Genomic DNA, 111,842 nt, shown 5'->3' with positions numbered 1-111,842 from the left:
CAGGCGGATGAACTCGTCCACGTCGATGCCGATGGGGAACGCCTTGACCTGCACCGTGGCGCCGAACGCGCGCAGCTGCTGCACGCCCACTTCTTCGGCGCTGGCCTCGTTGCGCACGTAGCGGGTGAAATGCGAGACATCGGCCTCGCTCTGCAGGCCCACCAGGTCGTAGGCGAACAGCGACCGCATCAGCCACTCGTGCTGCGGAATGGCCGCCATGATGAGCGGCGGCGGCATGGGGATGTGCAGGAAGAAGCCGATGCGCTGCTTGCAGCCCATGGCGCGCAGCTCGGCGGCCAGGGGGATCAGGTGGTAGTCGTGTATCCAGATGATGTCGTCGTCGCGCAGTAGCGGCAGCAGCTTGCGCGCGAACATCTGGTTGACCCGGCGGTAGCCCGCGATGTAGCGGGTGTTGAAGTCCGCCAGGTCCAGCCGGTAGTGGAAGACGGGCCACAGCACGCTGTTGCTGTAGCCGTGGTAGTAGCTGTCGTGGTCTTCGCGGCACAGGTCCACGGTGGCCAGGGTCACTGCGCCGGCCTGGCGCGTCTGCAGGTCGCTCTCGCCGGGTGTGCCGTCTTCCAGCACGTTGCCGCTCCAGCCGAACCAGAGGCCTCCGGTTTTGTTCAGGGCGTCGCCGAGGGCGACGGCCAGGCCGCCAGCGGCAGGTTTACGGGGGTCCGCAATGCGGTTCGATACAACAACGAGTCGGCTCATGCCGCATCATCGCCGCGGATGGGGCAGTCAAACTGTCGGACGCCGCCTCAAATCACGCTGTCCCACGGAGCCGACAGGCGCACCGCGGCGTTGATCACGCCCACCATCGAGTAGGTCTGCGGGAAGTTGCCCCACATCTCCTGCGTCTCGGCATGGGTGTCTTCGGACAGCAGGCCCAGCGGGTTGCGCGCTGCCAGCATGGTCTCGAAGATGGCCCGCGCCTCGGCCTTGCGGCCGATGCGCGCGAGCGCGTCGATGCGCCAGAAGGTGCAGATGTTGAACGCCGTCTCGGGCTTGCCGAAGTCGTCGGCGGCTTCATAACGGCGCATGTACGGGCCGTCGCACAGGCTCTTTTCCATGGCCTCCACCGTGCTCACGAAGCGCGGGTCCATGGGGTCGATCATGCCCACCTCGGCCATCAGCAGAACGCTGGCGTCGAGCTCGTTGCCGCCGAAGCTTTCGGCAAAGGCCTGGCGGCTTTCGCTCCACGACTTGTCGATGATCTCGTCGCGCATGCGGTCGGCATGGTCGCGCCAGTACGCGGCGCGGTCGGGCAGTTGCAGGGTCAGCGCAATCTTGGCCAGGCGGTCGCAGGCGGCCCAGCTCATCAGCGCGGATGATGTGTGGACCCGCGCGCGGGTGCGCAGCTCCCACATGCCCGCATCGGGCTGGCCGTACACGCGCACCGCGTTGGCGCCCACCTGCTCCAGGCGGGTGAACTCGGCCTGGCCTGCGCGGTGCAGCAGCCGGTGGTCGTGGAACGACTGCGCGGCGCCCAGCACGATGTTGCCGTACACGTCGTGCTGAAAATGCTCGGCCGCCTGGTTGCCCACGCGCACCGGGCCCATGCCGCGGTAGCCGGCCAGCTGCGGCATCACGGACTCGGGCAGGTCTTTTTCCAGGCCGATGCCATACAGCGGCTGGATGTGGCCGTCGCCGCCTTCGATGACCACGTTGCTGAGCCAGCGCAGGTAGTCCTCCATGGTGCCGACTTCGGAGATGCTGTTGAGCGCGCGCACCACGAAGAACGCGTCGCGCAGCCAGCAGTAGCGGTAGTCCCAGTTGCGGCCGCTGTGCGCGGACTCGGGGATGCTGGTGGTCATGGCCGCCACGATGGCGCCGGTATCTTCGTACAGCGACAGCTTGAGCGTGATGGCCGCGCGGATCACCGCGTCCTGCCACTCCAGCGGCAAGGCCAGTGCACGGCTCCAGTTGCGCCAGTAGCTGGTGGTTTCCTGCTCGAAGTAGCGCGCCGTGTCGGCAATGCCTTCGTGCAGAGGCTCGTCCGCGCCGAGCAAGAAGTTGTGCTCGCGCGTGAGCACGAACGACTGCCCCGACAGCACGTGCGATACCGGCGCATCGGTGGACAGGCGCAGCGTCATGTCCTCGCCGACGTAGCGGATGTGGTTGCTGCCGCGCGTGATGTGCGGCGTGCTGCGGCCCCAGTCGTAGCGCACCTTGAGCGCCACGCGGATGCGCGGCGCGCCTTCGATGGGCCGCACGCGACGCACCAGCGTCATGGGCCGGAAGAACCGCGAGCGGCTGTTGAAGCGCGGCGCGAAGTCGGTGATCTCCACACCATGCCCGGCCTTGTCGAACAGCTGCGTGCGCAGGATGGCGGTGTTGGGCTCGTACCACTGGTGGGCCGATGCCAGGTCCTCGATCTCGATCGCGAAATGGCTGCCCTCGTCGCCGGGCTGCAGCAGCGCGTTGAACACCGGGTCGCCATCGAAGCGCGGCAGGCAGCACCAGACCATGCGGGCGTGGTTGTCGATCAGTGCGCTGATGGCGCAGTTGCCGATCATGCCGAGGTTGAGCGAGCCCTGTTGGGGTTCGTTGGCTGCAGTGTTCATTGTTCCCGTTCCCAGTTGGTCCTTGCACTCGACAGCCAGCCGCGCAGTGCGGCAGGCGTCATGCAGCGGTGTTGTGCCATGGTCGGGCCTTCGCCCACCTTGATGCCCCATCCGCCCAGGGCCTGCACCGCGGCAAAGCCCGATTCGTCGGTGACGTCGTCGCCCACGAACACGGGGATGCGGCCCGCAAACGGCGGTTGGGTCATGAAATCGATGATGGCCTGGCCCTTGTGCGCCCCGCGGGGCTTGACCTCGAAGACGAACTTGCCGCGCATCAGCTCCACGCCTTCCACGCCTTGCAAGGCGCGTTCCAGGGTGTCCAGGCAGCGTGCCTCCATGTGGGGCGCCAGGCGGTAGTGCAGGGCGACGCTGGCGCGCTTGGGCTCCACCAGCAGGCCGGGGTGGCGCGATGCGAGGTCGTAGGCGGCCTGCAGCACGGGGGCCAGATCGGGCGGCTGCACGGCCGGCAGGGACGCGCCGTGCAGGCGGTATTGCGCGCCGTGTTCGCTGGCCAGCGGCAGGTGCAGGGGCGCCAGGAAGACGTCGATGTCGGCCTCGGGCCGCCCGGTCACGATGGCCAGCGCACCGCCCAGGTGGCCGTGCAGTGCAGAAAGGGTGGGCACCAGCCCGGACGCGATGCGCACCGCTTCGGGGCGCGACGCCAGCTCGGTGAGCGTGCCGTCGAAATCGAGAAAAAGGGCGTGGGCAGTTGTCAGTATCGGAAGCAGCTGCATGGGCCCAGACCTTAGCAGATGCCACCGGGCCGACCGGCCCGCCGGGGTGTTCTACACCCTGTAATCCCGCGTAAATTTTTGCAAGCAGGTATTTGGCCGACAGTGCTGCGGCGGGTGCGCCGACTTGAAAAATCCGGCGCGGTCGCCACCTGCGCACATTCAGACTGCCAACAACGCGCCCCCATGTCCGAAGCCCTGCACATCGTCTGCCCCCACTGCCACACCACCAACCGCGTGCAAACCGCGCAGCTGGCCAGCGCGCCCGACTGCGGCCAGTGCCACCAGCCGCTCTTCGCAGGGGCACCGCTCGAACTCGACGCCGCGTCGTTCGAGCGCCATGTGGCGCGCAGCCACATCCCCGTGGTGGTGGACTTCTGGGCGCCGTGGTGCGGCCCGTGCCGCCAGATGGCGCCCGCCTTTGCCCAGGCCGCGCGCGAGCTGGAGCCGCAGGTACGCCTGGCCAAGCTCAACACCGAAGAGCACCAGGCTCTGGGAGCGCGCCATGCGATCCGCAGCATTCCGACCATGGTGATGTTCCAGCAGGGGCGCGAGGTGGCCCGCATCTCCGGCGCGCTGGGCGCGGCGGACATCGCGCGCTGGGTGCGCACGGCGGCCCCGTCCAGCCCGTGAAGGCACTTTGAGGCGGTAGGCCTCAGCGCAGGCCCAGCGCGCGGTCCAGCGACACGCCGCCCGCGCCGCGCCCCACCAGGTACAGCAGCAGCCCCGCCCAGGACAGGTGCGTGGGCCACGCGTCCGGGTACACGAACACCTGGATCACCAGCGTCATGCCCAAGAGCGCCAATGCGGACAGCCGGGTGCACAGCCCCAGCACCAGCAGCACGGCGAACAGGTGCTCGGCCACCGTGGCCATCTGTGCGGCCAGGTGCGGCGGGATCAGCGGCAGCTTGTACTCGTCGCTGAAGAGCGCATAGGCGCTGTCGGAGATGGTGAACCAGCCCTCGACCTTGGTGCGCGCCGACAGCCAGAAGATGCCGGCCGGCGCGATGCGGTTGACGAGTGCGAGCAGGCTGTGGGGTGTGAGCCAGGCGGAGATGTGTGCCAGCCGGGCCAGCCACGCGCGGGGGCCGCCTGCGGTTGGGGAGAGCATGGGGATGGTGTTGGGTGTCATGGTGTTTCCTTTGAACATGGGGCCGGTGCAGCCGCATCGGCCGCGGCTTCGGTGAGCGCCCCGGCGTCCAGCAGCAACATCAGCAGCGCTGCGATGTCGGTATCTGGTTCGGCCACCAATGCTTCTGTGGCAGCGGCCTCCAATGGCAGGCCTTGCGCGCAGGCGTCCATGAAGGCGATGCCTGCATGCGGCAACGCGCACCACACCACGGCGGAATCGGGCCGGGTCAGCAAGCCGCCATCGCCTGTCCATGGCAGGTCTGCATCCATCGGCCACTGGTCGCGGTGGCGCTGCCACAGGGCATACGCGCGGTGGTCATCGCACCAGGCCCAGCGCGCCGCCGGGTGGGGCCGCAGGTGCCACAGTGCCAGCGTGCCGGGCGGCTGGCGGCCCAGCCAGGTCGCGTCGAGCGCCGGGGCGTCGGCCGCCAGGTGGCTCTCCGTCCAGCAACGGTCCAGGTGTGCCACGGCAGGCAGGTAGGGCAGTGCGGCGGCCGGCCCGAACTGCTGCAGAAAGCCGGCAAAGCCCGCGCCATAGTCCATCAGCCGCCCATCGGCCGGTGGCTGCGCATGGGCGAACACGCCGGCCGCCGCACGGAACCAGTCGGCACCCACCAGGCTGCACACGGTGGGGTAGTTGGCCTGCAGCGCGTCGATGCAGGCCGTGAGCACGGTGTTGCGGTACACCGCAAAGCCGGGCTGGGCGGCCAGGGCCGCGAGCCACGCGGGTGTTGGCGCAGCAGCGTCTGGCGAAGCCAGCAACGCAGCGGCGAGGCCATCCTGAAAATCGCTCAGGTGCATGGCGCCACCTCGCGTTGTTCGTGGTGTTGCGCGCAGGCGGCCAGCGCGCTGTGCGCCTCGTCGCGTTCAGTCAGCAGCTCCCCCAACGCGGGCACATTGCCGTCCCGCTCGATGAGCGTGGGGATGGGGCCTGTGCGCTCCAGCACGCGTCCGTACAGCGCCCACACGACAGGCGCAATGGGCGCATCGTGGCTGTCGATGAGCAGCGCGTCGCCCAGCGCCGGGTCGGCGTGGTGCCCCGCCAGGTGGATCTCTGCGACGGCGTGCAGCGGGAAGGCGTCGATGTAGGCCCGCGCATCCGTGCCCAGGTTGTGGGCGCTCACGTGCACGTTGTTCACATCCAGCAGCAGCGCGCAGCCGGTGCGCCGCACCAGCTCGGCCAGAAAGTCCGTCTCGCACCAGTCGTGCCCGTCGATGCGCAGGTAGTGCGTGGGGTTCTCGATGGCGATGGGGCGCTGCAGGGCATCCTGCGTGCGCGCGATGTTGTCCGCGATGCGGGCCAGCGCCGCGTGGGTGCGCGGAAACGGCAGCAGGTCGGGCAGGTAGTGGCCGCGCCAGGCGGACCACGCCAGGTGCTCGGACACGATGGCGGGTTCGATGCGCCGCACCAGCGCAGCCAGCCGGGCCAGGTGGTCGGCATCGGGCGGTGCATCGGCCGCAAGCGACAGAGACACGCCGTGCAGCGCCACCGGGTGGCGCGCTCGGATGGCTTCCAGCCATGCCAGCCGCGGGCCGCCGGCGGCCAAGTAGTTTTCGGGATGAACCTCCCACCACAGGCCGGGCGCACCGCAGTGCAGTGCCTCGGCATAGTGCTGGGGCTTGAGGCCCAGGCCGGCGGTCAACGGGGATGGCATGGCAGATCGCTGTAGTGGTGAGGGGAGGCTTTGCCGTATCGGTTATCCATGGCGCTGCGCGCCACCCGCGGCCCACGAAGCGGGCGCGGACCAGGCCAGTGCACCCGTGGAGCCGGCTTTGCCGGGCCACCGGGTGCGTCCCCCTTCGGGGGAAGGCGCGCAGCGCCTCAGGGGGCGCTTCATTTCAGGATTTGATGGGCATCAGCGAACCCATGCCCTTGGGCGTCTTGAGGGTGGCGCAGGTGCCGGCGGGCACGTACTTCCAGGCGTTGCCCTGGTAGTCCATCTTGGACGTGCCCGCGCACGTGGTGCCGGCGCCGGCAGCGCAGTCGTTCTTGCCGGCCATCGACACGCCGTAGCACTTCTCCATGGCGGGCTTGGCGGCGTCGGCCATGGGCTGGGCGGGTGCCTGGGCCAGGGCAGAGGTGCAGGCAATGGCCGAGAGTGCGAGGGCGCCGAGGCTGAGGGTGCGTGTGGTCATGGCAAATTTCTCCAACAGAGTTTGATAAATAAATAAGGAAGTGATCGAAGCGGACCGGTGGCGGCAACGTGCGGGGCAGGACCAACTAACTAGCCAACTGCCCGCACCCTGCAACACCCGATCTGCGCTGTAATTCGCGCTGGCGTCGCCGCGGGTTACACGGCGCTGCCAATCCACACGCTTATTTATTTTTTGCACCCGCTGTAACCGGAGGGCCCGCTGTGACGAATACCCAGCAGGGAGACGCCATGGACATTGAAGAGCGGCTGCGCGGATTGCTGCTGCAGGGGCTGGACGCCGACGCAGCGGCGTACCAGCGATTTCTGAAGGAGTTGAGCGCGCACCTGCGTGCCTTTTTGCGCCGCCGCCTCGCGCAGCGGCCCGACGAGGTGGAGGACCTGGTGCAAGAGACCTTGCTGGCCGTGCACAACCAGCGCCACACCTACCGGGCCGACTCGCCGGTGACGGCCTGGGTGCACGCCATTGCGCGCTACAAGCTCATCGACTGGCTGCGCTCGCGCGCCGCCAAGGAAGCGCTGCATGTGCCGCTGGACGACACCGACGACCTGTTCGCCAGCACCGACAGCGAAGCGGCCGAGGCGCGGCGTGACCTGGGCCGCCTGCTGGAGCAGTTGCCCGACCGCCAGCGCCTGCCCATCGTGCACATGAAGCTCGAGGGGCTGTCGGTGGTCGAGACCGCACAGCTCACCGGCCTGTCGGAGTCGGCCGTCAAAGTCGGCGTGCACCGGGGCCTGAAGGCCCTGGCCGCCAAGATCAGGGGAATGTGATGAAGACCGATGAATTGATCGAGCTGTTGGCCGCCGACGCGCACCCGGTGGCCCGCCACACGGTGGAGCAGCGCCTGGCCGTGGCCGCGTTCGCCGGCATTGCCGGGGCCTCCGTGCTCATGCTGGCGCTTTTCGGGCTGCGCAGCGATCTGGCCGCTACGATGGCCATGCCCATGTTCTGGGGCAAGCTGGCCTTTGCCGGCACGCTGGCCGCGGCCGGGCTGATGCTGCTGCAGCGCATGGCGCGCCCCGGCGTGCCTGCCGGTCGTGCCGCACTGTGGCTGGCGCTGCCGCCGCTGGTGCTGTGGGGCCTGGCGCTGGCCACGCTGGCGCAGGCGGCGCCGGCCGAGCGCCTGCCGCTCATCCTGGGCAGCACCTGGCGGACGTGCCCCTTCAACATCGCCGTGCTGTCGGTGCCGGCGTTCGCCGCGGGCTTCTGGGCATTGAAAGGCGCGGCACCCACGCGCCTGGCCTGGGCGGGCGCTGGGGCCGGCCTGCTGGCTGGGGCGCTGGGGGCGCTGGTGTATGCGCTGCACTGTCCCGAGATGGCCACGCCGTTTCTCGCGGTGTGGTATCTGGCGGGCATGGCGGTGCCGACGGCCGTGGGGGCTATTGCAGGGCCGCGGTGGTTGCGCTGGTGAGCGTGCCTTGATGCCGGTCCCCGCTCGAAAAAAGCGAAGCCGTTCACGCTGAGCTTGTCGAAGCGCGGCGAGGCTTCGACAAGCTCAGCCCGAACGGTTTTGATCGAGAGCGAATCCGCAAAAGAGAACGAACGCCTAAGCCACCCGCTGGCTGTACGCGCGAAACACCGTGTCGTGCACCCAGCCCAGCGACTCGTACAGCGACTGCGCCGTGGTGTTGGTGTGGGCCGTGGTCAGGTCCATGCGCACCTTGCCCTGCGCGCGTGCGTGGTCGCGCGCCGCGATCAGCAAGGCGCGGCCTGCTCCCGTCTTGCGGGCGGTGGGCGCCACGAACAGGTCGTACAGCGTGTAGATGGGCGCCGCCTCCACCGAGCAGAACGTGGGGTAGAGCTGGCAAAAGCCGATGGCTGCACCGGTTTCATCGAACGCCATGAGGATGCTGGACTCGCCGCGTGCGAGCCGGTCGGCGATAAAGCGCTGCGCCGCTGCAAGGTCGGGCGCCTGGTCGTAGAACTGGCGGTAGGCGTCGAACAGCGGGGCGATGGTGTCCGCGTCGGCGGGAGTGGCCAGGCGGATGTGCAGAGGGTTCATGGCGGAGCGGTGGTGGGTGGAGCAATGGCCCGCCCGCAGGCAATGCCGCTGCGCACGGGGTGGTCCAAAGGAGGCGGATTCTAGAGGTGCTGCGAGGCTTGTGCCACGCTTGCGGTGGGTGCGCGCGCGAGGGGTGGGGCACGCGGCGTGCCCCGGCTTCGACAAGCTCAGCCCGAACGGTTGTGAGGGGCGCAGGCCGTTGCCAAGCCTGCAGAAGCAGAAGCAGAAGCAGAAGCAGAAGCAGAAGCAGAAGCAGAAGCAGAAGCAGAAGCAGAAGCAGAAGCAGAAGCAGAAGCAGAAGCAGAAGCTTCTTACTTCTGCCCCGGCTCAGTCACTTGCTTCTCGTCTTGCAGCCACTGCGCCACGGCCCGCACGCGCTCCTGGTGGATCAACCCGCCCACCTGCGGTCCGGTCAAACCGCGGCTGGCGGCCTGTGCGGCGATGTCGCGCGTGACCACCGACTGCGCCGCCGCCAGCACCGCCAGCAGGCGCGGGCGCTGGGGGTAGGGCGTTTCTTCAAAGTGCAGCCGCCCGCGCGCATCGCACTCGCAGGCCAGCAACACGTCGGCAAAGCGCGCGGGCTTGCGGATGGCGTCGCAGCGCTCCAGCAGGCGCATCAGGGCGCTGGCCGACAGCTCGCCGCTGCGGTGGATGTGGCCGTGTTCACGGGCCACCACGTCGGCGGTCTCGCGGCAGTCCACCGGCACGCGCAGGCGCTCGGCCACGTCCACCAGCAGCTCGGCGCTGCGCTGCTCGTGCTCGATGTGGCGCGGCAGCACGTCGGCGGGCGTGGTGCCCTTGCCCAGGTCGTGCGCCAGGCAGGCAAAGCGCACGGCCAGCGGGGCGTCGAGCCGTGCGGACATGTCCAGCACCATCATCAGGTGCACGCCGGTGTCCACCTCGGGGTGGTATTCGGCGCGCTGCGGCACGCCCCACAGGCGCGCCACCTCGGGCAGCAGCACGGCCAGCGCGCCGCATTCGCGCAGCACCTCGAACATGCGCGAGGGCCTGGCTTCCATCAGGCCGCGCGCCAGCTCCTGCCACACACGCTCGGGCACCAGGTGGTCCACCTCGCCGTGGGCCACCATCTCGCGCATGAGCTGCATGGTCTCGGGCGCCACGGTGAAGTCGGTGAAGCGCGCCGCAAAACGCGCCACGCGCAGGATGCGCACCGGGTCTTCGCGGAAGGCGTCGGTCACATGGCGCAGCACGCGCGCTTCGATGTCGCGCACGCCGTGGTAGGGGTCAAACAGGCCGCTACCGCTCGATAGGTCAATGTCTTCTGCTATCGCATTGATAGTAAGGTCGCGGCGCGAGAGGTCTTCCTCCAGCGTCACGTCCGGCGCGGTGTGCACCGCAAAGCCCCGGTAGCCCTGGCCGCTTTTGCGCTCGGTGCGGGCCAGCGCATATTCCTCGCGCGTCGTGGGGTGCAAGAAGACGGGGAAGTCGCGGCCCACGGGCAGGTAGCCACTGGCCAGCATCTGCTCGGGCGTGGAGCCCACCACCACCCAGTCGCGGTCGTTCACCGGGCGGCCCAGCAGCTTGTCGCGGACGGCGCCGCCCACCATGTAGATTTTCATGGGGCGAGTTTAGAACCTGCGCTGCGCCGTATATTCGCCCCACTATGTCCCTATCGTCCGACTTGACCATTGCCCAGCTCAACCCCGACGGCAGCGTGCCCGTGCCCCCGGCGCCGGACGCCGCGGCCAACGCTGCGGCGGCCGCACTGCAGCGCGAGGCGCAGTTCGAAGCGCTGAAGTCCAAGGTGGAGGACCTGGAAGCAATCCTGGCCAAGCCCTTGAACGAAATCCTGGGCGACCGGGACAAGTTCAAGGAATCTGCCGCTGCCTGGGAGGCCTTCGGCGCGATGTGGATGCTGTCGCAGCGCGCCATGCGCCGCGTGGCCCTGGACATGGCCGAGCAGCAGGGCGTGACCGAGGCCGATGTGGTGGCGCGGGCGCTGGCCTATGCCAACGATGTGCTCAACGGCGACGGCGTGGATCTGGGCGGCTCGATCGCCGAGCCGCAGATGGCCCACATCGCGCGGCACAAGGCCAAGTTGCGCAAGCAGTTCAGATAGCGCGGTGCCGGGCGGGCCGCCGCGCTCGGAGCTCTGGCGCCGGACTTCAGGGCTCAGTCACCCGAAAACCGGCCTGAAAAAGCTCCGCTCATAGCTCACGATGCAGCCCGTCTCCTCGGCGTAGCGGAACGCCGCCAGGCACTCCGCGTCCTGCATCGATTGCTGGCGGTACACCTCGTAGGCTGCCAGGCTCTCGAAGGTGAACAGCGCCAGCGCGATGTTGTTCGCGCCCTCGCTGGGCATGAAGTAGCCGTGGTGCTGGCCGCCGAATTTCTCGACCAGCGGGATCCACAGCTTGCCGTAGTGCTCGAACTCCCGGAGCTTGCTGGTATTGAGCACATAGCGCAGGTAGATGGTGACTGCCATGTACAAGTGCTCCTCAGCGCTTGGCGGGGGCCAGGCGGTAGGGTTCCTCGAAGTCGAGGAAGTCCTTTTCGGCCAATGCGTCGTCGATCCAGGCCTTCACGCCGGGCAGGGCGCGCACGCGCTGCACGTAGTCGGCGATCTGCAGCGGCAGGGGCAGGGCGTAGGTCGCCAGGCGCATGCACACGGGGGCGAAGTAGGCGTCGGCGATGGTGAACTCGCCGAACAGCATCGGGCCGCCATGCTCGTCGAGCAGCGCGCTCCACATGCCCACCAGGCGCTGCACGTCGGCACGCACGCCGGCGTTGTCGCGCCACAGCAGCGCGCCGGTGTCGGGCAGGTCGGCCTCGATGTTCATGGGGCAGTTGTTGCGCAGGGCCGAAAAGCCGCTGTGCATTTCGGCGCAGATGCTGCGCGCGCGCGCCCGGGCCTTGGGGTCGGTGGGCCAGAGCTTCTTGTCGGGGTGCGTCTCGGCCGCGTATTCGGCGATGGCCAGGGTGTCCCACACCACCAGGTCGCCGTCGACCAGCACCGGCACCTTGCCGGTGGGGTTGACGGCGCCGATGGCGCGCTTGAATTCGGAATCCGCGTCGAAGCTGTCGAAGCGCACGCGGACTTCATCGAACGCGATGCCGGCCTGGCGCAGCAGCACCCAGGGGCGCATGGACCACGAGGAGTAATTCTTGTTGCCGATGTAGAGCTTGAGCATGGATGAAAAAACCTGGTGCCTGGGTAAGGGGCATTGATGCTACCGCCGCCATGGGCGGTTCATCCATGCTGAATGACCCGTCATTTGATGCCATCTGCGCATCAAAGCCCAAAAAGCCGCCCATTCCGCCCGGCTGGGGAATTCCGGGGTGCGGCACAATCTGCCGCTTTCGAGGTGGTTTCCCGCCCGATCTCTGCCGGGCCGGCTTTGATGACGCTGTCTTTTTTTGCTTTTTTGCTGAGGGTGGTTTACCAGCGGTGGCTGCGCAGCGCGGCCGCACTGGCCCGCGGCCTGGTGTGGGCCGCCATGGCCCTGGCCGCAACCGCCCAGGCCCAGCCCGCGGGGCGCGATGCCCCGGCCCCCGTCGCCCAGCACGCCGGCGGCATGCTGGTGGTGCCGTTCATGGGCATGTTCGAGGACAAGACCCGCCAGATGACCATCGAGGCGGTGCGCCAGCCCGAGAACGAGGCGCAGTTTGCCTACCCCGAGAACCCCCTCAGGGGCGCGGAATCCGACCGGGTGCTGTGGTTCCGGCTGCGCCTGCAGCTGGCCGACCCGGCCGATGCGCTGCGCGAGTGGCTGCTGCTGGTGCCCACCGTGTCCACGCACGAGCTGCGGTTCTACGGCCCCTACGACGCCCAGGGCAAGGCGCTGGCCGAGCCGGTGGTCACGGGCATGCGCCACCCCTGGTCCACGCGGCCGGCGGGGTCCGAGCAGATGGCCTGGCGCTTCAAGCTGCCCGACGCGGGTGTGTACACGGTGTACTTCCGGGTGGAGTCGACCTTTGCGCGGTTCTACGCGGCGTCGGTGTGGGACCTGGCGGACTACCTGCAGGCCACCCAGGACAAGCGCATGTTCGACGGCGTGTGCTACGGCCTGCTGCTCGGTCTGGTGGTGTTCAGCACGGTGATGCTGCTGGTGTTCCGCGAGAGCATCTACGCCTGGTATCTGGTGTCGTGCGCCGGGGCGCTGCTGGCGCTGGCGGGGTTCAACGGCCACACGCTGCGCTACCCGTTTGCGCACTGGCCCGAGGCGGCGGGCTTCTTCTACAGCGTGGCGCCGCCGCTGTGGGCCATCTCCAAACTGATGTTCGGGCGCAGCCTCCTGCGGCTGTCGCACTTTGCGCCGCGCCTGGACAAAGTGGTGCTGGCCATGGTGGCGGCGCTGGCGCTGGCCACGGTGTACGGGCTGCTCGGGTCGCACCCGCTGTGGCTGTTCCGCCTGGTGCAGGCCTCGGTCATGGCGTCCACCGTGGTGCTGACGGCCGGTGCGGTGATGGCCATGCGGCGGCGGTACTGGCCGGCCGTGCTGTATTCGGCGGGGGTGACCCTGCTGCTCATCGGCATCTGCGCCATCGTGGTGGCCAGCTGGGGCTGGGTGGCCTGGACGCCGCAGCAGATGGACATGACCCAGACCGTGCTGGTGGCCGAGTCCATCGTCTTCGCGGCCGCCATGGCCTCGCGCGTGCGGCTGCTGCGCAATTCGGAAGAAGCGCTCACCGTGCGCACGCAAGAATTGGTGGAGGCGCTGGGCACCGACGCCCTGACCGGCGCCGCCAACCGCGCCGGGCTCGCCAGCCGCGCTGGCGCCGCCATCCAGGAGAGCCGGCCGTTTGCGCTGCTGCTGCTGGACCTGGACGGTTTCAAGGGCGTGAACGACACCCACGGCCACGCCGCGGGCGACGTGGTGCTGGCCACCATGGTGCAGCGCCTGCGCGCCCAGTTGCGGGCCGAAGACATGGTGGCCCGCCTGGGCGGCGATGAATTCGCGGTGCTGATCGCCGGCGCCCCGCCGCGCGACGTGATCGCCGCCATGGCCCGCCGCATGGCCGCCAGCGCCGCCGAGCCCGTGATGTTCGAAGGCCGCGCACTCACCGTGGGCATGAGCCTGGGCATCGCCAGCCACCCGGTCGACGGCGTGACCCTGGCCGACCTGCTGCGCGCCGCCGACAGCGCCATGTACGCCTGCAAACGCCGCCCTGCCGGTGGCGAGTGCTATGCCTTCGCCTCGGAACTGCGGGTGGGCTGAGGCAGCGACCCGGCGGTGCCGGGCGCCGTCACAGCAGGCGCTGAAGATGTTTCAGGGGGAGCCCACCGGCCAGACCACGCCGTTGTCGTTCAGGATCGCGTCGAGCGGCAGGTCGAACTCTTCCGGCTCGAAATCGTCCAGGTACCCGTTGGTAAAGCCCAGCCCCACCGTGAACGGCTTGGGCTGCAGCGTGGCCAGCGTGCGGTCGTAGAAACCGCCGCCATACCCCAGCCGGTAGCCGCCCGGCGCATAGCCCACGCAGGGCACGAACAGCAGGGTGGGCACGATGACCTCGGTGTCCTTGGGCTTGGGGATGCCGTAGGCGTCCTCCTCCATGGGGCAGCCGGGGTACCAGGCGTGGAAGGTCAGGGTCTTGTGCACCTTGTTGACCACCGGCAGGCCGATGCGGCGCAACTGGGGCTCGTCCAGCAGTTCGCCGTCTTCCTTCCAGCGGTGCAGGGCGGGCAACGGATCGAACTCGCCCTTGATGGGCCAATAGGCCCCGATCACCGTGTCCGGCCGGTTCACCAGCCAGATGCGCATGACCTGCTGTAACAGGTCGGACCGCTGTAGGCGGTCGGGCAGGTTCAGGCGTTCTTCTACCAACGCGCGCCGCAGGGCTGCTTTGTCCATCAGATAATTCCCCCATGCAATTGTTTCGAATTCTGACACCGCTTCTCGCCGGCGCCCTGCTGGCCACCGCCGCGCCCCTTGTCCAGGCGCAAAACCGTGGTGACGATACCCTGCTCGAGATGCAACAGGCCTTCCGCAAGGGAGACCGCAAGAGACTGGAGCAACTGCTGCCCTCGGCGCGCGGCCACGCGCTGGAGCCCTGGGCCGCCTACTGGGAGCTCAAGCTGCGCCTGGGCGAGGCTTCGCCGGCCGAGATCCAGTCCTTTATGCAGCGCTACGCCGGCAGTTACCAGGAAGACCGCCTGCGCAACGACTGGCTGCTGCTCTTGGGCCAGCGCCGCGACTGGGCGCAGTTTGCCGAGCAGCACCCGAGCTACCGCATGTCCGACGACCGCGAGGTGCGCTGCTACGCCCTGCTGATCGACCAGATCAAGGGCACCGCCAGCCCCACCGTGGCCGAGGACGTGCGCAGCAACTGGTATGCCCAGCGCGACGGCGACGATGGCTGCACCCACGCCGCACGGGAGCTGTACGGCTACAAGAAGCTCTCGGCCCTGGACGTGTGGCGCAAGGCCCGCCTGGGCATCGAGGCCAACCGCCCCCGTGTGGTGCGCACTGCGGTCGAGATCGTCTCGCCCGACTCGCTGCCCCAGGTCAAGGACGTGCTGGATGCGCCCAGCAAATATTTGCTCTCGCGCGCCACGGCTTCCGGCAAGGCCAAGCAGGAACTGGTGCTCCTGGCCCTGCTCAAGCTGGCCATCGGCGACCCGGACGGCGCGGCCTACCAGCTCGACAGCAAATGGGGCGTGCACCTGTCGGCCGAAGAGCGCAATTGGGCCTGGGCCGTGATTGGCAAGACCGCCGCACAGCGGCTGGCGGGCAACGCCCACGGCTACTTTGCCAACGTCACCAAAGATACCGACCTGAACGACGACCTGCTGGGCTGGAAAGTGCGCGCCGCCCTGCGCGCCGGCCAGTGGAATGCGGTGGCCAAGGCGGTCAACGCCATGAGCCCTGAAGGCCGCCAGGACAGCACCTGGGTGTACTGGAAGGCGCGCTCCCTGCTCACAGGCCGCGTGACCGACGCCGAACGCGCCGAGGCCCGCCAACTGCTCGAAGGCATCGCCAGCACGCGCGGCTTCTACGAGCAACTTGCGCTCGAAGAAATCGGCCAGCGCATCACGGTACCGCCCGCACCCGCCCCCCTCACGGCCGAAGAAAAAGCCGCCGCCCGCGCGAACCCGGGCCTGAACCGAGCGCTGTACGCCATCCTGCTCGGCCTGCGCAGCGAAGGCGTGCGCGAGTGGAACTACACCACCAACCTGCACCAGAGCGGCGGCATGCCCGACCGCGAACTGCTGGCCGCTGCCGACTTCGCCTGCCAGCGCGAGGTGTGGGACCGCTGCATCAACACCAGCGAACGCACCAAGAGCGTGGTGGACACCACCCAGCGCTTTCCCACGCCGTTTCGCAGCGCCGTGGTCGAGCGTGCCAACGGCATCGGCCTGGACCCGGCGTATGTCTACGGCCTCATCCGCCAGGAAAGCCGCTTCATCATGGACGCGCGCTCCCACGTCGGCGCCTCGGGCCTGATGCAGGTCATGCCCGCCACCGCGCGCTGGACGGCCAAGAAGATCGGCATGAACAACTTCACCGCCGACCAGATCAACGACCGCGACACCAACATCACCATCGGCACCGCGTACCTCAAGCTCGCGCTCGATGACTTCGCGGGCTCGATGCCCATGGCCGCCGCCGCCTACAACGCCGGCCCCGGCCGCCCACGCAGCTGGCGCAACGGCCCGGTGCTGGACGCCGCCATCTGGGCCGAAAACGTGCCCTTTGCGGAAACGCGCGACTACGTGAAGAAGGTGCTGGCCAACACCACCAACTACGCCGCCATGCTCACCGGCCAGCCCCAGTCGCTCAAGAGCCGCCTGGGCACCATCGGCCCGCGTGATGCGGCCGCGCCCGAGGTGAACAAGGACCTGCCGTAATTTGTGCGGTGGGCAGGTCTGCAGGTCTGCGGTTTTGCGGGTTTGCAAAGGAATGCTATAAAAATAAGAGCTGCTGCCGCTGGATGAGCAAGCGGTAGCGCCATTTTTCAATCAAAGATGGAGGGAGTGGAGATGATGAAGAATCTGCAGTGGCTGGCCATGGCCGCCGTGGTGTCGGGGCTGTTCGGGGGCGCGCACGCGCAACCCGTCTACAAATGGGTGGACGCCGAAGGCAAAACCCACTATGGCGCCCAGCCGCCACCGTCCAAGGCCGACGCCGAGCCGCTCAAGCTGCAAAGCAACAATGGCGCCACCAAGAGCGTGTCGTCGTCATCCGCGTCCGGCAAGCCGGGCCAGCAGTACAACGCCGACGGCACCAAGAAAGTCCCGAAGGACGTGGAAGAGTTCGGCGAAGACATGAAGAAAGCCCTGCAGAAGGTGGACGGCAAGCAGGTGCCCCTCAACTGCTCCGCCGCCGTGGGCAACATCCACGACCAGGCCGACACCATGCTGGAAGTGGGCCAGAAGAACGTGCGCGACGGCTACATGAGCAAAGCAGAGTTCGATAAGACTGCCCCCAAGATCCGCGAGGCCCGGGGCAAGTACAGCGTGTCGGACTGCCAGTCATCGTCGGGCAACAAGAAGCTGTTCTACCAATGCATGTCGAGCAGTTACAACCATGTGATGGGGTGCGACAAGCAGTACAAGCACGGGGAATAGGCTATCTTTGCCGCGCTGCCCCGCTTGATGTCCCTCCATGCACTGACTGACATGCATCCACTCGGCAATCCCTTCCACCAGAGGCCGAAATCGGCCGACGAGTTCATCCGCTGCATCATCTGGGCGGATTGGGACCCGTCGGCTGCATTTGATTCCGGCTCGAAGAATCTCGTGGGCATCAAGCCTCAGCTGATACGGGATTCGCTCCGCTTGCTGCGGGAGCGGCCGGACCTCTCCCGCTATACCCATGCGCTCACCCGGATCGTCGAGCTTGCAGACGACGATGATGCCCTGCGCGAGTCATGGAAGCGCAATCTGTCTCACCTTCGCGCATTGCTGTACACCTCTCCCATCGGAACGGAACGCCAGCGCTCCAAGTTGTCGGAGGTTGCGCAGAACCAGCAGGTGGTCAGCGCCATGCGGTATGCGCTAGGGCAAGAAGCCGAGCCGGTACCGCGACGCATCGAGCCGACCTGGATTGCAGTTCTGTATGCAGAGGGATCTGACGCCTGCGTACGGGAAGCAGACCGATTCAATGCGCTCCTGGAGCCGGGCCTCGGGGCGCGATTGCGTGAATACCAGGCGAAAGCTGTGTAGCTCCGGCGGCCATGGGAATGGCTGCCTTGCAAGGGCTCACACGTTGTGCAGCACGTCCCCCTGCCGCACCGCCGCCCCCGACCGCACCAGGTCCTGCGCCAGGCTCTGCAGCCACGCATCCTCCTCCTGGTCCCCAAAATGCGTCTCGCGCAGCATGCCGAAATACGGTGTGCCCTGGGCCCAGGCAGTCAGGTCCGCCATGCGGATCTGCTGCCACTCCAGCAGCTTGTATTTCAGCAGCACCTTGGCCGCATAGAGTGCGTGTTTGGTGGGGTTGCGCACAAAGCCGTCCAGCCGGCGGCGTGCGCCGTCGATGGCGCGGGGGGCGTCGGTGAAGACGGGGCCGTGGCCCGGGATCACGACCTGGGGGTCCAAGGCCTCGATCACGTCCAGCGTGGCGGCCACCTCGGCGAATGCGCTGTCGCCTTCCAGCTCCGGAAAGACGACGCCGAAGCCGTTTTCCCACAGCGCGTCGGCCGAGATCAGCACCCGGTCCTGCGGGCTGAACAGCACCACCGAATGCGGGTCGTGGCCGGGTGCGGCGTGCACCTGCCAGGGCTTGTCGCCCAGCAGCACGCAGGAGCCGGGGTCGAGCAGGGTGTCGGCGCGAAACGGCGGGCATTCCTGGCCGGTGGGGGTGTAGCTCAGCGCGTAGGCGTTCCACTGCCGCACGTGGCGCGCCTGCCCGGGCGGGATGGCGGTCAGCACGCGGGGCCAGGTTTTCTGCAGGGCTGCGTTGCCGCCGCAGTGGTCGCTGTGCAGGTGGGTGTTGAGCACGCGGTCGAGCGCTCGGCCCGCCAGGGCGTCCTGCACCAGGGCCACGGTCTGCTCGGCGTGGCTGCAGTAGCCGGTGTCCACGATGGCGGTGTCGTGCTGGCCGATGAAGAGGATGTTGTTGGCCGACAGCCAGCCGCGCTCCAGGACGGTGATCTCGGGGGGGAGCAAATCGTGGGGCGCGGGGCTGTGGGGCATGGGTGGCGGGGCGTGGGGCTGGCGGCGGGCCGGTGGCCTCGTGAGGCCCGGGCCGCCGGGGCTGGCGTGTCAGAACGAGGTCTCAATCCAGCGTAACCCAGCCTGCGCCCCTGGCGGGCTATGCAAAACCCCTACGCGGCGTCTGCGGCGGGCGCTGTCGATGGGGACCGCAAGCCAAGGGCCGCCCCGCAGCGAGGGCGTCGTCCCCCTCAGGGGGAAGGCGCCGCAGGCGACTCAGGGGGAGTCTGTCCCTTCAGAACGTGACGCCGGCCACCAGGATCACGTTCGCGTACGGCGTGCACTCGCCGGTGCGCACCATCACGCGGGCCTGCCGGGTCAGGCGTTTGAAGTCTTCGTGCGGCATCTGCGCGGGGGCCACGGGCAGCGCGGCCGACCAGCCGGGCTGGATGCCGGCGTGGCGCTCCACGGCCTCGGTGGCGATGATGGCTTTTTCGACCTGCATTTCCGCCAGTACCACGCGCAGCACGTCCACCACGGCCGGGATGCCGGGGGTCAGCGCCAGGTCGATGCGGCGCGGGCCGTCGGGGATGGGCAGGCCCACGTCGCCGATGACCAGCATGTCGCCGTGGCCGAGGCTGGCGATGGCGTGGGAGAGTTCGGCGTGCAGCAGGGTGGTGCGTTTCACAGGGCGGTCCAGTCGGGGGGTTGGGGGCTCTGCGCCACGGCGGCGCGGGTGGGGATGGAGGGCTGCGCGCCATGCTGCGTCACGCACAGCGCGGCGGCGCGGATGCCTTCGCGCACGCCGGCATCCAGCGGCTCGCCGCGCGCCAGCGCCACGGCCAGCGCGCCCAGAAAGGTGTCGCCGGCCGCCGTGGTGTCCACCGCGCGCACGCGCATGCCGGGGTGGTGGCGGCAGCCATCGGCATCGGCCGCCACGGCGCCGGCGGCGCCCAGCGTGACCACGACCTGCGCGGGGCCCCGGCCGCGCAGCGCCTGGGCGGCGGCGGCGGCGTCTTGCGGGCTGTCCACGGCCACGCCGGCCAGGGCCGCGGCCTCGACCTCGTTGACCACCAGCGTGTGGACCAGGGGCCAGAGCGTGTCAGGCAGTGGCTGGATGGGCGAGGGGTTGAGCACCACCGGGCAGCCCGCAGCGTGGGCCTGCTGCGCCGCCGCCACGACCTGCGGCATGGGGGTTTCGAACTGCACCACCAGCCCGCCGGCACCGGGCAGCGCGGCGCCCAGCGCGAGCGCGTCCAGCACGAAGCGGCCGTTGGCGCCGGGCACCACCACGATGCGGTTCTGGCCCGTGGCTTCGACCGTGATGGCGGCCACGCCGGTGGTGGATGCGGTATCGGTCTGCACGCCGCTGTGGTCGATGCCGTCGGCGGCCAGGCCTGCGCGCAGCGTGCGGCCGTAGCCGTCGTCGCCCAGGCGGCCGAAGAGGTGCACCTGGGCGCCCTGGCGTGCGCAGGCCACGGCCTGGTTGCCGCCCTTGCCACCGGGCACCAGGTGCAGGCCGTCGGCCAGCACGGTCTCGCCGGCCTCGGGCGCGCGGGCGACCTGCAGCACCAGGTCCATGTTCAGGCTGCCGACCACGGCGATGCGGGGTGCGGTGTTCAACGCTTTGTCGCTCATGCTGCGGTCTCCGGGGCCGGGGCGGTGGAAGACCGCACGCGCAGCTCGGGCTGCAGCATCACCTTGCGCACGTCCTGGCGCTTGCCGTCGATGCGCTCGAGCAGCATGTCCACCGCCAGTGCGCCGATGCGCTGCTTGGGCTGGGCCACGGTGGTCAGCGGCGGGCTGGTGAAGGCGGCCAGTTCGATGTCGTCGAAGCCGACGATGGACAGTGCCTCGGGCACGCGCAGCGCGCGTTCGTGGGCGGCGCACAGCGCGCCCATGGCCATGAGGTCGTTGCAGACGAAAACGGCGGTGGGCGGCTCGCTCGCGCGCAGCACGGCGTGCATGGCCTCGTACCCACCCTGGCTGGTGAAGTTGCCGTGCCACAGCAGGCCGCTGCCGTCGCCGCAACCCGCGTCGGCCAGCGCGGCGCGCCAGCCGGCAATGCGCTGTTCGCTGGGCGCCAGGCCCGCAGGCCCGCCGATGCAGGCGATGCGGCGGTGGCCCTGGGCCAGCAGGTGGCGCGTGGCCAGTTGGCCGCCCTGCATGTGGGCGGTTTCGACCAGGTCGCAGGGCAGCTCGGCGATCTCGATCTCGCGGTCCACCAGCACGGTGGGGATGGACAGGCCCGCCAGTTGCGTGGGCAGCGTGGCGTCATGGCCGGTGGAGACGACGATCAGCCCGTCGATGCGGCGCTCGGCCAGCACCTGCAGGTAGCTGCCCTGGCGGTGCGCCTCGTCGTTGGTGTTGCACAGGATGACGTTGTAGCCCGCGCCGAAGCACCGGTCTTCCACGCTGTGCACGATTTCGGCGAAGTAGGGGTTGGAGCTGTTGGGGATCAGCATGCCCAGCGTGCGCGTGTTGTTGCTCTTGAGGCTGCGCGCGATGGCGCTGGGCACGTAGCCCAGGGCGCGGATGGCTGTCTCGACGCGTTCGCGGCCTTCGGGGCTCACGCGGCGCGTGCCGTTGACCACGTGGGACACGGTGGTGACCGATACGTCGGCGTGGCGCGCAACGTCCTTGATAGTAGCCATGGGGTGGAAAAACGGATTCGGTGGAGGTGGGGTGAAGGTGATGTTCAGACGGCGGCGCGGCGCTGGCGCAGCGTGTCCACGATGACGGCGGCCACGATCACGCAGCCCGTGATGATGCGCTTGCTCGGCTCGCTCGCGCCCACCTGGGCCAGGCCCGCCTCCAGCACCGCGATGATCAGCACGCCGAACGCGGTGGTCACCACCGAGCCGCGCCCGCCCATGAGGCTGGTGCCGCCAATCACCACCGCGGCGATGACCTGCAGCTCCATGCCCGAGCCCGCGTTGGGGTCGGCCGCTTCCAGGCGCGCCGACTGCATGAGGCCCGCCAGGCCCGCGAGCAAGCCGGTGAGCGCGAACACGATGATGCGCACCGGGCGCGGGTCCACGCCCGCCAGGCGCATGGCCTCTTCGTTGGTGCCGATGCCCACGACCGAGCGGCCGAACACCGTGCGCGTGAGCACCAGCTGCGCCACCACCACCAGCACCAGCGCGATCAGGAAGGCCACCGAGATGCCGCCGAAGAACGGCGCGGCCAGCCACGAGATCGCATCGCCCACGTACTGCGTGCGCGAGTCGGTGACCAGATAGGCGCTGCCGCGCACGGCTTCGAGCATGCCCAGCGAGACGATGAACGAGGGCAGCCGCCAGGCTACCGAGATGGAGCCCGTGATGGTGCCGCACACCAGGCCCGTGGCCAGCGCCAGCGCGGCCGCGGCCGGCACCGTCCAGCCCCATTGCAGGATGGCGGCCGCCGACGTGGCGGCCGACAGCGCCATCACCGAGCCCACCGACAGGTCGATGCCCGCGATGATGAGCACGAAGGTCATGCCCACCGCCATCACGGCCAGGGCCGGGATCTCGTTGGCGATGGTGATGAAGGTCTCGGCGCTCCAGAAGTATTCGGACATCCACGAGAACAGGCCCACCATGCCGGCCAGCACGGCCAGGAGACCGAGGTAGGTGCCGAGCTGGCTGCGCCACACCGGGGTGGCGCGCGGGGCGGGGGATGCGGTGGGGGAGGAGGGGGCTGCGGCGTTCATGCGGTGGCGGAAGAAGGTGCGGACGAGGGCCCGCGGGAAGAAGAGGGTGCGGCGGCAGGCGGCTCGCTGGCGCGGCCCGCCATGTCGGAGAACGCGGCGGCCAGCAGCGACTGCTCGGACCACTCGCCGCGCTCGAACACGGCCACCAGGCGGCCGGCGCTCATCACGCCGATGCGGTCGGCCATGGCCATGAGCTCGCGCAGGTCGGACGACACCATGAGCAGCGCGCGGCCTTCGTCGGCCATGCGGTCGAGTTCGGTATAGATCTCGGCGCGTGCGCCCACGTCCACGCCGCGCGTGGGCTCGTCCAGCAGCAGCACGCGCACGGGGCGGTGCAGCCAGCGGGCGAACACGACCTTTTGCTGGTTGCCGCCCGACAGCTGGCCCACGGGCTGCTCGCCGTCTTTGCAGCGGATGCTGAGCGTGCGCACAAAGCCCTGCACCAGCCGGTGCTCCAGCGCACGCTGCAGCCAGCCACCGCGCGACACTGCCGACAGGTCGGACAGCGTGGCGTTGATGCGGATGGGCTGGGCCAGCAGCAGGCCCTGCGACTTGCGGTCTTCGGTGACCAGCCCGATGCCTGCACGGATGGCCTGCAGGGGCGATGCAAAACCCTTGTCGATCTTGGTTGCTACTGTTTTTGTAGCTGCTGGCGCTTGTCCATCCAGCGGTAGGGGCTGTTTTTGGTCTGAATCTGAAGCTGAATCGGAACCATGCAGCGTGACGCTGCCCCGGTCGGCGCGGTCCGCGCCGAAGAGCAGGCGCACCAGCTCGGTGCGGCCCGAGCCCACCAGGCCTGCCACGCCGAACACCTCGCCTGCGCGCAGGCTGAGGCTCACGTCCTGCACGGCGGTGCCGCGGCCGATGCCGCTCACTTCCATCACCACCGGGCCGGCCGTGCGGCGAGGGCGGTGGTCCAGGTCGTTGACGGAGCGGCCCACCATGCGGCGCACCAGGTCGTCCTCGGACAGGCCGGCCATGGGCAGCACGTCCACCAGCCGGCCGTCGCGCAGCACGGCGGCGCGGTCGGCGATGCGGCGCAGCTCTTCGAGCCGGTGCGACACGTAGACGATGGCCACGCCGCGCGCGGTCAGGCGCGCGATCTGGTCGAACAGGTAGGTGGTCTCGCGTGGCGTGAGCATGGCCGTGGGCTCATCGAGCACCAGGATGCGCGTGTCGTCCTGCAGGTTGCGGGCGATCTCCACCATCTGCTGCTGGCCGATGCCCAGTTGCGACACCGGCGTGGCCGGGTCGATGGATTCGAGGCCGATCTTGGCCAGCTGCGTGCGCGCCGCGGCGTGCAGCACGTCCCGCTGCAGCCAGCCCGCGCGGTTCGGCAGGCGGCCCAGCAGCAGGTTCTCGGCCACGGTGAGCGTGGGCACCAGGCCCAGCTCCTGCATCACCATGCGCACTCCGTGCTGCTCGGCCTCGCGCCGCGTGGCCGGGGCGAAGGTCTGCCCCGCCAGCCGCATGCCGCCGCGCGTGGCGGGCGTGAGGCCGCAGACGATCTTGGACAGCGTGCTCTTGCCCGCGCCGTTCTCGCCCGTGAGCGCCAGCACCTCGCCCGCGTTCAGCGCCAGCGTCACCCCGTCGAGCACGGTGGTGGCGCTGTAGTCCTTGCCGACCGCGTCGATGCACAGCAGGGGTGTGGGGGGCGCGGGCGGTTGGGTTGTGGGGGTTGAGGGCATGGCAGGTCGCGGCAAGGGTTGCTGATCTCTTGAGCGGTGAACAAAGCTCAGCGAAGCGGTTCTGGCCAGGCGCCGGGTCGCAGGCAGTACTGGAAGTACGACCAGACCCGGCAACGACGCCAGAAGAGTTTTGTTCACCGCTCCGGGTTACTTGCTGCCCTTGGTGACCAGCACCACGTCCGTCTTCACCGCAGCAGGCAGCTGGTTCTGCGGCGTCTTGGCGGCCAGGGCCTTCTGGGCCAGCTCGATGCCGAACACGGCCTGCTTGGCGGCGTACTGGTCGGCGGTGGCCAGCACGCGGCCGTCGGCCAGCATGGGCTTGATGGCGTTGATGTTGTCGTAGCCCACCACCTGCACCTTGCCGGTCTTGCCTGCGGCCTTCACGGCGGCCACGGCGCCCAGCGCCATGCTGTCGTTGCCGGCCAGCAGGGCCACGAGGTCAGGGTGCTCGCGCATCATGCCGGCGGCCACGGTGTTGCCTTTTTCGATTTCCCAGTTGCCAGACTGCACGCCCACCACAGTGATGTTGGCGGCCTTCATCGCGTCCTGGTAGCCCAGGGTGCGCTGCTGCGCATTGAAAGTGGTGGACACGCCCTCGATGATGCCCACCTTGTCGCCCGCCTTCAGGCTCTTGGCCAGGTGGTCGCCCACGAGTTTGGCGCCCGCGCGGTTGTCCGGGCCCACGAAGGGCACGGTGATGTTCTTTTCCTTCAGCGCATCGGCATCGAGCTGGTTGTCGATGTTGATCACGATCACGCCCTTGTCGATGGCGGCCTTGACGGCGGGCACCAGGGCCTTGGAGTCGGCCGGGGCGATCACGATGGCGCTGGCCTTTTGGGCCACGGCCTGCTCGACCATCTTGATCTGGGCGGCGGTGTCGGTCTCGTTCTTGATGCCGTTGGCCACCAGCGTGTATTCGCTGGCGTGCGCCTTCTGGTGCGCCTTGGCGCCGTCTTCCATGGTGCGGAAGAACTCGTTGGCCAGCGATTTCATGACCAGGGCGATCTTGGGCTTGTCCTGCGCCAGTGCGGGGTTGGCGAGCATGCCACCCAGCACGGCAAGGGCGGCGGCGGTCTGAACGGTACGGCGGGTGAAGTGCATGGTGTCTCCTGTTGGAATGGTGGTCAGGGCGTCAAGAACGAACAAACGGAACAAACAAAACCGACAACGGCGCGGGGGATGCGAGCCGAGCCCTACAGGGCAAGACACGGCATTTCCAGGTGCGCGCGACCCATGGACAACAGCCAAGGATAAGCGCCCGATCGCCTTGTGGCCCGCGGATCATAACGAAAGCAAACGTTTGCGCAAACGTTTGCTAGTTGGTGAAAACCCGAAGATGTGGGGAATTCAGGGCGTGTCGGATTCGAGCGAGGGAGGCTGGTGGGGTATGGGCGGATGTGCCTACCCACCCGTTCGGGCTGAGCCCTTCGACAGGCTCAGGACAGGCTTGCCGAAGCTTTGCGCGGCGTTTCGACAGCCTCAACGTGAACGGTTTTGGGGTATCCGCTAGCAGCTGGTGAGAAGAGGCCTAACGGATCAGCATTCGCCCAGTCCAAACCGTTCGGGCTGAGCCTGTCGAAGCCTCGCGCGGCGTTTCGACAGGCTCAGCGTGAACGGGTCGGGGGTGTGCAACAGCTGACTGCCAGAAGATGCCGCGCGTATCAGCGCTCGTTCACTCCAGCCGTTCGGGCTGAGCTTGTCGAAGCCTTGCGTGGCGCTTCGACAAGCTCAGCCCGAATGGTGTGGTGTGGTGTGGGGAGTGAAGCAGAGAACCATGCCAGCAGCTGCGCCCGCGTGCAGCTGCTGGGTTTGATACGCGCCCTACGCCTTGCGCAGTTCGCGCCGCAGGATCTTGCCCACGTTGCTCTTGGGCAGCTCGTCGCGAAACTCGATGTACTTGGGCCGCTTGTAGCCCGTCAGGTTCTCCTGGCAGAAGCGGGCCACGTCCTCTTCGCTCAGCGTGGGGTCGTTCTTGATGATGAACACCTTGATCGCCTCGCCCTGCTTCTCGTCCGGGATGCCGATGGCCGCGCATTCCACCACGCCGGGGCACAGGCTGATGACCTGCTCCAGCTCGTTGGGGAACACGTTGAAGCCGCTCACCAGGATCATGTCCTTCTTGCGGTCGATGATGCGGGTGTAGCCCTCGGCGTCCATCACGCCGATGTCGCCCGTGCGCATGAAGCCGTCGGCGGTGAAGGCCTTGGCGTTCTCTTCGGGCTGGTTGTAGTAGCCCGTCATCACGTTGGGGCCGCGGATGCAGATCTCGCCCGGGTCGCCTTGCGGCACGCTATTGCCGGTATCGTCCTTGATGGCGATGTCGATGCCCGGCAGCGGCAGGCCGATGGTGCCGCTGAAGGACGTGTTGTTCACCGGGTTGTTGGTGCCGATGGCGCAGGTCTCGCTCATGCCCCAGCCTTCGATCATGGTGCTGCCGGTCACCTTCTGCCACTGCTTGGCCGTGCCTTCGCTGGCGGCCATGCCGCCGGCCTGCGACACGCACAGGTGCGAGAAGTCGAGCGTCTTGAACTGCGGGTTTTGCAGCAAGGCGTTGAACAAGGTGTTCACCGCAGGCAGCATGTGGAAGGGGCGCTTTTTCAGCTCGGCCACGAACTTGGGGATGTCGCGCGGGTTGGGGATCAGCGTGAGGCTGGAGCCCTGGCGTATGGCCAGCAGGCACAGCGTGAGCGCGAAGATGTGGTACAGCGGCAGCGCGGCGATGCTGTTGGCCTTGCTCACGTCACCGATCCTGGACAGCGCCGGCGTGAACCAGGCCTCGGCCTGCAGCGTGGCGGCCACGATGTTGCGGTGGGTGAGCACCGCGCCCTTGGACAGGCCGGTGGTGCCGCCCGTGTACTGCAGGAAGGCGATGGAGTCGAGCGTGGCCTGGCTGGGCGCGAGCGACTTGTGCTCGCCCAGCGACAGCGCCTTCTTGAAGGGCACGACCTTGCGGCCGTTGGTCAGCGGCAGCTCGTACGCGGGCACCATCTTGGCCAGGTGGCGCACGGCGAAGGTGATCCAGGTGCCGAAGGCTGCGCCCAGCAGGTCGCCCATGGCGGTCATCACCACGTGCTGCACGGCGGTGCGGTCCACCACCTCGGCCAGCGTGTGCGCGAAGTTCTCCAGGATCACGATGGCGGTGGCGCCCGAGTCCTTGAGCTGGTGCTCCAGCTCGCGCGCGGTGTACAGCGGGTTCACGTTCACGCAGGTGTAGCCTGCGCGCAGCACGGCCGCCATGGTCACGCCGAACTGCGGCAGGTTGGGCAGCATGATGGCCACGCGCGCACCGGGCGCAAGGCCCAGGCTCTGCAGGTAGGCGCCCAGGGCTGCCGAGCGGCGCTCCAGCTCGCCATACGTCATCCAGCGGTCCATGCAGACCGAAAACGGGCTCGATGCGTGCTTGCGGAAGGACTCTTCCAGCAGGTGGGCGACAGAGCGGTATTGCTCGGGCTTGACGTCGTGCGGTACGCCCGGGGGGTAGCTCTTGAGCCAGATCTTTTCCATGCGCTTGGTTCCTTCTTCTGCGTGCTGCTTGCGTGTCGGCTTGTGCAGCTTGTGTGCTTGCGTGACCCACCGGCCAGGCGGTGGCTGCGAAGATTGTGAAAGCGCGAGGAGCAACCAGCTACCGGGCTTGTCCTAGGGTGCGGGCCAGTTGGGTCTCGCAGGTGACACGGTCGGCATCGAAGAGCTCCGCCATCAGCGCACGCTCGCGCGCCTCGATGGTGGCCAGGAACTGCTCGACCCCGCCGCGCTGGCGCGCCAGCTGGCCGAAGGTGTCGAAGCCCGCCTCCAGAAACTGCTGCAGATCGCCCATGCCCGCCGCGTGGGCCGGGGCGCGCATCATGCGCAGCATCATGCGCAGGCCAGGCGTGCGCGTGAGGCGTGCCAGGTCGGTGCCCATGGCCAGCACGCGCTGCAGCTGCTGCTCGCGCGCGGCGCGGTCGCCCACCGCGCGCCAGGCGGCCACGTAGCGGGCGGCGTCGGTGGTGTCGTTGCGTGCGGTGGTGGTTGCCGGGCCGGTGATGGCATCGGCCGTGCCGCCGGCTGCGGCGGGCCACACCTCGCCCATCGCGTGGTCCAGCGCTTCGGTCTGCGCGTGCAACACGGCCAGGGCCACGGCCGTGGCCACCACCGCCGCCGGGAACATGGTCTGCAGCGTGCCTGCGATGCGGCTGAATTGCTGGTCGCGGGCGGTGTAGTCGGAGTCGCTGTACAGCTCCTCCAGAAAGAATTTCGCGGCGGGGCCGAACGACGGCGACGCCATCAGGTCGGCATACGTGCCCCGGAACCGCCGGGCCTGCAGCGTCTTGACCTGGCCCACCGCCGCGCCGAGGGCGGGGTTGCCCGTGCGGTGCTGCCGCAGGGCGGTGACATCGGCAATGCGCTCTCGGATGGTCTGGGCTGCGTCCATGGTGGTCATGAAAGTAGGGCCGTTGTTGGGGTGGCACCGCTGCCGCCGCACGCCCTGCGCCCTGTCGGCCAGGCCGCACAATGCGGTGAACGAGTCGCTCACCATTACACCATCCCTCTCCCCCGCACCGACACCATGATTGCGCGCTGGCAACGAGTCTTGATCCTTTTCATCCTTGCGGCCATGGCGGCCTGGCTGGCCTGGCAGTGGCCCCGTTCGCCCCAGGTGGCCATCGTGGGCGCACTCGTCCCGCTGGCGGTGTACCTGCTGGTGATGGCCGTCGAGTTCGTGCTGATGCACATCACCAACCGCACCGACGCGGCGCCACGTGCGCGGCTGGCCCAGGTGGTGGCAGCCTGGTGGGCCGAGGTGTGCGTGGCGCTCGCGCTCTTCGGCTGGCGCCAGCCGTTTCGCCACCAGTCGCTGCCCGACTGGCTGCCGGCCCAGCCCACGGGCCGGCGCGGCGTGGTGCTGGTCCACGGGTTCATGTGCAACCGGGGGCTGTGGCTGCCGTGGTTCGCGCACCTGAAGGCGCGCGGTCATGCGTACGTGGCCGTGAATCTGGAGCCGGTGATGGGCTCCATCGACGAGTACGCCAACACCATCGACGACGCCGTGGCGCGCATGGCCGCAGCGACGGGTCAGGCCCCCGTGCTGGTGTGCCACAGCATGGGCGGGCTGGCCGCGCGGGCGTGGCTGCGGGCGCACCAGGCCGATGGGAGGGTGCACCGCGTGCTGACGCTGGGCACGCCGCACGGCGGGACGTGGCTGGGGCGGTTCAGCCGGGCGGTGAATGGGCGGCAGATGAGCCTGGCGGGGGAGTGGGTGGGGGCGCTGCAGAAAGCGGAGCCTGCGGGGCGCGCGGCCTTGTTCACCTGCTGGTATTCGAACTGCGACAACATCGTGTTTCCGGCCACCACGGCGAGCCTGCCGGGGGCCGACAACCGGTTCGTGGAGGGGGTGGCGCATGTGCAGATGGCGTTTCACCCCGGCGTGATGGCGGAGTGCCTGGATGAGGTGGGGCGGAACTGAACGGGGGGCGCAGGCCGCACCGGTTGCACCGGCCGTGCGGGCCAGGCTGTCGAGCCCAGGTACCTCGGTACTCAGAGCCATGCGCAGGCCAGCCAGGGCCCGCATCCGCCGGCCGGTGGGGCGTCAGGCCCTGCGCAGCGTCTGCGAAGGCAGTTCTGCAAACAGGCGCTTGTAGTCGGCCGAAAACTGCCCGAGGTGCCAGAACCCCCACAGGGCTGCCACGTCCTGCACGCCCGCATGCGGGTCGCGCCGCGACTGGAGTTGGCGCCGCACGCCATTGAGGCGCAAGACCCGCAGGTAGCGGGCAGGGCTCATGCCCAGGATGTCCTGAAAGCAGTAGTGGAGCTTGCGGTGGCTGGCACCCACGTGGCGGCACACCTCCAGCAGCGACGGCGGCTGATCCACGCGGGCCAGCATCATCTCCCGCGCACGGTGCACCACGCGCCGGCGCTGGGCGATGGACTTCAGGTGCGAGGTGTCGGTGTCGAGCGGCAGGGCGTCCAGAAAGGCCAGTAGCATGTCGTCCCGCAAGCGTGACATGGCGGCTTCGCCCTGCCAGTGGCGGGCCTGGGGCCGATCGGCCTGCAGGAACACGCGGTTCAGGTGCGCGCGCAGATCGCCGGCGACCTGGGGCCCCACGTCGACCACCACCTGTTGCGCCAGCCACGGCGCCAGCGGCCGGTGGTAGATGCCCTGGGAGATGGTGTGGACCAGATCGCAGTCCACCGACAAGGCGCCGATCTGCGACGCACGGGTGTTGCACAGGTCCAGGTCGTCACCCCGTCCCACCAGCAGCGAGGTGGCGCCGAGGCGCTGACCGTTGCAGATGGCCTCGCCCTCGGGCTGCAGCACCAGCGCGAAGCCATACATGTCCCGGCCGATCTCGCCCTGCTGGCGGACCGACCGGTTCATGGTTTCCTTGACCATGTAGGCGCCGGGCAGGTGAATCTGCTCCACGCGGCCATGGAATGCACCGCCGGACAATTGCTCGTACTGCAATGCCCACTCCGGCAGCGAACCCGCATGCTCTTGCACATCCGCCGTGTCCGCGCAGCCATGCCATGCGGCGCGCGGCACGGTGCCATCGGGGGCGCAACGGTCTTTGACAACGGCACGGACCACCATCGGACTCCTGAAAAGGGTCGCCTGCACACAGGCACTGCCGCCTGAAATGTCAGGCAAGCCGGGACAAGAAGCTCTTCACGCAAACCCTGAGGGTCCTCTGCGTGAATCATCGCGCCGGGTACAACTGCGGTCCCGGGCGGCCTGCGGCGTTGCCCGTACCCGCAACAGCAGTGCACACTTGGCGGCTCGGTGCGTGCAGAGGATCCCGGGGGCCTGTCGGCCCACCGGATGCCGAGGCGGGCCCCCGGGGCTGCGCAAGCCGGATGCACGGGCCGTGCCAGCCGGCCCGTGCCGCATCCCGGTGCGCGGCAAGCTCGCCCCACCCGGGCCGCTCGGTGAACGGCGGAAATCCACGCACTGCGCACCACGGTGGAGCATCCGGGCCACCCGCGCCCTTCAGTAGCCCACGGCCTGGCCATCGCGGCGCCCGTCGGAGGCCGCGACGTAGTAGCCCTCCTGTGCGCGCTGCACGATCTGGGCCGCGCCGAAGTCCAGGTGCCCCGTGGGCAGCGTCTGCACCGCGTGCCCCCGCTGCTGCAGGCCTTGCGCCACCTCCGACGGCATGTGCGCTTCCAGCTTCACGGCATGGTCCAGCGGCGAGACCATGAAGCGCGGCGCATCGTTCATGGCCTGGGGCGCCTGCCCGAAGTCGGCCAGGCGCGACAGCATCTGCACATGGCCCTGGGCCTGCATGAACCCGCCCATCACGCCGAAAGCCATCAGCGGGTCGCCCGCGGCATCGGTGACGAAGCCCGGGATGATGGTGTGCAGGGGCCGCTTGCCGGGCGCCACCTGGTTGGGGTGGCCCGGCTCCAGGCTGAAGTTCCAGCCCCGGTTGTGCAGCGCGATGCCGGTGCCCGGCACCACCACCCCCGAGCCGAAGGCAAAGTAGTTGGACTGGATCACCGAGACCATCATGCCGTCGGCATCCGCGGCGGCGAGATAGACCGTGCCTGCGGCCCTCGGCGCGCCGGGCGCGGGCGCCTGGGCCCGGCGCGGGTCGATCAACCGGGCGCGGCGCGCCAGGTAGTCCGGGTCGAGCAGTTGCGCCGTGGTGCATTGCATGTGCGCAGGGTCGGCCACGTGCGCGTGCAGGTCGGCGAAGGCAAGCTTCATCGCCTCGATCTGAAGGTGCGCCGCCGCAGCGGTGTCCAGGCCCGCTCCCCGCACGTCGAAGTGCTCGAGCATTCCCAGCGCCATCAGCGCGGCGATGCCTTGCCCATTGGGCGGAATTTCGTGCAAGGTGAGCCCGCGGTAGCGCTGCGTGACCGGGGTCACCCACTGCGGCTGGTGGGCCGCCAGGTCGGCCTCGGTCAGCGCACCGCCTGTGGCCTGCGCATGCGCGGCAATGCGCTCGGCCAGCGCTCCCCGGTAGAACGACTCTCCGCCCGTGGCCGCGATGTCGGCCAGCGTCCGGGCCTGGTCGGGAAAGCGCCACCACGCCCCCGCCGCTGGAGCGCGCCCCTCGCGCAGGAAGGCGGCGTCGAACCCCGGCTGCCCACGCACCAGCTCGGCCAGCTGGGGCCAGACCGACGCGATGAAGGGCGACACCGCGAACCCGTTGTCCGCGTAGCCGATGGCGCTGTCGAACAGCCGCGCGAACGGCAGGCGTCCGAACCGGTCCGACAGCGCGCGCCAGCCCGACACCTGGCCCGGCACGGTGACGGCGTCCCAGCCGGTGCGCGGCATCTGCGACTGGCCGGCGAATCGCTCCGGGCGCCATGCGGCCGGGGCTGCTCCCGTCGCGTTCAGACCGTGCAGTTCGCCCTGGTGCCACACCAGCGCATACAGGTCGCCACCGATGCCATTCATGATCGGCTCCACCACGGTGAGGGTGATGGCGGCGGCGAGGGCCGCGTCCACGGCATTGCCCCCTGCCTGCAGCATCCGCAGCCCGGCCTGTGCGGCCAGGGGCTGTGTGGTGGTGACGGTGTTGCGCGCCAGGGTGGGCGTGCGGTGCGAGGCATAGGGGGATGTCGAGTGCATGGCAGTGGCGGCGGCGACGCAATGGGTGGCGCAGGCGAAGGGGGCAAAACCTCAGCGTAGTCCCGCACCCTGGCCGCCGCAAGCTCGCGCGCAGGGGTTCTGCACGCTCGCAACAGGCCAGCCCACATTTGCCGGATTTCGATAACGGGGTGTCCGCCGCAGGGATAACCTGGGGCTCGATGGCGCGGCCGCCCGGCGCGCAGTTCCACCCCCACCGTGAAGGACATTGCCATGCCCGATTCCCTCTCCGTCCGCTGCCTGCGCCGCTCCTGGGCGATCGCGCTGGCTGCGGTGTGTGCCATGTCGCCCGCACTGGCGCAGCCCACCGACGCGCCCGCCCGCATCGTGGTCGGCTTTCCTGCGGGCGGATCGGCCGACGCCGTGGCGCGGCTGCTCACCGAGAAGCTGTCGGTTCAGCTGGGCCGGCCGGTCATCGTCGACAACCGGCCGGGCGCGGGCGGGCGGATTGCCGCGGCGGCGCTCAAGTCGGCACCGAGCGATGGGAGCGTGGTGATGCTCGCGCCCGAGGCGCTCACGGTCACCAATCCGCTGGTCTTTCGCAAGCTCGCGTATGCGGTGTCGGACCTCGCGCCCATCTCCATGGTGGCGGAGTTTCCGTATGTGCTGGCGGCCGGCAGCGTGGCCGGTGCCAAGACCTTGCCCGACTTCGTGAAGTGGGCCCGGCAGTCACCCGAGCGCGCCAGCTTCGGATCGCCCGCGGCGGGCAGCCCGCTGCATTTCTTCGGCTTGCTGGTGGGGCAGGTCACGCAGTTGCCGATGGTGCACGTGCCTTTTCAGGGCGGCGCTCCCCTGGTCACCGCCATGGCGGGCGGCCATGTTCCGGCGGGCATCAACACCCTGGGCGACATGCTGGAGATGCACCGCAGCGGCAAGGTCCAGGTGCTGGCGGTGTCCGGCCGCGACAGGGCGCCCCTGCTGCCGGACGTGCCGACCTTTGCCGAGAGCGGCTACCCGGGCACGCAGGTCAGGGGCTGGTACGGCCTGTATGCCCCCGCCGCCACACCGCCAGCGGCGATTGCGCAGTGGAACACGGCGTTGCGCAAGGTGCTGGCGGAGCGTGACGTGTACGCACGGCTGATGGCCATCGGCCTGCAGCCCAGGCCCGGCTCACCGGCTGAGCTGCGCGCCGCCCAGGACGCGGGGCTGGCGGTATGGGCGCCGGTGGTGAAGGCGTCTGGCTTCTATCTGGACTGAGGCCCGGCGAAGCCAGCTTCACGGCATCAGCCGGTGCGGCCTGCACCGCGGCCATCGATCGAACGCGTGGGGCCACGGCGGTGCCATGCATGCCCCGGTGCGGGTGTGTGGAACCACAACGATGGCCCGCCCACCATGGGCCGCCGACGCGAAGACATGCCCTGGCAATGGAGAGGCTCCGGGTCAGGCGGGCACGGCGTCCCGCTCATCCGCCGCAAACTCCGGCAGGCCCCTGAGCCGCTCGTAGATCGGCGCAAAGTCGGCGGCCGTCATCTCGAACAGCTGCTCGAAACTGTCGATCACAAAATACGTCTGCTGGTAGGTATCGATCTTGTAGCGCGTGCGCATCGTCCGCTCCAGCGCCAGCGCAATGCGCTGCGGCTCGGGGCTCTGCACCGCATACGCGAGTTCGCCCGACGAGCTCAGGATGCCCGCTCCGTAGGCCCGCAACTGCCCGGCCTCGCGGATCAGCCCGAACTCGATGGTGTACCAGTACAGGCGCGACAGCATCTCGCACGAGCCCAGCCCCTGGGCCTTCAGGCCGCCCTGGCCGTAGCGCTGCACGTAGTCCGCGAACACGGGGTTGAACAGCAGCGGCACATGGCCGAACAGGTCGTGAAAGATGTCGGGCTCGACGATGTACTCGAACTCCTCGGGCTTGCGGATCCAGTCCGTCACCGGGAACTTGCGGTTGGCCAGCAGCGTGAAGAAGGGCACTTCCGGGATCAGGCCCGGCACGCCCACCAGCTCCCAGCCGGTGGCTTTCAACAGGCGCTCGTTGACCTCTTCGAAGCGCGGGATGCGGTCGCTTGCGCCCAGCGAGGGCAGGGCGTCGATGAACGCCTGGCTGGCCAGGCCCGGCAGCAGCGCGCGCTGGCGCTCGTACAGCCGGCGGTAGGTGTCGTGGTCGGCGGCGGTGTAGGCCGCGTAGTCCTGCGGGCAGGTGTAGTCCTCGCTGGCACGCGAGTAGTCGCCGCGGGGTGGGCGGGCGGATTGGCCATAGACGACAGGGGCTTGTCCCATTTTCTGGTACTCCTTGCCGCCCTGACCGCGCGCCGGGGTGGCGCGCACCTGCCCTGGCGGCTGCTTAATCGATCTTGATCTTTGCGGCCCGGATCAGGAACTCGTACTTGCTGTTTTCCGAGCGCACGAACTGGGCGAACGTGTCGAGCGTGAGCTCTTCGGGCGCGATGCCCATCTTCTTGAACTTCTCCTTGCCGGCGGGCGAATGCATGGCCGCCGCAAAGGCGGTGGCGTAGCGGCGCGCGTCTGCGTCGGGCAGCGAGGCCGGGGCGAACAGGCCGAACCAGGTGGACACGTTGAAGCCCTGCACGCTGTCGTTGATGCTGGGCACGTTGGGCAGCGCCTCGTTGCGGCTCAGCGTGGTCACGCCCAGCGCCAGGAACTTGCCCGACTGGATCTGCGGCAGGGCCGACGCCAGGTTGTCGAACACCAGCAGTACCTGGCCGGACTCCAGCGCCGCGAGCGCGGGCTTGGAGCCCTGGAACGGCGTGTGGTCCATCTTGGTGTTGGTGAGCGACTCGAACATCTCGGCCGCGATGTGGCCGATGCTGCCGTTGCCGCCCGAGCCGTACTTGAACTGGTTCGGGTTCTTCTTGAGGTACTGCACCAGGTCCGGCGTGGTCTTGATGCCGAGCTTGGCGGCGTTCTCCGCGTTCACCACCAGCACGTTGGGCGTGCGCGCCACCAGCACCAGGGGCTTGAAGTCCTTGATGGGGTTGTACGGAAAGTTCTTGTACAGCCACGGGTTCACCGCGTGGGTGGCCACCGCGCCCATCAGCACCTGGTTGCTGGTCTTGCCGGCCTTGGCGACCTGGTCCGCCCCGGTGTTGCCGCCCGCGCCCGGCTTGTTCTCCACCGTGATGGGGCCCAACTGGGTCGTGCCTTCGGCCACGATGCGGGCCGAGATGTCGAGCGGGCCGCCCGCAGGGTAGGGGACCACGATGGTGAGCGGGGCGGCGGGGTTTTGTGCCAGGGCGGGCATGGCTGCTGCTGCAGCAGCAGCCAGGACGATGCTGGACAGCCAGAGAGTACGGAGCGACATCGGGATCCTTTTGAGTTCCAGGGAGCGCGCAGTATAGGCACCTGCCCAGGGTTAACCCAAGGATGTCTGACGTCTCAGGTGTTCAGCACACCGCGGCGAATCTGGTCGCGTTCCAGCGATTCGAACAGCGCCTTGAAGTTGCCCTCGCCGAAGCCGTCGCGGTAGTCGCCCTCGCGCTGGATGAACTCGAAGAACACGGGGCCCAGCATGGGCGTGGAGAAGATCTGCAGCAAGAGCCGCGGCGTGCCGTCGGCCGTGGTGCCGTCCAGCAGGATGCCGCGCGACTGCAGCTCGGCCACCGGCTGGCCGTGGCCGGGCAGGCGGGTGTCCAGCATCTCGTAGTAGACGTCGTTGGGCGCGGTGGCCAGCGAGACGCCGGCCATGCCCAGCTTGTCCACCACGTCCTGCAGGTTGTCGCAGATGAGGGCGATGTGCTGGATGCCTTCACCGTTGAACTGCATCAGGAATTCTTCGATCTGGCCGCCGCCCTGCTTGGACTCTTCGTTCAGCGGGATGCGGATCTTGCCGTCGGGCGCGGTCATGGCCTTGGACGTCAGGCCCGTGTACTCGCCCTGGATGTCGAAGTAGCGGATCTCGCGGAAGTTGAACAGCTTTTCGTAGAAGTTGGCCCAGAAACCCATGCGGCCCCGGTACACGTTGTGCGTGAGGTGGTCGATCAGGTTCAGGCCGTGGCCCACGGGGCGGCGGTCCACGCCTTCGATGAATTCGAAGTCGATGTCGTAGATGGACTTGCCGTCTTCGAACCGGTCGATCAGATACAGCGGCGCACCGCCGATGCCCTTGATGGCGGGCAGGCGCAGCTCCATCGGGCCGGTCGGGATCTCGATGGGCTGGGCGCCCAGCTCCAGCGCGCGGTTGTACGCCTTGTGCGCATCCTTCACGCGAAACGCCAGGCCGCAGGCCGAAGGGCCGTGCTCGGCGCCGAAGTAGGCCGCCTGGCTGTGGGGTTCACGGTTCAGGATGAAGTTGATGCCGTTCTGGCGGTACAGCACCACGTCCTTGGAGCGGTGCTTGGCGATCAGCGTGAAGCCCAGTTTTTCAAACACCGCCTCCAGCACGCCGGGCGTGGGCGAGGTGAACTCGATGAACTCGAAGCCCATCAGCCCCATGGGGTTGTCCCAGGCTTCGAGCTGGGCGGCGGTTTCTTGCGGCAGGGCGGCGTTCATGGGGTGTCTCCGGCATTCGTGGTGGGGTGAATGGCATCGACTGTAGGCGCGCATGGCCTCATGTTTCTGGCGTAATCAAGACGCCGGAGCTCGTGATTTGCAGGAATCTTGCGAATGGTCAAAATTTGGCGCAATCCGGGAGCGCTGTGGCGTCGAAAGCCTGGGCGTGGCAGCGTCGCGCTCAGGAGCCCGCGGGCGCTGTACCCAGCCTGCGCAGCGCCAGCGCCGCATCAAGGCGCTGCTGCTCTTCGCTGCTGAACAGCTGCTGGCGCAGTTGCTGCGCCGCGGCGCTCTGGTCGCCCTGCTGCGCGCGGGCCTGGCTGTACTGGTCGAGCCGCTGCTGCCAGTGCTGCTCGTCGCGGTCGAGCTGCGCCAGCGCGTGGGCGGCGGCCTCGCCGTACTGGGCGCTGCGGGCCTGGTGGCGCGTGAGGTCGCTCGCGTTCTGCGCATTGAAAGCGGCGGTCTGGGCGGCCGCCGCCATGTGTTCTGTAGATGCAGCGCGCTCTGCGCGGCGCTCCGGGGGCAGTTCGCTGTCGGCGGCCTGCAGGGCCTGGGCCCGCTGCTCGGGGCTAAGGCCGGTGTTGCGTGCGATCTCCAGGCGCGCCAGGGTGTAGCGGTCCAGTGCGGCTTCGCGCGCGAAGAGCGCGTCGTATTCGGCGCCGTCGAAGAACTGCAGGCGCACCTTGTCCCGCGCCTGCATGGCATCGCGCAGCGCGCGCGGGTCGTTCAGGTCCTGCGTTGCAGCTGGGCTTTTGAGCTGACCCAGCGCCACGCGGTAGTCCACATAGCGCTCTGCCAGCGCCAGCGCCCGTGCGGCCAGTGCCGCCGGAAAGTGCCGGCCCACCAGGGCGGCCAGGCGCTGCTTGAGGGCGGCCGGGTCGCTCACGTCGCCGGCTTCCATCAGCAGGGCTTCGAGCGTGTCGCGCAGGCCCTGGACGAGCAGGGGGTCGGACAGGTCCGCGTCCGCGGCAGATCGCCGTGCGCCCACGGCGCTGCCGGGCGCGCCCCCGCCCGGCGCAGCGGCGCCCAGGGCCGCGGCCTGCCGCTCTGCGGTGGGCGGCGCGCCGAGGACCGCCGTGCCGGGTGCACCGGCCTCAGGGGCGGGTTGAAACCACCAGAGCGCAGCCCCGGCCACGGCGGCCAGCACGGCCACCCCTGCGATCACGCGGCTGCGCTGCATGGCTTACAGGCCCTGTGCCTTCAGGCGGTTGGCGTGCTGGCGGTACAGCGTCACCGGGTCGATGGAGAACCAGTCGCGCAGGCCCACCAGCTGGTTCACCTCGTCCAGGTGGTTCTGGCGGTAGTCGCCCAGGTGCTTGCCCAGGCGCGACGAGCAGGCCGACACCAGGCCGTCGTTGGCTTCGCCGAACACCAGGCTCAGCACGCTGAGCAGGCCGTCGCTGGCGTCGAGCACATTGGTCAGCGGCTGCGTGCCCGTCCACGAGTAGTAGCGCACGCCGTTGACCAGCTCGGCCCCGCTGCCGCAGCCGCTGGGCAGGCCCTGCGGGAAGCGGCGGTTGAAGCTGGCCAGGCCCGCGGTGGTGAGCGAGTCCAGTGCGGCGGTGGGCATCTGCGGCAGGCCGGTGCCGCCGGAGGTGAGGTTGATCAGGCTGACCAGCGCCTTGGCCGCGGCGTTGGCCACGGTTTCCGACACCGACCCCGCCGGCGCCACGCCGCGCAGGATGTCGGCGACGCGCGAGCCCTTGTTCACGCCCCCGATGGAGGTGACCGAGGCCACCAGCTGCGGCGCCACGCCCGCCACATAGCGCGTGGTGGGCCCGCCATGCGAGTGGCCGACCAGGTTGACCTTGCCCGCGCCCGTGATCGCCAGGATGGTCTTGACCTGCGCCAGCAATTGCTCGCCGCGCACCTCGCTGCTGTTGGCCGCCGAGACCTGGGCCACGTAGACCTTGGCGCCGCCCTGGCGCAGCGCGTCGGGGATGCCGTAGAAGTAGTCGATGCCCAGGGCCGAGTCGAAGCCGAACAGCCCGTGCACCAGCACGATGGGGTAGCGCGTCTGCGTGTAGCCGCTTTGTGCGTGCGCACCTGCCCCCAGCAGCAAAAGCCCCGCGGTCGCCGCCAGCACCAGTCGCCGCAGAAAGCGGCTCAAAAATCCTGTCATGTGTTTGTCTCCAGTGATGTGATTTCTTGTATTTGCAAAATAGAACGGTCGTTCTTTTTTGCAGGATTCATTCTTCGTGGGAGCGGCGCTTGTCACTATCGGGACATACCCGAGCCCGCAACATGGCGGCCGAAAATCTGTGCAATTTCGTAGAATCCTGCGCCATGAAAGCCTTTGACGCACTCGACAAGCTGGACCGCGCCATCCTGCGCCGTCTGCAGGAAAACGGCCGCGAGACGTATGACGTCATCGGCGAGCAGGTGGGCCTGTCGCCCAGCGCCGTGCTGCGCCGCGTCAAGCGTCTGGAGGACAGCGGCGTGATCGAGCGCTACGTGGCGCTGGTCCCGCCCGAGGCGGTGGGTCTGGGGCTCACGGCGTACCTCAACGTGCGGCTGGAAAAGCACACCGAAAGCCACAAGCGCAACCCCATGGACCTGTTTCGCGCGAGCGTGCAGACCTGGCCCGAGGTGGTGGAATGCGCGTCGCTCACCGGCGAGATGGACTACCTGCTGCGCGTGGTGGTGGCCGACATGGCGCACTACAGCCGCTTCATCATGGACACGCTGCTCAAGCACCCGAGCGTGCAGGATTGCAAGACGAGCTTCGTGCTCGACCGCGTGAAGGCGACCACCGCAGTGCCTGTCTGAGCCCCGCGCAAGCACCTTCCGAGCCTGTGTGACAATCCGCGCGCCCTCGGCCCCGGGGGTGTTACGGATTGTTCATGATCGCTATCGACAACCTGCAGTTCGGCTATGGCCGACACCTGCTGTATGACGGCTTTGCCGCCCGTGTGGAGCAGCCCGGCATCTACGGCCTTTTCGGGCGCAACGGCAGTGGCAAGTCCACGCTGCTCAAGCTGATCTGCGGCCTGCTCACGCCCTGGGCCGGGCACTTGCAGGTGCTGGGGCGCAACCCCCGCGCACGCGCTGCGGACCTGCTGGCGTCCATCTACATCGTGCCGGAAGAATTCCACCTGCCCAACCTGACGTGCGCGCAACTGGCCGCCACGCAGGGCGTGTTCTACCCGCGCTTTTCAAACGCGCTGCTGAACGAGTACCTGGCGGAGCTGGAGGTGCCGGCCACCGCGCGGTTCGAGTCCATGAGCCTGGGGCAGAAAAAGAAGGCCGCCATTGCCTTCGCCCTGGCCACATGCACGCCGCTGCTGCTGATGGACGAGCCCACCAACGGCCTCGACATCGTGGGCCGCACACAGTTTCGCAAGCTCCTGCAGCGCCCCGAGCACGCGCACCGCGCGGTGCTCATCAGCACCCACCAGGCGCACGACCTGGAGAGCATCCTGAGTCACATCTGGTTCATCGACCAGGGGCGGCTGGCGCTGTCGGCGCGCATGGACGAGCTGGCGCGCTGGCTGCACATGGGCGTGGCGCAGGACGACGACGCTGCGCGCGTGCAGGCGGGCGGCGCGCTGCTGTACCAGGAGCGCATCGGCCAGCAACTGGCCTATGTCGCTCTGCGCTCCAACGAGCCTGGCGCGACCGTGCCGACAGGCAGCTCGGTGCAGCTGGAGCTTTTGTACAAGGCGCTGAGCCTGAACCGGGACCAGGTGCTGCAGGCACTGGCCCCGCTGCGCGCGGCCCCGGCGGCCAGGGAGACGGCATGAGCAACGCAAACAACCACCCATCTGCACCCGCATCCACACCACTGTCGAGCGCAGGCAGCGCCTCGTTTTCGTGGCACCGCTTCACGCTGCTGGCCCGTGCCCACTGGGCGGAGCACACGCGGCAGTACCTGGGCCACCTGCTGGTGACGGGCATCCTGTACTGCGTGCTGCTGGTGTTCAGCCTGAGCGTGTCGCGCGGAGAAGTGTTTGTGACCGGGGGGCAGTCGGCCTTCTACTTCTGGGGGCTGTACCTCACGGGGTTCGTGTTTGCGGGGCGGTACTTCGACAGCATGGCGCGGCGCGAGTCCGCGCTGCTGGTGTTGATGCGTCCGGCGTCGGTGCTGGAAAAGTGGCTGCTGTGCGTAGGCATCGTGGTCGTCGGATACCCCGTGGCCTACACACTGTTGTTCCTGGCGATCTCGTGGCCTGCGCAGGGTGTGGCGCTGGCGATGCGGGCGGCCTGGGCGGACCCTGCCAACCTCGATCCGCAGAACTACGCGCTCTTCGTGCCGTTGCTGCGCCAGCCGCTGCGCGAAGCCCTGCTCAGCATCCCGCAGCAATGGGGGCTCTTCATTGCCGCCTGGGCCCTGCAGGGGGCGGCCGTGACGGGCTCGCTGTACTTTCGCAAGGTGGCGATGCTCAAGACCTTGGTGCTCGGCGTGGTGCTGTTCATCGCCACGGTCATGGTCTCCGTGCTGTCGCGTCCGCGGGACGAGGTGCTCTTTGCCTGGTGGCGGGACGGGGCTGCAACGCTGGGCGCCGAGACCCATGCACTGAACGCCGCGCTCTGGCTGGCCCTGCCGATGCTGCTGTGGTGGCAAACCTACCAGCACCTGCGCGAAAAGGAGCTCACGTGATGGCGCGGTTTCGCTCCCGGGCGGGCGCGCCGCGCAAGCTGGGCCCCTGGCTCTTTGCCGGCGTGTTCGTCATGTTCTGGGTCCTGCTGGCCATCAGCGGGATGGACCGCTTCAAGTCCAAGGACGGCGACAGCCGCGAATACACCATCCCTGCTGCACAACTGATAGGCGTTACGCGACTGCGCATCGATGGCGATTCCGACGACGCACAAGGCTATGTGCCCCCAACGCGTGTCGTGCTAAGCAATACAAGCGATATCACTCTAAGTCTTCACCTTCGACGAGAAGGCCGCCGCAAAGGGGCACGGGCACAAGAACGGCCCGGTTGGCATGCCGAGCCGCCGCTGACAGTGGTACGCGAGGGCGACACCCTGGTTCTGCGCTGGAAGCCCCGGGAACTCCCCCAGAACGCGGAGACTTCCGACGTGCAAGACCAATGGATCGGCAAAATCAAGCTGCCGAAGCACTTCCAGGGCTTGGCGCTTTCGCATGCGTTGGTGGAGGCCCTGGAGCCTGTAGAGCGCCTACAGGTCTCCGGCCGTTCCGTGGAGGTGCGTGGCGAGGTGGCCCATCTGGACCTGCAATCGACGCAATGCGGTCGTTGTGCGGCTGGCGGGCCGGCCTCAGCGGACAAAAACGACGCTGCATGCGATGAGCGTGCGACGAAAGGTAAGAATCCTCTGCTCGAAGTCAGTGCGAAAAACATGCAGTCAGTGCGCATCGAGGCATGGGAGGGCAATGTCAAGGTTGGCGACACCGAACGCTTGAAACAACTGGACCTTCAGTTGGGCGACCATGTGGCGCTGTTGGTTGACCGCGTTGCGGTGCTCCGGCTTCCACGTGGCGTTGATGGGAATGCGGGGCAAGCGCGAGGTGTGCTACCCGCGGGCGACTGTGTAGTTGCCCCGGCATTGCAGGGCGATCCTGCAAGATCACACCCTCTGGATCTGCTCCGGATGCCTGATAGCCCGTTGGTTGCAAAGTAGCCAGGTGGTCGCGCCGCTTCTGTCGCCTGTTCGGGCTCCCGATGTGCTGTATGCGCGGCATCGCCGGTAGCGCAAAGGTCGCGTCAGGGACTGTTGCGGGGCCGTCACGGCGATGTTTGCTATATTTTTAATAGCATACGACGAAATGCCAGCAAGCGCAAATGCCATTTGCGGCCGTAAACTGAGTCACCTCACTACTTTGCTGCAATGCAACAAAAAGTGTGGAAATAATGAGGGAAAACCCTTATATTCGATCCATGTTCGCAACGAAAGACTGGCTCAAGGCATCCTGGTACGTAGGCAGGGGCATGCTGCGCCCTGTGACAGGTGCTCCATCGGCGGCGGAAAGCCGCGTCAAGAAGGAGGTTCCCGTGATGGTTCCCATCCGTGCCCTGGGGCCCTCGTACCGCGAGCGCATCACCCAGCATCTGTTGCAGCTGGAGCCGTCGGACCGCTACCTGCGGTTCGGCTACGCGGCCAACGACGAGCAGATCCGCCGCTACGCCGAGCAACTCGATTTCAACCGCGACGAGATCTTCGGCATCTACAACCGCCGCCTCGAACTCATCGCGATGGCCCATCTGGCTTTTTCCGAACACCCCGAGCACAAGCACTGCGCGGAATTCGGCGTGTCTGTGCTCAAGCAGGCCCGGGGCCGCGGGTTCGGCGCCCGGCTGTTCGAGCGCGCCGTGATGCACGCCCGCAACGAAGGCGTGAACATGGTGTTCATCCATGCGCTGTCCGAAAACACGGCCATGCTCAAGATCGCACGCAGCGCCGGTGCCACGGTGCGCCGCGACGGCTCGGAGTCCGAGGCGTACCTGCAGATTCCGCCCGCCAGCTTTGACACCCGCATGGCCGAGATCGTGGGCCAGCAGTTCGCCGAGGTGGACTACCAGCTCAAGAAGCAGGCCAAGCAGTTCTGGGATTTCCTGGCCAACGTGCAGGAAGTGCGCAGCGGCGTGCAGCACGCGCGCCACCAGTCGGCCGAATGAACGGCGGGGGCATGCATCCGCCCCGCCCGCGGGACGGTCGTGGCGATGGGCGGGTGCGGGGCCGGTGCACGGCGAGCGACGCCCTGTCACAACAATCCGCTATCCTAGGGGCCTGATCCACTACCGCACGTCCTGCACTCCAAGACAGTGTCCGAGCCGCACCCCGCGCACCCTGGGCGACCGCCCGAAAGGGAAGACAAGCGCACCTTCCTGCAGAAAGTGGCCGAGTTCATCCACCCCGGCCCGGACTCCACGGAAGAACTCATCGAGACCCTGGCCGAGGCCGAAGACAACGAGGTCATTGGCGCCGAAGCGCGTGTGATGCTCGAGCGCGTGATCCGCATGGCCGACATGACGGCGGGCGACGTGATGGTCGCCGCGCCGCGGATGGATCTGATCAACATCGAAGCACCGTTCGAAGACCTGCTCAACCTGGTCATCCACACCGCGCACTCGCGCTTTCCGGTGTACCAGGGCGAGCGCGAGAACATCATCGGCATCCTGCTGGCCAAGGACCTGCTCAAGCTGCAGCGGGCGCCCGAGCTCAACATCCGCGCGCTGCTGCGCCCCGCCATCTTCGTGCCCGAGAGCAAGGGCCTGAACGACCTGCTGCGCGAGTTCCGCGGCAACCGCAGCCATCTGGCGATAGTGATCGACGAGTTCGGCCGCGTGGCGGGGCTCATTACCATCGAAGACGTGCTCGAGCAGATCGTGGGTGAGATCGAGGACGAGTTCGACATCCCCGAGGACGACGGCGACATCTTCGGCCTGGCCGACCACACCTACCGCGTGAGCGGCGACACCTCCATCGAGCGTGTCTGCGAGGCGTTCGACGTGCTGATCCAGGGCAGCGACCCCGGAGAGCACTTCGACACCATCGGCGGCCTCATCGCCCATGAAATGGGCCACGTGCCCAAGCGGGGCGAACATCTGCAACTGTCGGGGCTGAACTTCGTCGTGCTGCACACCAAGGGTGGGGCGGTGCGCTGGTTCAAGGTGTCGCGGGCGCAAGAGCCCGGCGCCAGCGGCGAGTGATGGCGCGCGTCCGAGCATCTGCGGGACTGCCGCTGGTCCCGCAGGCGGTGCTGGCGGTGGCCGCGGGCCTGGCCCAGGCCGCGTCGCTGGCCTGGCCCGGCAGCGGCGAGCCGCTGTGGTGGCTGCAGCTGCTGTCGATGGCGGTGCTGGCCTGGCTGGTGCGGCCGTCCCCGACGCAGGCCATCGGCTGGCGGCGCGGCGCGATGACGGGCGGGCTTTTTGCCACCGCGTGGCTGTGCGGCACGTTCTGGTGGCTGTTCATTTCCATGCACACCTACGGGGGGCTCGCGGCCCCGCTGGCGGTGGCGGCGGTGCTGGGGCTGGCGGCGTTTTTGGCCAGCTACTACGCCGCGATGCTGGGACTTTTTTGCCGCCTGTCACCCTCCAGTCGTGCTCTGGGTGCTATATTTTTCGGAGCATTCTGGCTGCTGGCCGAACTGGCGCGCGGCACGCTGTGGACGGGCTTTCCCTGGGGCGCAGGGGGCTACGCGCACGTCGACGGTCCACTGGCGGCCCTGGCGCGCTATATCGGCGTCTACGGTGTGGGCGCCGTGGCCGCGGCGCTGGCGATGTACGTGGTGCAGTTGCGTGGCGCGGACCTGGGCCGCTGGCGCACCTGGGTGGCGCCGGCCGCCGCCGCGGTGCTGCTGGCAGCGGCCACGGCCGACCGCTTTTGCGCGGTGAACCTGTGCCACACGCCCCCCCATGCGCAGGCCAAGCCCCTGACCCTCGCGTTGCTTCAGGGCAACATCCCGCAGGACGAGAAATTCCAGCCGGGCAGCGGCGTGCCGCTGGCCCTCCAGTGGTACGCCGGGCAACTGCAGGAGGCCCGGGCCGACCTGGTGGTGGCGCCTGAAACCGCCATCCCGCTGCTGCCTCAGCAACTGATTCCGGGGTATCTCGAGGGCATCGAGCAGCGCTATGCCCAGGGCCCGCAGGCGGCGCTGGTGGGCATTCCGATGGGCGACGAGACCGTCGGCTACACCAACACCGTGCTGGGCATGGGCGCGGGCGTGGCCCCGCCTGGCAAGCCGTACCGCTACGACAAGCACCACCTGGTGCCGTTTGGCGAGTTCATCCCGCCGTTCTTCAAGTGGTTCACCGCCATGATGGACATCCCGCTGGGCGACTTCAACCGCGGCGCGGTGGGCCAGGCTTCGTTCGCCTGGGCGGGCCAGCGCATAGCGCCCAACATCTGCTACGAGGATCTGTTCGGCGAAGAGCTGGGCGCCCGCTTCATCGACCCGGCCCAGGCGCCCACGGTGTTCGTCAATTTCAGCAACATCGGCTGGTTCGGCAACACGGTGGCCATCGACCAGCACCTGCACATCAGCCGCATGCGGGCCCTGGAGTTCGAGCGCCCCATGGTGCGCGCCACCAACACCGGGGCCACGGCCATCATCGACCACCGCGGGGTGGTGACGCACGCCCTGGAGCGCCACACCCGCGGCGTTCTGCTGGGCGAGGTGCGGGGCCGCGGGCTCGATGCGCAAGAGGGCTGGGCGATCACGCCGTACGCCTGGTGGGTGTCACGCTGGGGGCTGTGGCCGCTGTGGATACTGGGCGGCGTGGCGGTGGTCTTTGCGGCGGTGGCCCGGCGGCGGCGGACGGTGGAGGCGGCTTGATCCACGTCAGCGCGCGGCGGGGAGCCCTGGCGCCCAGGTAGGCCAAAACGCGCCGCGGCGCCTGCTGCCTTGATAATGGAGCCCCACAAGCGGGGGCTTGTGTGGGTTTTATGTGGGTTACAACGATGATTTGAGGCGGGCCAACCCGCCGTTCTGGAGCACGACTGAAGATGGCTGATTCCTTTTCCTACGAACAACTGATCGCCTCGGGTGAGGGCCGGCTGTTCGGCGCCGACAGTGGCCGCCTGCCGCTGCCGCCCATGCTGATGTTCGACCGCATCACGCACATCGACAGCGATGGCGGCGAGCACGGTCTGGGAAAGATCCGCGCCGAACTGGACGTGCGTCCCGACCTGTGGTTCTTTGCCTGCCACTTCCAGGGCGACCCGGTCATGCCCGGGTGCCTCGGGCTCGATGCCATGTGGCAGCTGATCGGCTTTTACCTGACCTGGCTGCGCCTGCCGGGCAAGGGCCGGGCGCTCGGGGCTGGTGAAGTGAAGTTCACCGGCGAAGTGGGCCCCAACGTGAAACTCGTGACCTACGAAATCGACATCAAGCGCGTGATCAAGCGCAAGCTGGTCATGGCGATTGGCGATGCACGCCTTCTGGCCGATGGCCAGGAAATCTACGTGGCCAATGACCTGCGCGTGGGCTTGTTCAAGCGCGAGGAACAGGCTGCGGGGGCACCAGGAGCAGCAGCATGAAACGCGTAGTCATCACCGGCGCGGGCATCGTCTCGTGCATTGGCAACGACCTGGCCACGGTGGAGGCCTCGCTGCGCGCCAGCAAGAGCGGCATCAAGGCCGTCGAAAAGTTCAAGGAACTGGGCCTGCGCAGCCAGGTGGGCGGCGCGCCCGAGATCGACATCGAGTCGCGCATCGACCGCAAGCAGCTGCGCTTCATGGGCGATGCCGCGGCGTACGCGCAGATCGCCCTGGAAGACGCGATTGTCCAGGCCGGCCTCACGCCCGAGCAGGTCAGCCACCCGCGCACCGGCCTCATCATGGGTTCGGGCGGCGGCTCGCCCAACAACCAGATCGAGGCGGCCGACACGCTGCGCGAAAAGGGCATCCGCCGCGTGGGGCCCTACCAGGTCACGCGCTGCATGAGCTCCACCGTGTCCGCATGCCTGGCGACCAACTTCAAGGTCAAGGGCATCAACTACTCCATCACGTCTGCCTGCTCCACGTCGGCGCACTGCATCGGCGCGGCCGCGCAGCAGATCGCCTGGGGCATGCAGGACGTGATGTTCGCAGGCGGCGGCGAAGAGCTGTCCTGGGGCATGTCGCTGCTGTTCGACGGCATGGGCGCCATGTCCAGCAAGTACAACGACACGCCCGAGAAAGCCTCGCGCGCCTACGACGCCAACCGTGACGGCTTCGTGATCGCCGGCGGCGGCGGCGCCGTGGTGCTGGAGAGCCTGGAGCACGCCCAGGCGCGCGGCGCCACCATCCTGGCCGAAGTGGTGGGCTTTGGCGCCACCAGCGACGGCGAAGACATGGTGGCCCCGTCGGGCGACGGTGCCATTGCCTGCATGAAGCAGGCGATGGAGGGGCTTGATGCGCCCATCGACTACATCAACACCCACGGCACCTCCACGCCCGTGGGCGACATGCAGGAAGTGCGGGCCATGCAGGCGCTGTTCGGCGACAAGGTGCCGCCGTTCTCGTCCACCAAGTCGCTCACCGGCCACTCGCTGGGCGCCACGGGTGTGCAAGAGGCCATCTACTGCATGATCATGCTGAACAAGGGTTTCATCGCCGGCTCGGCCAACGTGGACACGCCCGACCCCGCGCTGGGCTCCATGCCGCTGGTCACGCAGACCCGCGATGCGGACCTGACCACGGTGCTGTCCAACAGCTTCGGCTTTGGCGGCACCAACGCCAGCCTGGTGCTGCGCCGCTGGAGTGCTTGAGCGATCCGCCTGAGGCGCTTCGCGCCTTCCCCCTTCTCTCGAATGGCTGCGCAATTCGGGAAGGGGGACGCAGCCGGTGCGGCGGGGCGGCCTTGCTTGGCTGCCCGCGGCGGGAGCCTCGCGATGGCCCAGGCCGTTGATGAAAGACGCAGCCGCTGGATACCTGCGATAGCTCTCCACCCGCCACCCGGCCCACGGGTGTGCGGGTTTTTTCATGCCCGCCGAGGAGGCTGGCCCGAGAGGGCTGCATGCAGCACCCCCGGCAGCATCGCCAGCATGCGCGTGGCCTGCAGGCCCGGTGGCGACGATCGTGCGTGGTAGCTGTACAGCGAGATCGGCGGCAGCTCGTGCAACTCCAGCGTGACCATGCTCGCCGGGTCCAGGCGCGTGGCGGTCAGAAAGTCGACCACCGTCCAGCCCATGCCCAGTCGCACCAGCTCCAGCGCCAGGCGCGATGTCTGCACCTGGATGCCCGGCCCCGCCGGCGTGCCCAGGCGCTGCGCGATCTCGTCGATGGACTGGCGCATGGGATCATCCCCCACCAGGCGGATCACCGGCACCTGCGCCAGCCGGGCGCTGTGCGAGGTGGCGCGGGGCGCGCGGCTCCACAGCGCCTCGGCCACCGCCAGGTACATGCGCCCGCTCACCAGCAGGTCGCTGCGGATCTGCGGATGCGGGTGCTTGTAGAACCCCAGGCAGAAGTCCACGCTGCGCGTGAGCAGCGCCTGTGTCATCTGGTCCTGGTGGATGGTGCGCACCTCCACGCCCACCTGCGGGTAGCGCAGCGCGTGCTGCTGCAGCAGCAGCGGCAAGAACTCGTGGCTCACCGCCGGGATCGCGGCCAGCCGCACATCGCCAGTGTCGCTGGCAGCCAGGTTGCGGGCGGTGCGGCGCAATGCGTCCAGCTGGCGGTGGATGCCGGTGGATTCGGAGGCCAGCACCTGCGCCTCGGGCGTGGGGGTCAGGCCCGCCGGCGTGCGCACGAACAGGCGGTAGCCCAGCTGCAGCTCGGTGTGCGCCACCGCCTTGCTGATGGCCGACGGCGTGATGCACAGCAGCCGCGCCGCCGCGCTCATGTTGCCGGTCTGGAGCACCGCCTGAAAAACTTCCAGCTGCCGCAGGTTCATACGTCGGTCCCTGGTTTTGGGGGTGTGAGTGAAATTCACATGGGGGTGCTGATTATTCCGCAACGGTGTGTGTCGATCTCTCATAGGATGCGCCACCGCTCGAAAGCGGCGCGGTGGCCACAAAGGCGCCGTGACACACAACACGACACACCTGTTCCAGGAGACTTTCCATCATGCGTATTTCCCCACCTGCCGCTGTTGCTGCCCACCGCTGGCTGGCCGGCCTGCTGCTCTCGGCCGCGTCCGCCGTGGCCATGGCCCAGGCCGCCCAGCCCCACGTTGTGGTGCTGGCCACGGGCGGCACCATTGCCGGCGCCGGTGCATCGGCGGCCAACAGCGCCACCTACGCTGCGGCCAAGGTGCCCGTCGACAAGCTGCTGGCCGGCCTGCCCGAGCTGGCCAGCGTCGCCAAGGTCTCTGGCGAGCAGGTGTTCCAGATCGCGTCCGAGAGCTTCACCAACGAGCATCTGCTCAAGCTCGGCCAGCGCGTCTCGGCCCTGTCCAAGCAGGCCGACGTGGACGGCATCGTCATCACCCACGGCACCGACACGCTGGAAGAAACCGCCTACTTCCTGAACCTGGTGGTGCGCACCAACAAGCCGATCGTCGTGGTCGGCTCCATGCGCCCCGGCACGGCCCTGTCGGCCGACGGCGCGCTGAACCTGTACGACGCCGTGAGCGTGGCGGCCAGCAAGGACGCGGCTGGCAAGGGCGTGCTCGTCACCATGAACGACGAGATCCAGAGCGGCCGCGACGTGAGCAAGACCATCAACATCAAGACCGAGGCCTTCAAGAGCCAGTGGGGCCCGCTGGGCATGGTGGTGGAAGGCAAGAACTACTGGTTCCGCGCGCCCGTCAAGCGCCACACCGCCAATTCCGAGTTCAACATCGACGAGATCCAGGCCCTGCCGGCGGTGGACATCGTGTACGGCTACGGCAACATGAACACCACCGGCATCGAGGCCTACAGCAAGGCCGCCGTGAAGGCGCTGATCCACGCCGGCACCGGCAACGGCTCGGTGGCCGCCCAGGCGGTGGATTCGCTCAAGGCCCTGCGCGGCAAGGGCGTGCAGGTGATCCGCTCGGCCCGCGTGCCGGACGGCTTTGTGCTGCGCAATGCCGAGCAGCCCGACGACAAGTACGACTGGGTGGTGGCGCACGACCTGCGCCCGCAAAAGGCCCGCATCCTGGCGATGGTGGCCCTGACCAAGACCAATGACAGCAAGGAACTGCAGCGGATTTTCTGGGAGTATTGAAGCCCCCCTGAGGCGCTGCGCGCCTTCCCCCCGGAGGGGGGACGCACCCGGTGGCCTGGCCAAGCCAGATCCACGGGTGCTCGCGCGATGACGGCGCGTCCAGTTGGGCGTTGGGTTGTGCGAGTCGGGCGACGGATTTTTATTGATTTGGCGCACTGCTGTGCGCCGATGGTTGCCTGCAAGGGCGGCACCTGCACGCGGTGGCTTATGGGCGGCGCGGATGGGTTGGAAAGGCTGGGGCTCCACGAGGGCCCTGGCCTTTTTTCATGGGGCGGGCGGTTTGGACCTCTGGCTGCTGGCAGCAACTGGCGCTGGCGTCGCGGTGTTTGCAGGGCGGCCTTGCTGCGGCGCCGTAAAATGATCGGTTCGCGTGTGCGATGCCCGTCCGTGCTGCCTGGGGTGGTCAGCAGGCGTCGCGCCAACGCCTTGCATCGTTTTCTTTTTCTCCTCCTACTTGCCCGGCCCTGGCTTGCCAGTGCCACAGACGCCATGTTGACATTCCAGCAAATCATTCTGAAGCTGCAGTCCTACTGGGACGCGCAGGGTTGCGCTCTTTTGCAGCCCTACGACATGGAAGTGGGCGCCGGCACCTCGCACACCGCCACCTTCCTGCGCGCCATCGGGCCGGAGCCCTGGAAGGCCGCCTACGTGCAGCCCAGCCGCCGCCCCAAGGACGGCCGCTATGGCGAGAACCCCAACCGGCTGCAGCACTACTACCAGTACCAGGTGGTCCTGAAGCCCGCGCCAGCCAACATCCTGGAGCTGTACCTGGGTTCGCTCGAAGCCCTCGGTTTCGACCTCAAGAAGAACGACATCCGCTTCGTCGAGGACGACTGGGAGAACCCCACGCTGGGCGCCTGGGGCCTGGGCTGGGAGGTGTGGCTCAACGGCATGGAGGTGACGCAGTTCACTTACTTCCAGCAGGTCGGCGGCATCGACTGCAAGCCCGCCACGGGCGAGATCACCTATGGCCTGGAGCGCCTGGCGATGTACCTGCAGGGCGTGGACAACGTCTACAACCTGAAGTGGACCGACACGCTGAGCTATGGCGATGTCTACAAGCAAAACGAGGTCGAGCAGTCCACCTACAACTTCGAGCACAGCGACGCGGACTTCTTGTTCACCGCCTTCAACGCGCACGAAAAGCAGGCCAAGTACCTGATGGAGCAGCAGCTGGCGCTGCCCGCCTACGAGCAGGTGCTCAAGGCCGCGCACAGCTTCAACCTGCTGGATGCGCGCGGCGCGATCAGCGTGACCGAGCGGGCCGCGTACATCGGCCGCATCCGCAACCTGGCCCGTGCCGTGGCGCAAAGCTACTACGAGAGCCGCGAGCGCCTGGGCTTCCCCATGGCGCCGCGCGAGTGGGTGGAGCAAATGGCCAAGAAGGCAGCCTGAGCGGACGAAAGAGAACAACAACATGACGACGACCCAAAACCTTCTCGTAGAACTGTTTGTCGAAGAGCTGCCGCCCAAGGCGCTGCAAAAGCTGGGCGATGCCTTTGCCACCGTGCTGGGCGACCAGCTCAAGGCGCAGGGCCTGGCCACGGCAGCGTCCGTGGTCACGCCCTTTGCATCGCCCCGCCGCCTGGCCGCGCACGTGACCGGCGTGGCCGACAAGGCCGCCGACAAGGCCGTGCAGCAAAAGCTCATGCCTGTGGCCGTGGGGCTCGACGCCAGCGGCAACGCGAGCCCGGCACTGCTCAAAAAGCTGCAGGCCCTGGGCGCGGATGTGTCCGACCCGGCAGCCGCCGTGGCGGCGCTCAAGCGCGCGCAGGACGGCAAGGCCGAGGCGCTGTTCTACGACAGCGTGGTGCCTGGCGCTACGCTGCAGGACGGCCTGCAGAAAGCGCTGCAGGAGGCGATTGCCAAGCTGCCCATCCCCAAGGTCATGAGCTACCAGCTCGAGACCGACTGCGAACTGCCCGGCTGGACCAGCGTGAACTTCGTGCGCCCCGCGCACGGCCTGGTCGCGCTGCACGGCAGCACCGTGGTGCCGGTGAAGGCGCTGGGCCTGTCGGCGGGCCACAGCACGCAGGGCCACCGGTTTGAAGCCGCCGTGTCGCCCGTGGTGCTGGCCGACGCCGACAGCTACGCCGCCACGCTGCGAAAAGACGGCGCCGTGATCGCCTCCTTTGCCGAGCGCAAGGCCGAGATCGCCCGCCAGCTGGCCGCGGCCGCCGCCCAGGTGGGCAACGGCGCGCGCCCCATCGAAGACGAGGCGCTGCTCGACGAAGTGACCGCGCTGGTCGAGCGGCCCAACGTGGTCACCTGCTCGTTCGAGACCGAGTTCCTCGACGTGCCGCAGGAATGCCTGATCCTCACGATGAAGGCCAACCAGAAGTACTTTCCGCTGCTGGACGCCGCGGGCAAGCTCACCCACAAGTTCCTGGTGGTGAGCAACATCAGCCCCGAAGACACGAGCTTCGTGACCGGCGGCAACGAGCGCGTGGTGCGCCCGCGCCTGGCCGACGCGAAGTTCTTCTTCGACCAGGACCGCAAGAAGACCCTGGCCTCGCGCGTCGAGGGCCTCGGTAAGGTGGTCTATCACAACAAGCTCGGCACGCAGGGCGAGCGCGTGGAGCGCGTTAGGTCAATAGCCAAAGCCATCGCCACGCAACTGGGCGACGCCGCCCTGGTGGCCGATGCCGACAAAGCCGCGCAACTCGCCAAGACCGACCTCGTGACCGACATGGTGGGCGAGTTCCCCGAGCTGCAGGGCATCATGGGCGGCTACTACGCCCTGAACGACGGCCTGGGCGAGACCGTGGCGCACGCCATCGAAGACCACTACAAGCCCCGCTTCGCGGGCGACACGCTGCCGCGCAACACCGCCGGCGTGGTGGTGGCGCTGGCCGACAAGCTCGAAACCCTGGTGGGCATGTTCGGCATCGGCAACCTGCCCACGGGCGACCGCGACCCGTTCGCGCTGCGCCGCCATGCGCTGGGCGTGGTCCGCATGCTGGTCGAAAAAGACCTGCCGCTGCAGCTCAACGGCCTGCTCGCCAGTGCGGTGCCCGCCTTTGGCGACAAGATCACCGACGCATCGGCGCCCCTGGCCGACTTCATCTACGACCGCCTTGCCGGCAGCCTGCGCGAGCAGGGCTACCGCGCGCAGGAAGTGGACGCCGTCATGGCCCTGCGCCCGCAGCGCCTGGCCCTGGTCGAGAAGCAGCTGGCGGCCGTGCGCGCCTTTGCCGCACTGCCCGAAAGCCCGGCCCTGGCCGCGGCCAACAAGCGCGTGGGCAACATCCTGAAAAAGGCCGAGGTCGAAGGCCCGGTGGATGCCCACGTGAACCCCGAGCTGCTGCAGGAAAAGGCCGAGCAGGACCTGTACGCCGCGCTGCAGCGCTTCGTGCCCGAAGCCAACGCCCAGTTCGACGTGGGCGACTACACCGCCAGCCTGCAGACCCTGGCTGTGCTGCGCGCGCCGGTGGATGCGTTCTTCGACGACGTGATGGTCAACGCCGAGCAGCTGGATGTGCGGATGAACCGCCTGGGCCTGCTCAAGATGCTGCACAACGCGATGAACCGCGTCGCGGATCTTTCCCGCCTGGCCGTTTGACCGGATGGCCCAAGCTGATAGGCTGGCGATTCTCACAAGGTAACCAAGCCCCATGAAACTCGCCATCCTCGACCGCGACGGCACCCTCAATCCGCTGGGGGAGGACTTCATCACCACCGCCGACGAGTGGACCGCCGTGCCCGGCGCGCTCGAAGCCATTGCGCGGCTCAACCACGCGGGCTGGCATGTGGTGGTCGCCACCAACCAGCCGGGCCTGGGGCGCGGGCTGTTTGACGTGATGGCCATCAACGCCATCCACGCCAAGATGCACCGCCAGCTGGCCGCGGTGGGCGGGCGCATCGATGCGGTGTTCTACTGCCCCCACGCGCCCGACGAGGACTGCGCCTGCCGCAAGCCCGCGCCGGGGCTGATCGAGCAGATCTGCGACCGCTACGGTGTGGAGCGGCACGATGTGCAGATGGTGGGCAGCTGCGCCGCGCACCTGCAGGCGGGCGCCGCCGCCGGGGCCCAGCAGCTGCACCTGGTCTGCACCGGCCAGTCGGCCCGGGTCGATGCCCGCGGCGCGGTGCCGGAGGGCTTCCCGCCCGGCACCGTGCTGCATGCGAGCCTGAACGATTTTGTGGACCGGCTGCTGCCTGCCGTGCCGGTGCCCGCACCGCCCGCCGCCGCTGCACTGGCTCCCGCGGTTCCACCCGATGCTATTTAATTGATATCTGCTGGCGCTTGTCCATCAAGCGGTAGCGGCCTAAAAGGCTTGATTTACTCCATGGCTTTCATCCGTTCTCTCCTTCACTTCCTCTGGATGGGCATCACCGTGGTGCCCTACACGCTGGCCATCATGCTGGGCTCGTTGTTCGGCATGCGCGGGCGCCCGCTCTACCGCATTGCGCGGGCGTGGCTGTCGCTGTGCATCAGCAGCGCCCGGGTGATCCTGGGCGTGCGGGCCAACGTGATGGGCATGGAGAACCTGCCGCAGGGCGAGAACGCCGGGGCGGTGCTGCTGGTCAAGCACCAGTCCACGTACGAGACCTTCCTGATGCCGTCGATCATGCCGCGCCCCCTGGCGTACGTGTTCAAGAAGGAGCTGCTGCACGTGCCGTTCTTCGGCTGGTCCATCGGCCGGCTGGACATGATCCACATCGACCGCAACCAGCGCACGCAGGCGTTCAACAAGGTCGTGCAGCAAGGCAAGAAGCTGCTGGACAAGGGCATCTGGATCATCATGTTCCCCGAAGGCACCCGCATCGAGCGGGGCCAGAAGGGCAACTACAAGACCGGCGGCACGCGCCTGGCCATCGACACCGGCGCGCCGGTGGTGCCGATCGCGGTGACGTCCGCCAAGGTGTGGCCGCGCAAGGCGTTCATCAAGCGCCCCGGCGTGGTGGACGTGTCCATCGGCAAGCCCATCCCCAGTGCCGGCCGCCAGCCCGAAGAGCTGATGCGCGAGGTGGAGGCCTGGATCGAGGCCGAGATGCGCCGCCTGGACCCCGAGGCATATCCCGCCGCCAGCACCGCTGCCACCGGCGTCACCACCCCCACGCCCGGGAAGTAATCCACCGTGATGCAGCGGCTGGTGCAACTGGCGCTCGACCTGTTCGACCCGCCCCCGGCAGCGGCGGGTGCCGCAGCGCCCGGGGCGCCCGGTGTGCCGCCTGCCAGCCCCCCCTCCGTACCGAAAGTGCCTCTGCCGCGCCAGGGAAGGGCGGGAGGTGCTACTGAAAATATAGCGGACGCGGCCCCGGCCGTTGCCCCCCCGGCCGTCCGCACGCCCCCCGTGCACACCCCGGGCGTGCCGCTGCCCTCGCTGCTGTCCCCCGCCGAATTCCGCCATCCGCAGGCCAACCGCGAGGTGCTGCTGGGCGACGCCGTGGTGGGCTATGCCCTGGCGCGGGCGCGGCGCCGCACCATCGGCTTCACCGTGGGCGCCGACGGGCTGGCGGTGCGCGCGCCCAGCTGGGTCACGCTGTCGGCCGTGGACGCAGCATTGCGCGAGAAGGCCGACTGGATCCTGCGTAAGCTGTCGGAAGCGCGTGAGCGCCAGCAGCGCATGGAAGGCGGGCGCATCGTCTGGGCCCATGGCGCCGTGCTGCCGTACCTGGGCGAGCCGCTCACCGTGGTGCTGGACCCGAGCCACGGCTTCACCGGCAAGGGTGGGGCGCTGGTGTCGGCTGCGCCGTCTTCGCCCCCCCAGGTGCCCGGCGCTGCCGCGCCGGAAGGCGCAGCCCCGGCCGAAGCCCGCAGCCTGCACATCGGCCTGCCCCACAGCGCCAGCCCCGCGCAGATCCGCGATGCCGTGCAGGCCTGGCTGATGCGCGATGCCCGCCGCCACTTCACCGCGCGGCTCGACCACTTTGCGCCGCTGCTGGGCGTGCGCTGGGCCAGCCTGCGCCTGTCGAGCGCGCAGACCCGCTGGGGCAGCGCCAAGGCCGATGGCTCCATCCGCCTGAACTGGCGGCTGCTGCATTACCGCCCGGCCATCATCGACTACGTGGTGGCGCACGAGCTGGCCCACCTGCGCGTGATGGACCACAGCCCGCGCTTTTGGGACACCGTGGCCACGGTGGTGCCCGACTACGCGCAGCTGCGCAGCCACCTGCGCGAAGAGCCCGCGCCGCTGTGGTGAAGGCCCGAGACTGAGACACGAAGGAGTGGACCGATGACAGCAAGCCCGACGATCAGCCCCGCCGACGGATACGCCGGCGATGTTTCCCCGCAGCAGGCCTGGCAATGGGTCGAGGCCGGCCAGGCCGTGCTGGTGGACGTGCGCAGCGACGCCGAGCGCGACTGGGTCGGCCAGGTGCCCGGCGCCGCGGCCGTGGCCTGGAAGCAGTGGCCCGGCATGGCCATGAACCCCGACTTCGACGCACAGATCCGCGCCGCAGTCCCTGCCGGCACCCCCGCCGTGCTGCTGTGCCGCAGCGGCGTACGCTCCATCGCCGCCGCCCGCCGCGCCACGGAACTGGGCCTGACCGCCTACAACATCCTCGAAGGCTTCGAAGGCGACCCCGACGCCCAGGGCCACCGCGGCCAACGCGGCGGCTGGCGCTTCCACGGCCTGCCATGGAAGCAGAGCTGATGCTCCTAAAAAAATAGCTGCTAGCGCTTGTCCATCAAGCGGTAGCAGCTATTTTTCTTTGAATTCGACGGTGTTGGACGGCCCAGCGATAGCGCCGACCCGCCGCGCGATATTTCCCCCGCCCTCCGCCAGTGCACCCGTGGAACCGGCTTTGCCGAGCCACCGGGTGCGTCCCCCTTGGGGGAAGGCGCGCAGCGGCTAAGGGGGTGACCCATCCTTCCCGTGGAACCGGCTTTGCCGGGCCACCGGGTGCGTCCCCCTTGGGGGAAGACGCGCAGCGGCTAAGGGGGTGACCCATCCTTCCCGTGGAACCGGCTTTGCCGGGCCACCGGGTGCGTCCCCCATGGGGGAAGGTGCCGAAGGCGACTCAGGGGGTTATTTAGCCGCGGGGATGCGCAGCTTCTGGCCTGGATAGATCTTGTCCGGGTGGCTCAGCATGGGCTTGTTGGCCTCGAAGATCACGGGGTACTTGTTGGCATCGCCGTAGAACTTCTTGGCGATGGCCGAGAGCGTGTCGCCGCGCACCACGTCGTGGTACTGGGCTTCGGGCTCGGGGTTGGTCACGTCCATCAGGTTTTCGACGCTGGTCACGTTGGCCACGTTGCCGCAGCACAGGGTGACCTTTTCTTTCGCCGACTGCGTGGGGGCCGTGCCCTTCACGGTGACCTTGCCCTGCGTGCCGTCGAAGGCCACCTGCACGTTGGTGGCGCCCAGGCTTTGCGACGCGATGTAGGCCTCGATGGCCTTGGCCGCCTTGGTGTTGAGTTCATCCTGCGTGGGGGCTGCTGCAGTGGCCGCCTGGGCTTCCTTGCCGCCGAACAGTTTTTCGCCGGCTTCCTTGATGAAACTGAAAAGACCCATGTCGTACCTCCTAGAGTGAAACAAAAACAGGAAGGACCAATGTAGCGGCAAAGCCCGCGCCCTCCGTGTCGGACAGGGACGTGAAACGATTTTTGACAATACCGCGCCGGCGACCGTCCGCGGCGCGCCCCGTCTCGGCCCTTGTTGCCCTGGGTTGCCCTGTGTCGCCCCCGAATCAGGGTGCGCGGCAAAACTCGTGATAATCCGCCGCATGACTTTTCTGGCCATCGACGTCGGCAACACCCGCCTCAAGTGGGCCTTGTACGACGCACCCCGTCCCGGGGCCCCGTTGCTGGCCCATGGCGCCGAATTCCTGGACAACATCGACCGGCTCGCCGAAGGCAGCTGGGCGCCGCTGCGCCACCCCGAGCGCATGCTGGGCTGCGTGGTGGCCGGCGATGCCGTCAAGCGGCGCGTGCAGGAGCAGATGGAGATCTGGGACGTGCAGCCCTCGTGGGTGGTCTCGTCCACGGAAGAAGCGGGGCTGGTCAACGGCTACGACCATCCGTCGCGCCTGGGCTCGGACCGCTGGGTGGCGATGGTCGGCGCGCGCCACCATGTGCTGCGCCAGGGACCCGCGCGCCCGCTGGTGGTGGTGATGGTGGGCACGGCGGTCACGGTGGAGTGCATCGATGCCCAGGGCCGCTTCATGGGCGGGCTGATCCTGCCTGGCCACGGCATCATGCTGCGGGCGCTGGAGTCCGGCACCGCAGGCCTGCATGTGCCCACGGGCGAGGTGCGCATGTTCCCCACCAACACCAGCGACGCGCTCACCAGCGGCGGCACCTATGCCATCGCAGGGGCCGTGGAGCGCATGGTGCAGCACGTGATCCAGCACTGCGGCGAGGAGCCGGCCTGCCTGATGACCGGCGGCGCGGGCTGGAAGATGGCGCCCAGCATGACCCGCCCCTTCGAGCTGGTGGACAACCTGATCTTCGACGGACTGCTGGAGATCGCCGCGCGGCGATTCGGGGGCTGAGAGCTGCCGCTGCAGGCGGCTGTGCGTGAGATCTTGAGGTGTAGGCCTCCACTGGCTCCGAGTGGTTCCTATCCATCCTTCGACGGCTCAGTCTCTGGAAGAGCGTTTCTTTGCACACGACCTGTGGAAACGGTCGCTGCCCAGACCAGCGACCGCCGCGCAAGGGCCGCCAAGCCGCAAAGGCGGCGCCTCGCTTGCGGGCGCTGGCGGTGTCCCCCTTCCCGAATCACGCAGTGATCCGAGAGAAGGGGGAAGGCGCAAAGCGCCTCAGGGGGATGCCCCCTTACTCTTCTTCCAGCTCCGCGCGCGCCATCTCGATGTCCAGGCGCTCCATCGCGTCGACCGGCTCGCTCGCGGCGGCCTTCTCGTACAGCTGGGTGGCTTCCTTCATCTTCTTGTCGCCTTCCAGCATGACCAGCGCGTTGGCGTATTCGATCATGCCGATGGCCGAGCCGGGGTTGAGCTTGAGCGCCTCCTGGAACAGCTTCAGGCCCGTGTCCTTCTTGGCTCCATAGGTCATGCCGCCGATCAGCGAGCCCACCTTGTCGATCACCTCGGCATGGAAGGCGCCCAGGGCGATGCGGGCGTCGGCATGCTTGGGCGACAGGGCGATGGCTTTTTCCAGCGATTCCTTCACCTTGCCGCCCAGGCCCTGCGCCAGCGCCTTGGCCACGCTGATGCCCTGGCTGTAGCGGCCCAGCGCATACGCGTGCCAGTACCAGGCGTTGGCATTGCCGGGCTCTGCCGCGGCCTGCGCTGCGGCGCGCTCTGCCACCTGCATGAAGAGGTCGAGCCGCGTCTTTTCCTTTTGCTCCAGGTAGTTGGCATAGATCGCCGTGGCCTTGTTGGCGACGGTGATGCCCGCGCCGCCCGCGGCGATGCCGGCCGCGGCGGCCTTCTCGAAGTCGCCGCTGTGGAACAGTGCCCAGGCCTGCAGCACGGCCGGCTCTTTGGGGACGGGCTCGGCGTCGCCGTTGTGCAGGCGCGCCCATTGCTTCTTGATGCTCGCAGCATCGAACGTGTATTCACCAGCGTGTGGGAAAGAGGTCCACTTGGCCATGGTCTGTGTCTCCTGAGGTTCTTGTTGGTGAAGGTATGGGGGTGGTGGCGGGCAGCCCAGGCCCGTCAGCCGGGCGCTGCGGCGTAGGCCTCCACGAGCTGCAGCAGGTGCGCGCGCTGGCCGGCCTCCAGGTACGGCATCAGCAGGTTGAGCACATGGTGGGCGCCGCGCAGCAGCGCCGCCTGCGCGCTCTCGGGCTCCAGGGCCCGGCGCGGGTCGCGCACGTATTCGAAGCTGAGCCAGTAGGTGAGCACCACGACCATGCTGGTCGCCGTGGCCTCCAGCTCGCGCGTGTCGATGTGCAGCGCGTCCGCACGGCCCATGCCGTCCAGCATGGCGCGCACCGCACGGGTCTTGTTCTTCAGGATGGCCTGGAAGTGCGTCTCCAGGCGCCGGTTCTTGGACAGAAGGTCGTTCAAGTCGCGGTACAGAAAGCGGTACTGCCAGATCAGCTCGAACAGCGTGTGCATGAAGAACCAGGCGTCCTCCACGTTGCGCACCCCGTCGGCGGCGGCCAGCAGTTCGTTGAGCGACTGCTCGTAGCGATCGAACAGCGCGTTGATCAGCTCGTCCTTGGCAGGGTAGTGGTAGTACAGGTTGCCGGGGCTGATGCGCAGCTCGGCGGAGATGAGCGTGGTGGAGACGTTGGGTTCGCCGAACCGGTTGAACAGGTCGAGCGTGACTTCCAGAATGCGTTCTGCGGTGCGGCGTGGCGCTTTCTTCACCATGTGGGCGGGCCCTCTTCGCGTCTTTGGGGATCGGTATGTGCTTGTCTCTGGCGACACTCTAACCGAGCGGCAGATGCTGCATTGCATCAAATCTGATAGGCCTTGCGCGGCGCGCTGCGCCCGGGCCGCACGGCAAAACGGCCGGCACGCCAAAGGCATGCCAGCCGTTTTGTCTTGGGCCTCTTCAGCGCGGGCGGATGGCCCGTGCCGTAGCGTGCCGCAGCATCAGTTGGATGCTGCGGGCGCCGCCTTCTTGGCGGCGGCGCGGGGCTTGGCGGCGGCCTTCTTGGCTGGTGCTGCAGCGGCCTTGGCGGGCGCTTTCTTGGCGGCGGCCTTCTTGGCGGGAGCTGCCTTCTTCGTTGCGGCGGCCTTGGGTGCAGCCTTGCTCGAGCCCTTGGACAGCGCGTCGATGCGGGCGTTCAGGGCTTCGATGTCGCGGGCGGAGGGCACGCCCAGCTTGGCCAGGGCCTTGGCCACGCGGTCTTCGAAGATGTTCTCGAGCTTGTCCCACTGGCCCTGGGCCTTGGAGCCGATGTCGGTGGCCATGTTGGTCACGCGGCTGGTGGCTTCGGAGATTTTCTCTTCGGCCACGGCCTGGGTCTTGCGCTGGATGGTCAGGCCTTCCTTGACCAGGGCTTCGAACACCTTGCCGCCTTCTTCCTGGGCCTTGGAGAAGGCGCCCAGGCCGGCCAGCCAGATCTGCTGGGCGGAGTCCTTCACGGTGCCCGACAGTTGGGCGTTGCTCTTCTTGTTGTCAGCGCTGAGTTTCTGCAGTTTCTTGACCATGGGGCCTCCGTTGTGTGGATGGTGGGGGTTGTCAGGGCAGGGTGCCTTGCACGCATGGCCGGACTGTACGCCGCACGGCGCGCAAGGTGTAGGCACCGGCTCCTAAAAGTGTAGAGCGTGCCGTCTACTGGCGGCGCCGGGGCTGCCCCCGATTCGGCGCGGGTTTGTGCTGAATCCGCGCCCGGTGGGCCTGCGCAAGAATCGGGCGATCACACAGGAGTTATCCATGCAGTATTTCGTGACGGGGGCAACAGGGTTCATCGGCAAGCGGCTGGTCAAGAAGCTGCTGGAGCGCAAGGGAGCGGTGGTGCATTTCCTGATCCGCCGCGAAAGCGCTGACAAGGTGGCCGACCTGCGCAGCTTCTGGGGCACGACGGCCGCCCGCGCGGTGCCGGTGTTCGGCGACCTCACGGCCAAAAAGTTGGGCGTGGCCGCGGACGACATCAAGAAGCTCAAGGGCCAGATCGACCACTTCTACCACCTGGCCGCGGTGTACGACCTGGGCGCCGACGAAGAGACCCAGGTGGCCGTGAACATCGAAGGCACGCGCAACACGGTGGACCTGGCCAAGGCCATCGACGCCGGCCACTTCCACCATGTCTCGTCCATCGCCGCCGCCGGTTTGTACGAAGGCGTGTTCCGCGAAGACATGTTCGAGGAGGCCGAGGGCCTGGACCACCCGTACTTCCAGACCAAGCACGAGAGCGAGAAGATCGTGCGCCAGGACTGCAAGGTGCCCTGGACGGTGTACCGCCCGGCCATGGTGGTGGGCGACAGCACGACCGGCGAGATGGACAAGATCGACGGCCCCTACTACTTCTTCAAGTTGATCCAGCGCCTGCGCCAGCTGCTGCCGCCCTGGATGCCCACCGTGGGCCTGGAGGGCGGTCGCGTGAACATCGTGCCGGTGGACTTCGTGGTCAATGCGCTGAACGTGATCAGCCACCAGAAGGACATCGTCAAGAAGTGCTACCACCTGGTGGACCCGGTGGGCTACCGCGTGGGCGACGTGCTGGACATCTTCAGCCGCGCAGCGCACGCACCGCGCATGAACCTGTTCATCAACGCGGCGCTGCTGGGCTTCATCCCCAAGAGCGTGAAGAAGGGCCTGATGGCGCTGGCCCCGGTGCGCCGCGTGCGCAACGCCGTGCTGAAGGACCTGGGCCTGCCCGAGGACATGCTGACGTTTGTGAACTACCCCACGCGCTTTGATTGCCGCGAGACACTCGCGGCGCTCAAGGGCTCGGGCGTGACCTGCCCCAACCTCAAGGACTACGCCTGGCGCCTGTGGGACTACTGGGAGCGCAACCTGGACCCGGAGCTCTTCATCGACCGCTCCCTCAAGGGCACTGTGGGCGGCAAGGTGGTGCTGGTGACCGGGGGCTCTTCGGGCATCGGCCTGGCCGCCGCGCACAAGTTTGCCGAGGCGGGCGCCACCACGGTGATCTGCGGGCGCGACCAGGACAAGCTCGACGAGGCCTGCGCCGAGGCGCGGGCCAAGGGCTACGAGTTCATCGCCTATGCGGCCGACATCGCCGACATGGCCGACTGCGACCGCTTCGTGCAGCTCTTGATCGACAAGCACGGCGGCGTGGACTTCCTCATCAACAACGCGGGCCGCTCCATCCGCCGCGCCATCGAGTCGAGCTACGACCGCTTTCATGACTACGAGCGCACCATGCAGCTCAACTACTTCGGCTGCCTGCGCGTGACCATGGGCTTCCTGCCCGGCATGGTGGCCCGGCGCAAGGGCCATGTGGTGAACATCAGTTCCATCGGCGTGCTGACCAATGCGCCGCGCTTCTCGGCCTATGTGGCCAGCAAGGCGGCGCTCGATGCCTGGACGCGCTGTGCATCGAGCGAGTTTGCCGACCAGGGCATCACCTTCACCACCATCAACATGCCGCTGGTGCGCACGCCCATGATCGCGCCCACCAAGATCTACAACAACGTGCCGACGCTGAGCCCCGAGGAGGCGGCCGACATGATCGCCCAGGCCTGCATCTTCAAGCCGGTGCGCATCGCCACCCGCCTGGGCATCACCGGGCAGATCCTGCATGCCCTGGTGCCGCGCGTGGCGCAGATCACCATGAACACGAGCTTTCGCATGTTCCCGGACTCCACCGCCGCGGCCAAGGGGGACAAGGCCGCCAAGCCGCAGCTGTCGGCCGAGGCGGTGGCACTGCAGCAGATGATGCGCGGCATCCATTTCTGAGTCCTGGTGCCGGCCTGTGCCCGTTGGGGCTTGTTACGTCCAGCCGGAAACGCGGGTGGGATAATCGCCAGCTTTGCCGCAAGGCATTCTCAGACGGCTTACCCATGATTCTGGTTACCGGCGGCGCAGGCTTCATCGGCGCCAACTTCGTTCTTGACTGGCTTGCTGCTTCCAGCGAGCCCGTGGTCAACCTCGACAAGCTCACGTACGCGGGCAATGTGCACAACCTGGACGGTGTCCAGGGCGACGCGCGCCACGTCTTCGTGCAGGGCGACATCGGCGACACCGCCCTGGTGGCCGGCCTGCTGGCCGAGCACAAGCCCCGCGCCGTGGTCAACTTCGCGGCCGAGTCGCATGTGGACCGGTCCATCCACGGGCCCGAGGACTTCATCCAGACCAACATCGTGGGATCGTTCCGCCTGCTCGAAGCCGTGCGGGCCTACTGGGGCGCACTGCCCGAGAGCGAGCGCGCGGCCTTCCGCTTCCTGCACGTCTCCACCGACGAGGTGTATGGATCGCTCGCGCCCACCGACCCGGCGTTTGCCGAGACGCGCGGCTTTGAGCCCAACAGCCCCTACAGCGCCAGCAAGGCCGCCAGCGACCACCTGGTGCGCGCCTGGCACCACACCTACGGCCTGCCGGTGCTCACCACCAACTGCAGCAACAACTACGGGCCGTACCACTTCCCCGAGAAGCTGATCCCGCTGATGATCGTCAACGCCCTGGCCGGCAAGAACCTGCCGGTGTATGGCGACGGCATGCAGGTGCGCGACTGGCTGTACGTGAAGGACCACTGCAGCGCCATCCGCCGCGTGCTGGAGGCCGGAGCCCCCGGTGAGACCTACAACGTCGGCGGCTGGAACGAGAAGCCCAACATCGAGATCGTGAACATGGTCTGCAGCCTGCTCGACGAGCTGCGCCCCCGCGCCGACGGCCAGAGCTACCGCACCCAGATCACCTATGTGAAGGACCGCCCCGGCCACGACCGCCGCTACGCGATCGACGCGCGCAAGATCGAACGCGAGCTGGGCTGGAAGCCCGCCGAAACCTTCGACACCGGCATCCGCAAAACGGTGCAGTGGTACCTGGACCATGCCGACTGGGTGGCCAGCGTGCAGACCGGCGCCTACCGCGACTGGGTGCAGACCCAGTACGCGTCGCAGGAGCCCGCGGCAGTGGCGGACGCCAGCGCATGAACATCCTGCTCTTTGGCAAAGGCGGCCAGGTCGGCTGGGAGCTGCAGCGCAGCCTGTCGCTGCTGGGCTCCGTGACGGCGCTGGACTTCGACAGCACCGAGCACTGCGGCGATTTCTCGAACACCGTCGGCGTGGTGGAGACGGTGCGCGCCCTGCGCCCCGACGTCATCGTCAATGCCGCAGCCTACACCGCGGTGGACAAGGCCGAGAGCGAGCCCGACTTTGCGCGCACGCTCAACGCCACCACCCCCGGCGCCATCGCGCAGGAGGCCGCAAAGCTCGGCGCCTGGCTGGTGCACTACAGCACCGACTACGTGTTCGACGGCAGCGGCAGCCGCCCCTGGGTGGAGACCGACGCGCCCGCGCCCTTGAGCGTGTACGGCCGCACCAAGCTCGAAGGCGAACGACGCATTGCAGAAGCCGGTGCCCAGCACCTGATCCTGCGCACCAGCTGGGTCTACGCCGCCCGCGGCGGCAACTTCGCCAAGACCATGCTGCGCCTGGCGCAGGAGCGCGAGCGCCTGACGGTGATCGACGACCAGTGGGGCGCGCCCACTGGCGCCGACCTGCTGGCCGACGTCACGGCCCACGCCATCCGCCACCTGCAGCAGCGCCCGCAGGATGCGGGCCTCTACCACTGCGTGGCCGCTGGCGAGACAACCTGGAATGCCTACGCCAAATACGTGCTGGCGCAGGCGCAGATTGCGCAACCTGCTATCGAAATAAAAGCAAAAGAGGTGGCGCCCGTGCCGACCAGCGCATTCCCCACCCCTGCAGTGCGCCCGCACAACTCCCGCCTGAATACCGGCAAGCTGCAAGCCACCTTCGGCCTGCAACTGCCGCATTGGCAGGCGGGCGTGGCGCGCATGCTGGCTGAAATTCTGTGAACGGCACCTGACCATGACGCAACGCAAAGGCATCATCCTCGCCGGGGGCTCCGGCACCCGCCTGCACCCGGCCACCCTGGCCATCAGCAAGCAACTGCTGCCGGTGTACGACAAGCCCATGATCTATTACCCGCTGAGCACACTGATGCTGGCGGGCATCCGCGACATCCTCATCATCAGCACCCCGCAAGACACGCCGCGGTTCGAGCAACTGCTGGGCGATGGCAGCCAGTGGGGCATCCGCCTGGACTATGCGGTGCAGGAGAGCCCGGACGGCCTGGCCCAGGCCTTCGTCATCGGCGAAAAGTTTCTGGACGGCGTGCCCAGCGCGCTGGTGCTGGGCGACAACATCTTCTACGGCCACGACTTTCATGAGCTGCTCGGCAACGCGATGCAGCGCACCGACGGCGCCAGCGTTTTCGCCTACCACGTGCACGACCCCGAGCGCTACGGCGTGGCAGAGTTCGATGGGCAGGGTAAGGTCCTGTCTCTGGAAGAAAAGCCCGCGCAGCCCAAGTCGAGCTATGCGGTCACCGGCCTGTACTTCTATGACAGCAGCGTGGTGGAACTGGCCAAGAGCCTGAAGCCGTCAGCGCGGGGCGAGTACGAAATCACCGACCTGAACCGCCTGTACCTGGACAAGGGCCAGCTCAACGTGGAGATCATGGGCCGCGGCTACGCCTGGCTGGACACCGGCACGCACGAGAGCCTGCTGGAAGCGGGGCAGTTCATTGCGACGCTGGAACACCGGCAGGGCTTGAAGATTGCGTGTCCTGAAGAGATCGCCTGGCGCTATCAATGGATAGACAGCGCGCAACTGGAGCGGCTGGCGCAACCCCTCATCAAAAGCGGCTACGGGCAATACCTGCTGCGGGTGCTGAAAGAAAAAATCTACTGATACGCCTATGCAAGCCACACCACTCGCCATTCCGGACGTCTTTCTCATCGAGCCCAAAGTGTTTGGGGATGCTCGGGGCTTCTTTCATGAAAGCTTCAACCAGCGTGCCTTCAATGAGGCGACCGGTACGGACCACCAGTTTGTGCAGGACAACCACAGCCGCAGTGCCAAGGGCGTGCTGCGCGGCCTGCACTACCAGATCCAGCAGCCGCAGGGAAAGCTGGTTCGCGTCGTTCGCGGAGCTGTCTTCGATGTGGCGGTGGACATCCGCCGCAGTTCTCCGACGTTCGGGCGCTGGGTGGGCGAAGAGTTGAGCGAGGACAACCATCGCCAACTGTGGGTGCCCCCTGGTTTTGCACACGGCTTCCTGGTGCTGAGCGAGACGGCCGAGTTCTTGTACAAGACCACGGATTACTACGCGCCTGCCTATGAGCGGTGCATTGCGTGGAACGATCCGACCTTGGCGATCGATTGGCACGGTGGGGACAGCGCCCCCCTGTTGTCGGCCAAGGATGCAGCGGGTCTGCCGCTGCAAGCGGCAGAACTGTTTTCCTGAGGCTGGCCGCACCGGCCGCAGGCCTCCGGCTAGGGTCAACCCAGTTCGCCAGCGTTGCCGCTATCGGGGCGAGGCCAGGTGCTGTTGCACTGCTTCATAGAGTTTGTCCGCACCGAACTTTCGATTGCCTGGATCGAAAGAGAAAAGGTTGTGTCCGCGTGCGACCACCTGCCCCTGCCAGTACGGCTCGATGAAGAACGAGAGAAAGTCTGCGCCCTGCCGCTCATGTTGCCGCAGTGTCTCGCGCAGTTCGCCTGTGCTCATGGGCTTGAGCGGGTGGAATTCCGTCACGCCATAGCTGTGGTGGCCGGTGGAGGCGTACCACTTGGGAAAACCGGGTCCGTAGGAAGCATGTCCGTACAAGCTGACTCCCAGCCTGACGCCCGGGGTGTTCTTCTGTTGAAGTGACGCTTGAATGGCGAACTTGTTCGCGTCCCAACTCGGGTTGGTGAACGGAATGATCTGGTGGGTGTAGTGGGGCGTGGCTTTCAGGCACGATCGGCTCACCACATTGTCAAAAAATCGCAAATAGTCAGCCACCTGCTTGCCGCGAAATGCATGCCACAGCGGGACCAGCGGGTTGTAGTAGTAGGACGCCTGCTCCAGGGGCTGGTCGATGTGGAACTGCACCGAGCTCGGGGCCGGTGAATGCTTCGGAAGCTCAGCCTGGGCACGCAGGACAGGCGTGTTCTGGCGCTGGTCCATGACCGCGATGTGCCGTGTACCCAGCAGTGCCATCTGGCCTGGTGCGTCTTCCAGCAGCACATCGATGCGGTGCAAGCCGGCCGGCAGGCGGCGGAAATCCAAGTCCATGCGCCAGCCCGTGTTCGCATACCCGAACTCCGGCTTGGCCGCGAGCACATCCTGCCGCCCCTGGTCGACAGGGGTTTTGCCCACGAACACGCCGTTGGCGTACACGTGCACCCAGGGCACGCGGGCTTGTGTATTTGGCGTGGACGTGAACACCCAGCCAGAGACGGGGAGCGTACCCTGCGCGAAGGAATCGATGTGCTCGGTATAGCGCCGCAGTGGCTCGGTGCGGATGTCGCGCGCAGGGGGCTGCACTTCTTCAAAAGACCCGTAGGCGGAGCCCAGCACCCGATTCAGTTGCGCAATGCTGGTGAATTCCTGCTGGAGATACTGTTGAAATCCCGCAGTCGATTGCGGGCTGTAGTCGGTCACGCGGTAAGGGCGGTCAAAGCCCATGCCGGCCTCGAAATCCGGAAACAGGTGGTGCAGTTCCCCGAGCAGCGTCACCCCGCGTATCTTGGCAAGGTCGGCTGCCGGGAGCCGGCAGACTTCGGCCAGCAAGGCCTCGGCCGCCTGCACCCGCCGCGCCGTGAGTTCGTTTTCGGTACTGGCGATGGACCAGTTGTTGATGGCAGAGTCGTAGTAGCGGCTCTGCGCCATGGGCCCGTCGCGCGTTTGTGCCAGATTTTTCGGGTCGGATGTCAGTGCTGCTTCCAGCGGCGCGTCGGAGGCAAAGTGGGTGGCGAAGAGGTACAGGATCACCGGGCGGCTTGTGTCCCGTATGGTTCGAGCCACGCGCTGAACGCGTTCGGTGTCTATCGCCCACCCATCGCCTTCTGGCCGAAACAGCTGCAGCAGTGGCGCAGCGAGCGTATAGCCGATGCGCTGGCTCGATGCCGCTGGGCCGGCTTCCAATGCCGACAGGGTGGACTCCACCAGCGGGGCCGCGGAACCGTTCGGGCCCGTGCAGGACTGTGCCAGCGCATCGGTGCGTGCATCGCCTGTGCTCGCTGGCTGCGACGGCTGCATGATGCAGGGGTCGGCCACCGCAATCATGGGGGCCAGCAGCATGGTGGCAGCCCGGCGCTCCTGCGCTGGCACATGGGCTTGCCATAGAGCGGCGCCTCCCCAGCCTGCCGCCAGGACAGCGGCTGCGGCGAGGAATGGGGCGACGGGAGGGGTTTTGCCTTGCGCTGGCGATGTCATCGTTCGTTGGAGAGTTGGGTTCATCGACCCAGCGACTGTAAAGTACGTCTCACGGGGGTGAATGGTCGGCCATCGTTGCCTGCGGGGAGTGCCTGCTCCGGGCGGACAAGCGCCGTTGCGGGTGTCCCGCCCGCCATCCGGGCTTCCTGGCAGCGACTACAGTGCGTGGCGGCAGGATGAAGGCCGCGGCTACACTCAACGATTCCGTTTAAGCCTTCGGCGCTATCGGTAGCAGGGCGCCCTACCTGCTCCTGCAGCGCTATCCGAGCATTCATGACCACCAATACACATTCCTTCGTAGCCGAGGCGCTCGCTCCGGACGCTACTGCGCGCATGCGCATCGGCGAACTGCTGGTGCAGGCAGGAAAACTCAGCGCCCGCGACCTGGAGCGCGCGATTTCTGCCCAGCAGGAGATGGGTGGAATGCTGGGACGTGTGCTGGTTCGGCTCGGCTTGGTCTCGGACGCGGATGTGGCGGGCGCGTTGTCCGTTCAGCTCGGCATCCCATTGGTTCCTGTAGACGGATTCCCCGATCTGATGCCGGAGGTCCAGGGGCTGCTGCCGGAGTTTCTCCAAGCCAATGTGGTCTACCCCCTGCGGCTGGAGGATGGCCAACTCCACATGGCGATGGCGGTGCCGCAAGACGCCTTCGTCGTCAAGGCGCTGCGGCTGGCGACCGGCTACTCCATCCACCCTCACCTGGCGCTGGAATCCGATATCGAGAAGGCGCTGGCCGAGCCTGTCGAGGAGTCCGAGGAGTCCGAGGATGATGAGAACGATGGTTTTGGCGATGGCTCTGATGGCGGAGACTTTGTTGAGCATCTGAAGGATCTGGCCAGTGAAGCGCCAGTCATCCGCCTGGTCAACACCATCATCGGTCGCGTGACGGACCTGCGCGCTTCCGATATCCACCTCGAGCCCTTCGATGACGGCCTGCATGTCCGCTACCGCGTGGACGGGGTGATCCATGCGGGCGAAGTGGTTCCCCCGCGTCTCAGTGCGGCGGTCAATTCACGGGTCAAGCTGCTGGCGCATCTGGATATCGCGGAGCGGCGTCTCCCGCAGGATGGCCGCATCAAGACGCGCGTCAAAGGCCGCGAGCTCGATCTGCGTGTCTCCACCGTCCCCACCGTCCATGGCGAAAGCGTCGTGATGCGGGTGCTGGACCGTGCCAGCGTTCGCTTGGACCTGGAGAAGATGGGTTTCGAGAAAGACACCCTGGAGCGATTCAACCAGTTGCTGGCCAAGCCGCACGGGATCTTGCTGGTCACCGGGCCGACCGGGTCGGGTAAAACCACGACGCTGTACGCAGCACTCTCCAAGATTGATGCGGACTCCAACAAGATCATCACCGTTGAAGACCCGGTGGAGTATCAGCTGGAGGGGATCAATCAGATTCAGGTCCATCCCCAGATCAACCTCACGTTCGCGAACGCGCTGCGATCCATCCTTCGGCAAGATCCGGACATCATCATGATCGGTGAAATGCGCGATGGCGAGACGGCTCAAATCGCAGTGCAGTCCGCACTCACCGGGCACCTGGTGCTCTCCACGCTCCACACCAACACCGCCGCCGGCGCGGTGATCCGCATGCAGGACATGGGGGTGGAGAGCTATCTGATCACCTCGGCTGTCAATGGCGTGCTGGCGCAGCGGCTGGTGCGTACCTTGTGTGGCAACTGCAAAGAGGCCTACGACCCCGGCCCCGAGGTGCGCGAGCGCTCTGGCCTGATGCGTTTCTCCGAGCCTGGACGGCTGATTTACAGGGCTCGCGGCTGCGATCAATGCCGCCACACCGGTTATCGGGGGCGCACAGGAATTCATGAACTGCTCACCCTCGACGAGCCCATGCGCAGGGCGATCATTGACGGCCTGGATGCCAACGCGCTGAATGCACTGGCCGCGCAACAAGGCATGCTGAACCTCCACGAGGATGGCCTGCGCAAGGTCGCGGCAGGCGTGACGACACTGGATGAACTGGCGCGCGTGACACAGGATCAGTCCGATGCCTGATTACGCATGGCGCGCTGCGACCGCAACCGGAAAGATCGTCGACGGGCAACTGAGCGCCGCCAGCGAGGCTGCGGCATTGAAGCAATTGCGCGAGCAAGGCCTGATGGCGCTGAGCATCCACGAGGGCGGGGGGGCCGTGTCTCAGGTTTCCAGTGCGGGCGGATCATCTTCCGCGATGCCCATCTCTTCCGGCAAGCGTGCGGGAAAGGGCCCCGTCAAGCTGGCGGATGTGCAGGCCCTGACGTCTGAACTGTCCATCATGCTCAGGGCCGGCCTGGCGCTGGACAACGCGTTGCGCGTTCTCATCGATATGAGCTACAAGCCCAGCGTGGCTGCATTGCTCCAGGGTGTGCTCGATGCCGTCAAGGGCGGCACGCCATTGAGCCGGGCGCTGGCCGCCCATCGCGAGCTGTTTGGTGATTTCTATATCAATATGATCCGCTCGGGAGAGGCCAGCGGCCAGATGTCGGCAGTGCTCGAGCGCCTTGTGGAGCACATGGAGCGCCAGCGCGCGCTGCGGGAGAGCGTGGTGTCTGCAACCATCTATCCTGCGATCTTGCTGGCGGTCGCGGCGCTGTCGCTCATCGTGATGCTGGGCTTTGTCGTGCCGCAGTTTGAGAAGCTGTTCACGGATATGGGCGATGCCTTGCCTTTGCCGACGCAGTGGGTCATGGCCTTGGGCCACGCGTTCAAGAAGTACGGCCTCGTCATTGCGGTGGCGGCATTTGGCCTTGGTGCAGTGCTTCAGAAATGGATGCGCTCCCCGGGGGGGCGCCGCTGGTGGCAGGCGCGTCTGCTTCGGTTGCCGCTCATCGGTCGTTTGACGCTGAAATACCAGCTCACACTGTTCTCGCGTTCATTGGGAACTCTGCTTGGAAACGGAGTTCCGATGCTGACCGCTCTGCACATTGCGACGGAAACCGTGGGGAATGCCATCTTGCAGCAAGCCCTGGTGAAGGTGGCGCCCATCGTCAAGGAAGGCGGCAAGGTGGTTCAGGCCATTTCCGCGACGGGCATTTTCGAGCCCCTGGCGATCAACCTCATTCGTGTAGGTGAAGAGACCGGTCGCATTGGCCCCATGATGCTGGAGCTGTCGAATATATTGAACCGCGAGGTGGAAACCGGCATCAAACGGCTTCTCACCTTGGTAGAGCCCGTGCTTATCCTGGTGCTGGGTGTCCTCATCGCGGCCATCATCGTCTCCATCCTGCTGGGGATCCTGTCGGTCAATGACTTGGCCGTATAATTTTTTTGCTTTGGAGGTTAAGTTGATGGTCTACCAAACTGCTCGAGCAGACTTGCGTCAGCGTCTGTTGGGCAACATGCGCAGGAACGCCAAAAGTGCAGGATTCACGCTGATTGAATTGCTGGTGGTGCTTGCAATTCTTACCATGCTCGCGGGCTTGGTGGGGCCCAAGGTGCTCAACTCCCTGGGCGGCGCGAAATCAAAGACAGCAGCAGTTCAAATTGCCGATCTCGACAAGGCACTTGAGCTCTTCAAGCTGGATGTTGGGCGTTATCCCTCTACCGAAGAGGGCCTGAATGCACTGGTCACCAAGCCTGGCTCTGCCAATGGCTGGAATGGTCCGTACCTGAAGGGCGGGTTACCCGCAGATCCTTGGGGCAACGCCTATAAGTATTCCACCTCTGCTGCCGGTATTGAAATATTGTCGCTAGGCTCCGATAACGCTGCCGGCGGCGATGGCGAAGCGGCGGACGTGCGCAATACCAAGTAGCACGCCAAGCGCTCGAGCATCGCCGCGCAAGCGGTTATTCCAGAGCGCTTTGCGGAAAGCAATCAGCAGTGACAGGCGCACCCCGCCGCGCAAGCGGCTTCACTTTGATCGAGTTGCTGGTTGTCTTTGCGATCATGGCATTGGTCGTTGGGCTGGTGCCTGTTGCGATGGACCGCATGCGTGAAGGCGCTCAGTATCGTGACGTAGTCCGTACCGTGGTCGGGCAACTCAGGTCAGCGCGCGAGCAGGCCGTGGCTTCGGGGCGCGACGTTCAATTCACCGTGGACGTGGCCCAGCGTCGCTATGGTCTTGGCACTGAACCTTCGCTCGTGCTTCCCGACACTTTGCAAATGAAAGCTGTGGCTGCTGCCTTGGAGGGCGACGAGCCGTCCACCGGAAAGCTGAGCATCCGGTTTTTGCCCTCCGGCGGATCGTCCGGCGGCAGTATCCAGATACTTCGCGGAGCCGGGGACGGTGTGCGCTTGCGGGTGGACTGGTTGTCTGGGCGAGTGAGTCAAGAGGCGCTGCTGCCATGAGCGCATCCTTCGGCTACGCGCGCCAGCCCAGGAGGCGCGCAACCGCACGAGCGGTAGCCGGTTTCACGCTGCTGGAACTGCTGGTGGCGTTTTCCATCATGGCCATGGCGTTGGGCCTGTTTTATCGGGCGCTGGGAGGCAATGCCAGGGCAGTTGACCATGTGCAGCGATACCAGGGGGCTGTGGTGCTTGCCCAGTCCATCCTTAATCTGCGGGACTCTGTGCCTGCCGGTGGGTGGAATGACGAAGGCGACAGCGGTGGTTACCACTGGAGGGTGCAATCGCAGCCTTTCAGCACGGATGTGCAAGGCCCTCGTGTGCCTGTGCTGTATCAGGTATCCATCACCATCGACTGGGGGCAGGGCGGTGAAAATTCCCGCAGCTTGGCGCTGAGCACTCTCCGCCCAGAGCGCATTCCGCCCGTGGGGTTGCGGCCATGAGTCCGGTGTCTGGCTTTCGCGGGCTCAGCGCGCGCGTGATGGGGAGGCGGACACACCGCAAGATTTCAGGCTTCACGCTGCTGGAGCTGCTCGTGGTCATGTCGCTGATGTCGTTGCTGATTCTTGCGATGGCTTCGGCGCTGCAGACCACCTCGCAGACCAGCGAGCGTGTGGACCTTGCACTGGCGCGTTCAGACGACCTGCGCATAGTGTCCGGATTCTTGCAAAATACCGTGGGACGCATTTCTTTGCAAAGGCGGGGCTATGCCTTCAAAGAGGGGACCAGCCAATACTATTTCGAGGGACAGGAGTCACAAATCATGTGGCTCGGTGTCATGCCTGCGGGGTACGCGGCAAGCGGACGCAGCCTGATGCGATTGCGCCAGGAAATCAGTGACCAGGGACAGCCGGCTCTCGTGCTTCAGTACCTTCCGTGGGCAGGCGCCGCTGTAGAACCTGATTGGACCCAGGCGGAAAGCCATGTGCTGCTCCATGGTGTGACCCAATTGCAAATCCTGTACCAGGATGCGCGTCCGGAGCCTCCCGTCTGGTCATCCAGTTGGGCGCTTCTGGATCAAGTACCGCAGCGTGTGCGCATCTCTCTACTGACTGAAAAAGGACCGCTGCCGGACCTTGTCGTGGCCCTGCGGCCCCTGCCGGCGAGCGATCCTCGCTCACGGGGTCCAATTTTTGGGGGGGACGTTCGGTGAGCGCATCGATGGCAATTAGTGGGAACGATGCAGCGGGGTCCAAACTGGGATGCGCCGTGCGCCAAAGAAGCCCTGCGTATACGCACGGGATGGCGCTGATCGCCGTACTGTGGCTGGTGGCCGCTCTCAGCATCATGGTGGGTGGGCTGTCAACCAGCATTCGCCAGGAGTCCCGGACCATATCCGCCAAGCGCGAGTTGGTGACCGCGCAGGCGATTGGCGATGCTGTGGTGCAGTTGGCATTGCAAAAGCTCAGGGCTGCAGACAGGGCTCCGGACCGTTGGATGCAGGCAAAGTTGGCTTTTGAGGGGCAGGAACTGGCGGTCCAGGTCACCCCACTCAACGGTTTGATTGATCTCAATCGGGCAGAGGCGCCATTGCTGTCGCGTCTGTTCGCCGTGGCTGGAGGATTGCCTCCTGACGGCGCACAGGCCTTGGCGCAAGCCATTGTCGACAAGCGCCAAGCGCGCGACAGCCAGGGCGGATTGATGCGGTTCGAGGCAGAAGAAGACCTGCTCCAGGTGTCCGGGGTCAGCTATGACCTCTATGCTAGACTGGCGCCCCTTGTGACGCTGGAGGGGCGTGGTTCCAGCAGAGTGAATGCCAACGCGGCCCCTTTGCCTGTGCTTGTGGTGCTTGCCAATGGCGATCAGCGCGTGGCCGAGGCGATCCATGCTAAGCGGCTTGCAGGGGACGTGGGTATCGACACCTCAGGCCTGGATCCCAGCCTGACGGACAATTCATCCTCGACACGCGTCCGGGTCACGGCACTGGTGCCGATAGATTCCGGCAAGGTTGTTCACGTGTCTCGTAGCGTGGACCTCATGACTGCGGCGGCTGATGGCACTCCGTGGTCCACCTACCGCGTCTCTACAAGTATCCAGGCTGCGGCCTCCGAGAATTGAACACAAAACCCTCACATGCCTGCCTTTTCGTCTGAGGCCCGCTTTCTGGGCGTTGATCTGAGCGGTCTTGTGCAAGACACCCGCAAGGCCTGGGCGCACGCCCAGAGCTGGCCGCTCTTGTCCTGGCTGACGCCTTCGCTGCCCGTCCTGCTGATTCATCCTGACGGCAGCCAATCCCATTGGCAAGGCCACCGCCCGGCCCGCAGGCCAGCGTCGCCCAAGGACGCGAAGGCCCGCGGCGCGTTTGTCGCTTTGGAACTGCCCTCGGACCTGGTGCTCTCCAGGACCATCCGCCTACCGGTGGGAATGAGCCGTGCAGACACGGGCAACGCCCTGGCGCTGCAAGCGCGCACCTTCAGTCCATTCCCCCCTGAAGATCTGATCTGGGTCAGCGACGCAACCCCAGTGCCAAGCACCTACACGCTGGTGTTGGCGTCCCGCCTGCAGGTCGACCAATATGTGCAGGAGCTTCGCCAGCGGATGCCTGCGGTCGTCGGCGCGTCGCCGGCCGAGGTGTGGGTGGCTATCGGTGCGCAGAAATACGCGGCCTTGCCGGGTGCAGGCGTCGAGCGGCGCCAACGCCTGATTGCCCGCCAGCGCAACCTGGGGTACGCATTGCTGCTGTGCATCGTGGCTGTGCTCACCGCAATGGCCGTGACGCCGACACTCCAGCTCCGGATGCGTGCGTTGCAGGCCGCTGCGGCCTACGAAGACGTCGTGCGGCGCACTGCGCCCGTCGTTCGCGACCGCGAACAGGTGGTACTGGCTTCCAACAAGCTGAACGCACTGTCAGAAATACTGGGCGAACGCATAGAGCCACTGCGTGTGATCGACACACTGACGCAGATCCTGCCGGACGAAGCAGCTGTGCAGGCTTTGCAGTTGGTCGGCACCAAGGTTTCGCTGAGTGGTCAGGCCACCGATGCTGCCGAATTGATGCAGAAGCTGGGCCAGCACCCTGGCATTCGAGAAGTGAAGGCGCCAGCTGCAGCGACCCGTCTGAACAACTCCAACAAGGAAAGCTTCAGTATCGAGTTCGTCGTCGATGCCAAGGTGTTCGGCACTGCTGGTCCGCAGACTGCTGTGGCGGGTGCGACTCAAGTGCCTGGATCGGCAGCGGTGGCACCCGCAGCAGCGACCTCGGCGACCTCAGTGGCACCCGCTGCATCGACAGCCTCTGGCGCAGGAGTGCGTCGATGAAGCCTATCCGTTTTTCCAAAGATGTCGTGTTGGTCCTGGCGTCCATCCTGTTGGCTTTGGTGCCTTTGATCGCCGGAGGGATCTATGTGTACCAAAAGCACCAGTGGGCCCGTGACCTTGTGGCCCAGATGGAGCCGCGCTATGCACGCCTGACCGGCCTGGAGTTGCAGAAGTCGGAGATCGAGGACGTTCGCAAGCGTGTCCAGCAGGCGCAGACCGAGTATGTGTACCCTGCCACCATGGATGTCAGCCAGGCGGGCAATGCTGCCCAGCAGCACGTCCGCGAAATCTTCGCTGCCGCGGGCATGCAGATCAGCAGCAGCCAGGTGCTCCAGCCCAAGGACGAAAAAGGCTACGACCGTATTTCCCTCAAGGTGCAGGCGGAAGGCGAGTTGCTGGCCCTGCAAAGCGTGTTGACCGTGCTTGGCAGCCAGAAGCCTGTCATCATCATTGACGGTGTGGTGATCCAGCTCATTGGTGGCCTCAACGTGCCGAGCTCTGCCAAGCAGACCCCCGTGCGGCTGACGACGCAGTTCTCGCTCAGCGTGTTGAAAGACCGCACATGAAAATACGTGCCGTAGGAGTGCTGGCTTTCATCAACCTCGTGCTCCTGTGCGGGCTGGCGCTGATGTGGGTCAAGCCCGATGGAACTCCCCGCAACATCCGCTGGAACGAGCCTGCGCCTTTGAAGGCAGACATTGCCGGCCTTGCGCCAGCGCTCATGCCCGACAAGCAGATGGAGTCCAGCCGCTTCCTCGCGATGCTGGAGCGCCCGCTGTTTTCAGCCACGCGGCGGCCGCCGCCGCCTCCACCGCCCGAGCAGCCCCCGCCTCCGCCAGACTACCTCAGCACTGCCCGTGTGACTGGCATCGTGCGGGGCGAAGGGGTGGGCTATGCCATCTTGCTGGTCAACGGCAAACAGCGCCGCGTGCAGCAGAACCAGAGCGTGGAGGGCTGGACCCTCAAAAGTTTTGGCGACCGTCAGGTCACCTTCGTGCGTGGTGAGCAATCTCAAACGCTGACCATGCAACGGGCCGACGTCAGCAAGTATGGCGGTTTCGCACAACCTGCACCCACCGTGCAGGCGGCGCAGCCCATGCCCACGCCGTCCTCCATTGAGCGCAGGGGGGACGGGTCCATCGGATCCGCGGGCGCTGCAGTTGGTGCCAGCGCCGGGACTGCAGAGGCGCCTGCACGGCCGCGCCCCCCGCCACCGCGGTTTGGTCCCTGATGCAGAGACCCACCCGGTTCATCCTGAAGTAATCGTAGGCTCCTGAACAATGAATCTCCCCCGCTTCGGCTACTCCTTGCTCGCCCTCGCCATGCTGCAAGGCCTGAGCGCCACATCGTGGGCGCAGGCTGCACCCGGCGCTGCGGCAGTGCCCGCCACCCCCACGCAGGCCGCCCCCGCCGCAGATGCCGCTCGTGTGCCGCCGCAGGCCGAGCCTGCCGAAACGCGGCCGCGCGTCATCCGCGGCAACGACCAGGTCATAGCGCCCGGCAAGCCAGCTGCAACGCTGAGTGGCGCACCGCTGACCTTCAGCTTTGAAGATGCTCCGGTGGCCGACGTCGTGCGCACCGTGCTGGGCGACATCATGGGCGTGCCCTATGTGCTGCACCCGCCCATTGCCGGCACCGTGACGCTGGCCAGCCGCAACGCCATTCCGCCAGACCAGGCGGTGTTCCTGCTGGAAAGCGCGCTGCAGGCCAACGGCCTGGCATTGGCACGCGATGCCCGCGGCACCTACCACGTGGGCCGGGCAGACATGCTGCGCAACATTGGCTCCGACGTGCGCCAGGCCAGCCCGCGTGCGCCCCTGTCCCCAGGTTTTGGTGCCATCGTCATTCCGCTCAACTACATCGGCGCCGGAGAGATGGCCTCCATTCTGCGGCCCATGGTTCCGGGCGATGCCATCATCCGCGTGGACACGGTACGCAACCTGTTGGTCATGAACGGTACTCGCACCCAGGCCGAAGGCTGGCTGGAGCTGGTCAACACCTTCGACGTCGATTTGCTCAAGGGCATGTCGGTAGGGGTGTTCCCGCTCAAGCACGCGAGTGTCAAGGAGATCGAGGCGGCCCTGAGGCTGGTCAGTGGCGGTGGTGCTGCCCCGGCCGGAGGTGCAACGGGCGGCGCTGCTGGCAGCGTGGGAACGCAGGCGGGTGCCGCGGGACGCGGGCAAGCGGGTAACGCTGGCGCTGCAGCCTCTGCGGTTCTGGGTGAAGGCAACCCTTTGTTCGGCGCCTTGCGCATCATGCCCATCGAGCGCATCAACTCGATCCTGGTCGTGACCCCTCGCGCCGCCTATCTGGACGAAGCGCGGCGCTGGATCGAACGCTTCGACCAGCCCACCGACAGCGGTGGCGAGCCACAGCTGTACATCTACCAGGTGCAGAACGTCAACGCGAAACACCTTGCCAATGTGCTCAGTGGAATCTTCGGTGGACAAACGAGCAGCACGGGCAATGTGGCCAACAGTGGGGTTGCGCCCGGTCTGTCTACCGCAACCGGCAATTCGTTCGGTCAAAACTCCATGTCTGGCGGTACTTTTGGGAACACCAACTCGTCCTTCGGCGGCGGCGTTTCGGGTGGCTCTTTCGGCACCCGTGTCGGGTCTCAGAGTTCGGGCTTCAACAGCCTGGGTAACCGAAACAATCAGAACAACGGTGTCCAGCAGCAGGCCGCAGCTGCCGCCAGCATCGGCAATATCCGTGTCATGGCGGACGAGTTGAACAACTCGGTTCTGGTTTGGGGTACCAAGTCCGAATACAGCAAGATTGAAGCGACGCTCAAGCGGCTGGACGTGCCGGTGACGCAGGTCCTGATCGAAGCCACCATCGTCGAAGTCACCCTCTCCGACGAACTGGAGTACGGCCTGCAATGGGCCTTCAATGACAACCCCACCCGCAACGGTTCCACCTACCGCGGCAATGGGCAACTCACCAATAACGCCAATGGAATCATCAGCGGGCTGGCACAAGGCTTCTCGTACACGGTGGGGCGGTCAACAAGCGACATCCGAGCCACATTGAACGCGCTGGCGACGAAGTCGTTGGTGAAGGTGATCTCAAGCCCATCGCTGATGGTGCTGGACAACCACACCGCAAGCATCGCTGTCGGCAACCAGCAACCTGTCAAAACCAACACCACCACGCCGATCACGGACATCACCACGGGTGTGACCACCAGCACCATTCAGTACAAGGACACCGGCGTCAACCTGACGGTCACGCCGTCGGTCAATGCCGGCAACCTGGTCACCATGCAGGTGGACCAGACCGTGACGGATGTTGGGGCAGACGTGCCGAGCGCAGATGGTCAGCCTGCTTTCTTGCAGCGGCAGATCAGCAGCAAGGTGGCGGTGCGCACAGGCGAGGCCATCGTGCTGGGGGGGTTGATCAAGGACAACTCCAATACGGGCAAGTCTGGCGTGCCGTTCCTGCAAGATGTCCCGCTGGTGGGCAAGCTGTTTGGCTCCAACACGGTCAATAAGGGCCGCACCGAACTGCTGGTAGTCATCACGCCGCGGGTCGTGCGTACCGACATTGACATCCGCGAAGTGAGCGAAGATCTTCGAGACCGGCTCAAGGGCCTGAAAGCCATCGAAAACCTGGGCATCGGAACCAAAGCCCCGGTACTCGACTCGGTACCGCAGCGTTCTGCACCGGCTAACTAACCAACGTGCCGAATGTGACCTGAGCCAGCTCCCCCCCTTCAAGCCGCCCGCATTGCGGGCGGACTTTTTAGGGGAGTTCGGCAAAGCGATGTGAGCAGTCGCTATCTTTTTTTGTAGGAGTAAGTATTCATGACGATTCTTCAGTCGGCCTCCGCCCCCGCCACGATGGCACCCGTTGCTGCACCCCGCAGCATCAGCCGCGCCAAGATTGCACTGGCTGCCCTTGCGATGGCGGCAACAGCAGGTTGTGCCACCATGAGCGGCCAAACACCGGAGCAAAAGGTGCAGGCCCGTGCAGAGGCATTCTGGAAGGCACGCGTCGTAGGTGACGCCAAGGCCGCCTACGCGCTGATGACACCGGCCTATCGTGGCCTGCGCGATGAAACCTCGTTCGTTAGGCAGTTTGGAGAAAAAGCCCCCGTTATCAAAAGCGAGATCACCAAGGTCACGTGCGAAGACGCAGAAAAGTGCATTGCCCAAGTGGGTTTGACTGCCAAGCCCATGGTGCCCGGCTTAGCCCTGCCCACGGTGACTGGCTACATCGATGAGACCTGGCTGTTGGTGGACGGCCAATGGTGGCGCCACGAAGCCCCCTGACCGTGACAAATGACTCAAGAAACAACACTTCGTGCTGCCGTTGAGCGAAATCATGGGACCGCAGGTGGGTGCTTGGGTATAGTCGGAATTGCTGATTACTATCCTGCGCCCGGCAGCTTGCTGCCAATAGTGACCAAGCCCTCTCTGTGGCGATGAAGCAACAGGTTTGTGGGGGTGCCGGAATCTTAGGCGGGTTTGAAAAACTCTGTGCTAGGATTCGCGGGCGTAATCAATCGTGGTAGTTGCGCTTATTTATTTAACTGGAGTTAAAGCATGAGAAAGAATGTATTGGCACTGAGCATTGCTGCCATGGTTGGTAGCTTTGCTGGCGTTGCCCAGGCTGACGTGTTTGCACCTGCTGCTGGTACGCCGGACGGCGCAGTGCTCGGCACGAACGTGGCTGTTGAGCCTGGTGTTGTGGGTGCAGCTGCACCAGTTGCGACCGCTTTGGTGGTGAATTCCAACAACACCGGCCACATGCTGGTCGTGCCCTACTACACGGTGCAAAACGGCAACATGTCCGTGATCCACCTGAGCAACACTGACCGTGCAAACGGCAAGGCTGTGAAGATCCGCTTCCGCGGTGCAGCCAACTCCGACGACGTCAAGGATTTCCAGATCTTCCTGTCGCCTGGTGACGTGTGGACTGGTGCCGTTCTGCAAGGTGCTGATGGCGCAGCTTCGCTGTTCTCCACTGACAAGACCTGCACGGTTCCTGCTATTCCTTCGACCGGCACGCCTTTCGCTACCGCTCGTCTGAACACCACCGCCAATGTGAACGGCACGCGTGAAGGCTACGTTGAAATCTTCAACATGGCTGACATCCCATCCGTGAAGCTGTACTCCGCTACGACCCCCGCTTCGGGCGTGGTTGCTGGCGCTGCTGGCACCGCCAACTCCATCCTGTACACGGCTACCAAGCACGTGGCTGGCGTGGCACCTTGCTCGGTGGCAGGTTCTGCTGCTCGCTCGACGCTGGACGAAATCGCTCTGACCAACTACACGGCTGCTGCTCACGCTGCTTCGGTAGGTTTCGCTGGTTCGACAACCGGCTTGGCTGCTGACTGGTACATCCTGAACCTGGCTCAGACCACTGCGTTCTCCGGCTCTGCTACTGCTATCGAAGCGCGCGTGGGTGCGGCCGGCGTTGCTGGTCGCGCTAACTTCGTGCACTTCCCACAAACGGATGCTGGCTCTGCTGCGTTCTTCACCGGCCTCAAGACCGCTGATACGTACACTGCTGACCCACTGCTGCGCACGAACGTTCACAACCAAGCCAAGGCTGCTGTCGTTGGTCCAGTCGTGACGCCTTTGTTCATCGACCTGCCAGACATGTCGACGCCTTACCTGCCAGGTAACGCACCTGCTAACGCTGCTGGCGATGCCAACCTGCCTAAGCTGCAAGCTGTGACCCTGACGGCTGCGCTGTCGCGCACGTCGGTGTCCAACCAGTACGCACTTGACGCAGGCATCTCGGCTCAGACCGACTGGGTGTTCTCCATGCCTACCCGTCGTTACAGCGTTGCTGCTAACTACAAGGCTGCTACGACCGCTGCTGATGCATACCGCCTGTACTCCGACCTGAGCGTTGTGGCTACCGCTGCCGGCACGCCTGCCCTGACCGGTGCAGCTGACGAGTGGTTCCACCCCGCCAACACGTCGGTGGACGCACGTGGCAACATCTGCGTGAACGCAGACGGCATCCGTTTCTTCGACCGTGAAGAAACCACCACTGGCAATGCACCAATCTTCTCGCCAGCAGTGGCCGGCCAGCTGGCCTTCTGCGGCGAAACCAGTGTGCTGTCGCTGTCGACTGGCAAGGTTCTGAGCTCCAGCTCCGAACTGACCGCTTCGACCACGACGTCGCCTTACGTCAACGGCTGGACGCTGGTCACCACGACCAACGCCTTCGCTGGTGCAGACAACACCAACACGTTCACTGGCGGTCTGCCAATCCTGGGTGACGCCTTCATCAAGATGAAGAACGACTCCGCAGGCCAAGGCTTCGCTTCGACGTTCGGCCTGACCTGGGGTCACCGTTACGGCCGTTAATTCGGCGTGAACTTTTCGCAGCGATGCGAAACCAAAAAAAGGCGGGGCAACCCGCCTTTTTTTTTACTTTGTGCCGGACTGGCTGCGCAGATTCGCTGTGCATGGCTGCCAGGGCACCCTACATTCCTCTATCCACATGCATATGCGTAAATTTTGTCAAAGCGTTCTGAACCGCAGCCCCCAAGAAGCGGCAGCACAACATGGCGCATGGAAGCAGCGCTGGGTCGCTGTATGCGCAGTCCCGTTCCTGGCTATGGCAGCGCACGCTGCCGAACCAGTGCTGGCCAAGGGCTCGGTCAAAGGCGCAGGCGAAGTTCAGGTGACTGCAGCGGATGTGGCGGCCGATGTGCAGCGCATTCCGCAGGACGTGCGCCCCCAGGTCTTGACGCAGGCCCGCACGATGAATCAGCTCGTGACCAACCTGTACACCCGCCGTGCGTTGGCGCAGCGTGCCCAGACTGAGGGTCTGGCCCAAAACCCTGAAGTGGCTGCAGCCTTGGCGCTGGCACGCGACAAGGTCTTGTCGGATGCGCTGCTGGTGAAGATCGACAAGTCCAACACGCCTTCCGATACGCAGGTCGCCGCCATGGCGCGCACCATGTACAAGGCGCAAGCGGCAGAATTTGCTGAGCCCGAACAGGTTCAAGTGCGCCACATCCTGATCCTGGTGAAGGACCCTTCCGAAGACGCAGCCGCCAAGGCCAAGGCCCAGGATCTGTTGGCCAAGGTCCGTGCCGGTGGCGACTTCGCAGCGCTGGCCAGGGAAAACTCCGGCGATCCCGGCAGTGCTGAAAAGGGCGGCGACTTGGGCTTCTTCGCCAAGGGCCGCATGGTGCCAGAATTCGACACGGCCGCTTGGGCCTTGCAAAAGCCCGGTGACACCAGCGAAGTGATCAAGACCCAGTTCGGCTATCACGTGCTGCAGCTCGTGGGTCGTAAGCCCGCGGGCCAAAAGCCTTTCGAGGAAGTGCAAGAAGCCCTGATGGCAAAAGTGCGACAAGCCGAACAGCAAAAGGGCCGTAACGAACTGGCCAAGACTTTGGAAGAAACCGTCAAACTGGACGAACCAGCCATCAAGTCCACAGTGGACAAGCTGGTAGCTCCCGCGCCAGCCGCCCCTGCCAAGAAGTAAGTGTGTGAAACTTGCGCCAGCCGGTGGGTGCTGGCGCAAGTCTGCGTTTCAGGGTCTGCGTGCGGCAAAACGTGGTACGTTACGCGGTTTTGTCTTTGACGAGGATGGGCCTGCCAAGGCAGGCCCGCAACAATCAACATGCTGCATGCGTTTGGCAATGAACTGAGGGCCGTCTGGAGCGCGCGGTCCTTGGTGTGGGTGCTCACCCGCCGTGAGGTGGCCGCCCGCCATGCAGGCACCGCTGCCGGCATTCTCTGGCCCTACCTTCAGCCGTTGCTCACGGTAGCGGCTTATTACCTGGTGTTCGACGTGGTGTTTGCCATGCGCCTGGGTGAGGGCGCGCCCACCCACGCGGTGGGTACCTTTCTGGTTGTGGGCGCACTTCCCTGGATGGCGTTTTGCGATGCGGTTGCGCGGGGCATGAACAGCCTGATCGACGCTGGCGGGTTGCTGCAAAAGAACCCGCTCCCCCCGGTATTGTTCGTCACCCGCTCTGTGCTGGCCAGCGCACTGGTGTTCGCGCCCTTGCTGCTGCTGCTGGCACTCGCTTATACGCCGCTGCACCGCTTCGCGCTGCCTGTGGTCGCGTTTCCGATGCTGCTGCTGGTGCAGTGGGCTATCTGTCTGCTGTTGTCGTACGTGCTGGCCATTCTGGCCGCGGCGTTGCGCGACACGGTACAGATGGTGGGCTTTCTGCTGTCGGTGGGCATCTACCTGTCACCGGTGCTGTTTCCCATGACCTTGTTCCCGGAGCGCTGGCGCTGGATCTTGTGGCTCAACCCCATGGCAGCGCCCGTGCAGGGATACCAGCAGATACTGCTACAGGGCAACTGGCCTGCAGCCAGCGTGTGGTGGGTGTCCGCCGCGTGGATGGCGTTGCTGGTGGTGGCGCTCAACATTCTGGTCGCCCGCAGCCGCGACCAACTGGTGGACTGGCTATGAGTGCAGCTGCTGAAAGCTCCCAATCAGGCGGCGTAGCGGCCGAAACAGTGCTGCGCGTGCAATCTGTCAGCAAAGAATACAAACTTTACCCTTCGCCACGTTCAAGGGTCCGTGCGCTGTTGACCGGCCGCGCGACCCACCGCAGTCACTGGGCGCTGCGCGACGTGTCGTTTGAGCTGCAGCGAGGCCAATGCATCGGCGTCATTGGCGACAACGGCGCTGGAAAAAGCTCGCTGCTCAAGCTGCTGGCGGGCACGCTGCAGCCTTCCACCGGGCGTATCGACCGTGTAGGGCGCGTGACGGCCATCCTGGAGCTGGGCGCAGGCTTTCACCCCGACTTCAGCGGCAGGGACAACCTTTACTTCGGCGGCAGCCTGATCGGCATCAGCCACGACGAGATGGCACGGCTCGAGCCCGAGATCGTGCAGTTCTGTGAACTGGGCGAGGCGCTGGACCGCCCTGTGAAGACCTATTCCTCAGGCATGACGGTACGGCTGGCTTTTGCGCTGGTGACGGCTGTGCAGCCGGACGTCCTGATCATCGACGAAGCCCTGGCCGTGGGTGACCAGCACTTCCAGAAGAAGTGCGTGGAGCGGATCATGGCGTTTCGCAACAACGGCTGCACCATCCTGTTTTGCTCCCATAGCCCTTACCACATCCGCCACCTCTGCGACGCCGCGCTCTGGCTGCGGGGTGGACAGGTCGCCCAGTTCGGCCCGACCGAGCCAGTGCTGGCCGCCTACGACGTGCACACCCGCCAGCGCCAGGCCCTGCAGGAAGGCACAGCCGAAGGCGTAGTGCCGTATGCAGACGCCTCCGGCACCGATACGTCTGCGCAGCCGGCTGCGGAAGCTGCGGGCGTGCATCCTGATGCAGTGGTGGACCGGGGCGCTGCCTGCATCCTGTCGGTGGACGTCCAGGACCTTGCGGAGCCGGTGGGTGACCAGCCCCCTCTGCTGCAAAGCATGAATCTTGTCGTCACCATCACGGCCCGTGGCCGCGGGGAAGAGCGCCCGCACATCGGTTTCATGATCGAACAGTCCAAGGGCGTGGGTATCACTTCGCTGGCCACGCATGAAGACGGCGCGTACCCGCAGCGGCAGGAGGATGGTAGCTGGCGCTCCGTGCTGACCTTCCCAGACCTGCCGCTGCACAGTGGTGACTACGTGATCAGCGCCTTCCTGTTCGACGAAACAGGCCTGGCTGTGTACGACGAGTGGTTTCAGTTCATGCATTTTCGATTCGTCTTTCCGAAGCCGCTGCCGGGGCTGGTACGCCTGCCGCACCACTGGAGCTAGCGATTGCCGCAGAAGGTCGCGTTGGCGTCCGCACCCGTCGTTTGCACCAGTGCGTGCCTGCACGGCAAGGTGGCAGCATCCGGCGCCAGGGGGCGCGCACGGCCGGTTTGCGACTGACCTGCGGCGAATGTTGGAAAATGGCGGGCTTGCATGCACCCGGCCGCAGCCGCGGGGCGCCACGCTGCCCGTGCATCGGGCAGCCACGCAGGACTGGCGGCTTCGCTGTGAAGCAGTCCAGAACTTCGCCTGCGCTGGTATTGATACTTAAATTTCCCAATGAACATGGATTCACAGATGACGCAGGACAACGCCACCAGCGCAGCGCACCAGTTGCTGCAAGAAGGCTTGCAACTGCTGGTGCGTGGCGATCGGGCTGGCGCAGCGCAGGTGTTGGCGCGCGCGCGCGAGGTGCGGGAGACCCTGCTCGAGGCGCACGGCCTGATCGAGAGGCACCAATTGGTGGGCTCGTTCACCAACATGACGGGGCTGGATTGCCGCATATCGCCCGAGGACGACATTTTCGGTTTCTTCGTGAACCATCCGTCCAGCGTCAACCCGCTGCGCGACTATTTTGCAGACGGCTGGAGAACGCTGTCCGAGCTGCTATTGCTGCTGGAGGCCGTTGACCAGCCATTGCTCAAGACGCCACAGGTGCTGGAGTTTGCCAGCGGCCATGGACGCTTCACCCGCCACCTGGTCAAGTCCCTGGGCGCGGAACGTGTGACCGTGTCTGACGTGGTGCCCGGTGCGGTGGAGTTTTCCCGGCAAGCCTTTGGTGTCGAAGGTTTCCTTTCCGCCAGCGTCCCCGAAGAAGTGAAGTGGCCTCGGCAGTACGACCTTGTGTTCGTGCTGTCGCTCTTCAGCCATCTGCCCCGGAGCACCTGGGCGCGCTGGTTGCAGGTGTTGCACGGCGCAGTGGCCCCGGGCGGGCTGCTGGTGTTCAGCACGCACGGTATCAAGGCGGCCAATTTCGACAGCGTGCAACTGGATGAGGAGGGGTTTTTCTTTGCCCCGTCCAGCGAGTCCAACGCCATTGACGCACACGAGTACGGGACGGCCTTCACGTCCGAGGACTTTGTCGTCCGCCGCATTGCCGAAACCTGGGGAGCGCAAGCATTGGTGCACCGCTCTCTCGTGCATTTCTGGAACCACCAGGATGCGTACGTGTTGCGCAAGCCACGATGAACCGCACTGCCGCAAGTGCCTCCGGTGCGCTTTGTTTCTACCCCTCTGATACGGACTGACGACAACAACATGCGCACGCAATGGATGCTGCAGCTGCAGGAGCGGTTGTGGGGCCTGGCCCCTTGGGATGCCCAGAAAATCTCGGATGAGTGGTTCCGTGCCCATTTCCACTACGCCGCGGACGTGGTGAACCACTGGGTGGGCAGTGTCGTGGACATGCCTCACGCCAAGCTTTTCAACTTCGGATGCGGCGATGGCATCACAGACTTGTCGCTGGTGCTGCGCCATGGCGCGACACGCATCCATGGCGTGGACATCCGGCAGGAATACGCCAAGCTGCCGCGCATTGCACGCGAGCAGTTGGGAATGTCGAGAATCCCGTCGGCATTGACGTTCGAGACCATCCTGCCTGGCACCCCGCTGGCTGGGCGCCACAGCAACTTCGACGCGATCATGAGCTGGTCGACCTTCGAGCATGTGCAGCGCGATCAATTGGCCCCCATACTGCGCGACCTGCACGGATGCCTGCGGTCTGGTGGGTACTTCTTCATCCAGATCGAGCCGCTTTTCTACTCCCCGTTCGGTTCGCACCTGCGGCGCTACGACGACAAGCCGTGGCACCACTTGCTGGCCAGCGAGGACGAGTTATGGGGCGTCGTGCAGTCGCACGAGGGGCCTATCGATGCGGCCGAGGTGGACTTCGGTTTTGCCGATTTTGGCGTGGACGGCTACAAGCGTTTTGTCTTCAAGGAATACCTGGCGCTGAACCGCCTGACTTCGGACGAACTGGTGGAGCTGGCCGTAGCTGCGGGTTTCTCGGTGGCACGCCAGGAGCGGCGCAACGTGGAGATGGAGGTGCCGTCGGCACTGCGCGACCGGTATCCGCAAGAGTGGTTGCTGAACAACGAGATCTTCCTGCTGCTGCGCAAGGAATGAGCGCCATCCCCACATCGTTGGCCGATGAGCAAGGCAACGCCTTCAACGCGTTGCGGATCGGCGCTGCCTCCGCGGTGATCTTCAGCCACCACTTTCACATCACTGGGACCCCGCCGCCCTCCTGGCTGCATTCCGACATGGTGGGAGGCGTAGCGGTGATGACGTTCTTTAGCATCAGCGGCTATCTGGTGACGCTGAGCTGGCTGCGGGACCCGCGGGTGCTGGCGTTCATCGGCAAGCGGCTGCTGCGGCTGTGGCCCGGCATGCTGGTGGCGGTGCTGGCCGACGTTTTTCTGTTTGGCGCGTTCTTCACATCGCTCCCGCTGCGGGAGTTTCTCGTGCACCCCAAGACGCTGGAGCACTGGCAGAACCTGTTGCTGGGGACCGCTTACGTCAATCTCCCCGGGGTGTTCCCGAAGAACCCCCTGGCAGGATTGATGAACGGGCCATTGTGGACGATCCCGATGGAGCTCATGTGCTACTTTGCCCTCGCGGTAGCGGGCGTGCTGGGTGTGTTGCGCTCGCGCACGCTGGCGTGCGCAGTGGCCGTGGCCTATGTCGCCTACTTCCTGGCAAAGCGCAATGCCGACCTGACCGGCGTGATGGAGCACTGGTTCGAATACCCGGCGTACTTCGCTTGCGGTGTGCTGCTGGCGTTGTGCCGCGATCAGTTCCAGGCCCATGGACGCAAGGTGGTACTCGGCCTGGTGCCGGTAGCGGCTGCGATTTTTTTCGGCGCCAAGCTGGAGCACTCTGCCGGCCTGTTGCTGCTGCCCCCGTTGCTCATCCATCTGGGGTCGCTCAAGGCGCGTGCGTTTGCGTGGCTGCATCGCAAGGGCGATCCTTCCTACGGCATCTATATCCTCGGGTGCCCTATTCAGCAGGCGGTGCAAGCCCTGTGCCCTGGCTTGCCTTTTTTGCTCAGCCTGGCGTTGGCGCTCGCTGTGGCTGTGGCTGCCGGATATGCATCGTGGCATGCCGTGGAGGCCCCCGCACTGCGGCTCAAGCGCTGGCTGGATGGGCGCCCTGGCGGCGGCGCACGCACAGCAACTGCGGCCGCTGCTGGCGCATGACGCGCGGACACGACCGATCCTGCCGGGCGCACGGGGTGTGCCGCTTGGTGCAGCAGCTCGCTGGCTTCGGGCCGATGCAGTGCATCAGGACCTTGCCGAATGGACGCTGGGTTCGACAGGCCTCGGGTAATTGCCATGCAGGCCATTGAGCGCGGCAACCGCTTCGACCTGCTTCGCTTGATGGCTGCGCTCGCGGTCTTTGCTGCGCACGGCGACTTTCTGTATCGCCTGCATCTGCCGGTGCCGTTTCCTGGACACAGCCTGGGATCGGTGGCGGTATATGTCTTCTTCTTCGTCAGCGGCTACCTGGTGTGCCAAAGCTGGGACCGCGAGCCCGACTGGCGGGCGTTCGGGGTCAAGCGGGCGATGCGCATCTTTCCGGGTCTGGTGGTGGCGGTCGTATTTTCCGTCTTCGTGCTCGGTTGGGCGGTCACCACGCTGCCCTCGTCGGTCTACTGGAGTTCGGGCAGCACCTGGCTCAATGTCGTCAACAACGCGCTGGGGCTGGCGACGGTGCAGACCCTGCCGGGCGTGTTCGAAAACAATCCTTTCGCGCGTGCGGTGAATGGATCCTTGTGGACCATCCGGTATGAACTGGCGATGTACCTGATCCTCGCCACCATGGCGATGGCTGCGCGCGGGCGCCGCTGGGTCTACCCGCTGGCTGTGTGCGTTCTGGTACTCGGTTGGGAAGCGGCACGCCAGGGTCGCTGGGATGCCGGCATCGAAGCCGGTGGCGGGCTCCTGGCGGACGCATTCCGCTGGAGGGACTTCTGCGGCTTTGGCGTACCGTTCTTCATCGGCGCGTGGTGGGCAGCGTATACAGTGCGACCGCGGGCGTGGATGGCGCTGGCCGCCTTGGTGTCTGCCGCGGCGGCCCTGACGGTCAACAGCGAGTGGTTGCGGCAGATCAGCGTATGGGCTCTGGTGGCCTGCGGCACCTTCTACGCTGCGCATGCCGGGACGGCCCGCGAAGGTCCAAAGCAGCGGGAGCGCACCGATATCTCCTACGGGGTGTATATCTACGCGTTCCCGGTGCAGCAGGCGGTCACGGCAGTCTGCCTGCGCCAGGGTTGGCCGCTGTCGGCATGCCTGGCGCTGTCTTTGCTGCCGGTGCTGGGGCTGGCCCTGATGTCGTGGTTCTGGGTGGAGCGGCCTTGCATTCGCGCAGCCCACCGGTGGCTGCGCGCACGGCGCGCCGCCCGGCTTATGCCCTCAACCAGTTCTTGACCCGGCGCTGCCAGTGGCCTGGAATCCTCTGGGCTACGGTGCGCAGCACGGGCAGCGAGCGCAGGTACACCACGGCGCTCAACAAGCCCGACTTGGCACCGAGCGCCGCATCGGGCTGCGGCAGATAGGCCTGCAGTGCGTCACTGCCCAGGCCAGTGGTGGAAGCACGATGGGACGCAGTGTCGTCTGCCAGGTAAGCCGACCGGTAGTGCCATTCGCCGGCTTCACCCACGCCCCCGTTGCCGGAGGTATGGGCTTCGGCTTCGGTGATGGCAGGGGGCGTGCCGGATACGAAATGCTGCGCCTGGAGGGAGGCGAAGGTATCCACCCACTCCTTGGCGCTGAGATCCCAGCGGACCACCCAGCTCCAGGGGCGCCCCGCAATGCGTTCGGCGAATGCGCCCAGATCGCTCACCACCACTGGCAATGCAGCCTGCAAGGCGGCACTCAGGGTGTAGCTGTAAGTCTCCGGCCACTGCGCAGGGAACCACACCAGGTCGGGTTGCAGCCACTGCAGCAGGCCAGGCAGGTCTGCCTCCTCATACTGGCCGTGCACGGTCAGTTTGGCGCGGGGCTGGGTCTGCAGGTGGCGGTAGCCGTAGCCCAAAAGGTGGAACTCCATGTTCGCGTGCCGCTTCGCGGCTTCGACGGCCACGGCTTCGAGCAGGTCGGCGCCCTTGATGGCGCTCAGTGCGCCGATGACTGCGATCTTGAGAGGCGCGTTGGCGGCACGTGCCGCAGGCGCGGGGGGCGCCAGCGTCAGCGCGCCGTCGCCAGCGATGTCCGTGTGTGGCACGACTTTTACCCGCGCACCCTGCGCAAAGGCAGCGATGCGCCGTGCGGTATCGTGGCTCGGCGCAAAGACGTGGCGGGCGCTCGTCAGGAAAAGCTCATTGCGGTGCCGCCAGTCTGCGATGGTGCCGGTACCGGATGGGGCTGCTTCGTGCGGCGAGCAGCAGGCACATTCGCCGGGACGGGGCTCCACCGCATAGCGGTTGTCGTTCCCGGTCAGCGAGATGTGCGCGCAGTAGCTATAGAAGTCGTGGGCAGTGAAGTCGTAGGCCACGCCCAACTGGTGGGGCAGGTCCATGATCAGCGGGTCGTGGCCCAGCAGGTGGTGGTAGTGGACGTGCGCCACGCCCAACTGCCGCAACACCTCGACCAGATCCGCATGCTGGGCTGCCAAGCGGAAAACCAGTTTGAAGCCTTCACCTTGTCCCGCCAGCTCCAGGACCACGCTGCGCGCGGGCGCGGGCTTGAGGGTGAGGAAGACGGCGCGATCGCTCAGGTGCTGGGCAAGCTCGCGCACATGGCGCAGGGTGCCGCCCGCTCTGTCGTGCAGCACCGCGAGCACGGCGGGAAGTCCCGCTTGCGTGATCCGGGCCACGTCAAGCGCCAGGCGGAAAGGCTGTGCAGGGTCCGCCTGCACGAAGGCCATGACGGCTCTTTCGTAGCGTGGATGCAGCCGCCGCAGCGTCTCCATGGCGGCCTTTTCCCGTGGGCTCTTGCTGTCGCCGAAGCTCACGCCGCCGGTGTGCAGAACGAAGGTGTCCAGGTTGTGCAGGTTGCGCCAGCCCTTGGCGGCGGCGCGCTGGCAGAAGTCGTTCTCTTCGCCATAGCCCTTGCCGAAGTTCTCGGTGTCGAACAGCCCGACGTCGGCCAGGCTGTCGCGCCGGATGTACATGCAAAAGCCCACGCCGGTGGGCACATCCACGACCGCGCCAGGGTTGGTGGCTGCGCACAGGGCGTCCAGCCGGGCGGTGCTGTAGCCTTCCGGCAGGTCGTTGCCCTCGCAAAAGCGGGGGTAGCTGCAGATGGTCGCGTTGTTCGAAAACGGCGTGACGGACGCGACCTTCTGGTCGCTGTAGGCCGCGCGGCGGATGCGGTCGAGCCAGTCATTGGCGACTTCCGTGTCGCTGTTGAGCAGCAGCACATCGTGGCTGTCGCTGAGCGCCATGCCGCGGTTCACGGTGCCGACGAAGCCCAGGTTCTCGGGGTTCTCCAGCAGGGTGACGCGGCTGTCCTGGGCGGCCTTCTCGCGCAGCCACGCGGTCACTTCGGGCTCGGGGCTCGCATCGTTGATCACGATCAGGCGGTAGGCGCTGGTGCAAGAACTTGCCAGCACCGACTCGATGCAAAGCTGCGTGTCGGCCAACCCGCGGTAGACCGGAACGATGATGTCCACCGGATGGGCCGGTGCCGGCATGGGCTGGGCGGTGGGGGTGGCAGCGGCGCTGCTCTTGGGCGCGCGGCCCAGCAATCGGTCAATGCGCATTTTTGCGTGTACCAGGGGGCGGGTTGCGCGAAAGACGGTGGACGCCTCGATGTTCTTCAAGTGACGGGCCAGGTCGTCGTAGTCCCGCTGCACGCGCGTAGCCTCCCGTTGCCAGGTGGCACGCTGGTGGCCTGTGGCGCGGTTGCTTTCTTCCAGCAGCGCGTTGCGGCTGCGGGCCGTGGCCAGGTCTGCGCTCAGGCTGCTTTGCACCTGGTGCAGATGACCTTGCGTGTCGCGCAGATCGCCTTCCAGTTGCGCAATGCGGTCGTGCAGAGGGTGCACCGTCGCAGCCAGCGCCAGGTAGTCCGTGGACATCGGCCAGCCCAGCTCGACCTCCAGCGCCAGGCCGCCGGGCGACCGGGACCGCAGAATCTCTACCGGGACGGGCACCTCGAACCACGGGTCTTCGCCCGACATCAGCAGCAGGGTCGCTCCGCTGGCGGCAGGCAGGGGCGCCTGCCAGACGATTTCTTGGTGGGGCGTGGTGGCCAGCAGGGAGCGCTGGCTTGCCTGGGCATCCCACTTCCACAGCTCGGCGCCCTGGGCGTCCTTCAGTGCGATGCCGTACAGGTGCAGGTAGCCCGGCCGGTCTGCCGGGTCCAGCCGCAGGTGCGTGCAGGGCACGTCGGCTGCGGGGATGTCAAAGCGAACGGTCTGCCGGTCCTGGCCGATGATCCCCGACGCGGTGAGCTTGTCGGCTTCGCGGTACTGGCCGTCGCGCCCCAAGTACAGCTCGGCCGAAAAATGAGCCTTGCCTTCTGCAGGAAAGGACTCCTGCACCACCACGGCTTCTTCGGCGGACTCGACAGGACGCGCAGCACCGACGAACTGGTAGCTCAACGCATCGGGGCCCGACAGGATGAAGCGGGCCACCGACGGCGGCAGATCGTCAAACTCCACCTTGAACTCTGACTCGGGGATCGGGCGTTCGATGACTTCCAGGGTGTCGATGGCCCAGCGCTGTTCCGTCATGAACCGCACCAGCGACCGGCGCGTGAAGAAGCGCAGGTGCGTCTCATCCAGCAAGCCTTCCTTGCGGTATTTGAATTCGCCCTTGAGCAATTCGGCGATCAGGCCGCTGTAGCTGGCGTTGGGCACGGAGATGAGCAGCCGTCCTTCTGCGGACAGCATGTTCCGGGCGGCTGCCAACACCGACTCGGGGTGCCGCAAGTGCTCCAGCACGTCCGCACACACGATGGCGTCGTAGCGTTCCCCGGCGAACAGGGTGGGCAGGTCCGCGGTTTCCAGGTCCGCCACATGCACGTGGCGATAGTGGGGGCGGGCGTGGGCCGCTTCCGCCTCGCTCCAGGTGACGCCGTCGCTGACACAGCTGCGGGTTTCCGCCAGGTACTGGCCCAATGCGCCGCTGCCACAGCCCAGGTCGAGGACCTTGGAGCCTGCGGGAATCATCTCGGCGAGGGTGGAGAGGGAAGTTCTTTCTTCGGGACGAATGCTACGTAGATAGACGTGCAAGTCCTCAATTGTTTGCGTCATCCCGGAATTATGACGGGGCTTGCCAGTGCGCCTCCAGGAGATTGTTACAACTATGGCAGTATCCGAACGACAATACCGGGGTGCCACTGATTGCTCCCCGCCCTTCACCCACCGTCGTTGTGTCCATCGTCAGCCATGCCCATGGGGTGCAGATTCAGGCATTGCTGGTGGCCCTGGCCCGCCTGAATTCCCCGGTGGTATCGAGGGTTGTGCTCACACTCAATGTTCCTGAGGCTGAGCCGCAGCGGCCGGCAGGTGGGTTCCCTTTTGCGCTCGACATCGTCCGCAATGCCGTGCCCATCGGGTTCGGTGCCAACCACAACCAGGCGCTGGCATCGGCGCAGGAAGCCTTCGTGTGCGTGCTCAACCCCGATGTGGTGCTGGGCGATGATCCGTTTGTGCCCCTGGTCAATGCGCTGGCCGGGCACGCGGCAGGCTGCGCGTACCCCATCCAGGTCAACGAGAGCGGCCGTGTGCAGGATAGCGAGCGCGAACTACCGTCCCCCTGGGCGCTGTTGCGCCGGCGTTTGCTGGGCCGCACGGAGCAGCGCGTCGATTGGGTCAACGCGGCATGTCTTCTGCTGCCGACATCTGTCTGGCGTGAGCTGGCCGGCTTCGACGAGCGCTACTTCATGTACTGCGAAGACGTGGATTTTTGCCTCAGGCTGCGGCTGGCCGGGGGGGCGCTGATCAAGGCGCCGGTGGAGATCGTGCATGCGGGCCAGCGGGCCAGCGGCCGCCGGCTCGACCACCTGGCCTGGCATGTTCGCAGCCTGTTTCGGCTGTGGATGTCGCCCGTGTATCGGCAGGCGCAACAGTTGCTAACTGGGGCCCCAGGTATCAAAGGTACCATCGGCACCCCATGATTTGGTTGTCTGTAGTCGGTTTTCTGGTGGCGGCGCTGGCTGCAGGGCTCATCGTTCGATGGGGGAATGAGCACGCGCTCGTCTATGGCGAGGGCATGCCGCAGCGGTTTCATCTGGGTGACGTGCCCCGCATCGGCGGCGCTGCGCTGCTGATCGGAATGGTCGTCAGCTGGGGACTGGGCGTGTGGCAGTCGCTGGGCTGGGGCGACCCTGGCTCGCTGCGGCTGGGCAGCTGGGTCGGCGCCTGGCTGTTGACACTGCTGCCGGCTGCGCTGGGCGGCATTGCCGAAGACATGACCCAGCGGCTGTCGGTGCGCTACAGGCTGGCCCTGACCGGAGCATCCGGCGTGCTGGCCATCTTTCTGCTGGATTTGACCCTGCCCAGCGTGGGCTGGCCGTGGCTCGATGGCTGGATGGCCATGGCTCCCTGGATCGGCTGGTGCATCGTGGTGCTCGCCGTCGCAGGCCTGCCCCACGCGTTCAACATCATCGACGGCTACAACGGCCTGGCGGGCATGGTGGCGCTCATCGTGTGCCTGGCGCTGGCGCACGTCGCCTTGCAGGTGGGCGACCGCGCCCTGGCGGCGCTGCTGGTGTCCACCGCGGCCGCCACGGGCGGGTTCTTGGTGTGGAACTACCCGCGCGGCATGGTGTTCGCCGGGGACGGCGGGGCGTACGTGTGGGGCGTGGTGATCGCGCTGGCCAGCATCTCGCTGGTGCAGCGCAATACCGATGTGTCGCCCTGGTTCCCCATGCTGCTGCTGATCTATCCGGTGTGGGAGACGGTGTTTTCCATCTACCGCAAGGCGGTGCGGGGCGTGTCGCCCGGGGTGGCCGACGCACTGCACTTTCACCAACTCATTTACCGGCGCATCGTGCGCGGCGTGTTCCATGACGACGAGTCCCGCCGCATGCTCATGCGCAACAACCGCACCTCGCCCTACCTCTGGGGCTTCACCCTGCTGACCGTGGTGCCGGCCGTGCTGTTCTGGAGCAATACACCGCTGCTCATGGCGTTTTGCGGCCTGTTCGTGATCAGCTATGTGATGGCCTACATGGCCATCGTGCGCTTCAAGGTGCCGCACTGGCTGCGGCACTGAGACCGGTGCACGCACTGCGGTAGCGGGCCGCGCCGCGAATGCGGCACAATTTGCGCTTCACATTTTCTTCTTGCGGATGGCACGCCTCCATGACCGACCTTCTTTCGATTGCTCCACGCGACAAGGCTGAAATCCTGGCCCAGGCGCTGCCTTACATCCGCAAGTTCCATGGCAAGACCATGGTCATCAAGTACGGCGGCAACGCCATGACCGACCCGGCCCTGCAGGCGGACTTCGCCGAAGACGTGGTGCTGCTCAAGCTCGTGGGCATGAACCCCGTGGTCGTGCACGGCGGCGGCCCGCAGATCGAGACGGCCCTGAACCGCCTGGGCAAAAAGGGCGAGTTCATCCAGGGCATGCGCGTGACCGATGCCGAGACCATGGAAGTGGTCGAGTGGGTGCTGGCCGGCGAGGTGCAGCAGGACATCGTGGGCCTGATCAACCAGGCCGGCGGCAAGGCCGTGGGCCTGACCGGGCGCGACGGCGGCATGATCCGCGCGCAAAAACTCAAGATGGTGGACAACAAGAACCCCGCCATCGAGCACGACGTGGGCCAGGTGGGGGACATCGTCTCCATCGACCCCAGCGTGGTCAAGGCGCTGCAGGACGACGCGTTCATTCCCGTCATCAGCCCCATCGGCTTCGGCGAGAACAACGAGAGCTACAACATCAACGCCGACGTGGTGGCCAGCAAGCTCGCCACCGTGCTGCAGGCTGAAAAGCTCATGCTCCTGACCAATACGCCCGGCGTGCTGGACAAGCAGGGCAACCTGCTGACCGACCTCACGGCGCGCGAGATCGACGCGCTGTTCGCGGACGGCACCATCTCGGGCGGCATGCTGCCCAAGATCGCCGGCGCGCTCGATGCCGCCAAGGCCGGCGTGCACGCCGTGCACATCATCGACGGCCGGGTCCCCCATGCCATGCTGCTGGAGATCCTCACGGATCAGGCCTACGGCACGATGATCCGCTCGCACTGAGGCCATGATGATGCCGGGCGGCGGTCATCTTCCGGTGGGCCACCAGGGAGCGCAGGCGTGAGGCTGCTGCTCGTCGAGGACGACGTCATGGTCGCCAGCGGCATCAAGCTGGGCCTGTCGGATGCAGGCTACGCGGTGGACTGGGTGGGCAGCGGCGAGCGCGCTGAAGAAGTGCTGCGCACCGAGTCGTTCGACGCAGCCATCATCGACATCGGCCTGCCCGCCATGGACGGCCTGGAACTCACCCGCCGCCTGCGCCGCCCCGACATGGCCAGCCCGTCGATGCCGGTGCTGATCCTCACCGCGCGCGATGCCCTGCACGACCGCGTCCAGGGCCTGGACCTGGGGGCCGACGACTACATGGTCAAGCCCTTCGAGCTGCCCGAGCTGCTGGCCCGCCTGCGGGCCCTGCTGCGCCGCTCGCAGGCCGCCACCACGGCGGTGCTCAGCTTCGGCCCGCTCGAGCTCGACACCGCGGGCCGCCGCGCCACGGTGCGCGCGGGCGATGGCGATCTGGTCATCGAGCTCGGCCCCCGCGAGTGGACCGTGCTCGAATACCTGCTCATCAACGCCCCCAAGCCCGCCAGCAAGGACAAGCTGCTGCAGGCGCTGACCGGCTGGGACAAGGAGATCACGCCCAACGCGGTGGAGGTCTACGTCTCCCGCCTGCGCGGCAAGCTGGAGCCGCACGGCGTGGCGCTGCGCTCGATCCGCGGGTTCGGCTACCGGCTGGAGCTGCAGGCGGCCTGACCGGCCCCCATCGGCCCACCAGACCCACGGCCAGTCCGTCCATCGGCCAGCCTGCCAACTCGCCCATCTGCCGTCTGCTCCCGCCATGACGCCGACGCCACCCCGGTCCACCCCTTCGCAGCGGCCCGGCCTGCGCGCCATGACCTCGGACCTGCGCAACCGGCTGCTGCTGCTGCTGGTGCTGCCGCTGTGCCTGCTGGCCATGGTCGGCGTGTGGCTGGACTACCGCTCGGCCGACGACGCCGCCAACCGGCACGACCAGCGCCTGCTGCGCCTGCTGCCCGCGCTGTCCGACTCGGTGCTGGCCCCGGCCATCCGCGACAACGAACCGCCCCTGCTGCTGCTCGCGCCGCCGGTAGAGGACTTCCTGCGCCAGAACGCCGGCTTCTCGGGCTACAGCGTGCGCGACCCGTCGGGCAAGCTTTTGCTGGGCGACGACTGGGTGCACAGCGCCGTGCCCACCACGCAGGCGCCCGAGTTCCACAGCGTGGAGTTCGGCGGCGTGACCTACCGCGTGGCCGTGCAGCGCGGGCGCACCGGCGCGGGCGAGCTGGTGGTGGCCCTGGCCGACGGCTCCGACCCCCGCCAGCAGTGGGCGCAGCAACTGCTGCTGCGCGTGCTGCTGCCCAACCTGGTGCTGGTGGCCGCGGCGGCGCTGGCCATCCACTGGGCCGTGGGCCGCGCCTTCAAGCCACTGGTGGACCTGGCCGACGCGGTGGAGGACCGCTCCCCCCGCGACCTGAGCCCCATCGACGAAGCCGCGTCCCCGGCCGAAGTGCGCCCGCTCGTGCACTCGCTCAACCGGCTGTTCGCGCTGGTCAATGCCCAGGCCGAAGGGCAGCGCCGCTTCGTGGCCGACGCGGCGCACCAGCTGCGCACGCCCCTGGCCGGCCTGCAGGCCCAGGTGGAGGCCTGGGCCATGATGGCCAAGGCAGCGGCGCCACCGCGTGTCTCGCTGCCGGATCTGGATGGAAAAACGGCCCTACCGCACGATGGGCGGGCGCAAGGTGCTATTGTTTTAGGAGTCGACCAAATCGAGAAGCTGCGCAACGCCACGCGCCGCACCTCGCAGTTGGCGCACCAGCTGCTCGCCCTGTCGCGGGCCGATGCGCGCAGCCTGGACGCCCAGCAGACGCAGCGGGTGGACCTGAAAGACCTGTGCGAAACCCTGCTCGAAACCTTTCTCGACCCCGCCACGGGCAAGGGCCTGGACCTGGGCCTGGAGGTGCAGCCGGTGCACGTCACCGGCCACGGCTGGCTGCTGCGCGAGCTCTTGTCCAACCTGGTGGACAACGCCATCAAGTACACGCCGGCGGGCGGCATCGTCACCATCCGCTGCGGCATGCGCCAGGGGCGCACGGGGCCGCCCCGCGTGTTCCTGGAGGTCGAGGACGACGGCCCCGGCGTGCCCGAGGCCGAGCGTGCCCGCGTCATGCAGCGCTTTTACCGCGTGCCCGGCACGGTGGGGGAGGGCACCGGCCTGGGGCTGGCCATTGCGGACGAGATCGCCCGCGTGCACCGCGCGTCCCTCACGCTGGGCACGGGTGCGCAAGGCCACGGACTGCTCGTCACGGTGGTGTTCCCGCTGTAGCCACGGCAGGCAGTCCGGGGTGCAAAGCCCTGTGCGAGAATCATTTACATACAAGATTGACTTGTGCAAACATGGCGCCGGCCCTCGCTGGCGCCATGGGGGGCGGCACCACTGCCCCGACGCTTGCACAAGCCCTGTGGATCCCTGTCCTGCTGCCCACCCGCGATGCCCACGGCATGGCGGCTGGTGACGCAGGGCCCTACCTGAGCGCCTGCCCCGCATGTCCGAACTCTCGCCCCTGCCCGAGCCAGTCTCCACCGACGACGCGGAGGCTGCCCCCGCGGCGCGCAAGCGCCCCAAGCCGGGCGAGCGCCGCGTGCAGATCCTGCAGGCGCTGGCCGCCATGCTGGAGCAGCCGGGCGCGGAGCGCATCACCACGGCCGCCCTGGCCGCCCGCCTGTCGGTGAGCGAGGCGGCGCTGTACCGCCACTTCGCCAGCAAGGCGCAGATGTTCGAGGGGCTCATCGACTTCATCGAGCAGACCGTGTTCACCCTGGTGACGCAGATCACCGGCCGCGAGGTGCCCGACCCCGAGCAGCCGCCCGAAGTCGGCGCACGCCAGGCGGCGCGCATCGTGGGCCTGCTGCTGCAGTTCGGCGAGCGCAACCCTGGCATGGTGCGCGTGATGGTGGGCGACGCCCTGGTGTTCGAGCACGAGCGCCTGCAGCAGCGCATGAACCAGTTCTTCGACCGCATCGAATCCACCCTGCGCCAGTGCCTGCGGCCCACGACTGCAGGGTCGTCCACGCCCACGGTGGATGCGCAGGTGGCCGCCAGCGTGCTCACCGCCTTTGCCGTGGGGCGCCTGCAGCGCTACGCCCGCTCGGGCTTCAAGCGCCTGCCGTCGGAGCACCTGGAAGCCAGCCTGGCGCTCATCCTGTAAAGCGGGCCCGGCTACCTGGCTACCCGGCTGTCAGGGCGAAGCGGCGGGCGCTGCCGGCGGCGATGCCAGCACGAGGGCTTGGGCAGCCAAACGGCCGATCCAACGACAGGATCTGTCAGAAGGCTCGATGGTCCAGCGCAGAAGAGCAGGGCAGCGCGTCCCCGCCTTGCCGGTGGCGCCCCCGCAACGCCCGTTTGGGTGGCCCTCCCTATTTTTTTCAGGGGTTTTGGCGGTGCCCTGAAATTGCTGCAGAATAGAACGAACGTTCGTTTTTATTTGCCAGCATGCCCGCCACCTCCGAATCCAGCCAGGCCACCCGCAGCCCGCGTGCCCGCAGCAGCACCGGCCGTGCCCTGCAAAAGGGCCAGCAAACCAAGGCGGCCATCGTCGAGGCGGCGCTGGGCCTGGCCACGCACATCGGGCTGGAGGGCCTGTCCATCGGGGCCCTGGCCGACGTCACGGGCATGAGCAAGTCCGGCGTGTTCGCCCATTTTGGCTCACGCGAAGAGCTGCAGATCTCGGTGATCCGCGAATACCACACCCGATTCGAGCAGGAAGTGTTCTACCCCGCCATGTCCGCCGAGCGCGGCGTGGCGCGCCTGTCGGCCCTGTTCGACAACTGGATGAAGCGCACTTCCATCGAAATCGACTCGGGCTGCATCTACATCAGCGGCGCGGTCGAGTTCGACGACCGCACCGGCCCCGTGCGCGACGCGCTGGCCAGCTCGGTGCTGACCTGGCACGCCGCCATGCGCCGCGCCATCGAGCAGTGCAAGGGCCTGGGCGAATTGCGTGTGGATACCGATGCCGAGCAGATGCTGTTCGAGATCCACGGCCTCATCCTCGCGCTGCACTACGAAGCACGCTTCCTGCAGACCCCCGGCTCCATGGGCCGGGCGGTGCAGGGCTTTCACAACATCCTGGCGCGCTACAGCAGCGCCCCGTCCCCTTCGCCGTCCGCCGCCGCGCCTGCAGCCACCCCTGCCGCCGCCAAGCGCCGCAAAGTTTCCAACCAAACCACCACATCCAAGGAGTAAACCCCATGCCTATCTACACGCCGCCGCTGCGCGACATGCAATTCGTCATGCACGAAGTGCTCAAGGTCAGTGATGAATTCAAGGCAATGCCACCCCATGCCGAGGTGGATGTGGACACCATCAACGCCGTGATCGAAGAAGCCGGCAAGTTCGCCGCCGAAGTGACCTTCCCGCTCAACATCAGCGGCGACACCGAAGGCTGCGTGCTCGACAAGGCCACGCACGAGGTCAAGCCCCCGTCGGGCTTCAAGGACGCCTACGCCAAGTACGTCGAAGGCGGCTGGGCGGCGCTGTCGTGCGACCCCGCCTATGGCGGCCAGGGCCTGCCCTTCGTGCTGAACCAGTGCCTGTACGAAATGATGAACTCGGCCAACCAGGCCTGGACCATGTACCCCGGCCTGTCGCACGGTGCGTACGAAGCCCTGCACGCCCACGGCACCGAAGAGCAAAAGGCCCTGTACCTGCCCAAGCTGACCAGCGGCGAGTGGACCGGCACCATGTGCCTGACCGAACCCCATTGCGGCACCGACCTGGGCCTCTTGCGCACCAAGGCCGAACCCCAGGCCGACGGCACCTACAAGATCACCGGCAACAAGATCTTCATCAGCGCCGGCGAACACGACATGACCGCCAACATCGTGCACCTGGTGCTGGCCCGCCTGCCCGATGCGCCCAAGGGCAGCAAGGGCATCAGCCTGTTCGTCGTGCCCAAGTTCAACATCAATGCCGACGGCTCGCTGGGCGACCGCAACCCCATCTACTGCACGGGCCTGGAGCACAAGATGGGCATCCACGGCAACGCCACCGCGCAGATCGCCATCGACGGCGCCATCGGCACCATGGTGGGCCAGCCCAACAAGGGCCTCGCTGCCATGTTCGTGATGATGAACGCCGCCCGCCTGGGCGTGGGCAACCAGTCGCTGGGCCTGACCGAAGTGGCCTACCAGAACGCGCTGGCCTACGCCAAGGACCGCATCCAGATGCGCAGCCTGTCGGGCGTGAAGGCCAAGGACAAGGACGCCGACCCCATCATCGTGCACCCCGACGTGCGCAAGATGCTGCTCACCGCCAAGGCCTACGCCGAAGGCGGCCGCGCCCTGCAGATCTTCTGCACGCTGCTGCTGGACAAGGTGCACAGCCACCCCGATGAAAAGGTGCGTGCCGAATCCGAAGAGATGGTGGCGCTGCTCACCCCCATCGTGAAGGCCTTCATCACCGACAACGGCCACATCAGCACCAACGCGTGCATGCAGGTCTTCGGCGGCCACGGCTTCATCAAGGAATGGGGCATGGAGCAGTACGTGCGCGACAACCGCATCAACATGATCTATGAAGGCACCAACACCATCCAGTCGCTGGACCTGCTGGGCCGCAAGATCCTGGGCAACAACGGCGCCACGCTCAAGAAGCTGGGCAAGCTGATCGGCAAGCTGGTGGAAGAAGAAGGCGTGAACGAGAAGATGGCCGAGTTCATCAACCCCGTGGCCATGCTGGGCGACCAGATGACCAAGTTCACCACCGAGATCGGCTTCAAGGGCATGCAGAACCCCGACGAAGTGGGCGCCGCGGCCGTGGACTACCTGCGCGTGGCCGGCCACCTGGTGTTCGGTTACCTGTTCGCCCGCATGGCCCAGGTCGCGCTGCGCGAGATCGCCGCCGGCAACACCGACCCCTTCTACGGCGCCAAGCTGCAGACGGCCCGCTTCTACTTCGCCAAGCTCTTCCCCGAGACCGCGACGCTGATGCGCACGGCCCGCGCTGGCAGCAAGGTGCTGATGGATACGGACCTGGCCCTGGCCTGATCTCCCCAGTCACCACACCGTTCCCTGCGGATCTTCAGCCTTTTTGCCACGGAGCGCTTATGTATAAAGCGGTAGCAGCTATTGTTTTGGTAGCGGGTGCCTTGCCGGCCTGGGCGCAGATGACGCCCGAAGGCCTGTGGCGCAACATCGACGACAAGACCGGTGAAGCCAAGGCCGAGATCCGCATCCGCGACATCGGCGGCGGCGTGCTGAACGGGGCGCTGGAAAAGCGCCTCACCAAGGACGCCAAGCCTGACGACGTCTGCGACGAATGCTCGGACGACCGCAAGGGCAAGCCCATCCTGGGGCTCGAGATCATCCGCGGCGCCAAGAAGGCCGACGGTAAGGAAGTGTGGGAGGGCGGCAAGATCCTCGACCCCGAGAACGGCCGCAACTACACCCTGCGCATGACGCCCATCGAGGGCGGCAAGAAGCTCGAAGTGCGCGGCTCCATCGGCCCCTTCGGCCGCTCGCAGACCTGGATCCGGGTCCAGTAAGCGCCAACCCCTATCAACACTCCGTTCGCCCTGAGCTTGGCCCCAGGGCCTGGTGGCCACCTCCCCGCCAAGGCGTCGACAGGCTCAGCCCGAACGGTTTTGAAATGACACAAACCATGTCCAGATTCCAAGTGAAAAAAGTCGCCGTGCTCGGCGCAGGCGTGATGGGCGCGCAGATCGCTGCGCACCTGGTCAACGTTAAGGTGCCGGTGGTGCTGTTCGACCTGCCCGCCAAGGAAGGCCCGAAGAACGGCATCGTCACCAAGGCCGTCGAAGGCCTCAAGAAGCTCAAGCCATCGCCCCTGGGCGTGGCCGACGACGCGGCGCTGATCCAGCAGGCCAACTACGAAGAGCACCTGCACCTGCTCAAGGAATGCGACCTCGTGATCGAGGCGATTGCCGAGCGCATGGACTGGAAGCTCGACCTGTACACGAAGATCGCACCCCACGTGGCCAAGCACGCCATCCTGGCGTCCAACACCTCGGGCCTGTCGATCACCAAGCTGTCTGAAGTGCTGCCCGAGAGCATCAAGCCGCGCTTTTGCGGCATCCACTTCTTCAACCCCCCGCGCTACATGACGCTGGTGGAGCTGATCAACACCCCCACCACCCAGCCCGAAGTCCTCGACCAGCTCGAAGCCTTCGTCACCAGCGGCCTGGGCAAGGGCGTGGTGCGCGCGCACGACACCCCCAACTTCGTGGCCAACCGCGTGGGCATCGCCGGCATGCTGGCCACCATGAAAGAGGTCGAGAACTTCGGCCTGACTTTCGACGTGGTGGACGACCTCACGGGCAAGAAGCTCGGCCGCGCATCGAGCGGCACCTTCCGCACCGCCGACGTGGTGGGCCTCGATACCATGGCCCACGTCATCAAGACGCTGCAGGACAACCTGAGCATCGAGACCGATCCGTTCTACGAAAGCTTTGGCACGCCCGCCGTGCTCAAGAAGCTGATGGAACTGGGCCACCTCGGCCAGAAGGCCAAGGCCGGTTTCTACAAGAAGGTCGGCCGCGACGTGATGCGCTTCGATCTGGAAGCCGAAGAGTACGTGCCCGGCGGCCAGAAGGCCGACGAGGTGTACAGCCGCATGCTCAAGAAGCCGGCGGCCGAGCGCCTGAAGCTCTTGCGCAACGCCGAAGGCGCACCCGGCCAGTTCCTGTGGGCCATCCTGCGCAACGGCTTTCACTACGCCGCCGTGCACCTGGGCACCATCGCCGACAACGCACGCGACGTGGACCAGGCCATGCGCTGGGGCTTCGGCATGAAGCAGGGCCCCTTCGAGCTCTGGCAAGAGGCCGGCTGGCTCGAGGTGGCGAAGATGATCCAGGAAGACATCGACGCCGGCAAGGCATTGAGCAAGGCGCCGCTGCCCGAGTGGGTCTTCAAGGGCCCCGTGGCCGAAGCCGGTGGCGTGCACACCGCGCAAGGCTCGTGGAGCGCATCGCAAGGCAAGTTCGTGCCCCGCCGCCAGCTGCCCGTGTACGAGCGCCAGATCTTCCCCGAGACGCTGCTGGGCGAGACCAACCTGCCCGACTGGCGCACCGCCGGCACGACCATTGCCGAATCGAAAGCCCTGCGCACCTGGACGCTCGACGGCCAGATACTGATCGCCAGCATCAAGAACAAGATGCACGCCATCAGCCCCGAAGTGATGGAAGCCCTGACCGAAGCCGTGGAGCTGGCCGAGTCCGAATACCAGGGCATGGTCATCTGGTCGGGCGACGCTCCGTTCAGCGTGGGTGCCGACCTGGAAGCCACCATGCCCGCCTTCATGGTCGGCGGTGCCGATGCGGTCGAAAGCATCGAGCAGGAACTGCAGAACCTGATGCTGCGCATCCGCTACGCGCAGGTGCCCGTCGTCGCTGCCATCCACGGCATGGCGCTGGGTGGCGGCTGCGAGCTGGCCGTGTACTCCGCCAAGCGCGTGGCCCACATGGAAAGCTATATCGGCCTGGTGGAAGTCGGCGTGGGCCTGGTGCCCGGCGCGGGCGGCCTGACCTACATCGCGCGCCGCGCCGCCGAGAACATGGCGGCCTCTACCGGCAAGGACATCCTGCCCTTCCTGACCGAAGGCTTCACCGCCGCCGCGATGGCCAAGGTGGGCACCAGCGCGCTCGAATCGCGCAAGCTCGGCTACCTGCTGGAGTCCGACATCATCGTCCCGCACAAGGACGAACTGCTGTTCGTGGCCGTCAACGAAGCCAAGTCCATGGCCGCCAGCGGCTGGCGCGCCCCGCACAAGCGCCTGTTCCCCGTGGCGGGCCGCAGCGGCCTGGCCACCATCAAGGCGCAGCTCGTGAACATGCGCGACGGCGGCTTCATCAGCGCCTACGACTTCAAGGTCAGCACCATGATCGCCGAGGTGGTCTGTGGCGGCGACGTGGATGCCGGTGCCCTGGTGAGCGAGGAATACTTGCTCACGCTGGAGCGCAAGGCGTTCTGCCACCTGATCGCCCAGCCCAAGACGCACGAGCGCATCCTGGGCATGCTCTCGACAGGCAAGCCTGTTCGCAATTGACCGCCATCACCATGACGGACCACGCCCCCAACAAACTCCAGCGCTCGCTGATGCGCCTGGACGAGGCACCCGCCTTCATGCGCGGCTTCGTGCAGAACATCATCCTGCGCCGGGCCGTGCCCTTCACCGGCACGGCCGGGGTGAAGTTCGTGTCGCTCACGCCCGAGCGTGTGGAAGTGCGCCTGCCCAATGAGCACCGCGTGCAGAACCACATCGGCGGCGTGCACGCCTCGGCCATGAACCTGCTGGCCGAGACGGCCACGGGCATGGTGGTCGGCATGAACGTGCGCGACGACTGCATCCCGCTGGCCAAGGAGCTGTCCATGGCGTTCAAGAAGCGCGCCACGGGCGGCCTCAAAGCCGTGGCCACGCTGACCGCCGAGCAGCGCGCCGCCATGCAGGCCAGCGACAAGGGCGAGGTGCAGGTCGCGGTCACCGTGACCGACGACGCCGGCGTGGAGCCGGTCGAATGTGTATTTACGTGGGCCTGGATTCCTTCCAGCCGCCCCGCCAAGCATTGAAGGAGTTTCAACACCATGGCTCAAAAACAAGTCCAGGACGCCTACATCGTCGCTGCCACGCGCACCCCCATCGGGCGCTCGGGCCGCGGCTATTTCAAGAACACCCGCCCCGATGACCTGCTGGTCGCCGCCATCAAGAGCGCGATGACCCAGGTCCCCACGCTGGACCCCAAGGCGATCGAGGACGCCATCATCGGCTGCTCGTTCCCCGAAGGCGAGCAGGGCATGAACATGGCCCGCATCGCCGTGGGCCTGGCGTTCGACCACCCCGTGGGCGGCGTGACCGTGAACCGCTTTTGCGCATCGGGCATCACCGCGCTGCAGATGGCTGCCGACCGCATCCGCGTGGGCGAGGCCGACGTGCTGATCGCCGGCGGCGCCGAGTCCATGAGTCTCGTGCCCATGGGCGGCAACAAGCCATCGTTCAACGCCGAGATCTTTGCGCGCGACGAGAACGTGGGCATCGCCTACGGCATGGGCCTCACGGCCGAGAAGGTCGCGCAGCAGTGGAAGATCAGCCGCGAAGCGCAGGACGCCTTCGCGCTCGAATCGCACCTGCGCGCCATCAAGGCGCAAAAGGCCGGTGAGTTCACCGACGAAATCACGCCCTTCGAGGTCGTGGAGCGTTCGCCCAACCTGGCCACTGGCGAAGTGGTGGAAAAGCGCCGCACCGTGAGCCTGGACGAAGGCCCGCGCCCCGACACCTCCCTCGAAGGACTGGCCAAGCTCAGGCCCGTGTTCGCCGCACGCGGCAGCGTCACCGCAGGCAACAGCTCGCAAACCAGCGACGGCGCCGGTGCGCTCATCGTGGCCAGCGAAAAGGCGGTCAAGCAATTCGGCCTCACGCCCCTGGCCCGCTTCGTGAGCTACGCCGCCCGCGGCGTGCCGCCCGAAATCATGGGCATCGGCCCCATCGAGGCGATTCCTGCGGCCCTGCGGTATGCGGGCTTGAAGCATGAAGACATCGGCTGGTTCGAGCTGAACGAAGCCTTTGCGGCGCAGTCGCTCGCTGTGATCAACACGCTGGGGCTGGACCCGAGCCGCGTGAACCCGATGGGCGGCGCGATTGCGCTGGGCCACCCTCTGGGCGCCACGGGCGCGATCCGCGCGGCGACGGTGGTGCATGCGCTGCGCAGGCACAAGCTGAAGTACGGCATGGTCACCATGTGCGTAGGGACAGGACAAGGCGCCGCCGGCATCATCGAGGCGTTGTAGGGGGTAGGCTACTGCGCGGGTCATCTGCGTCGTTGGGCGGTGCTCGGAATCCTCACGTACTTCAAGTACGTTCCGGTTCCTGTGCTCCGTCCGCCTAGCAGCTGATCCCGCTCGCTACGCCCTGGAGGGCGGGGTGTGAAAGCAAGGGAACCGGGCAGGAGAGGATTCTGATGTCTCATCCCGACCCGACCCGACCCGACCCGACCCGACCCGACCCGACCCGACCCGAGACCCCGACCCTCCCCTGCCCCCGCCCGTTCGGGCTGAGCCTGTCGAAGCCAGTCCACGAGTCCCACCCGTTCGGGCTGAGCTTGTCGAAGCCTGGGCACCGGATCCCCACCCGTTCGGGCCGAGCCTGTCGAAGCCAGGGCCCAGCTCAGCGATAGTTTTCTTTTCTTCAAGCCGGCGCAGATCGGTTTCGAAACAAGGAGACAGACATGATCAACAAGCAAACTTTGCAGGTCCACCACGGTGCCGTGTCGCTGGCACTGCGCGTCTATGAACCCGAGGGCGCACCGCCGCGCGCCAGCGTGGTCATCGGTGGGGCGATGGGGGTGCGGCAGTCGTTCTATGAAGGCTTTGCGCTGTGGTTGTCGCAGCAGGGGTTTCGGGTCACCACGTTCGACTACCGGGGGCATGGCGATTCGCTGCAGGGCGCCATGCGCGATGTGAAGGCCGACCTGTTCGACTGGGCGCAGGACTACGAGGCAGTGATCTCCGCCGCCAAGGCCGCGCTGCCCGCGCAGCCGCTGTACCTGCTGGGCCACAGCCTGGGCGCGCAGCTGCCGGGGCTGCTCCAGAAGCCCGAGCAGGTGGCGGGCCTGCTCAGCGTGGCTGCGGGCAGCGGCTACTGGCGCGACAACGCACCGCAGCTCAAGCGCATCGTTCCGTATTTCTGGTGGGTGCTGGTGCCCCTGGCCACGCGGCTGTGCGGGTACTTTCCGGGGCGCACGCTCAAGAAGGTGGGCGACCTGCCGGCGGGTGTGATCCTGCAGTGGCGGCGCTGGTGCCTGCACCCGGACTACAGCGTGGGCGCCGAAGGGCCCGCGGTGGCGCAAAGCTATGGCGCAGTGCGCTTTCCGGTGCTGGCCCTGTCGATGGCCGATGACGAGCTGATGACCCTGCGCGGCACGCACAACCTCGTCAACCTGTACGCCAACACCGAGCGCCGCGTGGAGAGCATCACGCCCGCCGACGTGCAGGTGCGGCGCATCGGGCACTTCGGGTTCTTCCGCGACCAGTTCCGCCAGAGCCTGTGGCCGCGCGCTGCCGCTGCTTTCATGGCGCTGGGCACTGCGGCGGGCCGGCCTTCCGGCGATGGGCCGGTGGCAGCAGCGGCGGGCGCAGTCGCCGGCACGACGATCTGAGTCTTCATTTGGCGGCACACTCACAGCATGACTTCCGCAACCACATCCCTACCGCACCCCCTGGACGAGGCGCTGCAGCTGCGGCGCACAGCCGATGCGCAGTCGGCCGAGCCTGTGTCGTCTTCGTCTTCGTCTTCTTCGGCACCTGCATCCGAATCTGCCGCGGCGGCCATTGCTGCAGGCCAGTACGAAGGCACCACGCACCCGGGCTACTGGAACATGGTGGGCCCGTTCGGCGGCATCACGGCGGCCACGCTGCTGCAGGCCATCCTGCAGCACCCCCAGCGCCTGGGTGATCCGCTGTCGCTCACCGTGAACTACGCAGGCGCCCTGACGGCCGGCGCGTTCACCGTGCAGGCCGTGCCGGTGCGCACCAACCGCTCCACGCAGCACTGGACGCTGTCCATCCTGCAGCCCGACGCCGATGGCGCCCCGGTGGTCACCACCACGGCCACCGCCGTCACGGCCGTGCGCCGCGAGACCTGGAGCGTGGGCGATGTGCCCATGCCCGAGGTGCCCCGGCCCACGGACCACCAGGCTATCGTCGCGCCGCCGGGCGCTGTGGAATGGCTCAACCGGTATGAGATGCGCCCCATCACCGGCTTCATCCCGCGCACCTGGGACGGCAGCGGCGACCACAGCCTGACGCAGCTGTGGATGCGCGACGCACCCCCGCGCGCCCTCGACTTCTGCGCGCTGGCCGCACTGGCCGATGTGTTCTTCCCCCGCGTGTGGCTGCGCCGTGCGCGCCAGGTGCCTGCGGGCACCGTGTCCATCACCGTGTACTTCCATGCCACGGCCGAACAGCTGCAGGCCACGGGCACCGGCTTTTTGCTCGGCCAGGCGCGCGGGCAGGAGTTTCGCAACGGCTTCTTTGACCAGACCGTGCAGCTGTGGAACGAGGCCGGCACCATGCTGGCCACCAGCCACCAGATCGTTTACTACAAGGAATAAGAGCACCATGAGCACTGCGACCCCCGACATCCTCGCCCACACCGAAGCCGGTGTGACCACCATCACTTTCAACCGCGTGGACAAGAAGAACTCCATCACGCGCGACATGTACGCCGCCATGGCGGACGCGCTGGACGCCGCCCAGGCCGACGCCAGCGTGCGCGTGGTGGTGTTCCAGGGCGACGTGGCGATCTTCAGCGCGGGCAACGACATCGGCGACTTTCTGCAGCAGCCCCCGGCCACGCAGGACTCGCCCGTGTTCCGTTTTCTGCGCGGCATCGCGTCCTTTCCCAAGCCCGTGATCGCCTCGGTCTGCGGCCCGGCCGTGGGCATCGGCACGACGATGCTGTTCCATTGCGACCTGGTCTACGCGGGCGACAACGCGGCGTTCTCCATGCCGTTCGTCAACCTGGGCCTGTGCCCCGAGGCCGCATCGAGCCTGCTGGTGCCGCAGATGCTGGGGTATCACCGTGCGGCTGAAGCGCTGCTGCTGGGCGAGCCGTTCATGGCCGAGGCGGCGCTCGAGGTGGGGCTGGTGAACCGTGTGGTGCCACCTACCGAGTGCAATGGGGTGGCGCAGGCGCAGGCGCGCAAGCTGGCGGCCAAGCCGTTGTCTTCGTTGATCGAGACGAAGCGGTTGATGAAGGGGGGGCAGACGGCGAAGGTGTTGGAGGTGATGGCGGAGGAAGGTGAGAGCTTTGGGCGCATGCTGCGTGAGCCGGCGGCGCGGGAGGCGTTTTCTGCGTTTATGGAGAAGCGCAAGCCTGATTTCAGTGCGGTCTGAAGTGGCGGGAAACCTGGGCCTTTGGCACCCCAGGCCGTTCGGGCTGAGCTTGTCGAAGCCGTTGTCCGTCATCACTGTCCGTTCGGGTTGAGCTTGTCGAAACCTTGCCCTTCCGTAACCCCATCCGTTCGGGTTGAGCTTGTCGAAACCTGGGTGCTGCTCGCGGGCTCGCTGATTCGGCAGCATGCCTGTGTTGAGGGCGGGAGCCGGGGTGCGCGCCCGGCGGCGCGGTAACTTTCT

The 111,842-nt window shown here is 66.7% G+C and carries 102 protein-coding genes (1 of these 102 running past the window's edge); 67 read left to right on the top strand and 35 right to left on the bottom strand.

Going from position 1 to position 111,842, the window contains the following annotated elements:
* The 3 genes in view from otsA to otsB are tightly spaced (at most 47 nt apart) and all read right to left on the bottom strand, a layout consistent with a single transcriptional unit that may run on beyond the window.
* A protein-coding gene (otsA, locus tag ASG27_RS04370; RefSeq protein WP_056414098.1) for an alpha,alpha-trehalose-phosphate synthase (UDP-forming) crosses the window boundary here: on the bottom strand, positions 1-714 show its 5' portion. 666 nt of this gene lie to the left of the window's left edge; only the first 714 of its 1,380 coding nucleotides appear in the window; it begins with the start codon at positions 712-714; the stop codon falls past the left edge of the window.
* 47 nt (positions 715-761) lie between these two features.
* On the bottom strand, positions 762-2,567 hold the full coding sequence (locus tag ASG27_RS04365; RefSeq protein ID WP_056414095.1) for a glycoside hydrolase family 15 protein: 1,806 nt from the start codon (positions 2,565-2,567) through the stop codon (positions 762-764).
* The gene (gene otsB, locus ASG27_RS04360; RefSeq protein ID WP_056414092.1) at positions 2,564-3,301 is read right to left on the bottom strand and encodes a trehalose-phosphatase; all 738 of its coding nucleotides are present in this window, start codon (positions 3,299-3,301) and stop codon (positions 2,564-2,566) included. The genes ASG27_RS04365 and otsB overlap by 4 nt, the downstream gene beginning before the upstream one ends.
* A gap of 183 nt (positions 3,302-3,484) precedes the next feature.
* Here otsB and trxC point away from each other — a divergent pair, with 183 nt between their 5' ends.
* The gene (trxC, locus tag ASG27_RS04355; RefSeq protein ID WP_056414090.1) at positions 3,485-3,931 is read left to right on the top strand and encodes a thioredoxin TrxC; all 447 of its coding nucleotides are present in this window, start codon (positions 3,485-3,487) and stop codon (positions 3,929-3,931) included.
* Positions 3,932-3,953: 22 nt separating this feature from the next.
* Here trxC and ASG27_RS04350 read toward each other — a convergent pair whose 3' ends face one another.
* From ASG27_RS04350 to ASG27_RS04335, 4 genes are all read right to left on the bottom strand, one after another.
* Positions 3,954-4,430: a DoxX family protein gene (locus ASG27_RS04350; protein ID WP_056414087.1), complete on the bottom strand. Its 477-nt coding sequence runs from the start codon at positions 4,428-4,430 to the stop codon at positions 3,954-3,956.
* On the bottom strand, positions 4,427-5,230 hold the full coding sequence (locus tag ASG27_RS04345) for an HvfC/BufC N-terminal domain-containing protein (protein WP_056414083.1): 804 nt from the start codon (positions 5,228-5,230) through the stop codon (positions 4,427-4,429). Before ASG27_RS04345 ends, ASG27_RS04350 begins: the two co-directional genes overlap by 4 nt.
* Positions 5,221-6,084: an MNIO family bufferin maturase gene (bufB, locus tag ASG27_RS04340; protein ID WP_056414080.1), complete on the bottom strand. Its 864-nt coding sequence runs from the start codon at positions 6,082-6,084 to the stop codon at positions 5,221-5,223. The genes ASG27_RS04345 and bufB overlap by 10 nt, the downstream gene beginning before the upstream one ends.
* Positions 6,085-6,268: 184 nt before the next feature.
* Positions 6,269-6,565 carry a BufA1 family periplasmic bufferin-type metallophore gene (locus ASG27_RS04335; protein WP_056414230.1) on the bottom strand — a complete coding sequence of 99 codons (297 nt, stop codon included), beginning with the start codon at positions 6,563-6,565 and terminating at the stop codon, positions 6,269-6,271.
* A gap of 221 nt (positions 6,566-6,786) precedes the next feature.
* On the opposite strand from ASG27_RS04335, the gene ASG27_RS04330 reads away from it, so the two are divergent.
* Both ASG27_RS04330 and ASG27_RS04325 read left to right on the top strand, forming a co-directional pair.
* Positions 6,787-7,353, top strand: coding sequence for a sigma-70 family RNA polymerase sigma factor (locus ASG27_RS04330; protein ID WP_255354935.1), 567 nt, complete (start codon positions 6,787-6,789; stop codon positions 7,351-7,353).
* The gene (locus ASG27_RS04325) at positions 7,353-7,994 is read left to right on the top strand and encodes an NrsF family protein (RefSeq protein WP_056414077.1); all 642 of its coding nucleotides are present in this window, start codon (positions 7,353-7,355) and stop codon (positions 7,992-7,994) included. The genes ASG27_RS04330 and ASG27_RS04325 overlap by 1 nt, the downstream gene beginning before the upstream one ends.
* 135 nt (positions 7,995-8,129) lie before the next feature.
* Here the strand turns inward: ASG27_RS04325 and ASG27_RS04320 are convergent, their stop codons facing one another.
* Together ASG27_RS04320 and ASG27_RS04315 are read right to left on the bottom strand one after the other, a co-directional pair.
* Positions 8,130-8,585, bottom strand: coding sequence for a GNAT family N-acetyltransferase (locus ASG27_RS04320; RefSeq protein ID WP_056414074.1), 456 nt, complete (start codon positions 8,583-8,585; stop codon positions 8,130-8,132).
* A 311-nt stretch (positions 8,586-8,896) separates the two neighbouring features.
* Positions 8,897-10,165, bottom strand: a complete 1,269-nt coding sequence (locus ASG27_RS04315; protein ID WP_056414071.1) for a multifunctional CCA addition/repair protein — start codon at positions 10,163-10,165, stop codon at positions 8,897-8,899.
* Between the two features lie 44 nt (positions 10,166-10,209).
* Here ASG27_RS04315 and ASG27_RS04310 point away from each other — a divergent pair, with 44 nt between their 5' ends.
* On the top strand, positions 10,210-10,665 hold the full coding sequence (locus tag ASG27_RS04310; protein ID WP_056414070.1) for a hypothetical protein: 456 nt from the start codon (positions 10,210-10,212) through the stop codon (positions 10,663-10,665).
* A 57-nt stretch (positions 10,666-10,722) separates the two neighbouring features.
* Here ASG27_RS04310 and ASG27_RS04305 read toward each other — a convergent pair whose 3' ends face one another.
* Positions 10,723-11,031 (bottom strand): NIPSNAP family protein, encoded by a 309-nt coding sequence (locus ASG27_RS04305; protein ID WP_056414065.1) that lies wholly within the window; start codon positions 11,029-11,031, stop codon positions 10,723-10,725.
* 13 nt (positions 11,032-11,044) lie between these two features.
* A complete protein-coding gene (locus tag ASG27_RS04300; protein ID WP_056414062.1) occupies positions 11,045-11,737 on the bottom strand; it encodes a glutathione S-transferase family protein in 693 nt (230 codons plus the stop codon).
* Between the two features lie 243 nt (positions 11,738-11,980).
* Between ASG27_RS04300 and ASG27_RS04295 the strand changes: the two genes are divergently transcribed.
* Positions 11,981-13,765, top strand: a complete 1,785-nt coding sequence (locus tag ASG27_RS04295; RefSeq protein ID WP_235508463.1) for a diguanylate cyclase — start codon at positions 11,981-11,983, stop codon at positions 13,763-13,765.
* Between the two features lie 51 nt (positions 13,766-13,816).
* On the opposite strand, the gene ASG27_RS04290 is transcribed toward ASG27_RS04295, so the two are convergent.
* Positions 13,817-14,398: a 5-formyltetrahydrofolate cyclo-ligase gene (locus tag ASG27_RS04290; RefSeq protein WP_056164526.1), complete on the bottom strand. Its 582-nt coding sequence runs from the start codon at positions 14,396-14,398 to the stop codon at positions 13,817-13,819.
* Positions 14,399-14,412: 14 nt separating this feature from the next.
* Between ASG27_RS04290 and ASG27_RS04285 the strand changes: the two genes are divergently transcribed.
* From ASG27_RS04285 to ASG27_RS04275, 3 genes are all read left to right on the top strand, one after another.
* Entirely contained in the window at positions 14,413-16,395 is a 1,983-nt protein-coding gene (locus tag ASG27_RS04285) for a lytic transglycosylase domain-containing protein (RefSeq protein WP_056414057.1), read from the top strand.
* A 132-nt stretch (positions 16,396-16,527) separates the two neighbouring features.
* Positions 16,528-17,115: a DUF4124 domain-containing protein gene (locus tag ASG27_RS04280; RefSeq protein ID WP_056414054.1), complete on the top strand. Its 588-nt coding sequence runs from the start codon at positions 16,528-16,530 to the stop codon at positions 17,113-17,115.
* Positions 17,116-17,166: 51 nt separating this feature from the next.
* The gene (locus ASG27_RS04275) at positions 17,167-17,712 is read left to right on the top strand and encodes a hypothetical protein (RefSeq protein WP_156370462.1); all 546 of its coding nucleotides are present in this window, start codon (positions 17,167-17,169) and stop codon (positions 17,710-17,712) included.
* A 36-nt stretch (positions 17,713-17,748) separates the two neighbouring features.
* Here ASG27_RS04275 and ASG27_RS04270 read toward each other — a convergent pair whose 3' ends face one another.
* The 9 genes from ASG27_RS04270 to ASG27_RS04230 all read right to left on the bottom strand — a co-directional run bounded on the left by ASG27_RS04270 (position 17,749) and on the right by ASG27_RS04230 (position 28,435).
* Positions 17,749-18,684 carry an MBL fold metallo-hydrolase gene (locus ASG27_RS04270; protein ID WP_056414048.1) on the bottom strand — a complete coding sequence of 312 codons (936 nt, stop codon included), beginning with the start codon at positions 18,682-18,684 and terminating at the stop codon, positions 17,749-17,751.
* A gap of 253 nt (positions 18,685-18,937) precedes the next feature.
* Positions 18,938-19,330: a D-ribose pyranase gene (gene rbsD / locus ASG27_RS04265; protein ID WP_056414045.1), complete on the bottom strand. Its 393-nt coding sequence runs from the start codon at positions 19,328-19,330 to the stop codon at positions 18,938-18,940.
* On the bottom strand, positions 19,327-20,280 hold the full coding sequence (rbsK, locus tag ASG27_RS04260) for a ribokinase (RefSeq protein ID WP_056414042.1): 954 nt from the start codon (positions 20,278-20,280) through the stop codon (positions 19,327-19,329). The genes rbsD and rbsK overlap by 4 nt, the downstream gene beginning before the upstream one ends.
* Positions 20,277-21,296, bottom strand: a complete 1,020-nt coding sequence (locus ASG27_RS04255) for a LacI family DNA-binding transcriptional regulator (protein WP_056414038.1) — start codon at positions 21,294-21,296, stop codon at positions 20,277-20,279. Before ASG27_RS04255 ends, rbsK begins: the two co-directional genes overlap by 4 nt.
* A gap of 44 nt (positions 21,297-21,340) precedes the next feature.
* Positions 21,341-22,336: an ABC transporter permease gene (locus ASG27_RS04250; protein WP_056414035.1), complete on the bottom strand. Its 996-nt coding sequence runs from the start codon at positions 22,334-22,336 to the stop codon at positions 21,341-21,343.
* The gene (locus ASG27_RS04245) at positions 22,333-24,024 is read right to left on the bottom strand and encodes a sugar ABC transporter ATP-binding protein (RefSeq protein ID WP_056414032.1); all 1,692 of its coding nucleotides are present in this window, start codon (positions 24,022-24,024) and stop codon (positions 22,333-22,335) included. Before ASG27_RS04245 ends, ASG27_RS04250 begins: the two co-directional genes overlap by 4 nt.
* A gap of 147 nt (positions 24,025-24,171) precedes the next feature.
* Positions 24,172-25,125 (bottom strand): sugar ABC transporter substrate-binding protein, encoded by a 954-nt coding sequence (locus ASG27_RS04240; protein ID WP_056414029.1) that lies wholly within the window; start codon positions 25,123-25,125, stop codon positions 24,172-24,174.
* Positions 25,126-25,845: 720 nt separating this feature from the next.
* Positions 25,846-27,528, bottom strand: coding sequence for an AMP-binding protein (locus ASG27_RS04235; RefSeq protein WP_056414026.1), 1,683 nt, complete (start codon positions 27,526-27,528; stop codon positions 25,846-25,848).
* Between the two features lie 118 nt (positions 27,529-27,646).
* Positions 27,647-28,435: an FFLEELY motif protein gene (locus ASG27_RS04230; protein WP_056414223.1), complete on the bottom strand. Its 789-nt coding sequence runs from the start codon at positions 28,433-28,435 to the stop codon at positions 27,647-27,649.
* Positions 28,436-28,570: 135 nt separating this feature from the next.
* On the opposite strand from ASG27_RS04230, the gene ASG27_RS04225 reads away from it, so the two are divergent.
* Entirely contained in the window at positions 28,571-29,467 is an 897-nt protein-coding gene (locus ASG27_RS04225; RefSeq protein WP_056414022.1) for an esterase/lipase family protein, read from the top strand.
* A 123-nt stretch (positions 29,468-29,590) separates the two neighbouring features.
* Here the strand turns inward: ASG27_RS04225 and ASG27_RS04220 are convergent, their stop codons facing one another.
* Together ASG27_RS04220 and ASG27_RS04215 are read right to left on the bottom strand one after the other, a co-directional pair.
* The gene (locus ASG27_RS04220) at positions 29,591-30,589 is read right to left on the bottom strand and encodes a helix-turn-helix domain-containing protein (protein WP_162240418.1); all 999 of its coding nucleotides are present in this window, start codon (positions 30,587-30,589) and stop codon (positions 29,591-29,593) included.
* A gap of 399 nt (positions 30,590-30,988) precedes the next feature.
* On the bottom strand, positions 30,989-32,578 hold the full coding sequence (locus ASG27_RS04215; protein WP_056414019.1) for a gamma-glutamyltransferase family protein: 1,590 nt from the start codon (positions 32,576-32,578) through the stop codon (positions 30,989-30,991).
* Positions 32,579-32,809: 231 nt separating this feature from the next.
* Between ASG27_RS04215 and ASG27_RS04210 the strand changes: the two genes are divergently transcribed.
* A complete protein-coding gene (locus ASG27_RS04210; RefSeq protein WP_056414216.1) occupies positions 32,810-33,793 on the top strand; it encodes a tripartite tricarboxylate transporter substrate-binding protein in 984 nt (327 codons plus the stop codon).
* A 183-nt stretch (positions 33,794-33,976) separates the two neighbouring features.
* On the opposite strand, the gene phhA is transcribed toward ASG27_RS04210, so the two are convergent.
* From phhA to ASG27_RS04185, 5 genes are all read right to left on the bottom strand, one after another.
* Positions 33,977-34,816, bottom strand: a complete 840-nt coding sequence (phhA, locus tag ASG27_RS04205) for a phenylalanine 4-monooxygenase (RefSeq protein WP_056414213.1) — start codon at positions 34,814-34,816, stop codon at positions 33,977-33,979.
* Positions 34,817-34,880: 64 nt separating this feature from the next.
* The gene (locus ASG27_RS04200) at positions 34,881-35,858 is read right to left on the bottom strand and encodes a Bug family tripartite tricarboxylate transporter substrate binding protein (protein WP_056414016.1); all 978 of its coding nucleotides are present in this window, start codon (positions 35,856-35,858) and stop codon (positions 34,881-34,883) included.
* Between the two features lie 74 nt (positions 35,859-35,932).
* A complete protein-coding gene (gene hppD / locus ASG27_RS04195) occupies positions 35,933-37,045 on the bottom strand; it encodes a 4-hydroxyphenylpyruvate dioxygenase (RefSeq protein WP_056414011.1) in 1,113 nt (370 codons plus the stop codon).
* 181 nt (positions 37,046-37,226) lie between these two features.
* Positions 37,227-38,225: a lipase secretion chaperone gene (locus tag ASG27_RS04190; RefSeq protein ID WP_056414008.1), complete on the bottom strand. Its 999-nt coding sequence runs from the start codon at positions 38,223-38,225 to the stop codon at positions 37,227-37,229.
* A 3-nt stretch (positions 38,226-38,228) separates the two neighbouring features.
* The gene (locus ASG27_RS04185; protein ID WP_156370461.1) at positions 38,229-39,167 is read right to left on the bottom strand and encodes a lipase family alpha/beta hydrolase; all 939 of its coding nucleotides are present in this window, start codon (positions 39,165-39,167) and stop codon (positions 38,229-38,231) included.
* A gap of 164 nt (positions 39,168-39,331) precedes the next feature.
* Between ASG27_RS04185 and ASG27_RS04180 the strand changes: the two genes are divergently transcribed.
* The 9 genes from ASG27_RS04180 (at position 39,332) to fabB (ending at position 48,201) form a co-directional block, all read left to right on the top strand.
* Positions 39,332-39,814, top strand: a complete 483-nt coding sequence (locus ASG27_RS04180; RefSeq protein WP_056166892.1) for an Lrp/AsnC family transcriptional regulator — start codon at positions 39,332-39,334, stop codon at positions 39,812-39,814.
* A gap of 74 nt (positions 39,815-39,888) precedes the next feature.
* Complete coding sequence (locus ASG27_RS04175; protein ID WP_056414208.1) at positions 39,889-40,788, top strand: ATP-binding cassette domain-containing protein; 900 nt, start codon at positions 39,889-39,891, stop codon at positions 40,786-40,788.
* Positions 40,785-41,645, top strand: coding sequence for a hypothetical protein (locus ASG27_RS04170; protein WP_082485791.1), 861 nt, complete (start codon positions 40,785-40,787; stop codon positions 41,643-41,645). The genes ASG27_RS04175 and ASG27_RS04170 overlap by 4 nt, the downstream gene beginning before the upstream one ends.
* The gene (locus ASG27_RS04165; protein ID WP_056414005.1) at positions 41,645-42,631 is read left to right on the top strand and encodes a hypothetical protein; all 987 of its coding nucleotides are present in this window, start codon (positions 41,645-41,647) and stop codon (positions 42,629-42,631) included. Before ASG27_RS04170 ends, ASG27_RS04165 begins: the two co-directional genes overlap by 1 nt.
* Before the next feature lie 257 nt (positions 42,632-42,888).
* On the top strand, positions 42,889-43,626 hold the full coding sequence (locus tag ASG27_RS04160) for a GNAT family N-acetyltransferase (RefSeq protein WP_056414002.1): 738 nt from the start codon (positions 42,889-42,891) through the stop codon (positions 43,624-43,626).
* Between the two features lie 147 nt (positions 43,627-43,773).
* Positions 43,774-44,661, top strand: coding sequence for an HlyC/CorC family transporter (locus ASG27_RS04155; protein ID WP_056413999.1), 888 nt, complete (start codon positions 43,774-43,776; stop codon positions 44,659-44,661).
* The gene (gene lnt, locus ASG27_RS04150) at positions 44,661-46,286 is read left to right on the top strand and encodes an apolipoprotein N-acyltransferase (RefSeq protein WP_056413996.1); all 1,626 of its coding nucleotides are present in this window, start codon (positions 44,661-44,663) and stop codon (positions 46,284-46,286) included. Before ASG27_RS04155 ends, lnt begins: the two co-directional genes overlap by 1 nt.
* A gap of 170 nt (positions 46,287-46,456) precedes the next feature.
* Positions 46,457-46,990: a 3-hydroxyacyl-[acyl-carrier-protein] dehydratase FabA gene (fabA, locus tag ASG27_RS04145; RefSeq protein ID WP_056413993.1), complete on the top strand. Its 534-nt coding sequence runs from the start codon at positions 46,457-46,459 to the stop codon at positions 46,988-46,990.
* Positions 46,987-48,201, top strand: coding sequence for a beta-ketoacyl-ACP synthase I (fabB, locus tag ASG27_RS04140; RefSeq protein WP_056413990.1), 1,215 nt, complete (start codon positions 46,987-46,989; stop codon positions 48,199-48,201). Before fabA ends, fabB begins: the two co-directional genes overlap by 4 nt.
* 212 nt (positions 48,202-48,413) lie before the next feature.
* Here fabB and ASG27_RS04135 read toward each other — a convergent pair whose 3' ends face one another.
* A complete protein-coding gene (locus tag ASG27_RS04135) occupies positions 48,414-49,328 on the bottom strand; it encodes a LysR family transcriptional regulator (protein ID WP_056413988.1) in 915 nt (304 codons plus the stop codon).
* Positions 49,329-49,501: 173 nt separating this feature from the next.
* Between ASG27_RS04135 and ASG27_RS04130 the strand changes: the two genes are divergently transcribed.
* From ASG27_RS04130 to ASG27_RS04100, 7 genes are all read left to right on the top strand, one after another.
* Positions 49,502-50,584: a type II asparaginase gene (locus ASG27_RS04130; protein WP_056413987.1), complete on the top strand. Its 1,083-nt coding sequence runs from the start codon at positions 49,502-49,504 to the stop codon at positions 50,582-50,584.
* A gap of 489 nt (positions 50,585-51,073) precedes the next feature.
* Positions 51,074-51,979, top strand: a complete 906-nt coding sequence (gene glyQ, locus ASG27_RS04125) for a glycine--tRNA ligase subunit alpha (protein ID WP_056413984.1) — start codon at positions 51,074-51,076, stop codon at positions 51,977-51,979.
* Positions 51,980-52,001: 22 nt separating this feature from the next.
* On the top strand, positions 52,002-54,146 hold the full coding sequence (gene glyS, locus ASG27_RS04120; RefSeq protein WP_056413979.1) for a glycine--tRNA ligase subunit beta: 2,145 nt from the start codon (positions 52,002-52,004) through the stop codon (positions 54,144-54,146).
* A gap of 52 nt (positions 54,147-54,198) precedes the next feature.
* Positions 54,199-54,813 carry a D-glycero-beta-D-manno-heptose 1,7-bisphosphate 7-phosphatase gene (gene gmhB / locus ASG27_RS04115; protein ID WP_056413976.1) on the top strand — a complete coding sequence of 205 codons (615 nt, stop codon included), beginning with the start codon at positions 54,199-54,201 and terminating at the stop codon, positions 54,811-54,813.
* Between the two features lie 60 nt (positions 54,814-54,873).
* Positions 54,874-55,659 carry a lysophospholipid acyltransferase family protein gene (locus ASG27_RS04110; protein WP_056413973.1) on the top strand — a complete coding sequence of 262 codons (786 nt, stop codon included), beginning with the start codon at positions 54,874-54,876 and terminating at the stop codon, positions 55,657-55,659.
* Positions 55,660-55,668: 9 nt separating this feature from the next.
* Positions 55,669-56,730 (top strand): M48 family metallopeptidase, encoded by a 1,062-nt coding sequence (locus tag ASG27_RS04105; protein ID WP_056413970.1) that lies wholly within the window; start codon positions 55,669-55,671, stop codon positions 56,728-56,730.
* A gap of 33 nt (positions 56,731-56,763) precedes the next feature.
* The gene (locus ASG27_RS04100; protein WP_056413968.1) at positions 56,764-57,183 is read left to right on the top strand and encodes a rhodanese-like domain-containing protein; all 420 of its coding nucleotides are present in this window, start codon (positions 56,764-56,766) and stop codon (positions 57,181-57,183) included.
* A 375-nt stretch (positions 57,184-57,558) separates the two neighbouring features.
* Here the strand turns inward: ASG27_RS04100 and lysM are convergent, their stop codons facing one another.
* Complete coding sequence (gene lysM, locus ASG27_RS04095) at positions 57,559-58,044, bottom strand: peptidoglycan-binding protein LysM (protein WP_056413966.1); 486 nt, start codon at positions 58,042-58,044, stop codon at positions 57,559-57,561.
* Between the two features lie 211 nt (positions 58,045-58,255).
* Between lysM and ASG27_RS04090 the strand changes: the two genes are divergently transcribed.
* Complete coding sequence (locus ASG27_RS04090; protein ID WP_056164110.1) at positions 58,256-59,023, top strand: type III pantothenate kinase; 768 nt, start codon at positions 58,256-58,258, stop codon at positions 59,021-59,023.
* A 283-nt stretch (positions 59,024-59,306) separates the two neighbouring features.
* Here ASG27_RS04090 and ASG27_RS04085 read toward each other — a convergent pair whose 3' ends face one another.
* The 3 genes from ASG27_RS04085 to ASG27_RS04075 all read right to left on the bottom strand — a co-directional run bounded on the left by ASG27_RS04085 (position 59,307) and on the right by ASG27_RS04075 (position 61,597).
* The gene (locus ASG27_RS04085) at positions 59,307-60,083 is read right to left on the bottom strand and encodes a hypothetical protein (RefSeq protein WP_056164107.1); all 777 of its coding nucleotides are present in this window, start codon (positions 60,081-60,083) and stop codon (positions 59,307-59,309) included.
* A 65-nt stretch (positions 60,084-60,148) separates the two neighbouring features.
* On the bottom strand, positions 60,149-60,811 hold the full coding sequence (locus ASG27_RS04080; RefSeq protein WP_056413963.1) for a TetR/AcrR family transcriptional regulator: 663 nt from the start codon (positions 60,809-60,811) through the stop codon (positions 60,149-60,151).
* A 225-nt stretch (positions 60,812-61,036) separates the two neighbouring features.
* Positions 61,037-61,597 carry a phasin family protein gene (locus ASG27_RS04075; RefSeq protein WP_056413960.1) on the bottom strand — a complete coding sequence of 187 codons (561 nt, stop codon included), beginning with the start codon at positions 61,595-61,597 and terminating at the stop codon, positions 61,037-61,039.
* A gap of 226 nt (positions 61,598-61,823) precedes the next feature.
* On the opposite strand from ASG27_RS04075, the gene ASG27_RS04070 reads away from it, so the two are divergent.
* The 5 genes from ASG27_RS04070 (at position 61,824) to rfbC (ending at position 67,349) form a co-directional block, all read left to right on the top strand.
* Positions 61,824-63,812, top strand: coding sequence for an SDR family oxidoreductase (locus tag ASG27_RS04070; RefSeq protein ID WP_056413958.1), 1,989 nt, complete (start codon positions 61,824-61,826; stop codon positions 63,810-63,812).
* 104 nt (positions 63,813-63,916) lie between these two features.
* Positions 63,917-65,008 (top strand): dTDP-glucose 4,6-dehydratase, encoded by a 1,092-nt coding sequence (gene rfbB, locus ASG27_RS04065; RefSeq protein WP_056413954.1) that lies wholly within the window; start codon positions 63,917-63,919, stop codon positions 65,006-65,008.
* Positions 65,005-65,895 (top strand): dTDP-4-dehydrorhamnose reductase, encoded by an 891-nt coding sequence (gene rfbD, locus ASG27_RS04060; protein WP_056413951.1) that lies wholly within the window; start codon positions 65,005-65,007, stop codon positions 65,893-65,895. The genes rfbB and rfbD overlap by 4 nt, the downstream gene beginning before the upstream one ends.
* A 13-nt stretch (positions 65,896-65,908) precedes the next feature.
* Entirely contained in the window at positions 65,909-66,793 is an 885-nt protein-coding gene (gene rfbA / locus ASG27_RS04055) for a glucose-1-phosphate thymidylyltransferase RfbA (RefSeq protein WP_056413949.1), read from the top strand.
* Between the two features lie 7 nt (positions 66,794-66,800).
* Complete coding sequence (rfbC, locus tag ASG27_RS04050) at positions 66,801-67,349, top strand: dTDP-4-dehydrorhamnose 3,5-epimerase (RefSeq protein ID WP_056413946.1); 549 nt, start codon at positions 66,801-66,803, stop codon at positions 67,347-67,349.
* Positions 67,350-67,409: 60 nt separating this feature from the next.
* Here rfbC and ASG27_RS04045 read toward each other — a convergent pair whose 3' ends face one another.
* A complete protein-coding gene (locus ASG27_RS04045; protein ID WP_235503962.1) occupies positions 67,410-69,170 on the bottom strand; it encodes a hypothetical protein in 1,761 nt (586 codons plus the stop codon).
* Between the two features lie 468 nt (positions 69,171-69,638).
* On the opposite strand from ASG27_RS04045, the gene gspE reads away from it, so the two are divergent.
* The 20 genes from gspE to ASG27_RS03945 all read left to right on the top strand — a co-directional run bounded on the left by gspE (position 69,639) and on the right by ASG27_RS03945 (position 90,967).
* Complete coding sequence (gene gspE / locus ASG27_RS04040) at positions 69,639-71,318, top strand: type II secretion system ATPase GspE (RefSeq protein ID WP_235503967.1); 1,680 nt, start codon at positions 69,639-69,641, stop codon at positions 71,316-71,318.
* Positions 71,311-72,564, top strand: coding sequence for a type II secretion system F family protein (locus ASG27_RS04035; protein WP_056413937.1), 1,254 nt, complete (start codon positions 71,311-71,313; stop codon positions 72,562-72,564). Before gspE ends, ASG27_RS04035 begins: the two co-directional genes overlap by 8 nt.
* Before the next feature lie 76 nt (positions 72,565-72,640).
* Positions 72,641-73,054, top strand: coding sequence for a type II secretion system major pseudopilin GspG (gene gspG / locus ASG27_RS04030; protein ID WP_056414203.1), 414 nt, complete (start codon positions 72,641-72,643; stop codon positions 73,052-73,054).
* 68 nt (positions 73,055-73,122) lie between these two features.
* Complete coding sequence (locus ASG27_RS04025) at positions 73,123-73,590, top strand: GspH/FimT family pseudopilin (RefSeq protein WP_082485790.1); 468 nt, start codon at positions 73,123-73,125, stop codon at positions 73,588-73,590.
* Entirely contained in the window at positions 73,587-74,030 is a 444-nt protein-coding gene (locus ASG27_RS04020; protein ID WP_082485789.1) for a prepilin-type N-terminal cleavage/methylation domain-containing protein, read from the top strand. Before ASG27_RS04025 ends, ASG27_RS04020 begins: the two co-directional genes overlap by 4 nt.
* A complete protein-coding gene (locus tag ASG27_RS04015; protein ID WP_056422343.1) occupies positions 74,027-74,740 on the top strand; it encodes a prepilin-type N-terminal cleavage/methylation domain-containing protein in 714 nt (237 codons plus the stop codon). The genes ASG27_RS04020 and ASG27_RS04015 overlap by 4 nt, the downstream gene beginning before the upstream one ends.
* 89 nt (positions 74,741-74,829) lie before the next feature.
* Positions 74,830-75,645, top strand: a complete 816-nt coding sequence (locus ASG27_RS04010) for a general secretion pathway protein GspK (RefSeq protein ID WP_056413931.1) — start codon at positions 74,830-74,832, stop codon at positions 75,643-75,645.
* A gap of 15 nt (positions 75,646-75,660) precedes the next feature.
* Positions 75,661-76,845, top strand: coding sequence for a PilN domain-containing protein (locus tag ASG27_RS04005; protein ID WP_082485788.1), 1,185 nt, complete (start codon positions 75,661-75,663; stop codon positions 76,843-76,845).
* Positions 76,842-77,411, top strand: coding sequence for a type II secretion system protein GspM (gene gspM / locus ASG27_RS04000; protein ID WP_056413924.1), 570 nt, complete (start codon positions 76,842-76,844; stop codon positions 77,409-77,411). The genes ASG27_RS04005 and gspM overlap by 4 nt, the downstream gene beginning before the upstream one ends.
* Positions 77,408-78,076 carry a hypothetical protein gene (locus ASG27_RS03995; protein ID WP_156370460.1) on the top strand — a complete coding sequence of 223 codons (669 nt, stop codon included), beginning with the start codon at positions 77,408-77,410 and terminating at the stop codon, positions 78,074-78,076. The genes gspM and ASG27_RS03995 overlap by 4 nt, the downstream gene beginning before the upstream one ends.
* Before the next feature lie 49 nt (positions 78,077-78,125).
* The gene (gene gspD, locus ASG27_RS03990) at positions 78,126-80,522 is read left to right on the top strand and encodes a type II secretion system secretin GspD (protein WP_156370459.1); all 2,397 of its coding nucleotides are present in this window, start codon (positions 78,126-78,128) and stop codon (positions 80,520-80,522) included.
* Between the two features lie 129 nt (positions 80,523-80,651).
* Positions 80,652-81,119, top strand: a complete 468-nt coding sequence (locus ASG27_RS03985; protein ID WP_156370458.1) for a hypothetical protein — start codon at positions 80,652-80,654, stop codon at positions 81,117-81,119.
* Between the two features lie 273 nt (positions 81,120-81,392).
* A complete protein-coding gene (locus ASG27_RS03980; RefSeq protein ID WP_082485787.1) occupies positions 81,393-83,171 on the top strand; it encodes a hypothetical protein in 1,779 nt (592 codons plus the stop codon).
* Between the two features lie 70 nt (positions 83,172-83,241).
* Entirely contained in the window at positions 83,242-84,303 is a 1,062-nt protein-coding gene (locus tag ASG27_RS03975) for a peptidylprolyl isomerase (protein WP_235503960.1), read from the top strand.
* 138 nt (positions 84,304-84,441) lie between these two features.
* Complete coding sequence (locus ASG27_RS03970; protein ID WP_200912398.1) at positions 84,442-85,245, top strand: ABC transporter permease; 804 nt, start codon at positions 84,442-84,444, stop codon at positions 85,243-85,245.
* Positions 85,242-86,543 (top strand): ABC transporter ATP-binding protein, encoded by a 1,302-nt coding sequence (locus ASG27_RS03965; protein ID WP_056413916.1) that lies wholly within the window; start codon positions 85,242-85,244, stop codon positions 86,541-86,543. Before ASG27_RS03970 ends, ASG27_RS03965 begins: the two co-directional genes overlap by 4 nt.
* 330 nt (positions 86,544-86,873) lie before the next feature.
* Entirely contained in the window at positions 86,874-87,728 is an 855-nt protein-coding gene (locus ASG27_RS03960) for a class I SAM-dependent methyltransferase (RefSeq protein WP_235503959.1), read from the top strand.
* Between the two features lie 69 nt (positions 87,729-87,797).
* Positions 87,798-88,664: a class I SAM-dependent methyltransferase gene (locus tag ASG27_RS03955; RefSeq protein ID WP_056164053.1), complete on the top strand. Its 867-nt coding sequence runs from the start codon at positions 87,798-87,800 to the stop codon at positions 88,662-88,664.
* A complete protein-coding gene (locus ASG27_RS03950) occupies positions 88,661-89,737 on the top strand; it encodes an acyltransferase family protein (protein ID WP_056413913.1) in 1,077 nt (358 codons plus the stop codon). Before ASG27_RS03955 ends, ASG27_RS03950 begins: the two co-directional genes overlap by 4 nt.
* A gap of 135 nt (positions 89,738-89,872) precedes the next feature.
* Positions 89,873-90,967, top strand: coding sequence for an acyltransferase family protein (locus tag ASG27_RS03945; RefSeq protein ID WP_056413910.1), 1,095 nt, complete (start codon positions 89,873-89,875; stop codon positions 90,965-90,967).
* Here ASG27_RS03945 and ASG27_RS03940 read toward each other — a convergent pair.
* The gene (locus tag ASG27_RS03940) at positions 90,945-94,736 is read right to left on the bottom strand and encodes a methyltransferase domain-containing protein (RefSeq protein ID WP_056413907.1); all 3,792 of its coding nucleotides are present in this window, start codon (positions 94,734-94,736) and stop codon (positions 90,945-90,947) included. The genes ASG27_RS03945 and ASG27_RS03940 overlap by 23 nt on opposite strands.
* Here ASG27_RS03940 and ASG27_RS03935 point away from each other — a divergent pair.
* The 15 genes from ASG27_RS03935 to ASG27_RS03865 all read left to right on the top strand — a co-directional run bounded on the left by ASG27_RS03935 (position 94,724) and on the right by ASG27_RS03865 (position 111,602).
* On the top strand, positions 94,724-95,602 hold the full coding sequence (locus ASG27_RS03935) for a glycosyltransferase family 2 protein (protein WP_326938685.1): 879 nt from the start codon (positions 94,724-94,726) through the stop codon (positions 95,600-95,602). The genes ASG27_RS03940 and ASG27_RS03935 overlap by 13 nt on opposite strands.
* Positions 95,599-96,702: an MraY family glycosyltransferase gene (locus tag ASG27_RS03930; protein WP_056413904.1), complete on the top strand. Its 1,104-nt coding sequence runs from the start codon at positions 95,599-95,601 to the stop codon at positions 96,700-96,702. Before ASG27_RS03935 ends, ASG27_RS03930 begins: the two co-directional genes overlap by 4 nt.
* An 89-nt stretch (positions 96,703-96,791) precedes the next feature.
* Positions 96,792-97,682 carry an acetylglutamate kinase gene (argB, locus tag ASG27_RS03925; protein ID WP_056164040.1) on the top strand — a complete coding sequence of 297 codons (891 nt, stop codon included), beginning with the start codon at positions 96,792-96,794 and terminating at the stop codon, positions 97,680-97,682.
* Positions 97,683-97,739: 57 nt separating this feature from the next.
* Entirely contained in the window at positions 97,740-98,432 is a 693-nt protein-coding gene (locus ASG27_RS03920) for a response regulator transcription factor (protein WP_056164036.1), read from the top strand.
* Positions 98,433-98,571: 139 nt separating this feature from the next.
* Positions 98,572-100,023, top strand: coding sequence for a sensor histidine kinase (locus ASG27_RS03915; RefSeq protein ID WP_056413901.1), 1,452 nt, complete (start codon positions 98,572-98,574; stop codon positions 100,021-100,023).
* A 220-nt stretch (positions 100,024-100,243) separates the two neighbouring features.
* Positions 100,244-100,906 carry a nucleoid occlusion factor SlmA gene (slmA, locus tag ASG27_RS03910; protein WP_056413898.1) on the top strand — a complete coding sequence of 221 codons (663 nt, stop codon included), beginning with the start codon at positions 100,244-100,246 and terminating at the stop codon, positions 100,904-100,906.
* A gap of 284 nt (positions 100,907-101,190) precedes the next feature.
* Positions 101,191-101,943, top strand: a complete 753-nt coding sequence (locus tag ASG27_RS03905) for a TetR/AcrR family transcriptional regulator (protein WP_056413895.1) — start codon at positions 101,191-101,193, stop codon at positions 101,941-101,943.
* Positions 101,944-101,948: 5 nt separating this feature from the next.
* Positions 101,949-103,745 (top strand): acyl-CoA dehydrogenase C-terminal domain-containing protein, encoded by a 1,797-nt coding sequence (locus ASG27_RS03900; protein WP_056413892.1) that lies wholly within the window; start codon positions 101,949-101,951, stop codon positions 103,743-103,745.
* Between the two features lie 59 nt (positions 103,746-103,804).
* Positions 103,805-104,242 (top strand): DUF2147 domain-containing protein, encoded by a 438-nt coding sequence (locus ASG27_RS03895; RefSeq protein WP_056164020.1) that lies wholly within the window; start codon positions 103,805-103,807, stop codon positions 104,240-104,242.
* 116 nt (positions 104,243-104,358) lie between these two features.
* The gene (locus ASG27_RS03890) at positions 104,359-106,761 is read left to right on the top strand and encodes a 3-hydroxyacyl-CoA dehydrogenase/enoyl-CoA hydratase family protein (protein ID WP_056413889.1); all 2,403 of its coding nucleotides are present in this window, start codon (positions 104,359-104,361) and stop codon (positions 106,759-106,761) included.
* A gap of 11 nt (positions 106,762-106,772) precedes the next feature.
* Positions 106,773-107,282: a DUF4442 domain-containing protein gene (locus ASG27_RS03885; RefSeq protein WP_056414180.1), complete on the top strand. Its 510-nt coding sequence runs from the start codon at positions 106,773-106,775 to the stop codon at positions 107,280-107,282.
* A gap of 15 nt (positions 107,283-107,297) precedes the next feature.
* Entirely contained in the window at positions 107,298-108,497 is a 1,200-nt protein-coding gene (locus ASG27_RS03880; protein WP_056413886.1) for an acetyl-CoA C-acyltransferase, read from the top strand.
* 437 nt (positions 108,498-108,934) lie between these two features.
* On the top strand, positions 108,935-109,864 hold the full coding sequence (locus ASG27_RS03875; RefSeq protein ID WP_442854080.1) for an alpha/beta hydrolase family protein: 930 nt from the start codon (positions 108,935-108,937) through the stop codon (positions 109,862-109,864).
* A gap of 27 nt (positions 109,865-109,891) precedes the next feature.
* Positions 109,892-110,818, top strand: coding sequence for an acyl-CoA thioesterase (locus ASG27_RS03870; protein ID WP_200912397.1), 927 nt, complete (start codon positions 109,892-109,894; stop codon positions 110,816-110,818).
* 7 nt (positions 110,819-110,825) lie between these two features.
* Positions 110,826-111,602 (top strand): enoyl-CoA hydratase, encoded by a 777-nt coding sequence (locus ASG27_RS03865; RefSeq protein ID WP_056164012.1) that lies wholly within the window; start codon positions 110,826-110,828, stop codon positions 111,600-111,602.
* Positions 111,603-111,842 lie beyond the last annotated feature (240 nt).

Source organism: Acidovorax sp. Leaf191, assembly GCF_001424425.1.
GTDB lineage: Bacteria > Pseudomonadota > Gammaproteobacteria > Burkholderiales > Burkholderiaceae_C > Acidovorax.
Note: the sequence above shows the minus strand (reverse complement) of the source record. Positions and strands in the feature narration are given on the sequence as shown.

Excerpts from the sequence above, each read along its gene's own strand:
- ASG27_RS04365 (WP_056414095.1), bottom strand. The coding sequence starts at position 2,567 with ATGAACACTGCAGCCAACGAACCCCAACAGGGCTCGCTCAACCTCGGC.
- otsB (WP_056414092.1), bottom strand. The coding sequence starts at position 3,301 with ATGCAGCTGCTTCCGATACTGACAACTGCCCACGCCCTTTTTCTCGAT.
- trxC (WP_056414090.1), top strand. The coding sequence starts at position 3,485 with ATGTCCGAAGCCCTGCACATCGTCTGCCCCCACTGCCACACCACCAAC.
- ASG27_RS04350 (WP_056414087.1), bottom strand. The coding sequence starts at position 4,430 with ATGACACCCAACACCATCCCCATGCTCTCCCCAACCGCAGGCGGCCCC.
- ASG27_RS04345 (WP_056414083.1), bottom strand. The coding sequence starts at position 5,230 with ATGCACCTGAGCGATTTTCAGGATGGCCTCGCCGCTGCGTTGCTGGCT.
- bufB (WP_056414080.1), bottom strand. The coding sequence starts at position 6,084 with ATGCCATCCCCGTTGACCGCCGGCCTGGGCCTCAAGCCCCAGCACTAT.
- ASG27_RS04335 (WP_056414230.1), bottom strand. The coding sequence starts at position 6,565 with ATGACCACACGCACCCTCAGCCTCGGCGCCCTCGCACTCTCGGCCATT.
- ASG27_RS04325 (WP_056414077.1), top strand. The coding sequence starts at position 7,353 with ATGAAGACCGATGAATTGATCGAGCTGTTGGCCGCCGACGCGCACCCG.
- ASG27_RS04320 (WP_056414074.1), bottom strand. The coding sequence starts at position 8,585 with ATGAACCCTCTGCACATCCGCCTGGCCACTCCCGCCGACGCGGACACC.
- ASG27_RS04315 (WP_056414071.1), bottom strand. The coding sequence starts at position 10,165 with ATGAAAATCTACATGGTGGGCGGCGCCGTCCGCGACAAGCTGCTGGGC.
- ASG27_RS04310 (WP_056414070.1), top strand. The coding sequence starts at position 10,210 with ATGTCCCTATCGTCCGACTTGACCATTGCCCAGCTCAACCCCGACGGC.
- ASG27_RS04305 (WP_056414065.1), bottom strand. The coding sequence starts at position 11,031 with ATGGCAGTCACCATCTACCTGCGCTATGTGCTCAATACCAGCAAGCTC.
- ASG27_RS04300 (WP_056414062.1), bottom strand. The coding sequence starts at position 11,737 with ATGCTCAAGCTCTACATCGGCAACAAGAATTACTCCTCGTGGTCCATG.
- ASG27_RS04290 (WP_056164526.1), bottom strand. The coding sequence starts at position 14,398 with ATGGACAAAGCAGCCCTGCGGCGCGCGTTGGTAGAAGAACGCCTGAAC.
- ASG27_RS04285 (WP_056414057.1), top strand. The coding sequence starts at position 14,413 with ATGCAATTGTTTCGAATTCTGACACCGCTTCTCGCCGGCGCCCTGCTG.
- ASG27_RS04280 (WP_056414054.1), top strand. The coding sequence starts at position 16,528 with ATGATGAAGAATCTGCAGTGGCTGGCCATGGCCGCCGTGGTGTCGGGG.
- ASG27_RS04275 (WP_156370462.1), top strand. The coding sequence starts at position 17,167 with ATGCATCCACTCGGCAATCCCTTCCACCAGAGGCCGAAATCGGCCGAC.
- ASG27_RS04270 (WP_056414048.1), bottom strand. The coding sequence starts at position 18,684 with ATGCCCCACAGCCCCGCGCCCCACGATTTGCTCCCCCCCGAGATCACC.
- rbsK (WP_056414042.1), bottom strand. The coding sequence starts at position 20,280 with ATGAGCGACAAAGCGTTGAACACCGCACCCCGCATCGCCGTGGTCGGC.
- ASG27_RS04255 (WP_056414038.1), bottom strand. The coding sequence starts at position 21,296 with ATGGCTACTATCAAGGACGTTGCGCGCCACGCCGACGTATCGGTCACC.
- ASG27_RS04250 (WP_056414035.1), bottom strand. The coding sequence starts at position 22,336 with ATGAACGCCGCAGCCCCCTCCTCCCCCACCGCATCCCCCGCCCCGCGC.
- ASG27_RS04245 (WP_056414032.1), bottom strand. The coding sequence starts at position 24,024 with ATGCCCTCAACCCCCACAACCCAACCGCCCGCGCCCCCCACACCCCTG.
- ASG27_RS04240 (WP_056414029.1), bottom strand. The coding sequence starts at position 25,125 with ATGCACTTCACCCGCCGTACCGTTCAGACCGCCGCCGCCCTTGCCGTG.
- ASG27_RS04235 (WP_056414026.1), bottom strand. The coding sequence starts at position 27,528 with ATGGAAAAGATCTGGCTCAAGAGCTACCCCCCGGGCGTACCGCACGAC.
- ASG27_RS04230 (WP_056414223.1), bottom strand. The coding sequence starts at position 28,435 with ATGGACGCAGCCCAGACCATCCGAGAGCGCATTGCCGATGTCACCGCC.
- ASG27_RS04225 (WP_056414022.1), top strand. The coding sequence starts at position 28,571 with ATGATTGCGCGCTGGCAACGAGTCTTGATCCTTTTCATCCTTGCGGCC.
- ASG27_RS04215 (WP_056414019.1), bottom strand. The coding sequence starts at position 32,578 with ATGCACTCGACATCCCCCTATGCCTCGCACCGCACGCCCACCCTGGCG.
- ASG27_RS04210 (WP_056414216.1), top strand. The coding sequence starts at position 32,810 with ATGCCCGATTCCCTCTCCGTCCGCTGCCTGCGCCGCTCCTGGGCGATC.
- phhA (WP_056414213.1), bottom strand. The coding sequence starts at position 34,816 with ATGGGACAAGCCCCTGTCGTCTATGGCCAATCCGCCCGCCCACCCCGC.
- ASG27_RS04200 (WP_056414016.1), bottom strand. The coding sequence starts at position 35,858 with ATGTCGCTCCGTACTCTCTGGCTGTCCAGCATCGTCCTGGCTGCTGCT.
- hppD (WP_056414011.1), bottom strand. The coding sequence starts at position 37,045 with ATGAACGCCGCCCTGCCGCAAGAAACCGCCGCCCAGCTCGAAGCCTGG.
- ASG27_RS04190 (WP_056414008.1), bottom strand. The coding sequence starts at position 38,225 with ATGCAGCGCAGCCGCGTGATCGCAGGGGTGGCCGTGCTGGCCGCCGTG.
- ASG27_RS04185 (WP_156370461.1), bottom strand. The coding sequence starts at position 39,167 with ATGACAGGATTTTTGAGCCGCTTTCTGCGGCGACTGGTGCTGGCGGCG.
- ASG27_RS04180 (WP_056166892.1), top strand. The coding sequence starts at position 39,332 with ATGAAAGCCTTTGACGCACTCGACAAGCTGGACCGCGCCATCCTGCGC.
- ASG27_RS04175 (WP_056414208.1), top strand. The coding sequence starts at position 39,889 with ATGATCGCTATCGACAACCTGCAGTTCGGCTATGGCCGACACCTGCTG.
- ASG27_RS04170 (WP_082485791.1), top strand. The coding sequence starts at position 40,785 with ATGAGCAACGCAAACAACCACCCATCTGCACCCGCATCCACACCACTG.
- ASG27_RS04165 (WP_056414005.1), top strand. The coding sequence starts at position 41,645 with ATGGCGCGGTTTCGCTCCCGGGCGGGCGCGCCGCGCAAGCTGGGCCCC.
- ASG27_RS04160 (WP_056414002.1), top strand. The coding sequence starts at position 42,889 with ATGTTCGCAACGAAAGACTGGCTCAAGGCATCCTGGTACGTAGGCAGG.
- lnt (WP_056413996.1), top strand. The coding sequence starts at position 44,661 with ATGGCGCGCGTCCGAGCATCTGCGGGACTGCCGCTGGTCCCGCAGGCG.
- fabA (WP_056413993.1), top strand. The coding sequence starts at position 46,457 with ATGGCTGATTCCTTTTCCTACGAACAACTGATCGCCTCGGGTGAGGGC.
- fabB (WP_056413990.1), top strand. The coding sequence starts at position 46,987 with ATGAAACGCGTAGTCATCACCGGCGCGGGCATCGTCTCGTGCATTGGC.
- ASG27_RS04135 (WP_056413988.1), bottom strand. The coding sequence starts at position 49,328 with ATGAACCTGCGGCAGCTGGAAGTTTTTCAGGCGGTGCTCCAGACCGGC.
- ASG27_RS04130 (WP_056413987.1), top strand. The coding sequence starts at position 49,502 with ATGCGTATTTCCCCACCTGCCGCTGTTGCTGCCCACCGCTGGCTGGCC.
- glyQ (WP_056413984.1), top strand. The coding sequence starts at position 51,074 with ATGTTGACATTCCAGCAAATCATTCTGAAGCTGCAGTCCTACTGGGAC.
- glyS (WP_056413979.1), top strand. The coding sequence starts at position 52,002 with ATGACGACGACCCAAAACCTTCTCGTAGAACTGTTTGTCGAAGAGCTG.
- gmhB (WP_056413976.1), top strand. The coding sequence starts at position 54,199 with ATGAAACTCGCCATCCTCGACCGCGACGGCACCCTCAATCCGCTGGGG.
- ASG27_RS04110 (WP_056413973.1), top strand. The coding sequence starts at position 54,874 with ATGGCTTTCATCCGTTCTCTCCTTCACTTCCTCTGGATGGGCATCACC.
- ASG27_RS04105 (WP_056413970.1), top strand. The coding sequence starts at position 55,669 with ATGCAGCGGCTGGTGCAACTGGCGCTCGACCTGTTCGACCCGCCCCCG.
- ASG27_RS04100 (WP_056413968.1), top strand. The coding sequence starts at position 56,764 with ATGACAGCAAGCCCGACGATCAGCCCCGCCGACGGATACGCCGGCGAT.
- lysM (WP_056413966.1), bottom strand. The coding sequence starts at position 58,044 with ATGGGTCTTTTCAGTTTCATCAAGGAAGCCGGCGAAAAACTGTTCGGC.
- ASG27_RS04090 (WP_056164110.1), top strand. The coding sequence starts at position 58,256 with ATGACTTTTCTGGCCATCGACGTCGGCAACACCCGCCTCAAGTGGGCC.
- ASG27_RS04085 (WP_056164107.1), bottom strand. The coding sequence starts at position 60,083 with ATGGCCAAGTGGACCTCTTTCCCACACGCTGGTGAATACACGTTCGAT.
- ASG27_RS04080 (WP_056413963.1), bottom strand. The coding sequence starts at position 60,811 with ATGGTGAAGAAAGCGCCACGCCGCACCGCAGAACGCATTCTGGAAGTC.
- ASG27_RS04075 (WP_056413960.1), bottom strand. The coding sequence starts at position 61,597 with ATGGTCAAGAAACTGCAGAAACTCAGCGCTGACAACAAGAAGAGCAAC.
- ASG27_RS04070 (WP_056413958.1), top strand. The coding sequence starts at position 61,824 with ATGCAGTATTTCGTGACGGGGGCAACAGGGTTCATCGGCAAGCGGCTG.
- rfbB (WP_056413954.1), top strand. The coding sequence starts at position 63,917 with ATGATTCTGGTTACCGGCGGCGCAGGCTTCATCGGCGCCAACTTCGTT.
- rfbD (WP_056413951.1), top strand. The coding sequence starts at position 65,005 with ATGAACATCCTGCTCTTTGGCAAAGGCGGCCAGGTCGGCTGGGAGCTG.
- rfbA (WP_056413949.1), top strand. The coding sequence starts at position 65,909 with ATGACGCAACGCAAAGGCATCATCCTCGCCGGGGGCTCCGGCACCCGC.
- rfbC (WP_056413946.1), top strand. The coding sequence starts at position 66,801 with ATGCAAGCCACACCACTCGCCATTCCGGACGTCTTTCTCATCGAGCCC.
- ASG27_RS04045 (WP_235503962.1), bottom strand. The coding sequence starts at position 69,170 with ATGCTGCTGGCCCCCATGATTGCGGTGGCCGACCCCTGCATCATGCAG.
- gspE (WP_235503967.1), top strand. The coding sequence starts at position 69,639 with ATGCGCATCGGCGAACTGCTGGTGCAGGCAGGAAAACTCAGCGCCCGC.
- ASG27_RS04035 (WP_056413937.1), top strand. The coding sequence starts at position 71,311 with ATGCCTGATTACGCATGGCGCGCTGCGACCGCAACCGGAAAGATCGTC.
- gspG (WP_056414203.1), top strand. The coding sequence starts at position 72,641 with ATGCGCAGGAACGCCAAAAGTGCAGGATTCACGCTGATTGAATTGCTG.
- ASG27_RS04020 (WP_082485789.1), top strand. The coding sequence starts at position 73,587 with ATGAGCGCATCCTTCGGCTACGCGCGCCAGCCCAGGAGGCGCGCAACC.
- ASG27_RS04015 (WP_056422343.1), top strand. The coding sequence starts at position 74,027 with ATGAGTCCGGTGTCTGGCTTTCGCGGGCTCAGCGCGCGCGTGATGGGG.
- ASG27_RS04010 (WP_056413931.1), top strand. The coding sequence starts at position 74,830 with ATGGCGCTGATCGCCGTACTGTGGCTGGTGGCCGCTCTCAGCATCATG.
- ASG27_RS04005 (WP_082485788.1), top strand. The coding sequence starts at position 75,661 with ATGCCTGCCTTTTCGTCTGAGGCCCGCTTTCTGGGCGTTGATCTGAGC.
- gspM (WP_056413924.1), top strand. The coding sequence starts at position 76,842 with ATGAAGCCTATCCGTTTTTCCAAAGATGTCGTGTTGGTCCTGGCGTCC.
- ASG27_RS03995 (WP_156370460.1), top strand. The coding sequence starts at position 77,408 with ATGAAAATACGTGCCGTAGGAGTGCTGGCTTTCATCAACCTCGTGCTC.
- gspD (WP_156370459.1), top strand. The coding sequence starts at position 78,126 with ATGAATCTCCCCCGCTTCGGCTACTCCTTGCTCGCCCTCGCCATGCTG.
- ASG27_RS03985 (WP_156370458.1), top strand. The coding sequence starts at position 80,652 with ATGACGATTCTTCAGTCGGCCTCCGCCCCCGCCACGATGGCACCCGTT.
- ASG27_RS03980 (WP_082485787.1), top strand. The coding sequence starts at position 81,393 with ATGAGAAAGAATGTATTGGCACTGAGCATTGCTGCCATGGTTGGTAGC.
- ASG27_RS03970 (WP_200912398.1), top strand. The coding sequence starts at position 84,442 with ATGCTGCATGCGTTTGGCAATGAACTGAGGGCCGTCTGGAGCGCGCGG.
- ASG27_RS03965 (WP_056413916.1), top strand. The coding sequence starts at position 85,242 with ATGAGTGCAGCTGCTGAAAGCTCCCAATCAGGCGGCGTAGCGGCCGAA.
- ASG27_RS03955 (WP_056164053.1), top strand. The coding sequence starts at position 87,798 with ATGCGCACGCAATGGATGCTGCAGCTGCAGGAGCGGTTGTGGGGCCTG.
- ASG27_RS03950 (WP_056413913.1), top strand. The coding sequence starts at position 88,661 with ATGAGCGCCATCCCCACATCGTTGGCCGATGAGCAAGGCAACGCCTTC.
- ASG27_RS03945 (WP_056413910.1), top strand. The coding sequence starts at position 89,873 with ATGCAGGCCATTGAGCGCGGCAACCGCTTCGACCTGCTTCGCTTGATG.
- ASG27_RS03940 (WP_056413907.1), bottom strand. The coding sequence starts at position 94,736 with ATGACGCAAACAATTGAGGACTTGCACGTCTATCTACGTAGCATTCGT.
- ASG27_RS03930 (WP_056413904.1), top strand. The coding sequence starts at position 95,599 with ATGATTTGGTTGTCTGTAGTCGGTTTTCTGGTGGCGGCGCTGGCTGCA.
- argB (WP_056164040.1), top strand. The coding sequence starts at position 96,792 with ATGACCGACCTTCTTTCGATTGCTCCACGCGACAAGGCTGAAATCCTG.
- ASG27_RS03915 (WP_056413901.1), top strand. The coding sequence starts at position 98,572 with ATGACCTCGGACCTGCGCAACCGGCTGCTGCTGCTGCTGGTGCTGCCG.
- slmA (WP_056413898.1), top strand. The coding sequence starts at position 100,244 with ATGTCCGAACTCTCGCCCCTGCCCGAGCCAGTCTCCACCGACGACGCG.
- ASG27_RS03905 (WP_056413895.1), top strand. The coding sequence starts at position 101,191 with ATGCCCGCCACCTCCGAATCCAGCCAGGCCACCCGCAGCCCGCGTGCC.
- ASG27_RS03900 (WP_056413892.1), top strand. The coding sequence starts at position 101,949 with ATGCCTATCTACACGCCGCCGCTGCGCGACATGCAATTCGTCATGCAC.
- ASG27_RS03895 (WP_056164020.1), top strand. The coding sequence starts at position 103,805 with ATGTATAAAGCGGTAGCAGCTATTGTTTTGGTAGCGGGTGCCTTGCCG.
- ASG27_RS03890 (WP_056413889.1), top strand. The coding sequence starts at position 104,359 with ATGTCCAGATTCCAAGTGAAAAAAGTCGCCGTGCTCGGCGCAGGCGTG.
- ASG27_RS03885 (WP_056414180.1), top strand. The coding sequence starts at position 106,773 with ATGACGGACCACGCCCCCAACAAACTCCAGCGCTCGCTGATGCGCCTG.
- ASG27_RS03880 (WP_056413886.1), top strand. The coding sequence starts at position 107,298 with ATGGCTCAAAAACAAGTCCAGGACGCCTACATCGTCGCTGCCACGCGC.
- ASG27_RS03875 (WP_442854080.1), top strand. The coding sequence starts at position 108,935 with ATGATCAACAAGCAAACTTTGCAGGTCCACCACGGTGCCGTGTCGCTG.
- ASG27_RS03870 (WP_200912397.1), top strand. The coding sequence starts at position 109,892 with ATGACTTCCGCAACCACATCCCTACCGCACCCCCTGGACGAGGCGCTG.
- ASG27_RS03865 (WP_056164012.1), top strand. The coding sequence starts at position 110,826 with ATGAGCACTGCGACCCCCGACATCCTCGCCCACACCGAAGCCGGTGTG.